General features: G+C 65.1%; 105 protein-coding genes, 4 tRNA genes and 7 pseudogenes (2 of these 116 cut by a window edge). 52 read left to right on the forward strand and 64 right to left on the reverse strand.

Annotated features, from left to right (window positions below):
* Positions 1-1042: the 5' portion of an MATE family efflux transporter gene (locus ASD25_RS23030; protein ID WP_056620794.1), read on the reverse strand. The gene continues 317 nt to the left of window position 1, outside the view; only the first 1042 of its 1359 coding nucleotides appear in the window; the start codon lies at positions 1040-1042; the stop codon falls past the left edge of the window.
* 150 nt (positions 1043-1192) lie between these two features.
* Here ASD25_RS23030 and ASD25_RS23035 point away from each other — a divergent pair, with 150 nt between their 5' ends.
* Together ASD25_RS23035 and ASD25_RS23040 are read left to right on the forward strand one after the other, a co-directional pair.
* Complete coding sequence (locus ASD25_RS23035) at positions 1193-1894, forward strand: hypothetical protein (protein WP_056620796.1); 702 nt, start codon at positions 1193-1195, stop codon at positions 1892-1894.
* 38 nt (positions 1895-1932) lie between these two features.
* A complete protein-coding gene (locus ASD25_RS23040) occupies positions 1933-3540 on the forward strand; it encodes a carboxyl transferase domain-containing protein (RefSeq protein ID WP_056620797.1) in 1608 nt (535 codons plus the stop codon).
* Here the strand turns inward: ASD25_RS23040 and ASD25_RS23045 are convergent.
* Positions 3530-3802: a hypothetical protein gene (locus ASD25_RS23045; protein ID WP_156389427.1), complete on the reverse strand. Its 273-nt coding sequence runs from the start codon at positions 3800-3802 to the stop codon at positions 3530-3532. The genes ASD25_RS23040 and ASD25_RS23045 overlap by 11 nt on opposite strands.
* 188 nt (positions 3803-3990) lie before the next feature.
* Between ASD25_RS23045 and ASD25_RS23050 the strand changes: the two genes are divergently transcribed.
* The 5 genes from ASD25_RS23050 (at position 3991) to ASD25_RS23070 (ending at position 10463) form a co-directional block, all read left to right on the forward strand.
* On the forward strand, positions 3991-4890 hold the full coding sequence (locus tag ASD25_RS23050) for an enoyl-CoA hydratase-related protein (RefSeq protein WP_056620801.1): 900 nt from the start codon (positions 3991-3993) through the stop codon (positions 4888-4890).
* 91 nt (positions 4891-4981) lie between these two features.
* Positions 4982-6103 (forward strand): DUF3667 domain-containing protein, encoded by a 1122-nt coding sequence (locus ASD25_RS23055; protein ID WP_056620803.1) that lies wholly within the window; start codon positions 4982-4984, stop codon positions 6101-6103.
* A gap of 35 nt (positions 6104-6138) precedes the next feature.
* Positions 6139-8166 carry a biotin carboxylase N-terminal domain-containing protein gene (locus ASD25_RS23060; RefSeq protein WP_056620805.1) on the forward strand — a complete coding sequence of 676 codons (2028 nt, stop codon included), beginning with the start codon at positions 6139-6141 and terminating at the stop codon, positions 8164-8166.
* A gap of 9 nt (positions 8167-8175) precedes the next feature.
* Positions 8176-8574 (forward strand): DUF1489 domain-containing protein, encoded by a 399-nt coding sequence (locus ASD25_RS23065; protein WP_056620807.1) that lies wholly within the window; start codon positions 8176-8178, stop codon positions 8572-8574.
* Positions 8575-8612: 38 nt separating this feature from the next.
* Positions 8613-10463, forward strand: coding sequence for a patatin-like phospholipase family protein (locus ASD25_RS23070; RefSeq protein WP_235562850.1), 1851 nt, complete (start codon positions 8613-8615; stop codon positions 10461-10463).
* Between the two features lie 235 nt (positions 10464-10698).
* On the opposite strand, the pseudogene ASD25_RS32360 reads toward ASD25_RS23070, so the two are convergent.
* The 17 genes and pseudogenes from ASD25_RS32360 to ASD25_RS23135 form a co-directional block, all read right to left on the reverse strand.
* Positions 10699-11148 (reverse strand): annotated as a pseudogene (locus ASD25_RS32360) (methyltransferase domain-containing protein); the annotation flags it as partial.
* Between the two features lie 29 nt (positions 11149-11177).
* Positions 11178-11254, reverse strand: a tRNA-His gene (locus tag ASD25_RS23080).
* 81 nt (positions 11255-11335) lie between these two features.
* Complete coding sequence (locus ASD25_RS23085; RefSeq protein ID WP_056620812.1) at positions 11336-12082, reverse strand: M48 family metallopeptidase; 747 nt, start codon at positions 12080-12082, stop codon at positions 11336-11338.
* A gap of 114 nt (positions 12083-12196) precedes the next feature.
* On the reverse strand, positions 12197-12916 hold the full coding sequence (locus ASD25_RS23090) for a TonB family protein (RefSeq protein WP_056620814.1): 720 nt from the start codon (positions 12914-12916) through the stop codon (positions 12197-12199).
* Positions 12913-13356, reverse strand: coding sequence for a biopolymer transporter ExbD (locus ASD25_RS23095; RefSeq protein WP_056620816.1), 444 nt, complete (start codon positions 13354-13356; stop codon positions 12913-12915). The genes ASD25_RS23090 and ASD25_RS23095 overlap by 4 nt, the downstream gene beginning before the upstream one ends.
* 5 nt (positions 13357-13361) lie before the next feature.
* Positions 13362-13518, reverse strand: a 157-nt coding sequence (locus tag ASD25_RS32365) for a MotA/TolQ/ExbB proton channel family protein (RefSeq protein WP_235562879.1), incomplete at its 5' end; no start/stop codon positions are given.
* 1 nt (position 13519) lies between these two features.
* Positions 13520-13814 (reverse strand): annotated as a pseudogene (locus ASD25_RS32370) (MotA/TolQ/ExbB proton channel family protein); the annotation flags it as partial.
* 1 nt (position 13815) lies between these two features.
* Positions 13816-14411 (reverse strand): annotated as a pseudogene (locus ASD25_RS23105) (MotA/TolQ/ExbB proton channel family protein); the annotation flags it as partial.
* A gap of 439 nt (positions 14412-14850) precedes the next feature.
* Positions 14851-15015, reverse strand: coding sequence for a DNA gyrase inhibitor YacG (locus ASD25_RS29735; protein WP_082572574.1), 165 nt, complete (start codon positions 15013-15015; stop codon positions 14851-14853).
* A gap of 2 nt (positions 15016-15017) precedes the next feature.
* Positions 15018-15767 carry a ribonuclease E/G gene (locus ASD25_RS32375; RefSeq protein ID WP_235562880.1) on the reverse strand — a complete coding sequence of 250 codons (750 nt, stop codon included), beginning with the start codon at positions 15765-15767 and terminating at the stop codon, positions 15018-15020.
* Between the two features lie 315 nt (positions 15768-16082).
* Positions 16083-16586, reverse strand: a pseudogene (locus tag ASD25_RS32380) (nucleoside triphosphate pyrophosphatase); the annotation flags it as partial.
* Between the two features lie 12 nt (positions 16587-16598).
* The coding region (gene infA / locus ASD25_RS29740) for a translation initiation factor IF-1 (protein WP_156389458.1) at positions 16599-16757 on the reverse strand (159 nt) is incomplete at its 5' end.
* 1 nt (position 16758) lies between these two features.
* Positions 16759-16929 (reverse strand): annotated as a pseudogene (gene infA, locus ASD25_RS23115) (translation initiation factor IF-1); the annotation flags it as partial.
* A 104-nt stretch (positions 16930-17033) separates the two neighbouring features.
* A complete protein-coding gene (locus ASD25_RS23120; RefSeq protein ID WP_056620820.1) occupies positions 17034-17498 on the reverse strand; it encodes a UPF0262 family protein in 465 nt (154 codons plus the stop codon).
* Positions 17495-17971 carry a DUF2948 family protein gene (locus ASD25_RS23125; protein ID WP_056620822.1) on the reverse strand — a complete coding sequence of 159 codons (477 nt, stop codon included), beginning with the start codon at positions 17969-17971 and terminating at the stop codon, positions 17495-17497. Before ASD25_RS23125 ends, ASD25_RS23120 begins: the two co-directional genes overlap by 4 nt.
* Positions 17961-19250 (reverse strand): UDP-N-acetylglucosamine 1-carboxyvinyltransferase, encoded by a 1290-nt coding sequence (murA, locus tag ASD25_RS23130; RefSeq protein WP_056620824.1) that lies wholly within the window; start codon positions 19248-19250, stop codon positions 17961-17963. The genes ASD25_RS23125 and murA overlap by 11 nt, the downstream gene beginning before the upstream one ends.
* A 99-nt stretch (positions 19251-19349) precedes the next feature.
* Complete coding sequence (locus tag ASD25_RS23135) at positions 19350-19532, reverse strand: hypothetical protein (protein ID WP_056620826.1); 183 nt, start codon at positions 19530-19532, stop codon at positions 19350-19352.
* A gap of 99 nt (positions 19533-19631) precedes the next feature.
* Here ASD25_RS23135 and ASD25_RS23140 point away from each other — a divergent pair.
* Positions 19632-19706 (forward strand) — tRNA-Thr (locus ASD25_RS23140).
* Positions 19707-19853: 147 nt separating this feature from the next.
* Here the strand turns inward: ASD25_RS23140 and ASD25_RS23145 are convergent.
* From ASD25_RS23145 to msrB, 3 genes are all read right to left on the reverse strand, one after another.
* The gene (locus tag ASD25_RS23145; protein ID WP_056620827.1) at positions 19854-20078 is read right to left on the reverse strand and encodes a hypothetical protein; all 225 of its coding nucleotides are present in this window, start codon (positions 20076-20078) and stop codon (positions 19854-19856) included.
* Between the two features lie 193 nt (positions 20079-20271).
* Positions 20272-20856 carry a hypothetical protein gene (locus tag ASD25_RS23150; protein WP_056620829.1) on the reverse strand — a complete coding sequence of 195 codons (585 nt, stop codon included), beginning with the start codon at positions 20854-20856 and terminating at the stop codon, positions 20272-20274.
* A 49-nt stretch (positions 20857-20905) separates the two neighbouring features.
* Entirely contained in the window at positions 20906-21397 is a 492-nt protein-coding gene (gene msrB / locus ASD25_RS23155) for a peptide-methionine (R)-S-oxide reductase MsrB (protein WP_056620830.1), read from the reverse strand.
* Between the two features lie 79 nt (positions 21398-21476).
* Between msrB and ASD25_RS30715 the strand changes: the two genes are divergently transcribed.
* Positions 21477-21653, forward strand: coding sequence for a hypothetical protein (locus ASD25_RS30715; protein WP_156389430.1), 177 nt, complete (start codon positions 21477-21479; stop codon positions 21651-21653).
* A 73-nt stretch (positions 21654-21726) separates the two neighbouring features.
* On the opposite strand, the gene ASD25_RS23160 is transcribed toward ASD25_RS30715, so the two are convergent.
* Complete coding sequence (locus tag ASD25_RS23160; RefSeq protein WP_056620832.1) at positions 21727-23220, reverse strand: hypothetical protein; 1494 nt, start codon at positions 23218-23220, stop codon at positions 21727-21729.
* Between the two features lie 220 nt (positions 23221-23440).
* Here ASD25_RS23160 and ASD25_RS23165 point away from each other — a divergent pair, with 220 nt between their 5' ends.
* Positions 23441-25423 (forward strand): acetyl/propionyl/methylcrotonyl-CoA carboxylase subunit alpha, encoded by a 1983-nt coding sequence (locus ASD25_RS23165; protein ID WP_056620833.1) that lies wholly within the window; start codon positions 23441-23443, stop codon positions 25421-25423.
* Here the strand turns inward: ASD25_RS23165 and ASD25_RS23170 are convergent.
* Entirely contained in the window at positions 25420-25698 is a 279-nt protein-coding gene (locus ASD25_RS23170) for a DUF3471 domain-containing protein (RefSeq protein ID WP_056620835.1), read from the reverse strand. The genes ASD25_RS23165 and ASD25_RS23170 overlap by 4 nt on opposite strands.
* Positions 25699-25854: 156 nt before the next feature.
* Here ASD25_RS23170 and ASD25_RS23175 point away from each other — a divergent pair, with 156 nt between their 5' ends.
* The gene (locus ASD25_RS23175; protein ID WP_056620837.1) at positions 25855-26046 is read left to right on the forward strand and encodes a hypothetical protein; all 192 of its coding nucleotides are present in this window, start codon (positions 25855-25857) and stop codon (positions 26044-26046) included.
* 76 nt (positions 26047-26122) lie between these two features.
* The gene (locus ASD25_RS23180; RefSeq protein ID WP_056620839.1) at positions 26123-26362 is read left to right on the forward strand and encodes a hypothetical protein; all 240 of its coding nucleotides are present in this window, start codon (positions 26123-26125) and stop codon (positions 26360-26362) included.
* 1493 nt (positions 26363-27855) lie between these two features.
* Here ASD25_RS23180 and ASD25_RS32385 read toward each other — a convergent pair.
* From ASD25_RS32385 to lipB, 3 genes are all read right to left on the reverse strand, one after another.
* Positions 27856-29964, reverse strand: coding sequence for a terminase large subunit domain-containing protein (locus ASD25_RS32385; protein ID WP_082572577.1), 2109 nt, complete (start codon positions 29962-29964; stop codon positions 27856-27858).
* 143 nt (positions 29965-30107) lie between these two features.
* Positions 30108-31745 (reverse strand): ATP-binding protein, encoded by a 1638-nt coding sequence (locus ASD25_RS23190; protein WP_056620841.1) that lies wholly within the window; start codon positions 31743-31745, stop codon positions 30108-30110.
* A gap of 72 nt (positions 31746-31817) precedes the next feature.
* The gene (gene lipB, locus ASD25_RS23195; protein ID WP_056620843.1) at positions 31818-32546 is read right to left on the reverse strand and encodes a lipoyl(octanoyl) transferase LipB; all 729 of its coding nucleotides are present in this window, start codon (positions 32544-32546) and stop codon (positions 31818-31820) included.
* Between the two features lie 30 nt (positions 32547-32576).
* Between lipB and ASD25_RS23200 the strand changes: the two genes are divergently transcribed.
* The 8 genes from ASD25_RS23200 (at position 32577) to ASD25_RS23230 (ending at position 38215) form a co-directional block, all read left to right on the forward strand.
* On the forward strand, positions 32577-32873 hold the full coding sequence (locus ASD25_RS23200) for a FliM/FliN family flagellar motor switch protein (RefSeq protein WP_200943697.1): 297 nt from the start codon (positions 32577-32579) through the stop codon (positions 32871-32873).
* Positions 32874-32923: 50 nt separating this feature from the next.
* A tRNA-Leu gene (locus ASD25_RS23205) sits at positions 32924-33005 on the forward strand.
* A 247-nt stretch (positions 33006-33252) separates the two neighbouring features.
* The coding region (locus tag ASD25_RS33385; RefSeq protein WP_369816682.1) for a magnesium transporter MgtE N-terminal domain-containing protein at positions 33253-33437 on the forward strand (185 nt) is incomplete at its 3' end.
* Positions 33438-33457: 20 nt separating this feature from the next.
* The gene (mgtE, locus tag ASD25_RS23210; RefSeq protein WP_255356193.1) at positions 33458-34576 is read left to right on the forward strand and encodes a magnesium transporter; all 1119 of its coding nucleotides are present in this window, start codon (positions 33458-33460) and stop codon (positions 34574-34576) included.
* A gap of 65 nt (positions 34577-34641) precedes the next feature.
* A complete protein-coding gene (locus tag ASD25_RS23215) occupies positions 34642-35985 on the forward strand; it encodes a lysozyme (protein WP_056620847.1) in 1344 nt (447 codons plus the stop codon).
* A gap of 37 nt (positions 35986-36022) precedes the next feature.
* A complete protein-coding gene (locus ASD25_RS23220; RefSeq protein ID WP_056620849.1) occupies positions 36023-37186 on the forward strand; it encodes an isovaleryl-CoA dehydrogenase in 1164 nt (387 codons plus the stop codon).
* 50 nt (positions 37187-37236) lie between these two features.
* The gene (locus ASD25_RS23225; protein ID WP_056620851.1) at positions 37237-37419 is read left to right on the forward strand and encodes a DUF3008 family protein; all 183 of its coding nucleotides are present in this window, start codon (positions 37237-37239) and stop codon (positions 37417-37419) included.
* A gap of 118 nt (positions 37420-37537) precedes the next feature.
* Positions 37538-38215 (forward strand): exopolysaccharide biosynthesis protein, encoded by a 678-nt coding sequence (locus ASD25_RS23230; RefSeq protein WP_056620853.1) that lies wholly within the window; start codon positions 37538-37540, stop codon positions 38213-38215.
* A 55-nt stretch (positions 38216-38270) separates the two neighbouring features.
* Here the strand turns inward: ASD25_RS23230 and ASD25_RS23235 are convergent, their stop codons facing one another.
* The 3 genes from ASD25_RS23235 to flbT all read right to left on the reverse strand — a co-directional run bounded on the left by ASD25_RS23235 (position 38271) and on the right by flbT (position 40052).
* The gene (locus tag ASD25_RS23235) at positions 38271-39101 is read right to left on the reverse strand and encodes a flagellin (RefSeq protein WP_056620855.1); all 831 of its coding nucleotides are present in this window, start codon (positions 39099-39101) and stop codon (positions 38271-38273) included.
* Positions 39102-39301: 200 nt separating this feature from the next.
* Positions 39302-39670, reverse strand: coding sequence for a flagellar biosynthesis regulator FlaF (gene flaF / locus ASD25_RS23240; protein ID WP_056620857.1), 369 nt, complete (start codon positions 39668-39670; stop codon positions 39302-39304).
* On the reverse strand, positions 39630-40052 hold the full coding sequence (gene flbT / locus ASD25_RS23245; protein WP_056620859.1) for a flagellar biosynthesis repressor FlbT: 423 nt from the start codon (positions 40050-40052) through the stop codon (positions 39630-39632). The genes flaF and flbT overlap by 41 nt, the downstream gene beginning before the upstream one ends.
* 132 nt (positions 40053-40184) lie before the next feature.
* Between flbT and ASD25_RS23250 the strand changes: the two genes are divergently transcribed.
* From ASD25_RS23250 to ASD25_RS23260, 3 genes are read left to right on the forward strand one after another with little or no spacing between them, the layout of a single operon-like run.
* Entirely contained in the window at positions 40185-41972 is a 1788-nt protein-coding gene (locus ASD25_RS23250) for a tetratricopeptide repeat protein (protein ID WP_156389431.1), read from the forward strand.
* Between the two features lie 37 nt (positions 41973-42009).
* Positions 42010-42456 (forward strand): hypothetical protein, encoded by a 447-nt coding sequence (locus ASD25_RS23255; RefSeq protein WP_056620862.1) that lies wholly within the window; start codon positions 42010-42012, stop codon positions 42454-42456.
* A gap of 11 nt (positions 42457-42467) precedes the next feature.
* The gene (locus tag ASD25_RS23260) at positions 42468-42677 is read left to right on the forward strand and encodes a hypothetical protein (protein ID WP_056620864.1); all 210 of its coding nucleotides are present in this window, start codon (positions 42468-42470) and stop codon (positions 42675-42677) included.
* A gap of 116 nt (positions 42678-42793) precedes the next feature.
* On the opposite strand, the gene cysS is transcribed toward ASD25_RS23260, so the two are convergent.
* Positions 42794-44203, reverse strand: coding sequence for a cysteine--tRNA ligase (cysS, locus tag ASD25_RS23265; protein WP_056620866.1), 1410 nt, complete (start codon positions 44201-44203; stop codon positions 42794-42796).
* A 92-nt stretch (positions 44204-44295) separates the two neighbouring features.
* On the opposite strand from cysS, the gene ASD25_RS23270 reads away from it, so the two are divergent.
* The 4 genes and pseudogenes from ASD25_RS23270 to ASD25_RS23285 all read left to right on the forward strand — a co-directional run.
* The coding region (locus ASD25_RS23270) for a GTP cyclohydrolase I (RefSeq protein WP_235562851.1) at positions 44296-44569 on the forward strand (274 nt) is incomplete at its 3' end.
* 7 nt (positions 44570-44576) lie between these two features.
* Positions 44577-44843: GTP cyclohydrolase I (locus tag ASD25_RS23275; RefSeq protein ID WP_369816683.1), on the forward strand; the 267-nt coding region annotated here is incomplete at its 3' end.
* A 1-nt stretch (position 44844) separates the two neighbouring features.
* Positions 44845-45351: pseudogene (gene folE, locus ASD25_RS23280) on the forward strand (GTP cyclohydrolase I FolE); the annotation flags it as partial.
* Positions 45352-45512: 161 nt separating this feature from the next.
* Positions 45513-45953 (forward strand): biopolymer transporter ExbD, encoded by a 441-nt coding sequence (locus tag ASD25_RS23285; protein ID WP_056620870.1) that lies wholly within the window; start codon positions 45513-45515, stop codon positions 45951-45953.
* Between the two features lie 76 nt (positions 45954-46029).
* Here the strand turns inward: ASD25_RS23285 and ASD25_RS23290 are convergent, their stop codons facing one another.
* From ASD25_RS23290 to ASD25_RS23305, 4 genes are read right to left on the reverse strand one after another with little or no spacing between them, the layout of a single operon-like run.
* Positions 46030-46980 carry a MotE family protein gene (locus tag ASD25_RS23290; protein ID WP_056620872.1) on the reverse strand — a complete coding sequence of 317 codons (951 nt, stop codon included), beginning with the start codon at positions 46978-46980 and terminating at the stop codon, positions 46030-46032.
* A gap of 29 nt (positions 46981-47009) precedes the next feature.
* Complete coding sequence (locus tag ASD25_RS23295) at positions 47010-47561, reverse strand: DUF6468 domain-containing protein (protein ID WP_056620874.1); 552 nt, start codon at positions 47559-47561, stop codon at positions 47010-47012.
* Positions 47561-48646: a flagellar motor switch protein FliM gene (fliM, locus tag ASD25_RS23300; protein ID WP_056620875.1), complete on the reverse strand. Its 1086-nt coding sequence runs from the start codon at positions 48644-48646 to the stop codon at positions 47561-47563. Before fliM ends, ASD25_RS23295 begins: the two co-directional genes overlap by 1 nt.
* Positions 48647-48648: 2 nt before the next feature.
* Positions 48649-49302, reverse strand: coding sequence for a flagellar basal body-associated FliL family protein (locus ASD25_RS23305; RefSeq protein WP_056620877.1), 654 nt, complete (start codon positions 49300-49302; stop codon positions 48649-48651).
* A 175-nt stretch (positions 49303-49477) separates the two neighbouring features.
* On the opposite strand from ASD25_RS23305, the gene flgF reads away from it, so the two are divergent.
* From flgF to ASD25_RS23345, 8 genes and pseudogenes are all read left to right on the forward strand, one after another.
* Positions 49478-50212, forward strand: coding sequence for a flagellar basal-body rod protein FlgF (gene flgF / locus ASD25_RS23310; protein ID WP_056620879.1), 735 nt, complete (start codon positions 49478-49480; stop codon positions 50210-50212).
* A gap of 16 nt (positions 50213-50228) precedes the next feature.
* Positions 50229-50893: pseudogene (locus ASD25_RS23315) on the forward strand (flagellar hook-basal body complex protein).
* A complete protein-coding gene (locus ASD25_RS23320; protein ID WP_056620881.1) occupies positions 50890-51495 on the forward strand; it encodes a flagella basal body P-ring formation protein FlgA in 606 nt (201 codons plus the stop codon). The pseudogene ASD25_RS23315 and the gene ASD25_RS23320 overlap by 4 nt, the downstream one beginning before the upstream one ends.
* 14 nt (positions 51496-51509) lie before the next feature.
* A complete protein-coding gene (flgH, locus tag ASD25_RS23325) occupies positions 51510-52250 on the forward strand; it encodes a flagellar basal body L-ring protein FlgH (protein WP_056620882.1) in 741 nt (246 codons plus the stop codon).
* 117 nt (positions 52251-52367) lie between these two features.
* Positions 52368-52838 (forward strand): hypothetical protein, encoded by a 471-nt coding sequence (locus ASD25_RS23330; RefSeq protein ID WP_056620884.1) that lies wholly within the window; start codon positions 52368-52370, stop codon positions 52836-52838.
* A 33-nt stretch (positions 52839-52871) separates the two neighbouring features.
* Entirely contained in the window at positions 52872-53294 is a 423-nt protein-coding gene (locus tag ASD25_RS23335) for a hypothetical protein (RefSeq protein WP_082572579.1), read from the forward strand.
* 13 nt (positions 53295-53307) lie between these two features.
* Complete coding sequence (locus tag ASD25_RS23340; RefSeq protein WP_056620888.1) at positions 53308-53811, forward strand: hypothetical protein; 504 nt, start codon at positions 53308-53310, stop codon at positions 53809-53811.
* 48 nt (positions 53812-53859) lie between these two features.
* Complete coding sequence (locus tag ASD25_RS23345; protein WP_056620890.1) at positions 53860-55662, forward strand: DUF885 family protein; 1803 nt, start codon at positions 53860-53862, stop codon at positions 55660-55662.
* On the opposite strand, the gene ASD25_RS23350 is transcribed toward ASD25_RS23345, so the two are convergent.
* Together ASD25_RS23350 and msrA are read right to left on the reverse strand one after the other, a co-directional pair.
* Positions 55659-56219, reverse strand: a complete 561-nt coding sequence (locus tag ASD25_RS23350; RefSeq protein WP_056620892.1) for a DUF1579 family protein — start codon at positions 56217-56219, stop codon at positions 55659-55661. The genes ASD25_RS23345 and ASD25_RS23350 overlap by 4 nt on opposite strands.
* Positions 56220-56362: 143 nt before the next feature.
* A complete protein-coding gene (gene msrA, locus ASD25_RS23355) occupies positions 56363-57013 on the reverse strand; it encodes a peptide-methionine (S)-S-oxide reductase MsrA (RefSeq protein WP_056620894.1) in 651 nt (216 codons plus the stop codon).
* Positions 57014-57207: 194 nt separating this feature from the next.
* Between msrA and ASD25_RS23360 the strand changes: the two genes are divergently transcribed.
* The 7 genes from ASD25_RS23360 to ASD25_RS23385 all read left to right on the forward strand — a co-directional run bounded on the left by ASD25_RS23360 (position 57208) and on the right by ASD25_RS23385 (position 62025).
* A tRNA-Ser gene (locus ASD25_RS23360) sits at positions 57208-57294 on the forward strand.
* A gap of 102 nt (positions 57295-57396) precedes the next feature.
* Complete coding sequence (locus ASD25_RS23365) at positions 57397-58599, forward strand: site-specific integrase (protein WP_235562853.1); 1203 nt, start codon at positions 57397-57399, stop codon at positions 58597-58599.
* Between the two features lie 13 nt (positions 58600-58612).
* Positions 58613-59425, forward strand: a complete 813-nt coding sequence (locus tag ASD25_RS30720; protein ID WP_156389432.1) for a hypothetical protein — start codon at positions 58613-58615, stop codon at positions 59423-59425.
* A 123-nt stretch (positions 59426-59548) separates the two neighbouring features.
* A complete protein-coding gene (locus ASD25_RS23370; protein WP_056620896.1) occupies positions 59549-59758 on the forward strand; it encodes an AlpA family transcriptional regulator in 210 nt (69 codons plus the stop codon).
* Positions 59751-60476, forward strand: a complete 726-nt coding sequence (locus ASD25_RS23375; RefSeq protein ID WP_056620898.1) for a hypothetical protein — start codon at positions 59751-59753, stop codon at positions 60474-60476. The genes ASD25_RS23370 and ASD25_RS23375 overlap by 8 nt, the downstream gene beginning before the upstream one ends.
* 43 nt (positions 60477-60519) lie before the next feature.
* A complete protein-coding gene (locus ASD25_RS23380; protein ID WP_156389433.1) occupies positions 60520-60789 on the forward strand; it encodes a hypothetical protein in 270 nt (89 codons plus the stop codon).
* A gap of 72 nt (positions 60790-60861) precedes the next feature.
* The gene (locus tag ASD25_RS23385) at positions 60862-62025 is read left to right on the forward strand and encodes a hypothetical protein (RefSeq protein WP_056620902.1); all 1164 of its coding nucleotides are present in this window, start codon (positions 60862-60864) and stop codon (positions 62023-62025) included.
* A 213-nt stretch (positions 62026-62238) separates the two neighbouring features.
* On the opposite strand, the gene ASD25_RS23390 is transcribed toward ASD25_RS23385, so the two are convergent.
* The 18 genes from ASD25_RS23390 to ASD25_RS23475 all read right to left on the reverse strand — a co-directional run bounded on the left by ASD25_RS23390 (position 62239) and on the right by ASD25_RS23475 (position 85155).
* Positions 62239-62595, reverse strand: coding sequence for a DUF2958 domain-containing protein (locus ASD25_RS23390; RefSeq protein WP_082572580.1), 357 nt, complete (start codon positions 62593-62595; stop codon positions 62239-62241).
* Complete coding sequence (locus tag ASD25_RS23395; RefSeq protein ID WP_056620904.1) at positions 62583-63407, reverse strand: hypothetical protein; 825 nt, start codon at positions 63405-63407, stop codon at positions 62583-62585. Before ASD25_RS23395 ends, ASD25_RS23390 begins: the two co-directional genes overlap by 13 nt.
* Positions 63407-64372, reverse strand: coding sequence for a hypothetical protein (locus ASD25_RS23400; protein WP_369816671.1), 966 nt, complete (start codon positions 64370-64372; stop codon positions 63407-63409). The genes ASD25_RS23395 and ASD25_RS23400 overlap by 1 nt, the downstream gene beginning before the upstream one ends.
* 541 nt (positions 64373-64913) lie before the next feature.
* Positions 64914-66110, reverse strand: coding sequence for a DUF4143 domain-containing protein (locus ASD25_RS23405; protein WP_056620908.1), 1197 nt, complete (start codon positions 66108-66110; stop codon positions 64914-64916).
* Entirely contained in the window at positions 66110-70048 is a 3939-nt protein-coding gene (locus tag ASD25_RS31065) for an NACHT domain-containing NTPase (protein ID WP_056620910.1), read from the reverse strand. Before ASD25_RS31065 ends, ASD25_RS23405 begins: the two co-directional genes overlap by 1 nt.
* Positions 70045-70296 carry a hypothetical protein gene (locus ASD25_RS23415; protein WP_056620912.1) on the reverse strand — a complete coding sequence of 84 codons (252 nt, stop codon included), beginning with the start codon at positions 70294-70296 and terminating at the stop codon, positions 70045-70047. The genes ASD25_RS31065 and ASD25_RS23415 overlap by 4 nt, the downstream gene beginning before the upstream one ends.
* Positions 70297-71049: 753 nt before the next feature.
* Positions 71050-72180, reverse strand: a complete 1131-nt coding sequence (locus tag ASD25_RS23420) for a hypothetical protein (RefSeq protein WP_056620918.1) — start codon at positions 72178-72180, stop codon at positions 71050-71052.
* 3 nt (positions 72181-72183) lie between these two features.
* Positions 72184-73515: a hypothetical protein gene (locus ASD25_RS23425; RefSeq protein ID WP_156389435.1), complete on the reverse strand. Its 1332-nt coding sequence runs from the start codon at positions 73513-73515 to the stop codon at positions 72184-72186.
* A 305-nt stretch (positions 73516-73820) separates the two neighbouring features.
* Positions 73821-76421: a UvrD-helicase domain-containing protein gene (locus ASD25_RS23430; protein ID WP_056620922.1), complete on the reverse strand. Its 2601-nt coding sequence runs from the start codon at positions 76419-76421 to the stop codon at positions 73821-73823.
* 17 nt (positions 76422-76438) lie between these two features.
* The gene (locus ASD25_RS23435) at positions 76439-77173 is read right to left on the reverse strand and encodes a hypothetical protein (RefSeq protein ID WP_056620925.1); all 735 of its coding nucleotides are present in this window, start codon (positions 77171-77173) and stop codon (positions 76439-76441) included.
* Between the two features lie 262 nt (positions 77174-77435).
* Entirely contained in the window at positions 77436-77744 is a 309-nt protein-coding gene (locus tag ASD25_RS23440) for a hypothetical protein (protein WP_056620927.1), read from the reverse strand.
* Positions 77745-77793: 49 nt separating this feature from the next.
* A complete protein-coding gene (locus ASD25_RS23445) occupies positions 77794-79092 on the reverse strand; it encodes an McrC family protein (protein ID WP_056620929.1) in 1299 nt (432 codons plus the stop codon).
* Positions 79089-81632, reverse strand: coding sequence for an AAA family ATPase (locus ASD25_RS23450; RefSeq protein ID WP_056620932.1), 2544 nt, complete (start codon positions 81630-81632; stop codon positions 79089-79091). The genes ASD25_RS23445 and ASD25_RS23450 overlap by 4 nt, the downstream gene beginning before the upstream one ends.
* A gap of 243 nt (positions 81633-81875) precedes the next feature.
* The gene (locus ASD25_RS23455) at positions 81876-82775 is read right to left on the reverse strand and encodes a GIY-YIG nuclease family protein (RefSeq protein WP_200943699.1); all 900 of its coding nucleotides are present in this window, start codon (positions 82773-82775) and stop codon (positions 81876-81878) included.
* A 39-nt stretch (positions 82776-82814) separates the two neighbouring features.
* Positions 82815-83429 (reverse strand): hypothetical protein, encoded by a 615-nt coding sequence (locus ASD25_RS23460; RefSeq protein ID WP_056620934.1) that lies wholly within the window; start codon positions 83427-83429, stop codon positions 82815-82817.
* A gap of 9 nt (positions 83430-83438) precedes the next feature.
* Positions 83439-84227 carry a PD-(D/E)XK nuclease family protein gene (locus tag ASD25_RS29745; protein WP_162252096.1) on the reverse strand — a complete coding sequence of 263 codons (789 nt, stop codon included), beginning with the start codon at positions 84225-84227 and terminating at the stop codon, positions 83439-83441.
* A gap of 17 nt (positions 84228-84244) precedes the next feature.
* Entirely contained in the window at positions 84245-84805 is a 561-nt protein-coding gene (locus tag ASD25_RS23470) for a hypothetical protein (RefSeq protein WP_056620939.1), read from the reverse strand.
* A gap of 29 nt (positions 84806-84834) precedes the next feature.
* The gene (locus tag ASD25_RS23475; RefSeq protein WP_056620941.1) at positions 84835-85155 is read right to left on the reverse strand and encodes a hypothetical protein; all 321 of its coding nucleotides are present in this window, start codon (positions 85153-85155) and stop codon (positions 84835-84837) included.
* A gap of 604 nt (positions 85156-85759) precedes the next feature.
* Here ASD25_RS23475 and ASD25_RS23480 point away from each other — a divergent pair.
* From ASD25_RS23480 to ASD25_RS23505, 7 genes are all read left to right on the forward strand, one after another.
* Entirely contained in the window at positions 85760-86779 is a 1020-nt protein-coding gene (locus ASD25_RS23480; protein WP_056620944.1) for a YafY family protein, read from the forward strand.
* A gap of 3 nt (positions 86780-86782) precedes the next feature.
* Positions 86783-90106: a TM0106 family RecB-like putative nuclease gene (locus ASD25_RS23485; RefSeq protein WP_082572583.1), complete on the forward strand. Its 3324-nt coding sequence runs from the start codon at positions 86783-86785 to the stop codon at positions 90104-90106.
* Positions 90107-90158: 52 nt separating this feature from the next.
* Positions 90159-93251, forward strand: a complete 3093-nt coding sequence (locus ASD25_RS23490; RefSeq protein WP_056620950.1) for a helicase-related protein — start codon at positions 90159-90161, stop codon at positions 93249-93251.
* A 275-nt stretch (positions 93252-93526) separates the two neighbouring features.
* Positions 93527-94933 carry a hypothetical protein gene (locus ASD25_RS23495; RefSeq protein ID WP_156389436.1) on the forward strand — a complete coding sequence of 469 codons (1407 nt, stop codon included), beginning with the start codon at positions 93527-93529 and terminating at the stop codon, positions 94931-94933.
* Between the two features lie 157 nt (positions 94934-95090).
* Positions 95091-98597: a helicase-related protein gene (locus ASD25_RS23500; protein ID WP_056620956.1), complete on the forward strand. Its 3507-nt coding sequence runs from the start codon at positions 95091-95093 to the stop codon at positions 98595-98597.
* Positions 98594-101506, forward strand: a complete 2913-nt coding sequence (locus ASD25_RS29750; protein WP_082572584.1) for a DUF1156 domain-containing protein — start codon at positions 98594-98596, stop codon at positions 101504-101506. The genes ASD25_RS23500 and ASD25_RS29750 overlap by 4 nt, the downstream gene beginning before the upstream one ends.
* Before the next feature lie 11 nt (positions 101507-101517).
* Positions 101518-104337 (forward strand): ATP-binding protein, encoded by a 2820-nt coding sequence (locus ASD25_RS23505; RefSeq protein WP_056620958.1) that lies wholly within the window; start codon positions 101518-101520, stop codon positions 104335-104337.
* A 325-nt stretch (positions 104338-104662) separates the two neighbouring features.
* On the opposite strand, the gene ASD25_RS23510 is transcribed toward ASD25_RS23505, so the two are convergent.
* Complete coding sequence (locus tag ASD25_RS23510; protein WP_056620961.1) at positions 104663-104995, reverse strand: hypothetical protein; 333 nt, start codon at positions 104993-104995, stop codon at positions 104663-104665.
* Positions 104992-105702 (reverse strand): exonuclease domain-containing protein, encoded by a 711-nt coding sequence (locus tag ASD25_RS23515; RefSeq protein WP_056620964.1) that lies wholly within the window; start codon positions 105700-105702, stop codon positions 104992-104994. Before ASD25_RS23515 ends, ASD25_RS23510 begins: the two co-directional genes overlap by 4 nt.
* A gap of 148 nt (positions 105703-105850) precedes the next feature.
* Between ASD25_RS23515 and ASD25_RS23520 the strand changes: the two genes are divergently transcribed.
* Entirely contained in the window at positions 105851-106804 is a 954-nt protein-coding gene (locus ASD25_RS23520) for a hypothetical protein (protein ID WP_156389437.1), read from the forward strand.
* Positions 106797-107528 carry a hypothetical protein gene (locus tag ASD25_RS23525; protein WP_056620970.1) on the forward strand — a complete coding sequence of 244 codons (732 nt, stop codon included), beginning with the start codon at positions 106797-106799 and terminating at the stop codon, positions 107526-107528. Before ASD25_RS23520 ends, ASD25_RS23525 begins: the two co-directional genes overlap by 8 nt.
* Here ASD25_RS23525 and ASD25_RS23530 read toward each other — a convergent pair.
* The 7 genes from ASD25_RS23530 to ASD25_RS23555 all read right to left on the reverse strand — a co-directional run bounded on the left by ASD25_RS23530 (position 107506) and on the right by ASD25_RS23555 (position 114134).
* Positions 107506-107736, reverse strand: coding sequence for a hypothetical protein (locus ASD25_RS23530; protein ID WP_056620973.1), 231 nt, complete (start codon positions 107734-107736; stop codon positions 107506-107508). The genes ASD25_RS23525 and ASD25_RS23530 overlap by 23 nt on opposite strands.
* A 417-nt stretch (positions 107737-108153) precedes the next feature.
* Positions 108154-109203 (reverse strand): hypothetical protein, encoded by a 1050-nt coding sequence (locus ASD25_RS23535; protein ID WP_056620976.1) that lies wholly within the window; start codon positions 109201-109203, stop codon positions 108154-108156.
* Positions 109200-109856 (reverse strand): hypothetical protein, encoded by a 657-nt coding sequence (locus tag ASD25_RS23540; RefSeq protein ID WP_056620981.1) that lies wholly within the window; start codon positions 109854-109856, stop codon positions 109200-109202. The genes ASD25_RS23535 and ASD25_RS23540 overlap by 4 nt, the downstream gene beginning before the upstream one ends.
* Positions 109857-110043: 187 nt before the next feature.
* Positions 110044-110523 carry a thermonuclease family protein gene (locus tag ASD25_RS32885; protein ID WP_082572586.1) on the reverse strand — a complete coding sequence of 160 codons (480 nt, stop codon included), beginning with the start codon at positions 110521-110523 and terminating at the stop codon, positions 110044-110046.
* A 276-nt stretch (positions 110524-110799) separates the two neighbouring features.
* Positions 110800-111696: a plasmid partitioning protein RepB C-terminal domain-containing protein gene (locus ASD25_RS23545; protein ID WP_056620984.1), complete on the reverse strand. Its 897-nt coding sequence runs from the start codon at positions 111694-111696 to the stop codon at positions 110800-110802.
* Positions 111697-112575, reverse strand: a complete 879-nt coding sequence (locus tag ASD25_RS23550) for a plasmid partitioning protein RepB C-terminal domain-containing protein (RefSeq protein ID WP_056620987.1) — start codon at positions 112573-112575, stop codon at positions 111697-111699.
* On the reverse strand, positions 112572-114134 hold the full coding sequence (locus tag ASD25_RS23555; RefSeq protein ID WP_056621415.1) for a recombinase family protein: 1563 nt from the start codon (positions 114132-114134) through the stop codon (positions 112572-112574). The genes ASD25_RS23550 and ASD25_RS23555 overlap by 4 nt, the downstream gene beginning before the upstream one ends.
* Before the next feature lie 929 nt (positions 114135-115063).
* Here ASD25_RS23555 and ASD25_RS30725 point away from each other — a divergent pair.
* A protein-coding gene (locus tag ASD25_RS30725) for a hypothetical protein (RefSeq protein ID WP_156389438.1) crosses the window boundary here: on the forward strand, positions 115064-115343 show its 5' end (the start). The gene runs 836 nt beyond the window's last position; only the first 280 of its 1116 coding nucleotides appear in the window; its start codon is at positions 115064-115066; its stop codon lies beyond the right edge, outside the window.

The raw sequence follows: 115343 nt of genomic DNA on the forward strand, positions 1-115343 counted from the left end.
TGTAGGCGCTGGCGATCAGCGGCGCGCCCGGCCAGACGAACAGCGCCACCGCCAGCGTCAGGGCGATCACCACCCCGATCCCGACCAGACCGGCGCGCAACACGCCGGGCCCGTCCTTCGCCCCGTACGCCCGGCCGACCAGCACCGCCGTCGCGGCCGACAGGCCCATCGGCACCATGAAGACGATGGCGGAAACGTTCAGCACGATCGCCCAGGCGGCGGTCTCGATCGCGCCCAGCTGGCCGGCGATAAAGGTCATGGCGGCGAAGGCCCCGACCTCGATGAAATACGAACTGCCGGCGCCGTAGCCGACCTTGCGCTGCTCGCGCTCGTCGGCCGGATTGCGCTCGGGCCGCCGGAACACGCCCAGCGCCCGGGCCTCGGGAAGGCGGATGATATAGACCAGCAGGAACACCGCCAGCGACGTCCGGGCGAAGAAGGTCGCCCAGGCCGAGGCGATCGCCCCGTCCACGCCCAGGCCGAGGATATCGGGCACCAGCAGCAGGTTCAGCGCCAGGTTCAGTCCGTTGGCGATCCACATGGCCCACATGCCTGCGCGGGGCCGGTGCAGGGCCTCGAGGAAGAACTGGGCCGCCACGCTGACCAGATAGCCGGGCATGGACAGGGCGAAGACCACCAGCACCGGCGAGGCCCCCTCGCCCAGCCCCGGCGCCAGACCCATGTGCTTCAGCGCCCACGGCCCGATCAGGATCAGGCCGATCATCGAGGCGAAGCCGATCTGCATCGAATACACCACGCCCCGGCGCAGCACGCCGCCGACCTCCCCGCGCCGGCCTTCGCCGATGAGGCGGGCGGTCATGACCTGCACCCCCATCATCAGGCCGACGGCGGTGGTGACGATGATGGCCGTGGGGGCGAGGGCCAGAGAGCTGTAGGCCAGCTCGATCCCCGAATAGTTGCCCACCACGATCACGTCGGTCAGCCCCATGGTCATGATGCCGATGCGCGCCAGCACCACCGGCCACGCAAGATGCAGCAGCTCGGTCAGGGTGGCGCGGGTCTGGGTGTTGAAGCCGATCATGGGACGGGCGACAGGCCACGGCGGCGATTGAAGGTCAACCAAGGAAACCCCGGAGACCCATAAGCTGGATCAGGTGTTGCGGCCGCGCCGGTGGTTGACGTACGGGCTCGCGCCGCAGAACCTCGGCCGCCTCATTCGGGGATTATGTCCATGCTGGAACTGCTGTTCGCCGCCGCCCTGATCGCCACGCCCGCCGTTCAGGACGAGGAACCGCCGTGCGAGGCGTACGGCAATGACGACAGCCTGAGCATAGGCGCCGCCATCGCGCCCGGCCGCCCCGGGGGCGAGCTGTCGCTGCACGCCAACGAAGCGCTGCACGGCATGGTCGCCGTCCCGTTGAAATGTTTCAGCCGCTGGACGTCGTCCGATCCGGCCGTGACCATTGATACGGAGCGCCGCAGGATCGTCATCGCACCCGAGGCCACGCCCGGCCGCGACGTGGAGATCACGGGAACCATCCGCGACCGGACCGTGCGCACCCGCTTCCGCATCGCTCCCGCCGACGGCCCCGTCCTGACCGGCTTCTGGTCCCAGACGTCGGTCGATTGCCATGGCCCGGTCCCGCGAGACCCCCTGCGCGAGCTGCGGTTCAACAGCGACGGAAAATTCGCCGTCACCTTCGTGCCTTTCGAGGTGCGTCAGGATTACTGGGGCGCGGTCGAGTTCGATCCCGCCGCCGGACGCATCGGCTTCTCCGTCGATCGCGGCAACACCGTCCCTGCGGACCTGATGCTGAAGGGAACGGTGCGCGTCGAAGGCGACAATCAACTGTTGATTGACGGCGTCTATTTCGGCGGACTGGACGTCCCGCCGCCCGTCGAGGGCTGCAGTTACGCGTTCCGGAAGCGCTAGGGCTTTTCCCGGCGCGGCAAGCCCCCTACACCAGCGGCATGCCCAAGCTGAACTCCGCGATCGATCCGCACAGCCCCGCCTTCAAGGCCCTGGACGCCCATAACCGGGCGCTCCGCGATGAACTCCACGCCAGGGTGGCCAAGGCCGCGCGCGGCGGCTCTGACGCCTCCCGCGACCGGCACGTCTCGCGCGGCAAGCTGCTGCCCCGCGACCGGGTCGATCGCCTGCTGGACCCCGGCTCGCCCTTCCTCGAAGTGGGCCAGCTGACCGCGAACGGCATGTACGGCGATGCGAAGGATCCCGACGGCGCGCCCGGGGCCGGAATGATCTGCGGCGTGGGCCGGGTCTCGGGCCGCGAGGTCATGATCGTCGCCAACGATCCGACGGTGAAGGGCGGCGCCTACTTCCCCCTGACTGTGAAGAAACATCTGCGAGCGCAGGAAATAGCTGAACAAAACAACCTGCCCTGCGTCTATCTGGTGGACTCCGGCGGGGCCAACCTGCCGCATCAGGCCGAGGTCTTCCCCGACCGCGATCACTTCGGCCGCATCTTCTTCAACCAGGCGCGTATGTCGGCGAAGGGCATCCCCCAGATCGCCTGCGTCATGGGCAGCTGCACCGCCGGCGGCGCCTATGTCCCCGCCATGTCCGACGAGACCGTGATCGTCCGAAACCAGGGCACCATCTTCCTGGCCGGCCCCCCGCTGGTGAAGGCCGCGACGGGCGAGGTCATCTCGGCCGAGGAGCTTGGCGGGGCCGAGACCCACGGTCGCCGCTCCGGCGTGGTCGACTATGTCGCCGAGAACGACAGCCATGCTCTGGAGATCGTCCGCACCATCGTCGACAGCCTGAACTCGGTGAAGTCGGTCGACATGGATACGCGGGAATCCCGGCCTCCCGCCTATGACCCCGAGGAGCTGTACGGCCTGATCCCCGACGACGTGCGCGCTCCCTATGACGTGCGCGAGGTAATCGCCCGGCTGGTCGACGGCTCGGAGTTCGACGAGTTCAAGGCCCTGTACGGCACGACCCTCGTCTGCGGTTTCGCCCGCATCCACGGCTATCCGGTCGCCATCCTGGCCAACAACGGCGTGCTGTTCTCGGAAAGCGCGCTGAAGGGCGCCCACTTCATCGAACTGGCCTGCAAGCGGAAGATCCCGCTGGTCTTCCTCCAGAACATCTCGGGCTTCATGGTCGGCGGCAAATACGAGGCCGAGGGCATCGCCAAGAACGGCGCCAAGCTGGTCACCGCCGTCGCCTCGGCCGAGGTGCCCAAGTTCACGATCCTGATCGGCGGCAGCTTCGGGGCCGGCAACTACGGCATGTGCGGCCGCGCCTTTTCCCCCCGCTTCCTCTTCACCTGGCCGAACAGCCGGATCAGCGTCATGGGCGGCGAACAGGCCGCCGCCGTGCTCGCCACCGTCCACCGCGACGCCGACAGCTGGACCCCGGAACAGGCCGAGGCCTTCAAGGCGCCGGTCCGCCAGAAATACGAGGACGAGGGCAGTCCCTGGTACGCCACGGCCCGCCTGTGGGACGACGGCGTCATCGATCCGGTCCAGACCCGGGACGTCCTCGCCCTGGCCATCTCCGCCTCGCTGAACGCCCCGATTCCGGAGACGACCTTCGGCGTCTTCAGGATGTAGACGGCGGCCTGACCGTACCGTCCAGCGCCCAGCGGTGTGACTCCGGCCCGAACGGCAGTGCGAACAGATGCGGCGCGCCGCACGCCTTCGCCGCATCCGCATGCAGCTCGAACGCCGACAGCAGCGCGCGCCGGGCGCGGTCAGCGGCCGGGCCGCTGAGGCCCTTGCGGTGCAGGATGCGGCCGATGACCACGTCGCGATGCGCGGCGCCGCCCTGATCCACCAGCTGTTGTCTGATTTCAGCAGCCAGCTTCGCCTTCACGGGCGTCAGGCGGGCGGGTTTTCGGGATCGCGTCGCGTGCGGCATGACATCCTCACAGGCTCCTGACCTGTCGTGATCAATTCCCCCGTTCCCGCCGCTGTCAATTAACGAGCCCGGCATCGACGATGGGTCGCTGCCATTCCGCGAGCCATGCGTTACTATCGGGCCATCTCCCCGAAGGACCGACCATGACCGACAAGCCCACGGAAGCCGACCTCAACGCCCTCGACATCACCGACGCCGAGGCCGCCGAGATCAACGCCATCGCCCATCCGCTGCTGGCCGATCCGGCGCCGGACGCCAATGACGATCTGGTCCAGATCGACTCCACCGCCGACGGCATTGTCTTCATCACCATCAACCGGCCGGACAAGCGCAACGCCTTCGACGCCCCGACCATCGCCGCCCTGTACGAGGCGTTCGAGACGCTGCACGGGGCCGACAATGTGCGTCTGGTCTTCATCCGCGGCGCGGGCGGCACCTTCAGCGCGGGCGCGGACCTGGGCTGGATGCGCGACGCAGCCGACTGGTCCGAGAGTGACAACCGCGACGACGCCATGGGTCTGGCGAAGATGCTGAAGGCCCTGCACGACGTTCCGGCCCTGACCTGCGCCGTCGTCGAGGGCGCGGCCATGGGCGGCGGGGCCGGCATCGTCGCCGCCTGCGACATGGCCGTGGCCGTCGAGGGCAGCCGCTTCGCCTTCTCCGAGGTCAAGCTGGGCCTCATCCCCGCGACCATCGCCCCCTATGTCGTCGAGGCCGTCGGCCCCCGCCGCGCGCGCCAGCTGTTCCTGTCGGCCAACATCTTCGACGCCGACTACGCCGCCCACGCCGGCCTGATCGACATGGTCCTGCCGGAGGGCTCGGTCGACGAGTTCATCTCAATGCTGACCGACAGCATCAGCGCCAATGCGCCCGGTGCCATGGGCGACGCCAAACGGCTGGTCAACGACGTGGTCGGCCACAAGATCGATCATGGCCTGATGGAAGAGACCGCCAAACGCATCGCCCGCGCCCGCGTCTCGGCCGAGGGTCAGGAGGGCGTCCGCGCCTTCCTTGAGAAGCGCAAACCCGCCTGGACCCTGTAAGCCTCGGCATTTTTGGCGGGTCGGGGGTGCGCGGCCCGCCCGAAAAACGTAAACCGGGCTCCAGTCGGGCAGGAATCAGAGGGGGGCGCTGATGTCGGGTGAACTGGAAACGGCGGCGCTGGCCTCCGGCGGCGGCTGGCTCAAGTGGAAGCGTGAACACGCCGACATCCCGCCCGGCACGCCCTGCGCCAACTGCCAGACGCCGCTGGCCGGCCCGCACTGCCATGAGTGCGGCCAGCTGGCCGAGGACTTCCACAAGTCGGTCTGGAAGCTGACGGTCGAGGCGGTCGAAAGCCTGCTGCACCTCGACGGCCGCCTCTTCACCACCCTGCCAAACCTGATCCGTCGGCCCGGCAAGCTGACACGCGACTATATGGAGGGCAAGCGCGCCTCCCAGGTCGCGCCCTTCCGCATGTTCCTGGTCATCCTGCTGATCGCCTTCTTCGTGGGCCACGCGGCCATGAAGGCGGGTGAGAACAAGCACGAAAGCTCTGACGGCGGCCACGATGCGCCCGCCTCCGTCGGCGCCGCTCCGACGTTCAAATACAACGGCCGCGTGGTGACGCCGGGCAGCGAAGCCATGGCCGAGTTCGAGCGCGAGGTGATGGCTGATCCCGACCTGAGCGAGGCCGAGAAACGCACCCAGATCGCGGCCGCCCGCGGCGACTGGGCCAGCTTCAGCCGCAACCTCGCCGCCGACGTCACCCAACAGGCGCAGGCCAACGCCGCCGAAGCGCCAAGGATGGAGGACGGGGACGACGCGGAGAAGCTTCGCGATTTCAAGAAATGGATCGAGACCCGTCAGGCCGCCATCAAGGACGACCCCGAACGGTTCGCCCTGATCCTCGAGATCTGGGCCCATCGCGTCGCCATTCTGGCCCTGCCCGTCTCGGCCCTGATGCTGACCCTGCTGTTCGCCTTCAACCGGCGTTTCTACGTCTTCGACCACGTCATCTTCTCGATGCACTCGCTGTCATTCCAGCTGCTGCTTCTGATCGTGACCATGGCGCTGAGCGTGCTGACCCCGCTGGCGTGGTGGCTGCTGTGGCTGGCCCCGGTGCATCTGTTCGTGCACATGAAGGGCGCCTATCAGCGCAGCGTCTTCGGAACCCTCGCCCGGATGTTCGTCCTGTTCACCCTGACGACGATCACCTTCAGCCTGCTTGCGCTGCTGTGGCTCTACCTCGGCTTCAACGAGATGGCCGGACACTGATGGCGGCGGCGGCGGTCAGCGGCTAGAGAGACTTCATGTTCAAATCCGTCCTGGTCGCCAATCGCGGCGAGATCGCCTGCCGCGTCTTCCGCACCGCCCGTCGCATGGGCATCCGCACGATCGCCGTCTATTCCGAGGCCGACGCCGGGGCCCTGCATGTGCGCGAGGCCGACGAGGCGGTGCTGATCGGCCCGGCCCCGGCGCGCGAGAGCTATCTCGACGCCGCCAAGGTTCTGGCCGCCGCGAAGGCCACGGGCGCCGAGGCCATCCACCCCGGCTACGGTTTCCTGTCCGAGAACGCCGACTTCGCCGAGGCCGTCGCGGCCGCGGGGATCGTCTGGATCGGGCCCAAACCGGCGTCGATCCGCGCCATGGGCCTGAAGGACGCCGCCAAGAAGCTGATGATCGAGGCCGGCGTGCCGGTCACCCCGGGCTACCAGGGCGAGGACCAGTCGCTCGAGACCCTGACCGCCGAGGCAGCCCGCATCGGCTATCCGGTCCTGATCAAGGCCGTCGCCGGCGGCGGCGGCAAGGGCATGAAGAAGGTCGACCGCGCCGAGGACTTCGCCGACGGCCTCGCCTCGGCCCAGCGCGAGGGCCAGTCGTCCTTCGGCGACCCCCGCGTCCTGATCGAGAGCTATATCACCCGCCCGCGCCACATCGAGGTGCAGGTCTTCGGGGACCAGCACGGAAACGCCGTCCACCTGTACGAGCGCGACTGCTCCCTGCAGCGCCGCCACCAGAAGGTGATCGAGGAGGCTCCGGCCCCCGGCATGGACGCCGCCACCCGCGCGGCCGTCACCGACGCCGCCGTCCGCGCCGCCCGCGCCGTGAACTACGAGGGCGCCGGGACCATCGAATTCATCGCCGACGCCTCTGACGGGCTGAAGGCCGACCGCATCTGGTTCATGGAGATGAACACCCGGCTGCAGGTCGAGCACCCGGTCACCGAGGCCGTCACCGGCGTCGATCTGGTCGAATGGCAGTTCCGCGTCGCCGCGGGCGAGCCCATCCCGCTGAAACAGGAAGACATCCCCCTGAACGGCTGGGCCATGGAGGCGCGGCTGTACGCCGAGGATCCCGCCAACGGTTTCCTCCCCAGCATCGGCCGGCTGGACCATTTCCTGATGCCCAACCCGGACAACTACCGGGCGCCCCATGACGTGCGGGTCGACACCGGCGTCGAGGAAGGCGGCGAGGTCAGCCAATTCTACGACCCCATGATCTCCAAGATCATCGCCCACGCCGACACCCGGACCGAGGCGGCCGAACGGCTGGCCGCGGCCTGCCGTCAGGTCGAGGTCTGGCCCGTCCGCACCAACGCCGCCTTCCTGTCGCGCTGCCTCGAACACCCGCGCTTCGTCGCCGGCGACGTGGACACCGGCTTCATCGCCGCCGAGGAAGCGTCGCTGATCAGCACCGAAATCCCCGAAGCGGTGATCGCGGCCGCCTTCGCGGCCCAGGCCGACAAGGACGACTACTACCGCACGAAGATATACGGCGACGGGCAGGAGATCTGGCGCTCATCGTCCCACGCCCTGTTCGGCTTCCGCCTCAACGGTCCGGGGTATTTCAGACGATCGATGGCCGTCGCCGATCAGCCGGTCGAGGCCGAATTCCGCGCCATGGACGGCGACACCTGGTGGGAGGTCAAGACCGGCGACCGCACCTGGGGCGCAGGCGCCGTGGCCGGCGGCCAGGTGGTGCTGGACGACGCGGTGACCGGGGAGGACGCCTCGGTCGAGGTGGACGACGACCTGTCGGTTCTGTTCCTCGACGGCCAGGCCTGGCCCTACGGTCGGCTGACGCATGGCGGAGGGTCGGGTCATTCCGCGGCCTCAGACGGCTCCCTGCGGGCGCCCATGCCCGGCAAGATCGTCGCTACGCCGGCCAAACCCGGCGACACGGTGACCAGGGGCCAGCCGGTGGTGGTGCTGGAAGCCATGAAGATGGAGCACGCCCTCGTCGCGCCTTTCGACGGCGTCGTCGGCGAGATCGGCGTGGCGGTCGGCGATCAGGTTTCAGCGGATACGGTGCTGGCGGTCGTCACGGCGGCTGACTAAATCCCGCCCATGCCTCTCCACATGATCAAGCTGTGCGTCGGCGTCGCCAGGGTGGAGACGCTGGAACGCCGCGCCGCCAAGGGCGAATGGCTGACGGTCAACACCCGCATGACGCCCAAGCGCGCGTCCGAACTCGAGGACGGCGGCTCGCTGTTCTGGGTCATGAAGGGGTCGGTCACCTGCCGCATGCCGATCCTCGACGTCTCGACAAAGGGGGAGGGCAAGACGTCCCACTGCCTGATCAAGCTGTCGCCCGAGGTGATCCGCACCGCGCCCCAGGCCCGCCGCCCCTTCCAGGGCTGGCGCTATCTGGAACCCAAGGACGCGCCGATGGACCTGTCGACCCTCGACGCCGGCGAGGTGCCGCCCGAACTGGCGAAACAGCTACGCGAGATGGGGGCGTGGTGAGGGCTACCGCCGCCCGCGACTCCCGCTAACGTCCGCCCATGGCCCCTGCCCGCTCCGACCGGCTTGAAGACGCCCTGCACCGCATCTTCGAGGGCGGCCGGAACACGCGCGCCAGCTGGTTCGCCCTGACGGGCGGCGAGACCCTGTTCGCCGAAGGGGACGGCGCCGACACCCTGTATCTGCTGCGCAGCGGCCGCCTCGGCGTCTTCCGCCGCGACGCGGACGAGGACCGCCCGCCCCAGTTCGTCGGCGTCATCCGGCCCGGCGAGCCCGCCGGCGAGATGGCCATGCTGGCCGGCACCGTCCACACCGCCGACGTCGTCGCCCTGCGCGACTGCGAGGTGCTGGCCCTCCCCCGCGACGCCTTCTTCGAGGCCGCACGCACCGAACCCGACCTGATGGTCGAGCTGTCCCGGCTGATGATCCAGCGCGCCCGCGACCGCCGCTCCGGTGGCGGCGAGCCCAGCGTCTTCGGCTTCATTTCCGCCCGCCCGCGCCCTATCCGCGCCTTCGTCGAGCGCATAGCCGCGGCGATCGAGGCCGACGGCTTCAGCTGTCAGGTCATCGACCATTCCGCCCTCGCCTCGGCCGCCGAGTGGTTCAGCCGGGTCGAGGACGCCCACGACTTCGTTCTCTATGTCGCCGAACAGGACGAGCCCGCCTGGGCCGCCCTGTGCGCGCGTCAGGTCGACCGGGTCTTCGTCGTCGGCAACGGCCTGAACGCCCCGCCCAACCGGCCCCTGCCCCACGCCGGGGTCCTGGATGCCCAGCGCCGCACCGACCTGATCCTGCTGCGCGATCCGCGTATGTCACGGCCCGCCAACACGGCCGTCTGGCTCGACTCCATCCAGCCCGGCCGCTGGTTCCAGTGCGTCGAGGGCGACCAGTCCGACGCCGACCGGATGGCGCGGGTCGTCACCGGCTCGGCCGTCGGCATCGTCATGTCGGGCGGCGGCGCCCGGGCCTATTCCCACATCGGCGCACTGCGCGCCCTGAAGGAAGCCCGCGTGCCCATCGACTTCGTCGGCGGCTCGTCCATGGGCGCCGTGATCGCCGCCGGTCCCGCCCTCGGCTGGACCCAGGAAGAGCTGGAGGCGCGCATCCGCAAGGCGTTTGTCGAAAGCGACCCCCTGTCGGACCTCACCTTCCCCATGCTGGCCATGACGCGGGCGAAGAAGGTCGAACGCCTGCTGCTCTCCGCCTATGGCGAGATGGATCTGGCGGATCTGCAGCGTCCGTTCTTCGCCGTGTCCACCAACCTGACCAGCGGCCGGATCGAGGTGCACCGGCGCGGCCTGATGCGTCAGGCCATCCGCGCCTCGATCTCCATTCCCGGCCTGTTGCCGCCGGTTGTCATGGACGGCCAGGTGCTGGTCGACGGCGCAGTGCTGAAGAACCTGCCCACCGAGGTGATGCGCCAGATGCACGGCGGCCCCATCATCGCCATCGACATGTCAGAGGCGCGCGGCGTGGACCCGGCCCTGATCGAGCATCCGCCGTCGATCTGGCGGTTGATCGCCACCGGCGCGTGGCGGCGCGGCCCGCCCATCGTCTCGATCCTGATGCGGTCGGCGACCCTGACGACCGACGCCGATATCGAAAGCTCGCGCGCGGCGACCGACATCCTGATCCAGCCGACGCCGGACGGGCTGGATATCCGCGACTGGAAGGGTTTCGACGCGGGCGTGGCCGCCGGCTATCAGGCCACCCACGAGGTGCTGTCCCTGCTGGACCGGCCCGTCACCGCCCTGCGCCGCCGCCGCTCGATCAACGACGACGCGCAACCAGAAACAGTCGCGGAAAAGGCAACAGCGTCGCTCCGTCCGGACGTGCTGGAAAAGCTTCGGCGAGGCGCGCGCCGAGGGCGGAAAGAAAAGCCTCGCGTATAGCGGCGTCGCCCTGAAGCGCGGTCAGGTAAGGCCGCAGCGCGGTGCCCTTCATCCATTCCAGCACGGGGTCCGGACCGCCCAGGACGTGCAGATAGCGGGTGGACCAGATGTCGACGTGGGCGCATTCGCGGGCCAGCAGGTCGTAGTAGACGTCAGCCGACAGCAGCGGCCGGATCGTCCCCACGCCGGTCAGGAGTCCAGCCCACGGCCCCGCTCCCGCCGTCTCGCGCATGAGGGTGTGTTGAAGGCTTTCGTGCGCCATCGGCATCTGCACCGCGATAACGCCGCCAGGCGTCAGCGCCTGCGCCAGACGCGGAAACAGCGTGGCGTGGTCCGGGACCCATTGCAGCGAGGCGTTGGCGAAGATCAGATCGGCGAGCAGTTCGGGACGCCAGTCGGCCAGATCGCCGAGGCGCCAGTCGACATCGGGACCCGCCGTCCGCGCCTGTTCAAGCATGGCTGCGCTCGAATCGAGCCCATGGACGCGAGCCTCTGGACGGCGGCGTTTCAGCTGGATGGCGTGCTGGCCGGCGCCGCAGCCCAGGTCCCAGATCTCGCGTGGGTGCAAATCGGCCGGCAGGCGCGCCAGCAGGTCCTGGGCGGCGCGGTCGCGCTCGGCCTCGAACCGCTGATATTGCAGAGGATCCCAGCGCGTTTCGGACGGCTTACGCGGCGTGTCGGTCATGCCGGAAACGCCCTCCGTCACGGTGAGGATGGTACCGCCTCTCAGGCTTGAACTGAGGACCTCCGGTTCCACAAACCGGCGCTCTAACCAACTGAGCTAAGGCGGCGCAATCAGCGCGAGGGCGGTATCTACCGGGACAGCCCCGCCCGATCAAGCGACCGGGCGGGAATATTCGCAACGCGGCGCGTCAGCTCCAGCCGCGGCTGGCGATGTACTGCTCAAGCTGGGCGATACGCGTGGCGTCGGAGGGGTGGGTCGAGGCGAACTCGGGATTGGACCCCTGCCGCTGCTGCGCCATGATCCGCCACAGCGCCACGGCCTGAGAAGGCCGGTATCCGGCCCGCTGCAGATAGTCCACGCCGAGGCGATCCGCCTCCAGCTCGTGATTGCGCGAGAACGGCAGCAGGAAGCCCAGCTGGGCGCCGAGCCCGCCGATCGCGCCTGCGGCGCGGCCATAGTCGCCGGCCACGCTTTGAACGCCGCTGAGACCGATATTGGTCAGCGCGGTGGTCGAATAGCGCTCCGCCGCGTGACGGGCGACAACGTGACCGACTTCATGGCCCAGGACCGTGGCCAGCTGGTCGTCGTTCTGCACCAGCGCCAGCAGACCGGTCGTGACGCCGATCTTGCCCGACGGCAGCACGAAGGCGTTGGGGCTCTCACTCACAAACAGGGCGTATTCCCATCGCCGGTCCGTGAGGCCCGCGGCCTGCACGATCTTGTCGCCGACCCGGCGGATGCGGGCGTTGCCGGCGGCATCGGACGACACGCGCTGGGTGCGAAGGGCCTCGGCCCAGGCCGCATCCGACTGTTGCGTCAGCGAACTGTCGTCCACGATCAGAAGCTGGTTGCGGCCGAGGGTCTCGTTATAGGCGCAGCCTCCAAGGGCGGCGACGGAACAGGCCAGCAGGGCGGCGGCGGCAAGGGTTCTCATGGGGCGTCTCCTGAACAGCGACGCGATAATGCTCCGCGCCCGGAAAGGCTCCGCACAATGAAAAACGCCCCGGAGGCGGAACCTCCGGGGCGTCTTGTCGGAACCGTGAGGTTCCTATTCTTCGGCGGCGCGGAACCGCGTCGTGAACGTCACCCGCGCACCGACGGCGGCGCCGTCAACCGTACGAGGCGAAAGCCTTGCACGACGGGCTCCGGCTTGCGCGGCCTGGGCGAACCCGGCGCCGGCAGGCGTTTCCGAAACCACGTTGCAGTCCGACAGGCTGCCGTTCGGGCTCACCAGACAGTTCATAACCACCTGCCCGCTCTCGATACCGCGCGACATGGCGCGTTCCGGGAACTCGCCGGCCGGTTGGCGCGACCAGCTCGGGTTGGTGATCACCGACGGCCGCGGCGGAGCCGGCGGAGCCGGAGGCGGCGGCGGTCCGGGGACGATCACGGGGGGACCCGTATATTCGACCCGGTCCTCCTTCTTCGTCGGTTCGATCGGCAGCGTCACCGGAGGCGGCGGAGCGTTCGGAACGACGACCGGGGGACGCACCTGCAGCTTGGGCGGCGGGGGCGTGTCCGGCGGAGGCGGCGGCGGAGGCGGCGGCGGCGGCGGCGGGATCGGCTCGATGATCTCGACGTCGACGGCGTCGTCCGAGTAGTTCACTTCACGCAGCTTGAACTGGGCGTTGATGAAGTAGAAGGCCAGGGCTGCGAACAGGATCGAGACAAGCGCGAGGCTGATCAGCAGGACCCCGGGGGGCACGCCGAAGAAGCCTTTGGGCTTCGGCGCGTCGTACCTGGAGCGGTGGTATTCGACGTCTGTCATGTGCCCGGCGCCTTCGTGTCTTCGCCCACCAGGGCAACGCTGTAGAAGCCGTTGTCCTGCAGCGAGTTCATGACCTGCATGAAGTCGCCGTAGCGGGTGGTCCGGTCCGCACGGATGAAGATCCGTTCGTCCGCGGGGTTACGACGGCCGATCTGGCCCGTCAGCTCTGTACCGATCTGGTCCAGTTCGACGGGGAAATCGCCCAGATAAGCCCGACCGTTCGGCGTGATCGAAATATAGATCGGCACCGGCGGGTTCGTCTGCGGAGGAGCGACAGCTCGCGGCAACTTCACTTCCACGGACGGGGTCGCCAGAGGCGCCGCGACCATGAAGATGATGAGCAGAACAAGCATGATGTCCACGAACGGCGTGACGTTGATCTCGCTGTTCTGCTCGACGTTGTACTTGCCGCCACCGCCGCCTGAAAGTTTGGCGGCCATCGGGCTTACGCTCCCTTGTCGAGGTTACGCGAGATGGCGTTGGTCAGCTCGGCCGAGAAGCCGTCCGAACGGGTGCCGTACGCCGAGATGCGGGTGTTGAAGTAGTTGTAGAAGATAACGGCCGGGATAGCGGCGAACAGACCGATACCGGTGGCCAGCAGCNTCCGAACGGGTGCCGTACGCCGAGATGCGGGTGTTGAAGTAGTTGTAGAAGATAACGGCCGGGATAGCGGCGAACAGACCGATACCGGTGGCCAGCAGCGCCTCGGCGATACCGGGGGCGACGACGGCCAGGTTGGTCGTGTTGGTGTTCGCGATGCCGATGAACGAGTTCATGATGCCGTAAACGGTGCCGAACAGACCGATGAACGGACCGGTCGAACCCACCGAGGCGAGGAACTGCTGGCCGCCCGAGAGACGCTTGGCCAGCAACACGGCGCCTGGGTGATCCTGATCAANCCGATGAACGAGTTCATGATGCCGTAAACGGTGCCGAACAGACCGATGAACGGACCGGTCGAACCCACCGAGGCGAGGAACTGCTGGCCGCCCGAGAGACGCTTGGCCAGACCGGCCTGAACGGCGCCGACGGCTTGCTGGGCGCGCATCAGGGCCGAGTCGGCGTGATCGCCGGTGACCGAGAGGCCCGCCTGGCGGGACAGTTCGATTTCGTCGGTCGCCGCGGCGGCCATGTCGGCCAGCGGGTTGCCGTCGAACTCGTCCGACGTGGCCACGCGGCGCATGTCGGCGATGGTGCGGGCCTGACGGAAGTTCTCGAGGAACACGTCCGTCTTGCGGTTCAGCGAGCCGAACTCGAAGATCTTGATGAGCAGCAGCACCCAGGTGAAGACCGAGGCGAGCAGCAGACCGGTCATGACGACCTTAACGACCACGTCCGCGTCCATGAACATGCGGGCCGGGGTCAGCTTGCCGTGCGATTCACCGCCGACAACGGCGGGTTCAGCGGCGTCGGCGGCCGGAGCGGCGGCGTCAGCGGCGGGGGCGGCGACCGGAGCAGCGGCCGGAGCAGCTGCAGCGGCGACATAGTTCGCCAGTTCCTGCTGTTTTGGTCTGACTTGTGGAACCCAAAAGAAACGGCCGCAGACGACGACCGCTCTCGATGAAATTCTCGCCCGTAGAGACAGGGTTAAAGGAAACCCCGGTCTGCGGAACGCCTGCTGACGCTTCCGGTTGCCAAGTGGCTTCCGGTGCGGCGCCGACGAGCGGGGAAACCGTTTTCCCTCTTCATCAGCGGCCCGCCAAGGAAAGCGGTCAAGCTCCTTTGGCGAACGGTTACCAGAGCGTCAAGTGCGGGAACGCGCTTTTCCCCTCGCGGGGGAGCCATGCTTCCGATCCCCGAAGATTGGGGCCGAAAGCGACATTTTCATGATGGTTGACCGGCCCGGTCCCGGCATCGGGACGGCCCAGGCGCACGCTTCGCGGCGCGGAGGCGGCGTCTATAGGCGAGCGGTTCGGGGGTGTCCAGCCGTCAGATCAGTCTTCTTCGCCATCGTCCGTCGGGACGTCCCCGCCGCTGTCTGGAAGGACATATCCGCCCGTGAACCAGCGCTGCAGATCCACGTCGGCGCAGCGCTTCGAACAGAAGGGTTTGTATTTGTCGTCCGCCGGGTGACGGCGGCAGATGGGACAGGTCGCCATGGTCATTCCGCCTCGATCACATGCTCGCTGGTCCGCAGGGTGTCGTCGGCCTTCAGATGGGCGCGCGGCCCCAGCCGCGCCACCAGCGGCGCGGCCAGTTCGGCGACCGCTTGCGGGCACCGGGCCGTCACCCGCGCCGTTGTGGTGTCCGACAGCAGGGCGTGGCGCAGCCTGCGCGTGACCTCGACGGCGGCCCGCTGCGGCCAGTAGCTATGGACCCAGGGATGTCGGTACAGGCGCTCCGCCAACGGTCTGAACCGCCACGGCAAAGCGATCATCAGGACGCCGAACCGGTTGACCGGCCCGTAGGCGATGGAGGGGTCCGTCCCGAACGCCGCTTTGGCGGCCTTCAGGATGGCATTGCCGTCCTGCCCCCCGCCCACGAGATCGATGGCGACCAGCCCGCCCAGACTGCGCAGCCGGATCGTCTGCGCCGCGCGGACCAAACCCCTGCGGTTCGCCTCCAGCCTGTCCTGCGGCGACGCCCGGCGACCGGGCAGAGGCCGATAGTCGATGTCGACGGCGACCAAAGCGTTTGTCCGCTCGACCGTCACCGAGACGTCGCCTCCGATGAACGGCTGGCCGTCCGCCTCGCGCAAGGCGTCCCAGCCGGCCTGGATCGCACGCGCGCCCCCGATCGGTTCGACGCCGGGGGCCAGCCGCTCCAGCCATTCCGCCACCGTGGGGCCGGGGGCCAGCAGCCGCGGCTCGCCCTCGCCCTTGCCCAGCAGCTTCAGGGTGACGCCCTTCATCTCGCGCCGCTCCGAGACCACCTCGACCTCGACCTTCTCCCCCTCATGCAGCCGCTGGCCGCCATGGGACGGCAGGAAGGCGTCTTCGCCCGCCTCCTCGCCGAGATCTATGAAGGCCCCCTTGAGATTGGGCTCGATCCGTCGGACCCGCCCGACCGAGCGCGCGCCCAGCCGGTGCTGCGGGATCTCGTTCTCGAACTGGGTCAGGAAATACTGGTCGCCGACCTCGTCACGGATGATTCCCCGGATCTCGCCGGGCGTATCGTCCAGATAGACGAACAGAGGCGGTTTCACGCCCGCCAGCCCGCGCCGTTCAGCAGATTGACCGTCTGTGACGAAGGCCCCTGCCCGGCCCTGGATGCCGTAGCCGCCCGCCTTGCCCCGCCATTCGCCCGAGGCGACATAGGCGGCGATCTCGGCGTCGGACAGGACCTTGAAGGACACGCGGGTGTCGACCACCCGGTGCGTGGTCCGCACCCCGGCGGTCACCGCCACACCGGTGAAAACCCGATGATTTCGGCCGGAAAGCAACTTGAGGAACCGGACGGCCTCGACTTCGTCGGCAGGTTTTTCCAGCAGGCGCCGGCCGACGGCGACCACTGTATCGGCAGCCAGCACAACGGCGTCCGGCGCCCCGGCCGCGACAGCCTCGGCCTTGGACACGGCCAGCCGCGCGGCGAGGCGCGTCGGCGTCTCGTCCTTCAGCGGGGTCTCGTCGATGTCGGCGGGATTGACGCGGTCGGGCGTGATCCCGACCAGCGCCAGCAGTTCGATGCGGCGCGGGCTGGCCGAGGCCAGCACCAGTTCAGGACGGCTCACGCGAGCCCGCCCTTACTTGAAGCGGTAGGTGATGCGGCCCTTGGTCAGGTCGTAGGGCGTCATCTCGACCAGAACCTTGTCGCCGGCCAGCACGCGGATGCGGTTCTTGCGCATCTTGCCGGCGGTGTGGGCGATGATCTCGTGGTCGTTCCCCTCGAGCAGCACGCGGAANCTCGACCAGAACCTTGTCGCCGGCCAGCACGCGGATGCGGTTCTTGCGCATCTTGCCGGCGGTGTGGGCGATGATCTCGTGGTCGTTCCCCTCGAGCAGCACGCGGAACGTCGCGTTCGGCAGCAGTTCGCTGACGACGCCGGGAAACTCGAGCAGTTCTTCCTTAGCCATGCGGCCTCTCGCGCCCTGTGAATACGAGTCTGGACGCGCGCCGGGCGAAAGCGCGCGTCGTTAAAGAGCGGGCCTAATGCCCGAAAACGCCGGGATAGTCGAGATCAACCGCGCCGGTACAGCGCCGTCACCAGTGTGAACAGCCGCCGGGCGGTCTCGTGATCAATGGCGATCTTGCCGTCCAGCCGGGCCTTCAGCAGCTCGGCGCCTTCGTTGTGCAGGCCGCGTCGGCCCATGTCGACGGCCTCGATCTGGGACGGCGAGGTGCCGCGCAGGGCTTCATAATAGCTGTCGCAGATGGCGATATAGTCCTTCACCACCTTGTTCAGCGGCGTCAGCGACAGGCCGTGCACGCGGTGGAAATCTTGTCCCGTGATGTCGAACGCCAGCCGGCCGTCCACCATCGAGAGTTTGAGCGCATAGGGTCCGCCTGCGGCGCCCGCCGGCTCGAAACTGTTTTTCTCGATCAGGTCAAAGATCGCGACCCGCCGCTCATGCTCGATTTCGGCGGTGGCGGACGACAGGGTCGCGGCGTCCAGATCGATCGAGGTCAGGCGATGCTCGCTCACGCGGGATCCGCCTCTGGCGACAGATGCGTCGGCGCGACCTTGGCGGGCCAGCGCTCCGACAGGTCCGTCAGCACCGCATCCATGCATTCGACGTCGATCCGCAGGTCTCCGCCGCCCGCGAACATCAGGATCACCCGCCCGCCCGGCGCCTCGTCCGGCACGAAATCCATGGCCAGCAACTCCAGCGCGCTTTCAGGCAGGCGCGGCAGGCGGCGGCTCTTGACCGCGACCACGTCGCCGAACTGCATCGCCGCCATCACCCGGGTCCCGCCGCATTCCCAGCAGAACCGGCTCAGCTTGATCGTCACCCGCCGGGCGCCCGGCTCCCAGACGATGTCGACGGGGCGCATGATGGCGTCCTGCAGCGCCGCAGAGATGATGTGCAGGTCGTCGGCGTCCTCGGCCAGCAGGCGCAGCGGCTCAACCGGCGTCGCCGCCGCGTCGGCCTCGTGCTGCCGCGGCTCAGTGTTCATTTCCGTCGCCCTTGATCCGGCGGATCTCGGCTCCGCAGGCGCCCAGCTTTTCTTCCAGCCGCTCGAAGCCGCGGTCCAGATGGTAGACGCGGCCCACCGTCGTCTCGCCCTCGGCCGCCATGCCGGCGATCACCAGACTGACCGAGGCCCGCAGATCCGTGGCCATCACCGGCGCGCCGTGCAGCACCGGAACGCCCCGCACCACCGCCTCGCCGGCGTGCACCGAGATGTCCGCCCCCAGCCGCGCCAGTTCGGGGGCGTGCATGAAGCGGTTCTCGAAGATGTTCTCGTGGATGACGCTGTCGCCCTCGGCGGTGGTCATCAGGGCCATGAACTGGGCCTGCAGATCGGTCGCGAAGCCCGGATAGACCTCGGTGGCGACATTGACCGCCTTCAACCGGATCGCCGGATCGCGCTTGATGATCACGCCGTCGGCGGTCGGCGTCACCTCGACACCGGCCTCGATCATCTTCTCGCTCAGGGCCGTCATCAACTCGGGACGCGCCTTGGTCAGCCTTACCTCGCCCCCGGCCATGGCGGCGGCCACGGCATAGGAGCCCATCTCGATCCGGTCGGGAATCACCGACCAGGTCGTCCCGCCGAGGGAGGACACGCCGGTGATCACGAGTTCGTCGGTGTCGATGCCGCTGATCTTCGCGCCCATGGCGGTCAGGCAGTGCGCCAGATCGCCGATCTCGGGCTCCCGCGCCGCGCGCTTCAGCACCGTCACCCCGTCGGCCAGCACGGCGGCCAGCAGGGCGTGTTCGGTGGCGCCGACCGAGACGAACGGAAACTCGATCTCCGCCCCCTTCAGGCCATTCGGCGCCCGGGCGGTGACATAGCCCTCGTCCAGCTCGATCTCGGCCCCCAGCGCGGTCAGCGCCTGCAGGTGCAGGTCGACGGGCCGCGCGCCGATCGTGCAGCCGCCGGGCAGCGACACCTTGGCCTCGCCGGTGCGCGCCAGCAGCGGGCCCAGCACATTGAACGAGGCCCGCATCTGCCGGACCAGATCATAGGGGGCGAAGGTCGAGGCGATCCGGGGCGCGTGGAACAGCGTCTCCTGTCCGTCAGCCCCGTCGCGTTCGGTGACCTCGACGCCAAGTTCGCGCAGCAGCCGGCCGAGGAATTTCGTATCCGCCAGACGCGGCATGTTGGTCAGCAGCAAGGGCTGATCGGTCAGGATCGAGGCCGCCATCAGCTTGAGGGCTGAGTTCTTGGCACCGCTGACCGGAATCGATCCGTTCAGGCGGGAGCCTCCGGTGATGGCGATGCTGTCCATGTCGTCTCTTGCGACCCCGTGCAGGGTGCAAGGGGGATCGGCTATCTAGCGCGGACGGTTGCGGTTGCGAAAGGCCGACGGTTGCGCCGGCGATGACATTCAGTTGCTCGGCGTCGCCGGCTTGATCGCCCGGCCAGCCGCCTTGCGGCGTCTCAGATTGTCCCGCAGCGCGGTGGACAGCCGCTGGGCGCGCGCCATGGCGGGCGTTTTCGCCGGGGCCAGCGGATCCGGCAGGCTTGTCGGCAGCGGGGGCTGATGCCCTGTGATCTTCGACTCATCCATGGGTCGAGGAGAGCCCGCGTCGAACTTTTCCGCAAGCATTCGAAATGGGGGCTTCCCCCGTTGTCCACGGTTGGCTATAGGGCCGCTTCCTCAGATCAGGCCGCCGTAGCTCAGTGGTAGAGCGCATCCTTGGTAAGGCTGAGGTCGTGGGTTCGATTCCCCCCGGCGGCACCACTCTGAAACCCTGACGGGGCCTGACTTTTCAGTCAGGCCCCGTTTGGCGTTCAGGGCCCCATGATTCGATTCGGCGGCCGGGCATCGGGCGCAAAAAAGCCCCGCCAGCGAAGCTGACGGGGCTTTCCAAGGTCTTCAAGACGAGTCTTAGTCGCTTTCGGAATCGTCGTCCGCGATGGTGACGATCGCGCCGATGACGATGGCGGCGCCGATGACGAGGACGGCCAGCGGCACGCCGGCGAACTCGTTCGATTCAGCGGTCGGGGCGCCGATACGGTCGCCAACGCGAGCGGTGGCCGAGGTGTTGGCCGCAGCCGCCTGACCGGCGATGAGCAGCAGGCCCGCCGTCACGGCGGCAATGGTTTTCTTCATGGTGGTACTCCGGAGCCGATTGATGAGGCAGGCGACGCCCCGTGTGGAAACGTCGGCGCGTGTCATGCCATACAACTACCGGGATTGCGACCACGTTAACGAAATAAGCTTGGCCGTGGCGCCTGGAGCTCAGTCGGTCCGGCATGGGTTCACGCCGGGCGAGAACGGACGGTCTCCCGATCCGTTCCTTTCGTCAGGGCGCTGTGCGCAGAGGCTGGACGCGAGGGCGCCGGTCGGGCGGTCCGTCGGGCCGCACGGCCCGCGATTCGAACTCGGCCGCCGCGCCGGGCCGATATCCGGGAAAGACATAGCCGCTGTTGTCAAACATGGCGCCGCCTTGCCCCCGCCCGAGCGTATAGCCGTCGCCATAACCGTACCCGTACCCTCCGTACGGATAACCGTTCTCGACCTGGCGATAGCTGAGATCGAGCCGGCCGTGCTCGCCGATCGGCAGCGAAACGGCGGCGCCATAGTCGCGATAGCCGCCCGTGCCCACGCTGACGCTGACCTCGCCGTGCGGCAGGCCGTCGTCCAGCGATTCGCCCCGGGGCCGGTCATAGGGCCTGTCTTCGGCCGGTCGTGCGGCGATCCAGCGATCGATCTGTTCGGCGGTTGTGAGGTTGTGCGGCACGCCCGCCTGCGCCGCTCCGACGACCGACGGCGCGTCCGGCCGGACCGTCGCACCGAGATCGACGGGAGTGGCGGGCGCGGTGGCGACCACGCCATCCGGATCACCGGTCATCAGGGCTCCGGCCATCAACAGTGCGGTGATCAGCATGCGCCCAACTCCAGTACGAGGACCACCCTAGCTTCAAATGCGGCCAAGGTCAGGCGTTACCGTCGCCGCGTCCGAGGGGATCCGGCAAGGGAGAGCCCTCGGGCACGAAGCTCAGCGCCACGGAGTTGATGCAGTAGCGCAGTCCCGTGGGGCCCGGGCCGTCGGGAAAGACGTGGCCCTGATGGCTGTCGCAACGGGCGCAACGGGTTTCTGTCCGGGTCATGCCATAAGAGCGGTCGGTGATGGCCAGCACATGCGTCGGGTCCACCGGCTCCGTGAAACTGGGCCAACCCGTGCCGCTTTCGAACTTGGTCCCTGTACGGAACAGCGGCAGACCGCACTCGCGGCAACAGAACACCCCCGCCCGTTTCTCACCCAGCAAGGTTCCGCAAAACGGCGCCTCCGTGCCATGCGCCAGCAGCACCCGCTTTTCCTCGGCTGACAGATCGGCCTCCAGCGCCACGCGCTGGCTCTCGCTGGGGGGCGTCAGATCATAGCCGGACGGGGAACGCAGGGTCGGGGCGATATCGTTGTCGGTCATTCTATCCATCTGGGGAGCGCAAGGTCGGTGTGCAAACGTCTTTCCGGAACCGGACCGGACGGCGGACCGTTCCCCGTCCATGCGTGAAAAGCCCGAACCCGGCCTGATCGTCGACCCTCTGACCCCCAAGGCCCAGAATGGCCGCGTCGTGGTCAAGGACCCGCCGGAGGCTGCGATGAAGCTGACCGCCGACGCCGCCGAAGTGTCCGGCCTGCGCATGCTGGACGCCGCCGACCGGGCCCGAAAGCGCGACTGAGGCCTTCGCTCGACAGCAAAAAAGGCCGGCCAGGATTGCCCCTGACCGGCCTTCTTTCTTTGTCCGGGCCGGATCAGCCGCCGAACAGGCTGCCCACCCAGGTCCGCACAGCCGTCTCGTCAGCCGGATTACCGGTGTAGACGAGGCCCTGCGCGGGAGTGAAGGGCTGGTTGTTGGCACGCGGACGCGAGGTCCAGGCCTTATGGCCGTAGCTAAGGTCCGAATAGTTCGAGGGCAGGCGCATCACCGTCGGCTCGACGAAGATCGAGTCGGTCGCGGTTGTCGAACCCACGATGCGGACGTTCGGCAGCTTGGACAGCAGGTCCAGCGTGTCCAGGCAGCCGCCCGAGCAGCCGGCGTCGACCAGAACGACCACCGGACCCTGCACCGGGTTGGCTGCGCCGGTGTCGGCGACAGCCGGGCGGCCCGCGAGGGTGAAGGTCGGCTGGCCGGCGGCAATGGCGGCGTCGAAGGCCGTCACGATTTCCTGCGTCTGTGCGATCACCGGACCCGCTTCCTGCACGAACTGGGGATCGGCCTGCATGCGGCCCAGCGCGGCGGCGTACCAGTCGCGGTTGCCCTGGGTGGCGCGGTAGGTCAGCTCACCGGCGGCCGGCTGGCGGCTGACCGTGAATTCCGGCGTCCAGATGCGGTTGGCGAGGCCATAGCCGCGCGCCGTCGAGGAGTTCAGGCCCGAGCCCGAGGCGGCGCGCATGTCCAGCACGAAGCCCTGCGGCCCGCGAAGGGTCGCGGCCTGACCTTCGACGGCGGCGTTGAACGACCGCCAGTCGGCGCTGTCGGCGAACGAGTGGACGTGCACCCACGGCCGGCCGTTGACGGTTTCGACGCCCAGCGGCGTCGCCGGCGGCATGTAGACCGAGGCGCGGTAGGCGGCCTCGAGGTCGCCGGCCACCACGGGGATGGGACGGATCTGGATTTCACGCGGACGGCCGCGGCCCGACTGGAAGCTGCAGATCGAGGGGACGCCGGCGGCGAACGGGTTGTTGCGGTTCCACAGCAGATAGGGCGCCGAGGTCACGCGGCCGGCCTCGGTCTCGAGGTTGCCTTCCCACAGGTCCAGCTTCTTGCGGGCGAACTCCTCGATCGGAGTCAGATTGCATTCGGTCACCGCGTCGCCGACTCGCGGCGCGCCGCGGGTGCCGGGCTTCACATAGGTGACGACGTATTTGCCGTCGCGCCAGCCGGTCGTGAAACCGGGCCAGCTGGTGCCGAAATAGGGACCCATCCCCTCAAACGTCGGAGTGATGGCGATGTTGGAGTCACGGAAACCGGCGGCGTAATAGCGCATCAGATAGGCATGGGCATCGCCGCTGTTGGCCTGACCCACGCGACCCAGTGCGTCCTGCAGGCCGGCGTCCAGCCAGCTGCGGAACGTCTGGCTGGCCGCGCCGGGCACGGCCGGCGCCGGGTGGTTGGCGGCCAGCTCGTCGTGGGCCCGTTGCAGATCCTGGCGAGCCAGGTCGCGGAAGTCCTGCGCCGCGACCGATCCGGCGGTCATCGCCATGGTCAGGGCCGCAGCGGCGGCGAAAGTAAGCATGCGGGACATCAGTCAGGCTCCGGGCCAAATAAGCGGGAACAGGGAGAGGTCGAAAATGAACAGGCGTCGATGAACGCGACTGGAACGGCTTTAACCCCATCGGTACAGGTTTTGCCAAGCCCGAACGGCGGCCGGTTGAAACCCCGTCTGGTTTACTCAAGGCAGATCGCGGCCTAATCGGGGCAGCCGCTTCACTCCGCGATCACGTTCGCCTCAGATTCAAAGACGCATGTTCTCCAAAATCCTGATCGCCAACCGCGGCGAAATCGCCGTCCGCATTATCAAGACCTGCCGCCGCTTGGGCATCAGGACCGTGCAGGTCTATTCCGAGGCCGACGCCGGTTCGCTGGCGGTCGAAATGGCCGACGAGACCGTGCTGATCGGCCCCGCGCCCGCCGCCCAATCCTATCTGTTGCAGGACCGCATCGTCGACGCCGTGCGCCAGACCGGCGCCGAGGCGGTCCACCCCGGCTTCGGCTTCCTCAGCGAGAACGCCTCCTTCGCGCGCCGGCTCGAGGCCGAGGGCATCACCTTCATCGGCCCCAATCCCCACGCCATCGAGGCCATGGGCGACAAGATCACCTCGAAGAAGTTCGCCGCCGAGGCCGGCGTCTCCACCGTCCCCGGCCACATGGGCCTGATCGAGACGACGGAAGAGGCCGTGAAGATCGCCCGCGAGATCGGCTATCCGGTCATGATCAAGGCCTCCGCCGGCGGCGGCGGCAAGGGCATCCGCGTCGCGCACGGCGACGACGACATGGCCGAGGGCTTCGCCGCCGTGAAGGCCGAGGCGCTGAACGCCTTCGGCGACGACCGCGTCTTCCTTGAGAAATTCATCATCGACCCGCGCCACATCGAGATCCAGGTGCTGGGCGACAAGCACGGCAACGTCGTCCACCTGTTCGAGCGCGAATGCTCGATCCAGCGCCGCAATCAGAAGGTCATCGAGGAGGCCCCCTCCCCGCTGCTCGATCCCGAGACCCGCGCCGCCATGGGAGCGCAGGCCGTGGCTCTGGCGAAAGCCGTGAACTACGACAGCGCTGGCACGGTCGAGTTCGTCGCCGGGCAGGACAAGTCCTTCTTCTTCCTCGAGATGAACACCCGCCTTCAGGTCGAGCATCCGGTGACGGAGCTGATCACCGGCGTCGATCTGGTCGAGCAGATGATCCGGTCGGCGTGGGGCGAGAAGCTGGCCTTCGAACAGGACGATCTGAATATCAACGGCTGGGCCATCGAGAGCCGCATCTACGCCGAGGACCCCTATCGCGGCTTCCTGCCCTCCATCGGCCGCCTCGTCCGCTACGAACAGCCGCAGGAGGGCGAGCATGAGGACGGCTATGTCGTCCGCAACGATTCCGGCGTCCGCGAGGGCGACGAGATCAGCATGTTCTACGACCCCATGATCGCCAAGCTGTGCGCCTGGGGCCCGACCCGCGACGAGGCCCTGACCGGCATGGCCCGGGCGCTGGAAGACACCCACCTGCAGGGCGTCGGCCACAACGTCCCCTTCCTCGCCGCCGTCATGGACCAGCCGCGCTTCCGCTCGGGCAATATCTCGACCAGCTACATCAAGGACGAATTCCCCGACGGCTTCCACGGCCTGAAGCCCGACGCGCGCCAGACCCACATCATGATCGCCGCCGCCGTGGCCATGAACGAGATCATCGCCGAACAGGCCGGCGACCCGTCCGACCGCACCGACTGGGTGGTCCTGATCGACAAGGCGCCGCACGGCGTCGACCTGTCCTATGACGCCGACGAGGCCCTGCTGCTGGCCTTCACCGGCGGCGGCCACGCCCGCCTGACGGAGATCGACTGGCGCCCCGGCCTGGCCCAGTTCCGCGCCGAGCTGGACGGCGAGCCCTTCACCGCCGAGGTCTCCCGTGTCGCCGACGGCTTCGTCATCCGCCATCGCGCCGCGAAAGCCCGCGTGCGCGTCCTGACCCCGCACACGGCCGAGCTCTACGCCCGCCTGCCGGAGAAGGTCGCCGCCGACACCTCGAAACTGATCGCCTCCCCCATGCCCGGCCTCGTCGTCGCCATCCCCGTGACCGTGGGTCAGGAGATCAAGGCCGGCGAAACCGTCGCCATCATCGAGGCCATGAAGATGCAGAACATCCTCAAGGCCGAACGCGACGGCGTGGTGAAGGCCGTCAGCGCCGCCGCCGGCGACCCCGTGGCCGCGGATGACGTGCTGGTGGAGTTCGTCTAGGCGCCCGCGGGCCGCGTGAACTCAAGGCGCCGCAGCAGCGGATCGCTGTAGCTGAAGGCCACGACGTCCCCGGCCGCGTTGCGCTGGAACCGCGCGATCATTGATCCGCAGCGGAAGACGTCCCGCGACACCCGCGCCAGCTCCAGCCGCTTCAGCGAGCCCCGCCCGAAGCGCACGGCCACGCCGTCATTCGCCGCCGTGACCTCGGCCGGCGAGCCCGTCTCGCGGCTGTCATAGCGGCCCGCATAGGCGCGCAGTTCGGACGGCATGGGCATTCAGGCTTCCCCGGTTCGACGAGCCTGCACCCTGACCGGGGATCCGGTGAGCGGCATGAGCGAACCCTGAGCATTCGCTGAAACCGTCGACGCAGCCCCGCCCCGCTCCGGCCTTCAGGCATAGGCGCACGCTCGCGAACCTGCTTAACTGCGCCGATGTCCCAGTGGCTCGAACTCCTGATCGCCGTCCCGATCGCCTCGCTCGTCGTGCTCGGCCTGTGGAAGGCGTCGAACGCCCTGACCCGGCGCGGCGTCATCGTCCGCCCGGTCAGTTCGATGGACGCATCCATGACGAAGATCGAGAAGCGGTTTGGCGGCTCCAGGGGCCGATGCTCCGCCGGACGTTGAAAGGTAGCTGGACCCACAGCGGCAAGTCCGCTTGCGACCCGTTGCGGACCTTGCGCCTTGCCTTGAGGATGGTGGGATGGACGTCACCTTGAACCCGACCGCAGAGCAGCGTGCGATTCTCCAACGGCTGGACGTCCCGGAGCAGATCGCAGTCGCCATGCGGCTCCCGAGTTTCACGCTTGGAGTGGAAGACGCTCGGACGGTAGGCGATGCACTTACGGATGAAATGGCGCGTCATGGCTTCGACCTCGACTACGAACCAACCGCTAAGGGTCGCTTGATCGAAGACTTGATCGATCAACTCTTCATCCCCTGAGCGTCCGCTTTCCACCTTCAGCCGACTGGCTGTTTTCGACCCTTTGCGGAACTCGGAGAACGACTGCGCGCGAGTTTGTCGGACTCTATCGCAGATCGACCTCGACCTGTCGGGCTGCGCGCCATCTCGAGACGTTGTCATCCGGTGCTGTCTCCCGCCCTCGCGAGTTCCAAACTACCTCGGCGGGGGCGCTGTCCTGCAACTCGGCTTTAGCGGCACACGCGCTTCGCATTCTGTCCCGATAGGGCTCTACCAGCGCCATGGCCGCACCACTGTTCTCCACAGGCCAGCCCGGAGGTCCGTCGATGGTGATGACGTTGCTGAAACAAACTCCGTTGATCCCGTTGACGGGATTACGTAGGCCAAGCTGCAGGGCAAAACGCAAAGGCGCTCCGGGGGAAGCCGCGGCTCTTTCGGCCCCCGTTGCCGTATTCGGCGGAGCACTGCGAAGTGGTTCGCCGGTCATTGTTCGAGGGGCAGCCGCTCCGGTTTCAGGAACCCGATTGTTTCCGCGCTCAGCGGTATTCGCACCAGCATCTTGACGTCGCCTCGCTTCTGCAAGGGTCGCATCGAGAGCCGCGCGCGACTGAGCTTCATTAGCTGACGCCACGACTTGAGCATTGGAGAGCGCTGACCCTAGCCCCTCTAGGATAGCGGAAGCTCGTGCATTGCTCTCGCGAAGGCGCCGCTGCCGAGCCCAACGTGCATCGTCAGCTCTGTCGATCGCGAGACCCTGAGCTTCCATGTCGGCAATTGTCGCATCGAACCGTCGTTCCCAATCATCCAACTGCGCTCGAATGGCCGGAATGTGCTGACGGGGAAGATAGCTGTCATGCGGGCCGAGGACGCTATCCCATGGTCCCCATTTTGTGCCGTCCGGATTAGACACGACCGTTCTCAGGACGTTGCCGATAAGCTGTTGCCTGATCGTCCTGCCCCGATCGGTGAAGCCATGGAGCGGGGTCCAATCGACCACTTGATCTGGCCCTACGACGCCACGCCAAGCCTGCTGATCAATCGGACGAAGCTCGTAGAGCAAACCGTCAGACGCAACTTTGTAAATCTTGTCGATCCTCAAGGAGCCTTCGTGAAGTTGGGCGGCGGCCATGGATGCGCCGGAGGTCGACGTGACGAATGGACCAAGCTTCACCGCTTCAGCATACAGCCCCCAAGCGCTTGGCGACTCAGTCAGCGTAGGCGTGCGATGGCTTGATTGTGAGGCCGGAGGTGCCTGCAGAGCAGACACGGCAGCACAGGGAGCCGCAATCATCGTCAACGCGATAGCCAAACCAGCCGTAGATATTCCTCTAGGCATGCCTTCCTCCCTCCAACGAACGCAGGCTATTAAATCCGCTGGAGCCTGACAACGTGGGGGCGTGTTCGGCGAGCCGCTTCGCAATCTGCCTCAGTCGTGGTCACGGCGTCATCTAACGGATGTCCGCAATCCACCCTTAGCGGACCCTGCGCAGTTCTGCTCCGCGGTGATCAGCCCGTCACAACCACCCGAACCTCGGCCCCGCCCTCTCCCGCGCGTCGATCAGCAGATCCGTCACCGCCCACACCAGCGCATCCGCCCGGTCCAGCGACCCCGCCCCCTCCATCTCGCCGCCGAAGGCCATCAGCTCCTCCTCCAGCGCCGACAGCGGGACGCCGTCGGCCGGCGCATGCCGCACCCGGCCCTGTTCGTAGAGGGCCGCCACCGGTTCGGCGCGGACGCGCTTGCCTTTCGTGGCGCGGACCTCGCGGACCTTCAGCGTGCAGCCGGCGGTCTTCAGCACCGCCGCGACCATGTCTCCGCCCTGGTTCACCTCGGCGACGATGGCGGTCGCGCCGAACTCGCCCGCCGCGCGGACGGCGCGGCGGGCCCACTGGCCGGGGCTGAGGCCGTTGGCCGAGCGGTCGGCGAGGATCACCGCCTCGCGCACGCCGTCGCGGCGGCGGCGGACGCCGGCCACGACGATGCCGCAGGCGTCGCCGGTGGTGGTGGTCGTGGGGTCGATGGCGACGATGACGCGGTCGACGGCGGGCGGAGGCTCTCCCTCCCCCTTGTGGGGTGGAGGAAGGGTCGGCGGAGCCGATCCAACGACGATGTCGGCGCGAAGCGACGACAGGGTGGGGTCCGTAAGACCGCGCTCCGGCCCTGTCATACCCCACCCGGACCGGCTGTCGCCGGTCGTCCCTCCCCATGAAGGGGAGGGAGAATGCCCGCGCGCCGCCATCATCATCTCCGCCGTGAACAGCGCCCCGTCCAGATCGACTACCCGCCCCTCTATCTCCTGCGCCTCGCGGCGGGTGCCGCCGTAGAGGGCGCGCAGACCGTCGAGGAATCCGGCCGACAGATGCGCCGCATTCTCGGCCGTGCCGGCGTGGCTCAGGGCGCACGACGCCTCGTCACGCAGGGCGATGAGGGCCCGCGTCGGCCGCGGGGTCGTCGTCACCACCAGCCGGGGCGTGGGCGAGCCGGGCAGCGGCAGCCTCAATCCCATGCGCAGCAGGGCCAGCGTCTCCCCCGCCCCGCGCGCGCCGACCGAGGGCCAGGCGCAGAATTCGTCGGCCCAGGCGGCGCTGAACTGGGGGCCGCGCAGGCTGTCGGGGTCCTCGGCCGAGAAGGCGTGGGCGATGCAGCCGTTGCTGAAGACCAGCCGGCGGCGCGAAGGCTCGAACCTCGGGCGCGTCGCGCGGCTCCAGCGCGGCAGGGCGCGCAGGCCCGACGGCCCTTCGATCATCACCTCGCGCACATCGTGCAGGGTCGGGCCGACGAGGGCGAGGCGGCCGCCCTCGCCCAGCGCCCCGGCCTGATCGGCCAGCCAGCTGGCTCCGGCGAGGGTCTTGCCGGCGCCACGCCCGCCGAGGAACAGCCATGTCGACCAGTCGCGGCCGTCGGGGAAGAGGCCGGGCGGGATCTGGGCGGTGCGGAGGATCAGGGCCTCGCCGGGGCCGCCGTAGTCGGTCGCCAGTTCGGCGGGCTCGGCAAGGACAGCGGGCCCGCCGTTGGAGCCGATGAGGATGCGTTTGACCAGTCCGGCCATGCGCAGGTCCGCGGCGCAGGCCTCGCGGTTACCCGCGACAGCCCAGATTTCGGCTTGGTCGAGCAGGGCCTCCACGGCGCCCTGCGGGTTCTTGCGGTCGAGGATGAAGGCGCGGTCGCGGTGTTTCAAGCGGACGCGATCGTCGGGCAGGTTTTCGAGGGTGATCGGCCTGGGGCCGGTCGGCAGGTAGATGGCGCCGGGCACATCCTTCTTCTGGCGGCCTTCGTCATGGGCGCGCGAGCGGAGGGCGCCCTCGGTCACGCCATAGGCGGCGGCGACCGCTTCGGCGGGCTCGCCGGCCAGAAAACGGTCAAGCGCCTCGTTCCACAAGGCGGTCGTCATGCCGACCGGGCTCTGCGGGATAACGCGGTCGAGCGGCCAGCCGCCGGGCGGCTTGCGGCGCTGGTCAGGGGCGCCGGACTGGCGTTTCAACTGGCCCGTCCGTGAGGCCTTGCGGTTGATGGTTCCCGCGTGGATTCCGTATTTGACGGCGAGTTCCTTGCGGGTGGCGCCGGCCAGTTCCTCCGCGAACAAGGCCAGCCATTCGGCGTCGGTGAGTTTGCTCTTTCCCATGCCGGGATTATCCGGCGGGCCTCACCTACGGCGCGCAGATGACGCTGCCGGCAGGGGAAACTCGTGGAGGGTCAGAGGGTTAGCCCGCGCAGTTTGTATGGCTGAACATTAACTCCGCGCATCGGTCGAGCGGGAGGTTCGCCCTACCCCGCCGCCGCCAGCGCCTGAACCGGCGCCGGAACACTCGCCTCGATGGCCTGCATCAGGGTGCCCGGGGTGATGGGCTTGGCCAGATGGGCGTCGGCGCCGGCGTCGGCGGCGTCCTGCACGTGCTTCGCCATGGCGTTGGCGCTGAGCATGATCAGGGGGGTGCGCGGGCGGCCCTGCGACTGTTCCAGCTCGCGGATGGCGCGGGTGGCGGTCAGGCCGTCCATGACCGGCATCTGCATGTCCATCAGGATCACGTCGAAGGCCCCGGACGTGAAGGCCGCGACCGCCTGGGCCCCGTCGTCGACAGTGATCACCTGCATGCCACCGCCGGACAGGATGGCCTGGACGACGCGCTGGTTGACCGGGTGATCCTCGGCCAGCAGCACCCGCAGGGGCGCGTCGCCGATCCATGGCGCGGGACCGATCGCCACCGGGCCAAGGGCGGCCTCCTGCGCGCGGGCGGCGTCGTTGGCCGCGTCATGGGCGGCGATCGAACGCGTGCGCGACAGGGGGATGGAGACGGTGAAACAGCTGCCCTTCCCGGGCGTGGACTCCGCCACGATCTCGCCGCTCATGATCTCGACCAGCGAGCGGCAGATGGACAGGCCCAGACCGGTGCCGCCGAAGCGGCGGGTGATGGTGCTGTCGGCCTGGCTGAAGCGCTGGAACAGGGTTTCGCCGGCAGCGGCGTCGAAACCCACCCCGGTGTCGCGGACCGTCAGGCGCAGCTGGGCGACGCCGGGCTCGGGAATGTCGTCGGCCACCTCGATGGAGACCGACACCTGCCCCTCGGGCGTGAATTTGATCGCGTTGGACAGCAGGTTGGACAGCACCTGACGGATGCGGGTGGCGTCGCCGAGGAAATCGCCGCGCGCGCCGGGGCCGCGCTCGACATGGAAGGCCAGACCCCGCGCCTCGGCCTTGATGCGGGCGGTCTCGATCACGCCGTCCAGCTCGCGCTCCAGATCCATGTCGCCGATGGCGAAGTCCAGATGGCCGGCCTCGATCTTGGCGACGTCGAGGATGTCGGAGACCAGCCGCTCGAGGGTCACCCCCGACTGTTCGATCAGCACGACCAGCTCGCGCTGTTCCGGGGTCAGCTCGCCCTGGGCCAGGGCGCCGATCAGGCCGATGACGCCGTTCAGGGGCGTGCGGATTTCGTGGCTCATATTGGCCAGGAAGTCGGTCTTGGCCTGGTTGGCGACCTCGGCCGCGGCCTTGGCCTCCAGCAGTTCGCGTTCGGCGGCGACGCGGTCGGTGACGTCCCGGGCCACGCCATAGACGCGGTCGCCGACCCGGCGGGCGCGCCATTCGATGGTGCGGTAGCTGCCGTCCTTGTGGCGATAGCGGTTCTTGAAATCGACCATGGGATCGCGCGGCCCGCGGTTCTCGACCTCGATGACGCTTTCCAGCGTGGCGATCTGGTCGTCGGGGTGGAGCAGCCGCAGCAGCGGCAGGCCCTCCATCTCCTCGGGTTTCCAGCCGAGGACGGTCTCCCACGAGGGGCTGGCCCGGACGACCCTTCCGTCAAGCTCGCGAATGACCAGCAGGTCCAGCGACACGTCGAAGAAGGTGCTGATGGCCAGCGCGTCGGCGTCCTGTTCGGGGCGGGACTGCGGAGGTGGCGTCAAGCGAAGGATCCTCGAGGGGCTGGCACGAAGCCGATTCTGCACCGGACGAGGTTAAGGGCGTCCTCCCTGTAATCAAAGATCGCCGTCAACGGGGGCGGGGGCGGTGGTCGTTCCGCCGAACACCCGCCCGAAACTGCTCTTCAGCGCCGCGTCGGCCTCGTCCATGGTCGCCAGCACGCCCAGATCGACAAGGCTGGTCACCCCGTGCTCGGCGATGCCGCAGGGCACGATGCCGCCGAAATGGCCCAGGTCCGGCTCCACGTTCAGGCTGATGCCGTGGAAGCTGACCCATTTGCGGACCTTGACGCCGATGGCGGCGATCTTGTCCTCGCGCGACCAGCCGGGGCCCTTGCGTTCGACCCAGACCCCGACACGGCCCTCGCGCACGTCGGCGGGCACGCCGAACTCGCCCAGCGCCCCGATGATCCACTGCTCCAGCCCCCGCACGAAGGCGCGCACATCCTTGCCGCGCGCGTTCAGGTCCAGCATCACATAGGCCACCCGCTGGCCGGGCCCGTGATAGGTGAACTGCCCGCCCCGCCCCGTCCGGTGCACCGGGAACCGCCCCGCATCCAGCAGGTCGCCATCCTTCGACGAGACGCCCGCCGTGTACAGCGGCGGATGCTCCAGCAGCCACACCAGTTCGGGGGCCTCGCCCGCCGCGATGGCCGCCGCCCGGGCCTCCATCGCCGCCACCGCCGCCTCATAGCCGACGAGGCCTTCGGACACGGCCCATTCGGCCGGACGGCCGTCGGCGCGAACCAGTTTCGATGCGGCTGAGCTTAAGGCTTGGGAAAGCATGATGCACCCAATGTGGGGGTCAGGAGCGCCATGCAAGTCCAGACCGCGCCATCAGAGTCAGTATCCGAGTCCCCCATGAGCCAGATCGAAGCCGTCGAAGTCGAGATCTCGGTCGTCCTGGGACGCTCCGTGCTGCCCATGAGCCAGCTGCTGCGGATGGGCCGCGGGGCCGTGATCCCGCTCGACGCCTCCGAGTCCGACGAGGTCTGGATCCTCGCCAACAACCACCCTGTGGCCCGCGGCGAGATCGAGATCCGCGAGGACCGCATCGCCATCACCGTGACCCGCGCGGCCGATGTCTACGATTTCATGGCCGGAGCCGCCTGAACCGCTTGGCAGCGACGCATCTCTCCGCTATCAGCCCCCCTCCGATGCGAGCGGTCGTGGCTGGTAGACGCGCAGCGTTGAGGTCGCTGTTCCTTAACCGGAGTGGAAGTTCGAGTCTTCTCGACCGCACCATCGAAACAACAGGGCGAATCTCGGCTAGAATTGAGCTGATATAAATCAGGGGAGGCCGAGCGTGACTATCACCGCAACAGCCCCCCTGACGCCTGATCCCGACGACATTGACCACGACGCCCTCGACGAGGACTACGTCCTGACGGCCGCGTTCGTCGAAAAGGTCGTCGACGCCTCAGACGCCGGCGACGGCCTCAAGCTCCGCTCCCTGCTGGAAGACCTGCACCCGGCCGACGTCGCCGACCTGATGGGCTTCCTTACAGCCGAACACCGCGCTGTCGTGGTGTTGTGGCTGCCGGCCGACCTGCTGGCCGAGACCCTGCCCGAACTGGACGACAACATCCGCGAGGAGGTGCTGGAGCGCGTCCCGCACCTGACGCTGGCCGAGGCGCTGCAGGAGCTGGACTCCGACGACGCCGCCGCCGTGGTCGANCGACAACATCCGCGAGGAGGTGCTGGAGCGCGTCCCGCACCTGACGCTGGCCGAGGCGCTGCAGGAGCTGGACTCCGACGACGCCGCCGCCGTGGTCGAGGATCTGGAGGATGACCAGCGCGAAAAGGTGCTGGCGGCCATGCCCGAGGTCGATCGCGCCGCGATCGAAAGCTCGCTGCGCTACGCCGAGGATTCCGCCGGCCGCCTGATGCAGCGCGAGGTCATGGCCGCGCCGTCGTTCTGGAATGTCGGCGACACCATCGACCACATCCGCAAGCAGGGCGAAGACCTGCCGGAGCTGTTCTTCGACATCTACATCGTCGATCCGTCCAACAAGCCGGTCGGGGGCCTGCCGGTCAGCGGCCTGCTGCGCGCGGCGCGATCGATCGCCCTGACCGACATCATGGAGCCGATCAACGAGATCGCCGTCGATCAGGACCAGGAAGAGGTCGCCTACATCTTCGAGAAATACCACCTGATCTCGGCCCCGGTCGTCGACACCGAAGGCCGGCTGGTGGGTCAGATCACCGTCGATGACATCGTCAACATCATTCAGGAAGAGAACCGCGAGGACATCCTGCGTCTGGCCGGCGTGCGCGACGAGGACCGAGGCTCGTCCGTGTCAGAAATCGTGCGCGGCCGCGTGCCCTGGCTGGCCATCAACCTGGCAACGGCGGTGCTGGGCGCCAGCGTCATCTCCTTCTTTGGCGCCACCATCCAGCAGATCGTGGCGCTGGCGGTTCTGATGCCGATCGTTTCGGCCATCGGCGGCAACGCGGGGACGCAGGCGCTGACAGTGACCGTGCGCGCCCTCGCAATGCGCGAACTGAACAGTTCCAACGCCCCGCGCACCTTCTGGCGCGAATTGGCGGTGGGTCTGGCCAATGGTCTGGTTCTCGCTCCCCTGATCGGAGGTGCCGCCGCCCTGTGGTCGGGCGACTGGCGAATCGGCGTGGTGATCGCCGTCTCCATGGTGCTGAACCTGATGGTGGCGGCCACCGTCGGGGTCCTGACGCCCCTGACCCTGTCGAAACTGAAGTTCGACCCGGCCGTATCCTCGGCGGTGTTCGTCACCGCCACGACGGACTTTTTCGGGTTCCTGATCTTCCTTGGTCTCGCCACGCTTGTGTTGATCTGATCGCGGCCCGGCCCTTGCTCGTTCTCCCATAGGGCGAGCAAGCCCGTCTCGATTTGGGTCAATCCGTGTCCGACGCGACCACGCCACGTCTGAAAGTCTCCCGCGAGGGGGTCGTCCTCATCAAGAGTTTCGAGGGCTTCCGGCCGCACGCCGTGCGAGCCGACGACGGACGCTGGGTCATCGGCTATGGCCACACAGCCTCGGCCCGCGAAGGCCTGACGGTCGGCGAGCAGGATGCGGAACTGCTGCTGCAATATGACCTGCTGCCGGTGGTGCGCGCGCTTAACGAACGGGCGCCGGCCAGTCTGAACCAGCACCAGTTCGACGCCCTCGCCAGTTTCGCCATCTCCGTCGGGGTCGACCGCTTCCTCGCTTCCGATGTCCTGCAACGCCTGAACGAAGGTCAGGCCGTACAGGCTGCCGACGCCCTGATCGGCTGGCCGGAGACGCTGTCGCAGGACGCTCGCCTGCGCCGCCGCGCCGCCGAACGCGCCCTGTTCGTCGCCGATCCCGGTTCGGCCGTGACCCTCGCCGATCTGCTGGCTGCCCCCCTGCCCGCCCCGCCGGCCCCGCCGGCCGCGGAGGCCGGACCCCGGCCGGATTCATCCGGCGCCCGCGCCGCAGCCGTCGCCGCCCTTCTGGGCGAAAAGCCGGAGATGGTGACCGCGCCACTGGAGGCGGAGGAGCCGGATCGGGACGCAGCCGCCGAGCCTGCCTCTTCCGCCCCCGTCGTCGCGCCCTCGGCTCAGCCGTTCGCCGCCTTCAGCGCCGGCCATATGCAGCGGTATTCGCCGTATGCCGCGGCCATCATCGGTCCCCTTCCCGGGTTCGAGCCCGCTGCTCCGACCGCCCCGCCCGTTGCGCCGATCGCGGCGGCTCCGGTCGCTGACGCCGGGATCGAGACTCCGATCGAGGAGGTCGCAGCCGCTCCAGCTCAGGCGACGACGCCTCAACCCTCTGACCCGACGCCCGTTGTTCCGCTGGTTTCGCCGCCACCGGGCCCCTCGCCCTTCCCGGACCTCGACCAGCCGCTGATCCTGACGCCCCTGACCGACGCCGACGTCGCCGTCGAACATCCTGTCTGGCCCGAGGAGGCCCGTGAGGCTCCGACGACCGCGGACGGCAGCGTGCTGTTCGAAGACGAACCGACCTCGCCCGTGATGCGCCACGAGGTTGAGCCGGAGCGGCCGCGCCGCTTCGACTGGGCGGACACGGGCGCCTTCCTGATCATGGGAGGTGTAGGCTTGGCCGCCTGCGGCGCCTCGGCCGCCGCCTTCCGGCTCGCGGTCGAACAGCCCTCGCCCATGGGCGAAACCAGCGTCATTGCCTGGGCCCTGGCCCTGATCGGCGTGATCTGCGTCGGCGTCTCGTCGTGGAACCTGTACGTGCGGTGGGGCAAACCGGACTGACTTTCCGGCGCGCGCGCGCGGTGCTACGCCCGCGCTCATGAGCATTCCCAACGCCCCCCAATCCATGGATTTCGGCCTCGGCGAAAACGCCGACATGATCCGCGAGACCACCGCCCGCTGGGCGACAGACCGTCTGGCTCCGCTGGCCGCCGAAATCGACGAGAAGAACGAGTTCCGCCGCGAGCTGTGGCCCGAGATGGGCGAACTGGGCCTGCACGGCATCACGGTCGAGGAGGAGTTCGGCGGCCTGGGCCTCGGCTATCTCGAACACGTCGTGGCGATGGAGGAGGTCTCCCGCGCATCGGCCTCGATCGGCCTCAGCTATGGGGCCCACTCCAACCTGTGCGTCAACCAGATCCGCCGCTGGGGCACGGATGAGCAGAAGCGCAAATATCTGCCGAAACTGATCTCGGGCGAGCACGTCGGCTCGCTGGCCATGTCAGAGGCTGGATCGGGATCGGATGTCATGTCGATGCGGACCCAGGCCGTGAAGACCGGCGACCGCTACGTCCTGAACGGCACGAAATTCTGGATCACCAACGCCCCCTCGGCCGACACCCTGGTGGTCTACGCCCGGACCGGCGAAGGCAGTGGCGGCGTCACCGCCTTTCTGATCGAGCGCGGCATGAAGGGCTTCAGCGTCTCGAAGAAGCTGGACAAGATGGGCATGCGCGGTTCGGACACCGCCGAACTGGTGTTCGAGGACTGCGAGGTCCCGGAAGAGAACGTCATGGGGCCGGTCGGCGGCGGCGCCGGCGTGCTGATGAGCGGTCTGGACTATGAGCGCGCCGTTCTGTCGGCGGGTCCGCTTGGCATCATGCAGGCCGCCCTGGACGTGGTCCTGCCCTACGTGCGCGAGCGCAAGCAGTTCGGCAAGGCCATCGGCAGCTTCCAGCTGATGCAGGCCAAGGTCGCCGATATGTATGTGGCCCTGAACTCGGCCCGAACCTATGTCTACGCCGTGGCCCGCGCCTGCGACGCCGGCAAGACGACCCGTTACGACGCGGCGGGCGCCATCCTGCTGGCTTCGGAAAACGCGGTGAAGGTCAGCCTCGAGGCCGTGCAGGCGTTGGGCGGCGCCGGCTACACCAAGGAATGGCCCGTCGAACGGCTGGTCCGCGACGCCAAACTCTATGACATCGGCGCCGGCACCAACGAGATCCGCCGCTTCCTGATCGGGCGGGAGTTGCTGGGGAGCTGAGGAACCGGGCGGGCGCTTCGGGATTGGTTCTCCACGAAAGGAGCCAAGCCATGCCCGCCAAATCCGCCGCCCAGCAGAAGGCCGCCGGCGCCGCACTGTCCGCCAAGCGCGGCGATACGCCGACGTCCGAACTACGGGGCGCCTCGAGATCGATGATGTCGATGACCGAGAAACAACTCGAGGAATTCGCCCACACGAAACGCAAGGGCAAGCCCGAGCACGTGAAGCACTGATCCTCGCTCCGGCTCGACGCAGAATGCGCCCGCCCGGTCGTTCGAGGATTGCCGTTTGTTAAGTGGCGTCCGACAACGGTTCACGCCTAGATCGGACACCCTCCGCCGGACGCCCCAGATGCTCGATTACGACTACCAGAGCGACACCCGGCCCTTCTCCCGGGTGCTGGAGGACATTGGCGCCCAAGAAGACCCCAAGCTGCACCTTGGCGAACTCGTCCATGCGTTCGGCGAGCGCGGATTCGGCGCCCTGATGCTGTTCTTCGGACTGATGAACGTGGCCATCGGCATCATTCCCGGAACGACGACGATTCTGGGCGCCCCGCTGCTGCTGATGGGCCTGCAGCTGATAATCCGGCGCGAAGAGGTGTGGCTGCCGCGCTGGGCCCTGAAGCGCAGCATCGATCGCGAGACCTACCGCTCGGGGCTCGAAACCGTCCTGCCGAGGCTGAAGAAGGTGGAGCGGCTGTCCAAACCCCGCCTCTCAATCATGACCAGCGAAGTCTCGGAAGTGCTGATCGGGATCGTCACCTTCCTCCTCTCGGTGATTCTGGTCCTGCCCATCTGGGGCGGGAACCTGATCCCGGCCCTGATCATCGCCACCTTCGGCTTCGGCCTGATGCAGCGCGACGGCCTGGCCATCGTCATCGCCTGGGTCGCCGTAGGTCTGATCTGCGTGGCCGGCCTGGTCATCTGGCTGGCCTGGACCTGGGTGTCGCCGTTTCTCCTGCCGGTCTGGGACTGGGCGCAAAGCCTGCTGCCCAACGCCTGGACGTGGCTCACCGGCCTGCCCTGACCGACGAAACGCCGGAGGGGTCTCCCCCTCCGGCGCTTGTTCGAACCTGAAACAGTCAGTTGCGGAACAACGACAGCACCAGCTGCGGCGTCTGATTGGCGATGCCCAGAGCCTGCACCCCCAGCTGCTGCTTTGTCTGCAGAGCCTGGAGCTTGGCGCTTTCCTTCGCCAGATCGGCGTCGACCAGATTGCCCACTCCCGATTCCAGTGCGTCCGTCAGCTTGCCGAGGAACGTCAGATGGGTCGAGAGCGCCTTCGACTTGGTGCCCAGCCGCGCGAGTGCGCCGGACACGTTGTCGATGGAGGTGTTGACCGCCGTAAGGGCGGCCGTCGCCTTGCTCAGCGTGCTGATCGACTGGGTCGTCGAGATCGCCACGTTCGTGCTGCTCAGGGCGAGGACTTCGGCGCCGACCGTAAGGGTGGCCGTGCCCGCCACATTGGCCAGCGCCTGGAACCCCGTCGCTCCCGTCTTCAGCAGGTTGACCCCGTTGAATTCGGCATTGGCGGCGACCGTAGCGATCTGGTCGCGGATGGCGGTGAAATCCTCGTTCAGAGCTGCGCGCGCCGCGGTCTTGAGTGACCCGTCCGTCGCTGCGAGTGCCTTCTCCTTCAACTGGAGCAAGAGGTCGGAGACCGTCTCACCCGCTGCCAGCGCCACATCAACCGCGGCAACGCCACGATCGAGCGACTGTTTCACTGCGCCCAGCGCCCCGATATCGGCGCGTTGCCCTTGGGCGATGGCCCAGATGGCTCCGTTGTCCTTGGCGGTGGCGACAGTTTTGCCGGTGCTTATCCGGTTCTGCGTCATCGACAGGGAGGCGTTGGTCGCATTCAGGTTCTGGAGCGCGACTTGCGCGCCCACGTTCGTATTGACCGACATAACCATCGGCGTTCCTTCCATTCTGGAGGGTGAAAACAGCCTTCTGGCCGTCGAACCAATTCTGGTTCGCGCACGGACACGCAAGGATCGGGCCGGGCGCCGGGCCGATGCGTCGTCAATCTTTTCAGTGATTTAGGTCGCGTCAGACCGAAGACCCGGCAGGTCTGACCGGTTCGCCGCGTCGCGTCTTGCCTACCGGAACACGGTCAGGCGGCCTGCGCGGTTCCCGGCCCGGCAAGCCCCTGCATGACCATCCTGTTGATGTCGATCAGGGCGTCAAAATTATCCTCGCCGCGCATGATCGCCGAGGAGTGGCGGCTGACGAACAGGCTGATCGAGATGATCTGGGCCCGCAGGCTCTTGGGCATCGTATTGTCCGGATTGGCGCAATCGGTGGCGAGCGCCGACCACAGCCGGCGGTTCCAGTCGATGGCATCGATCCGGGTCGCGACGTCGGTCGGGTCCACGGTGGAGGCGTGCATCAGCGCCCGGGTCACTTGCCCGAACAGCCGATATTCCATCTCACGCGGATTTTCAGCCCGCGTGGCCGCGGTCTTGTACGCCTGCAGCGACATTCGCCAGCCCTTCCTCGTAATCAACCAGTTTTCGCGCCGCCATCAGGGCCTTGTAGTACTCGCGCGCCATAACGTGACGCGACGCCGCCACGCAGTCCGCCAGAACCTGGGGGTTCCGGGTGGCGCCCATGAACTCGGTCAGACGCAGCGCGAACTCGTCATAGACCTTGGGCGCCGCGGCCTCGTCCAGGTACATCATCATGACCGGGAAATAGACCCGGGTTGCAGGGCTGGTGACGTCCTCCGGCTGGAGAATGTCCTTCTCGCGCAGCACCGAGGCCTTGTTCTGGAGAATCAGCACGCCTCGACGGTCGCCGTTCTGGACCACCGCGCCGTTCAGCACGAATTTCTCGCCGGGTTTGAGCGACAGCTTGAGCGGCATTTTCCGGGGGATCTCCTGACCGGCCCACGGCGACGTTAGGAAGCCGGGAACAAACGCACGCTAAACAGTCGTGGTTAACCATGTCTTGTGAACCCGGCGGCGACCTTGCCGGATCACCTTCAGGATCGATCCATGTCAGCAGCCGATCTGGCTCCCGAACTCGTCCACGCGCCGCAAGTGGCGGCGCAGGGAATGGCCGGCGACTCCGCCTCCCCGGAGGCTATCCGCAAGCTGTCGCACCAGCTGACCAATCCGAAGCTCAAGGTGAAGGCGCAACGCAAGGCGCTGGAAAAGCTGAAGGCCGCCCTGATCGCGATCCGCGGGGCCAATTTCATCCTGGGCGCCAAACGCGCGCTGGAAGCGCTGCAGATCGACGAGACCAGCGGCCTGGCCTGGCATGTGCTGGCCATCTGCCGCGAGAAGTCGGGTGACTTCGGTCAGGCCCTGATGGCCTATGAGGCGGCGCTGAAGCTGCTGCCAAACGAGACGGACGTAGCCCACGATCTCGGCCGCATGGCCCAGCAGATGGGCTACCTCGACATCTCCGAGAAGCTGCTGCTCAAATATCTGGGCGCCGAGCCAGGCCACATCGAGGCGACCAACAACCTGGCCTGCGTGCAGCGGGATCAGAAGCGCTATGGCGACGCGGTCGAGACGCTGCGCGCGCTTCTGGGGGTCGAACCCGAATCGCCGGTGCTCTGGAACACCCTCGGCACGGTAATGAGCGACCAGGGCGACATGGCCACCGCCCTGACCTTCTTCGAGGAGTCGTTGCGTCACGATCCGGCCTTCGCCAAGGCGCGGTACAATCGTGCGAATGCCCGCCAGCCGCTGGGCGACGCCCTCGGCGCGATGGAGGATCTGGAAGCCGCCCTCCCCGGCGCCGAAGGTCCCTTCGAGCAGGCCATGATGAAGATGGCGCGGGCCCTGCTGCTCATCACCCTGGGCCGCATCGATGAGGGCTTCGAAGCTTATGAGGTTCGACTGGACTTCCATCTGCCCGAAGCCATGCGGATGGCCGTCAAGGCGCCCCGCTGGGACCCGAAGGCCGAGGATGTGCGCGGCAAGCGCCTGTTGATCGTCGGCGAGCAGGGCATCGCCGACGAAATGGTGTTCGGCTCCTGCGTCGGCGACGCCATCGAGGCCGTCGGACCTGACGGCAAGGTGTTCCTCGCAGTGGAACGGCGACTGGTCGGGATGTTCCAGCGAGCCTTCCCGCAGGCGGTTGTCGGCGCCCATCGGTCGGTCAAGCTCGAGGGGCGCATCACTCGCTATGTGCCCTTCGTCGAGGAGATGGAGGAAGGCGTCGACCTGTGGATTCCGATGGCGTCGCTGCTGGCCGTCTACCGCCGGTCGATCGACAGCTTCCCCGACCGCGGCGGGTATCTGAAGGCGGACCCGGACAAGGTCGCCTACTGGAAGGCGGAACTTGAAAAACTGGGTCCGGGTCTCAAGGTCGGCCTGCACTGGAAGAGTCTGGTGCTGGCCGGATTGCGCGCCCGCTACTTCTCCAGCTTCGAACGTTGGCGGCCCGTGCTGGAAACGCCGGGCGCCGTGATGATCAATCTGCAGTGCGGCGACGTCGCCGAGGATCTGGCCGCGGCCGAGGCGGCCGGGATTTCCATCTGGACGCCGCCGATCAATCTGAAGGACGACCTGGAGGATGTCGCGGCCCTGTCGGTTGCGGCGGACCTCGTGATCGGCCCGGGTATCGCCGGCACCAATCTGGCGGCTGCGATGGGCGCGCCGACGTGGATGATCACAGCCCCCGACGACTGGCATTTCCTGGCGACGGACCGCTATCCCTTCTATCCGCGCATGCGCTGTTTCAAGCGCGAAGGTTTCGACGCCTGGGAAGGAACCATCGACCGCATCCGGGCGGCGCTGGATGAAGCCGTGATGGCGGGGAACGCCCGATAGCGGAGCAGCGTTGATCTCCCGAACAGGGAGCTGAGCCATGCCGGAGATCGACGGCTATTCGGACGACCAGGAACAGTCCGAGGTCTATGACGAAACCCACATCGATGATGAGGGCGACGGCGACATCCTGCTGGATGAAGCCGATCCGGTGCTCGACGTCACCCAGGCCGACGGCGACGCCGACGAGGAAGAGTTCGACGAGGATGTCGAGGACGACCTGGATGAGATCCAGGGCGCGTCCGGCATCGAGGCCGAGGCCGACGCCCTGCTGGGCGTCGACGGCGAGCGACTGACCGAGATCGACGGCGAAAGCGCCGGCGGCCGCGGCCCGGACGAGGTTGAACTGGTCTATTCCGGCCTGATGGAAAACGCCCGCGGCGCCCAGGCCAGCGCAGCCCACTGGGAAGCAAAAACCCTCTCGGACGACGATATCGCAGGCCTGGGCTACGGCCCTGACGGCGATGAAGATCACCCCACGGAATAAGGAGGGCGGCCATGACCACTCAAACGCACAAAACCGATCATCAGCAGTCCCCCGCCGACGACGCCCCGCACGCCCGCCGGGCGCCGCGCGAGGAAGGCAAGCCGGACCAACTCTGCGAAGAAGAGCGCGGTTCGGAAGACCGGCAGGAAGCCCTGCTGGACGAGGGTCTGGAAGAGACCTTCCCGGCCAGCGACCCGGTGTCCGCCAAGCGGATCACGTAACACAGCCGGCTCTCCCCTCTCCTCCCCACATCGGGGGGTGGTGGAGGGGGTGTCGCTCAACCCTCTTTTCCTGTCGTCATCCCGGCCCAGGCCGGGATGACGACAGCGTTGGGAACCTATTCCTTGACCCGCCAGGTCGCGCCGGTCGGCCCGTCCATGACGACCACATTCAGCGCGTTCAGCCGGTCGCGGATGCGGTCGGCCTCGGGCCAGTCCTTGCCGGCGCGGGCGTTCGCCCGCTGTTCCAGCAGGGCTTCGACCTCGGTGCGCAGGTCGTCTGACACCTCGCCTTCCAGCCAGCCCGCGGGATCGGCCTGAAGCACGCCGAGGATGGCGGCGGCGGCGATCAGTTCGCCCTTGGCCCGCGCCACCACGCCCATGTCGCCCGCCGTCATGGCGCGCTCGATTTCGCTGGACAGGGCGAACAGGGTCGCCATGGCGCCGGGGGTGTTGATGTCGTCTTCGATGGCCTTGAGGAAGTCCTCGGGCGGCTCGTCGCCGTTGGCCTCGACGGCGGCGGCGCGGTGCAACGCGCCATACAGTCGGTCCAGCGCCTTTCGGCTCTGGTCCAGCAGCGACTGGTTCCAGTCCAGTGGCTGGCGATAATGTGCGCTCAGCAGGGCCCAGCGGACCACCTCGCCCGGTATGTTCTGAACCAGGTCGTGCAGCAGCAGCACGTTCCCGATCGACTTGGACATCTTCTCGGCGTCGACGGTCAGGAAGCCGTTGTGCATCCAGTAGCGGCTATATTCCGCGTGGGCGTTGGGCTCATGGGCATGGCCGTGGGCGCAGACTCCCTGAGCGATCTCGTTCTCGTGGTGCGGAAACACCAGATCAATGCCCCCGCCGTGGATGTCGATGGGCAGGCCCAGCGTTTCCTCGATCATGGCGGAGCATTCGATATGCCAGCCCGGGCGTCCCTCGCCCCAGGGCGACGGCCACGACGGCTCGCCCTCCTTTGAGGGCTTCCACAGAACGAAGTCGTGCGGGTTCTTCTTGTAGGGTGCGACCTCGACCCGGGCGCCGGCGATCATGTCGTCCAGATTCCGGCCCGACAGCTTGCCGTAGGTCTCGTAGGACGAGACATCGAACAGCACATGGCCCTCGGCGGCGTAGGCGCAGCCCTGCTCCATGATCGCGCCGATCTGCTTCACGATGGCGTCCATATGGTCGGTGACGTGGGGCGCGAGATCCGGCGGCGAGACGTTCAGCCGGCTCATGTCGTCCAGATAGGCGGCCTCGTAGCGCGAGGTGACCTCGCCGATGGGCGTGCCCTCCTTCGCGGCCTTTGCATTGATCTTGTCGTCCACGTCCGTGACGTTCCGGGCGTAGATGACCTTGTCCGCGCCATACTCGCGGCGCAGAAGGCGGACCAGCACGTCGAACACCACCGGCGGCCGGGCATTGCCGATATGGGCGTAGTCATAGACCGTTGGGCCGCAGACATAGAGGGTCACCCGGTCCGGATTTCGCGGCGTGAACACGCGCTTTTCGCGGTGAAGGGTGTCGTGAAGCGTCAGCGGCATAGTGAGGCGGTTACTTTCAGTTTTCTTGCAGGACGGACCTGCCGTCCCATATAGCCGTCCTGCTGCACAAGCGAACAGCGTCGAGATCGATAATGAGCGTCACCCCCGTCAAGCCGGTTCTGGTCGGAGACAACGACCCCGCCCCGCGCCCGTCGCGCGAGAAGGCGCTGGAGGCCGTGCGCACCCTGCTGGCGTGGGCGGGCGACAATCCCGACCGACCCGGCCTGATCGACACGCCCCGCCGCGTGGTCGACGCCTATGGCGAATGGTTCGACGGCTATGACGCCGACGTCGAGAAGGAGCTGAGCCGCACCTTCGAGGACGTGCAGGGCTATGACGACATGGTCCTGCTGCGCGACATCGAGGNCGCCGCGTGGTCGACGCCTATGGCGAATGGTTCGACGGCTATGACGCCGACGTCGAGAAGGAGCTGAGCCGCACCTTCGAGGACGTGCAGGGCTATGACGACATGGTCCTGCTGCGCGACATCGAGGTGGAGAGCCACTGCGAGCACCACATGGCCCCCTTCATCGGCAAGGCCTATGTCGCCTACATCCCGAACGAGAAGGTCGTGGGCATTTCCAAGCTGGCGCGCGTGGTGGAAATCTTCTCGCGCCGTCTCGGTTCGCCGGATGCGTCCNGACAATCCCGACCGMCCCGGCCTGATCGACACGCCSCGCCGCGTGGTCGACGCCTATGGCGAATGGTTCGACGGCTATGACGCCGACGTCGAAAAGGAGCTGAGCCGCACCTTCGAGGACGTGCAGGGCTATGACGACATGGTCCTGCTGCGCGACATCGAGGTGGAGAGCCACTGCGAGCACCACATGGCCCCCTTCATCGGCAAGGCCTATGTCGCCTACATCCCGAACGAGAAGGTCGTGGGCATTTCCAAGCTGGCGCGCGTGGTGGAAATCTTCTCGCGCCGTCTTCAGACCCAGGAAGTGCTTACAAACCAGATCGCCGCCGCCATCGAATCGCACCTCGAACCGGCCGGCGTGGCCATCCTGATCGACGCCGAACACCAGTGCATGACCACCCGCGGCGTGCATCATCGCCACGTTTCGACCATCACCACCCGGTTCACTGGCGTCTTCAAGTCCGACGCTGCGCTCAAGGATCGTTTCCTTAAGCTGGCGAAGGGCTGAGCCCCTCGCCTCACAGGCGTATTTCGCGCAATCGCCACGCTTCGGAACCTCAAGGGCCCCGAAGCCGCTTTACAAGCGACCTGCGGAACGCCAAGAGACGAACCGAACGTCATAGCTTGCGCTCGCCGCCATCGCGCCGAGCCTCATGGAGACACTGAAGCATGGGCGCCAAACTTTCCGGTCCCGGTGGCCAGGGCGGCAAGACCATCGAGCAGAACGCGGACATCAACGTCACGCCGTTCGTCGACATCATGCTGGTGCTGCTGATCATCTTCATGGTGGCCGCGCCGCTGGCCACCGTTTCGATCCGCCTCGACCTGCCGCCCGCGACCCCGCCCCCTCCGGGCGAAGTCAAGGAGCCGGTGTACATCACCATCCAGGACACGGGCTCGATCTTCATCGCTGAAAAGCAGACGACGCTTGAAACCCTCGTCCCCGACGTTTGCGCGGCCCTCGGCGGCGGCAACCCGGGCTGCAAGGAAGAACGCGTCTTCGTCCGCGCCCAGCCGGAAGTGAAGTACGACCAATTCATGGAGGTCATGAACGCCCTCCAGGAGCAGGGCTTCTACAAGGTCGGCCTGCTGAACGAAGACATCGCCTAGGGCTCACGCCTTGCGAAATGGAAAAGGGCCGCATCCGGCAAGGATGCGGCCCTTTTTGTTGCCCGTTTGACGGCGGCTACTGAACCGACTGGCGGGGCGCGGCTGCGGTCGAGGCCGGCGCGTTCGCAGCGCCGGAAGGCTGATAGGGACGCTCGCCCGCGGGCTCGGCCTGGGCCGGAGCCGGAGCCGGCGCAGGCGTACGGGCGGCGGGGCGAGCCGCAGGCCGGCGCGCAGGCGGACGGGCTGCCGTCCTTGTCGGCGCAGCCCGGGGCGTTGCGGCCGGCGGGGGCGGCGTGTCGGCGGCCGCTGGCTGGGCAGGCGGAGCAGTTGTCGTGGCGGCCGGAGCCGGCGCAGCGGCGACCGGCGCGGTCGCAGCAGGCGTCGTGGCGGCCGCGGCGGCGGCGCGGGCCACCAGCTGCTGACGGGCCTGGAAGCGGTGAGCCAGCTTCTCGGTCAGGACCCGCGCGGCGGCCGGCTCCATCTGGGCCATGATCGCGGCCAGAGAGCGGGGCCGCATGGCGGCGGCGACCGGCAGGCGGACATCGTCGTCCAGGGTGGCGAAGACGCGGGCGGCTTCCTTGGGACGCATGGCGGAATAGACGGCGACCAGACGGTCGTTCTCGGCCTTTTCCTGCTCGCTGACCTGACCCAGCAGCACCCGGACCTCGGCCTTCACAGCCTCGAGGGCGGCGACCTTGGCGTCGAGCTTCTGTTCGGCCGTGGCCATCAGCGGCAGCATGGCCGCCAGATCGGCGTCGCGGGCGTCCAGCTCGGTGCGGCGCCCGGAGAGCGACTGGAGAATGCGCAGTTCGGCGGGCGAAATCCCGGCCTGCTGGGCCAGTTGTTCCGGTGTCAGGGCGCAAACAGCGGCGGCGGCCGACGCGGCCGGGGCCGAGGCGGGCACGGCTTCCTCTGCCCAGGCCTTGGCGCCCTCGAACATGCCGGGGGCGACGCCGACGGCGCGAACGACCACCACCCCGCCGATGGCGATGGCGATCAGGGGCAGCAGGCGGGGGATCTTGCTCATGATCGGTTACTCAGCAGACGCGAAAGGGGTCAGGCGGCGAACAGGTCTTCGTCCAGACTGCGGCGGGCCCGGTTGAGGCTTTGCTTCGCAGACTGGTTAGCGGTCAGCGCGCCGAGGATGGCGGCGACATTGTTTCCGCCTGCGACCGGCGCGGGGGCACGGGCGGCGGCGGGCGCCATGCCCTGGATGCGTTCGGCCAGGGCTGCCATACGCAGAGCACGTTCATCCTCGATCGGCGCGACCGGCGTCGGCGCGAGAGCCGGTTGGGGCTTGGCGCGGACCGCCGGAGCCGATTCGGCGGACGCAGCCGGGGCGCGGGCGATCAGGGCTTCCAGCTGGGCCTTCACCTCGCGGGCCTTGATGATCCGGTCGTGAAGCAGGTCCGTCTCCTGACCCGAGGCCCGAAGATTGGCCATGGCCGCCTCGGCGCGGCCGGCGGCGATGTTCAGCTCTGTGACGGCCGAGGCGAAGGCCTGCTGACCGGCCCTCAGGGCCGTCAGCTTTTTCTCCAGCCGCACGCCGTAGCCCAAGGCCGCGACCAGCAGCAGCATCAGCACGCCGTCCAGAATCATGCCGGTCATCAAAGTTTCCCCTTCGTCAGACTGGTGGCGGCCTCGACGCTGATCGGCGCTTCGACGCGCACCGCGATATGCTGGCCCTTGCGGCCCATCCGGCCGGTCGTGACCGGGATCGATCCGCAGCGGACCGAAATATCGCTGTCGGGCGTGGCGTTGAGCATCAGGGTGTCGCCGACCTTCAGCGCCAGCACCTGCGACAGCGGCAGCTGCTGCTCGTCCAGCACCGCCCGGACCTCGGTTTCGGTCGTCCAGAGTTCGGTGGCCAGGTGGCCTTCCCAGATGTTGTCGCGGCCGAACTTCTCACCCATGAACTGCTGCAGCAGCATCTTCCGGATCGGCTCGAGCGTGGCGTAGGGCAGCAGCAGCTCGATGCGACCGCCCCGGTCTTCCATGTCGATGCGCAGCTTGACCAGAATGGCGGCGTTGGCCGGTCGGGCGATAGCGGCGAAACGCGGGTTGGTCTCCAGCCGGTCGAGCGTGAAGTGAACCGGCGTCAGGGGTTCGAAGGCCGCGCGGGCGTCGGCCAGCACGACCTCGACCATCCGCTGCACCAGCACCCGTTCGATCGTGGTGTAGGGCCGGCCCTCGATACGCAGGGCCGCCGTTCCGCGACGGCCGCCCAGCAGCACGTCGACGATCGAATAGATCAGGTTCGAATCGACCGTCAGCAGGCCGTAATTGTCCAGTTCCTCGGCCCGGAACACCGCGAGGATGGCCGGCAGCGGGATGGAGTTCAGATAGTCGCCGAACCGGATCGACGAGATATTGTCGAGGCTGACCTCGACGTTGTCAGAGGTGAAGTTCCGCAGGGACGTCGTCATCAGCCGCACCAGGCGGTCGAAGACGATCTCGAGCATCGGCAGGCGCTCGTAGGACACCAGAGCCGAGTTGATGATGGCGCGGATGCCCGAGCGCTCGGACCCATCGTCGTCGCCCAGATCGAAGCCCAGCAGACTGTCGATCTCGTCCTGGTTCAGGACCCGTTCGGCCATGCCGGCCGTCGGGCGCTCTTCCGCCGCGCCTTCGGCGAGGGGGTCTTCCGTTTCCGCGAACGGATCGGCGTCGTCGGCGAAGGCCGCGTCGGTCATGCCTACTGCACCAGCATTTCTTCGATCAGCACCGCGTCCACCTTGCCCGGCGCGGCGATCAGATTGACCCGGCGCAGGATCTCGGCGCGCAGCTGGAAACTGCCCGCCGACCCGGCGAGGTCTTCGGGGCGCAGTTCGCGCAGGAAGCCCTGGAACATGTCCTGCATCCGCGGCATCTCGGCCTGAAGCTGCTCGGCGACGTGGGCGTCCTTCGTTTCCAGCGTCAGCTTCAGCTTGAGGAAGGTCGGACGGCCGTCCGGCGACTGAATGTTCACCACCATGTCGGGCAGGGTGAAGAAGGTGACGCCGTCAGGCCCTTCGGCGATGACGCCTAGAGACGGGTCAGCCGCTGCGTCTCCGCCGCCGCCATGTCCCCCGCCCTTCTTCTCGTCCTTCTTGGCGTGTCCGCCCTTCTTCTCACCGCCGTGCCCGCCGTCTTCGGCCGCGGCAGGCTTGGGCTGCATCAGGAAGAAGGCCGCGCCGCCACCGCCGCCCAGAACCACGAGGGCCGCAGGGATGATGATGAACAGCAGCGGGAGCTTTTTCTTCTTCGGGGCCTCGCCCTCTTCGCCTTCCGGCGTGGGCGCATCCGACACGGCGGGCAGGCTGGCGTCATCGCCCGCAGCCGCACCCTTCTTCTTGCCGAATTTGAACATGCGCCGCGCCCCGAGAATCTCTCGGTCCATACGAGCGCCTTTTGGTTAATGAGGCGTTAGGAACCGGCAAAACCTGCCGGGCTTCACATCAAGCTGTACGGCGAAAAAGCCCGTCGTTGCTGGATTAACCGTGTTGGCACGACCGTTGCGAGGGAGGATCCGAAAGGAGCCGCCCGTGGAAAACGCCGCCTACGTTGGACTGTCACGCCAGATGACGCTGCGCCGCGAGCTCGACATCGTGGCCAACAACATCGCCAATGCGGACACGACCGGCTTCAAGGTCGAGCAGCTTCTGCTCGGCGAGGAGATCGGCGAGCGGGCCCGCAACGCCTTTGTCCGCCCCGGTGTCAGCTTCGTGCTCGATAACGGCGTCGGCCGCGACTACGGCCAGGCTCCGCTGGCCCAGACGAGCCGCAATCTGGACTTCGCCATCGAGGGCGAAGGCGCCTTCTTCAAGGTCACCGACGGGGCCGGCGACGGCTATACCCGCGACGGCGCCTTCACCGTCGACGGCGAAGGCAAGCTGGTCACCGAGGGCGGCGCGGCCGTCCAGGGCGACAGCGGCGACATCATCCTGGATCCCGCCCTTGGCGAGCCGTCCGTGGCCTCTGACGGGACCATCAGCCAGAACGGCGCCCTCGTCGGCCGGCTGTCGGTCGTCCGCTTCGACACCTTGGCCGCCCTCGAGAAGAGCGGCGACGGCCTGTACCGCAACGCCTCCAACGCCGCCGCCGTCGAGGCGACCGACGCCCGCGTGCGTCAGGGCATGCTGGAAGGCTCGAACGTCAATCCGATCCTCGAGATCACCAACCTGATCGAGATCCAGCGCGCCTACGAGAGCGTCAGCCGGATGATCGAAAACACCACCGACCTGTCACGCCGCGCCGTCGAGCGGCTGGGCCGGGCATAGAAAGGGAGACTGAGACATGCGCGCACTCAGGACCGCAGCCTCGGGCATGTCCGCCCAGCAGCTGAACGTCGAGGTCATCTCGAACAACATCGCCAACATGAACACCGTCGGCTTCAAGCGTCAGCGGGCCGAGTTCCAGGACCTGCTGCGACCCAGACCAGCGGCCGCTACGACATGGCCGTCGATGGTCGCGGCTATTTCCAGGTCATCCTGCCCTCGGGCGAAACCGCGTACACGCGGGCCGGCAACTTCTCGGTCAACGGCGAGGGCCAGCTGGTCACCGACGACGGCTATGCGGTCGAACCCGCCATCACCATCCCGCAGGACGCGGTCGACGTCTCGATCTCCAAGGCGGGTCAGGTGCAGGTCATCACGGCGGGAACGACCGAGCCGGCGACCGTCGGCCAGCTGGAACTGGCGACCTTCTTCAATGAAGCCGGACTGGAAGCGATCGGCGACAACCTGCTGATGGAAACCGCGGCCTCGGGCTCGGCGACGGTCGGCACGCCGGGCGACGCGGGTCTGGGTCAGATCCTGCAGGGCTACACTGAGTCCTCGAACGTCGACGCCGTCGCCGAGATCAGCGCCCTGATCGTGGCCCAGCGGGCGTATGAGATGAACTCCAAGGTCATCACCACCGCCGACCAGATGCTGTCGGTCGCCTCGCAGGTGAAGTCGTGAGGACGCTGATCCTCGCCGCCATAGCGACGCTGACGTTCGCGGCCCCCGCCTTCGCGGGCCCGGTGACGCTGAAGGCCAATCCGGTGGATTCGGACGGCCGCGTCACTCTGGGCGATCTGTTCGACGGCGCCGGCGGCGCTTCGAACGTCGTGGTGGGCCAACGCGCCGGCCCCTCGATCGTGTTCGAGGCCGGACAGCTGCAGAGCCTGGCCCGTCAGTCGGGTCTGGACTGGGCAAATCCGACCGGCCTGCGCCGGGTCGTGGTGCGCAACGCCGCCATGGCGCCGGGCGCGTCTGCCGAAGTGACTTCGAACCCCGCCGCCGCGACCGCCGCACCCGTCGTTGCGCGGCCCGCCCTCGCCCGCACGGCCTATGGCGAACGGGTCATCAACCGGAACGACATCGTCGAGGTCGCCTATGAGGTCGGCGGGGTCCGCCTGACGATCAGCGGCCGGGCCGAGGGCAACGCCGCCGTCGGCCAGCGTCTCGCGATCCGCAATCTGCAGTCCAACCGGGTCATCGACGCCGTGGCCACCGCTCCCGGTCAGGCCGCCGCCGGTCCCGCCGCCCGCGCCTCCACCCAACAACTCGCCGCCCGCTGAGGGGAAACAGTCTGATGCGTACCGCCCTGATCCTGACCGCCGCCGCCTCCTGCCTCGCCCTCGGAGCCTGTTCGACGGCCGTGGAGACCGTCATGGGGCCGCAACTGGCCCCGATCGGCTATCCCTCGGCCCTTGTCCCGACCGATCAGGTCATCATGGCCTCCGCCGCCCAGCAGCAGGCTGACCGCGCCGCCAGCGCCAACAGCCTGTGGCGGACCGGATCCCGCACCTTCTTCGGCGACCAGCGCGCCCGCAGCGTGGGCGACATCCTGACGGTCAACATCAACATCGACGACCGCGCCCAGACCCAGAACTCGACCAACCGGTCGCGCAGCAACGACATGAACGCCGGCGTCAGCAACTTCTTCGGTCTGGAGAACGCCCTCGGCCAGGCCTTCCCGGGCGGCTTCGACCCGGAGAAGCTCATCGGCCTGGGTGGGGAGGTCAATGCGTCCGGCTCGGGGTCGGTAAACCGGGCCGAGCGGGTCAATCTGACCATCGCCGCCGTGGTGACCGGCGTCATGGCCAACGGCAATCTGGTCATTCAGGGCCGGCAGGAGGTGCGCACCAATCGCGAAGTGCGCGAACTGACTGTCGCCGGCATCGTGCGCCCCGAGGACGTCAGCTCGGCCAACACGATCGCCCACACCCAGATCGCCGAGGCCCGCATCAGCTACGGCGGGCGCGGCGACATCAGCCGCGTCCAGGCCACGCCGGCCGCCCAGTCGCTGGTGGAGCGTTTCAGCCCGTTCTGACCGGTCCACAGCTTCGCGCTATTTTCGTCACAAGGCGAAAACTGCCGGGTGACGGCAAGCGGGGCCGTGAACCGTTAATGAAACGCAGCGTTTGGCCATCAGACGCGAGTGTTTTTGATGCTGAAGTTCGCCATCCCTGCTGTCGCCGCCCTCGGCCTGATCGCGTTCGCCGCCCAGTCGCAGGCGACGAATTCGGACGCCCAGACCGGCGTCGCGCCCATGGCATGGCACCTCAGCCACGAGGGCGAAATGGCCAAGCTGGCCTATGGCGTCGCCAACTCGGACCAGCTGGCGCTGATGATGACCTGCGAGCCGGGTCAGGCGCAGGCGGTCCTGTATGGCGACGTGAAGCCGGTCGGTCCCCGCATCCAGAAGGCGTCGATGAATGCCGTCGCTATCGATCCTCTCAGCGGCGGACTGGCGGACGAGATCCGGCTGTCGGTCGAGGACCCCTCCCTCAAACAGCTGGCCCAGCGCGGCAGGATGGCGGTCGAGGGCGATGCGGGCGCGTTCGAGCTGACGGCCACGCGGGACGAGCGCAAATTGATCGACCAATTTTTCGCCCATTGCGGACATCGCGGCGTCTGACCACAATCGGCCGAACCTCAGCGGGGGCTGAACATGCTCGCCTTACTCGCCGCCGCCTTCATCGCCGGGCAGACGCCGTCTGCCCCGGCCTGGACCTGGACCCTGTACCCCGACGCCGCGCCTGTGGTGCTGGCCAATGAGGTCCCCGACACCGCAAACCTGCGCGCTACGCTGGAATGCGATCCGGGGTCGAGCGTCGCCCGGCTCACCCTCTATGGCATCCCCCGGACCGGAATGGCGCGGATTACCGCGGGGGACGCGGTCGCAATGGCCGAGGCCGCGCCCGCCCGGGGCGACGCCACCCGTCTGACCCTGCGCACAGACCACCCCGTCTTCGCGGCTTTTGCGGCGAGCGGCGAGATGAACGTGCTGGTGGGCGACCACCGGCGGCCGGTCGAAGTTCCCGCGGGCCATCTTGCCAAGCTGCGCCGTTTCTCGGAACTGTGTTCGGGCTGAACCCGGAGACGACATGCGCAGCCGCACGATCCTCGCTCTTGCCGTCCTGGCGCTGACGGCGTCGGCGTGCGCGACCGCCGCGCCCGACAGCCCCTCACCGACGGCTTCCAGCGGTTCGCCCGTTCCGGTCGAAGGCTACGACTGGTTCTTCCACGTCGACGAGGACGCCGCCCGGCTCGCCTATGGTCTGGCCGAGAGCGATGATCTGCGGCTGGGTCTGGACTGCGCCCGGGCGTCAGGCCGGTTGTCGCTGAGCGGCATGGCGCAGAACGCGTCCAAACCGGAGTTCTATCTTGAGTCCGGCGGCGAGACCGAGCGGTTCCCGGCCACGGCGGAACCCTCACAGGTCAACGACGGCGTCTTCCTGAGCGCAGAGGCGGCGGCGGACGCGCCGGTGTTTCGACGTTTCCGCCAACTGGGCTGGCTGGCGATGTGGCAGGACGGCGCGAGACAGGCTTATGCGCCGCACGCGCACTCGGCGCCCAATATCGAGCGCTTCTTCGCCTTCTGCGGTTGACGCGGAGCGCCGGCTCCGGTGCAGTCCCTGCTCCTCGGGAGGGACCTCATGAAGACCGTCATCGCCGTCAGCGCCATCGCCCTGCTTGCCGGGTTCGCCCCGCCGGCGCTGGCCCAGACACGGGCTCCGGCGGCGGTCGCTCCCGTCGCCCCCAATGCGGCGCTGGCTTCAGTGCTGGCGGACTATGAGACCTATTTGCGATCCGTCGACCCGGTCACAGCCGGCATGGAAGGCGACAGGGCGGCCCTGTCCCGGCTGGGCGACGCCTCGCGCGCGTTCGAAGTGGCGCAGGAGCCCGTCCTCAAGGGATTCGCAGACCGGCTGGCGGCGATCGACCCCGCCGGCCTGACCGACGACGAGCGGCTGAACCATGCGTTCATGACCTATGTCGTCAAGCGCTCGCGGGACCGCATCCCGCTGGACACCGGCCGCATCGACGCCTTCAGCTCCGAAGGCGGCCCCGGTCAGGGCCTGAGCTATGTCGCCACGGTCACCCGCATCTCCACGGCCGCAGACGCCGAAGCCTGGATTGCGCGGCTTGAGGCAATGCCGAAGATCTACGCCGATCAGCTGGACAATGCCCGGCGCGGGCTGGAAACCGGCATGGTCCAGCCTCGGTCGATCGTCGAGAACGCCCTGACCCTGATCGAGCCCGAGGCCGCGCTGACTCCCGGCGCCGATCCGCTGCTGAAACCCTTCGCCGCCCTGCCCGCCTCGATCCCCGTGGATCAGCAGAACGCGTTGCGCGCGCGCGCCGCCCGCGCCGTGGCGGACGGCGTCATGCCGCAGCGCCGCGAATGGGCGCGGTTCCTGCGCGAGGACTATCTGCCCCGCGCGCCCGAAACCTTGGGTCTGGTCAACCGGCCGGGCGGGCGGGAGACCTACGCCTATCTGGTGCGCGGTTTCACCACTACGGACCTGACCCCGGATCAGGTGCATCAGATCGGTCTGGAAGAGGTTGCGCGTATCCGGGCCCGCATGGATACCGAAATGCACGCCGCGGGCTGGACCGGGGACTTCGCCGGTTTCCTCAACTTCCTGCGCACCGATCCGCAGTTCTACGCCACCACGCGCGAGGACCTGCTGGAGAAGGCGTCGGAGATGGCCAAACGGGCGGACGACGGCCTGCCGGCCCTGTTCGGAACCCTGCCTCGCCTGCCCTACGGCGTGAGGCCTGTGCCGCGCGAGATCGAGGCCAACTACACCACCGGCCGCTACAACCAGGGCTCCATCGAGAACGGCATCGCCGGCGGCTATATGGTCAACACCTCGAGCCTCGACCAGCGCGGCCTGTACGAGCTGCCGGCCCTGACGCTGCACGAGGCGGTGCCCGGCCACCACCTGCAGATCGCCCTGCAGCAAGAGGCCGAGGACGGCCCCTATTTCCGTCGCGGGGTCGACGTGACCGCCTTCATCGAGGGCTGGGGCCTGTATTCGGAGTTCCTCGGCGAGGAGATGAATTTCTACCGCACCCCCTACGAGCGGTTCGGCCGGCTCAGCTACGAGATGTGGCGCGCCTGCCGGCTGGTGTCGGACACCGGCATCCACTGGCTGGGCTGGAACATCGAGCAGGCCCGCGCCTGCTTCCGCGACAACTCGGCCCTGTCCCCCCTGAACATCGAGACCGAGTTGCAGCGCTATATCGGCTGGCCCGGTCAGGCCACGGCCTACAAGATCGGCGAGATCCGGCTGCGCGGCGTCCGTTCGCGGGCGGAGCGCGAGCTGGGCGACCGGTTCGACGTGCGGCGCTTCCATGACGCCCTTCTGGTCGACGGTCCCCTGCCCATGGCCCTGCTGGACGAGCGCATGGACCGCTGGATCGCCGAGGAGAAGGCCCGGCCCGCCGACTAGGAAGCGGGCGCGGCGACCCGGCGCGTGAAGTCCATGTGAACCAGCAGGGTTTCAGCCCCGGTCTTGTAGCCCACAGCGAAGATGTCGAACGTCCGGCGATCGCCGTCGTATTTCGAGACCATCTTCATCGGCGAGACCATGCCGTCCTGACGCACGAGGTCCGTGTGCCAGATCATGGTGCGGGTGTCGGCGTTCCAGTAGCCGACATCCTGGCGCATGCGGTGCTCGTTGGTGTCGCCCCAGACCCCGACATAGCGGCGCGTGGCCGAGTCCCAGCCCCACAGGCCTGTGCCGCTGTAGGGCATGCCCTCGATGTGGAATTCGTTGATCAGCCAGTTGCCGTTCGAGCGCAGGGTGTTGTCCTGAACGCCGCGCGCCGTGGTCGGCGGGCCGCCGGGCGTGCTCGCGGGGAAGGTGACGACCGCGTCCCAGATCCCGGCCTCGAGCTTCATGGGCTCAAGCTCGGTTCCCGGCGGGGACCCGGCGGGCGGCGTCTGGGCCGCTGCGGCCGGAGCGAGGATCAGAAAGAGCGAGACGGCGAAACTGGCGATGCGCATGTGAGGACCTCTTGAAGACGCCTCTCCCTAGCGCTCCGGTTCCGCAGGATCGCCCGCCTTCGTCGAACGCTGATCGCAAACCGTCAGGGCGCCGGCGCCCGGCAGGGCCAGGCAGACCCTGCCGGCCCCCTCCCGGTGCATGATCAGGCTTCGACGCCCACGCCGATGGGGCACACCACCCCGGTGCCGCCAATGCCGCAGTAGCCTGCCGGGTTCTTGGCCAGATAGCCCTGGTGATAGTCCTCGGCGAAATAGTACGGCCCGGCAGGCGCGATCTCGGTGGTGATCGTGCCTCGCCCGGCTTTCGACAGGGCGGCCTGGTAGGCGTCACGCGACGCTTCCGCTTCGGCGCGCTGTTCGTCGTCCAGATAGTAGATCGCCGAACGGTAGGTGGTGCCGATGTCGTTGCCCTGGCGCATGCCCTGGGTCGGATCGTGGTTCTCCCAGAAGGCTTTCAGCAGCTCGCCGTAGCTGATCTCGTGCGGGTTGAAGACGACCTGCACCACCTCGGTATGGCCGGTCTTGCCCGTGCACGTCTCCTCATAGGTCGGATTGGGCGTGATGCCGCCCGAATAGCCGACCGAGGTCACCCAGACGCCCGGCAGCGTCCAGAAGATGCGCTCGACGCCCCAGAAACAGCCCATGCCGAAGATGGCCGTCTGGAACCCCTCGGGATGCGGCCCCTTCAGCGGCCGACCGGTGACGTAGTGGACTTCGTCGGTGTGCAGGGGCGTGCTCCGTCCCGGCAGCGCCTCGTCGGCGGTCGGCATTTCGTGGGATTTCCTGAACAGCATGGGCGGGCTCCGTGGTGGGCCGCGGTCAGAAGGCTCCCGCCTCCTTGATCCGCCGCGGCCGTTCGAACGATCAAACCCCTATATGGGATGTGTTCAGGCGCTTGCCGAGGGGGGCCGGGTGTTCTATCAGCCTCGCCTCGCGCCGGATCGACCTCCGGCGTGACACGAAGGCCTTTGGGCGACGTCGTGGAAACGGACAGGTGGCGGAGTGGTCGATCGCGCACGCTTGGAAAGCGTGTGTACGTGAAAGCGTACCGAGGGTTCGAATCCCTCTCTGTCCTTCACGCTTTAAGCCCCGAAATAACTAGACTTTTCCCGAAACGCCGGTCCATTCTTGTCCAGACCGGACCAGCTCAGTCGGCCGACAATGCGGGGGTAAATGCGTGGGTAATATCCGCTCGCTCAGCCGGCTTTCCGCGAAGTTCGTGAAGCACGTCAAGGATCCGGGAAAATATGCCGACGGCGGTGGTCTTTGGCTCCAGGTTCATGGCCCAACATCCAAAAGCTGGATTTTTCGCTATCGGTTAGACGGGCGAGAACGCGAACTTGGGCTAGGTCCGGCGGCAGATGTCACATTAATTCAAGCTCGAGAGGCCGCTGCTGAAGCCCGAAGAATGAAGCTGAGCGGTCTCGATCCCGTCGATGCCAAGCGAGGGCTTAAAGCCAGCCGGCAGGTTGAAGAGCGGCCGAAGCAGATCACCTTCGATGAAGCGGCCACGGCTTATATCCGGAGCAACCAAGCCGGCTGGAAGAACGCCAAACATGGCGCGCAATGGCAATCTACCCTCACGGCCTACGCCACCCCGGTGTTTGGCAAGCGTTCTGTCGCTGAGATCGACCGCCCCTTGGTGCTGAAAGCGCTGGAACCGATCTGGGCGACGAAATCGGAAACCGCGTCGAGGGTGCGCGGCAGGATCGAGTCGATTTTGGATTGGGCCACCGTCATGGGCTATCGCTCCGGCGACAACCCCGCCCGCTGGAAAGGAAACCTCGACAAGGTTCTCCCGGCTCGCAGTCGTGTTCGGTCGGTTCAACACCACCGCGCGTTGGCGTACGCGGAGATGCCGGACTTTGTTGCAAAGCTGCAGGCACAGACCGGCGTGGCCGCCCAAGCCTTGGCGTTCACGATTTTGACTGCAGGTCGAACCAGCGAAATCTTGAGCGCGCGATGGGAGGAGGTCGATCTCGAGGCGAAGCTATGGACCATCCCGGCCAGCCGCATGAAGGCCGGCAAAGAGCACCGTGTGCCCCTGACCTCGGCCGCCTTGGACATTCTGGAGTCTCGCGGATCCGGCGGTCGTGCCGGGTTGATCTTCCCCCACCCGACCACGGCTAGCGCCCTTAGCATAAACGCGATGCGGGCCGTGCTGCTGCGCATGAAGATCGACGTCACGGTGCACGGTTTCAGATCGGCTTTCCGCGACTGGGCAGCCGAGAAAACCTCGCACGCAAATGAGGTGGTGGAGATGGCCTTGGCACACGCGATCGGAAGCCAGGTTGAGGCCGCATATCGCCGCGGTGATCTTCTCCAGAAGCGCTCCGCGTTGATGGATGATTGGTCGAAGTATCTTAGAAATTCAGCTTAGTAATGAAGCACAAATGAAGACGTTGGACAGCACATCAAGCCGCCGCAGCTTTGCTGCGTGGATGGATAGTCAGAACGTCCATCTGACAGATCTTGAGGCAAGCGATCAAGTAAATCTTGTAAAGGAACTGATTTCCCCGAGACATTGGTGGTGGCACGACGATATTGGCTTTAACGAGGAGCCGATACCTATAGAAATGATAACTCTTGAGCGCGCAACCCTAATGCTTACGGGCTGGCATGTCTCAGGTTATGAAAGCCCCACGATGAAGTTTGCTTGTTCTTCTACAGGACAGAAATTTGCCGCTGGGCGGCATATTAAAACTGCGTTCGATATACTGAAGCTAAGAGCGGGTAATGTTGATAATGTACGGAAAATAGATCGAGGATTCTTATCCTCTAAATGGTACCCCTGCTCGTTTGTCGACTTGCAGACGGCACGACGGACTCTGCGACAAGCAAATAACTCGGAGCAATTCCTGAGTGAGCCCATCGAGCTTCTGTTGCGGGACTGCGCCTTTGTCGCCGATGTGATGCCGACCTACGCGCAGCTCCAAGCCGAAAATGCGACGTTGAGGGAAAAACTGCTTCAAATCAGCACATCCAGCAAAGCTGCGACCGTTAAACGCGCAACCCGCATGCTCGAGGCTCTGAAAGAATTAGAGGGGTTCGCAAAAGTCAAATGGGGAGCCCGTACATACCTTCTGGATGTCTACGAGGACGAGGTTGTCAATGATCCAAGGGCGGCTGAGCTGAAAGTGCCGACTCGCGATGAGTTAGAACGCTGGATCATAGACCGTCCCTCCAGGTCCCGGGCCGGTTCATAAGCCATCGGGAATGTAAAGAGCGCGAGCGACGAAAACTCTAACGACGGCGTCTGACGCGCTCGCGCACTTCGAAGGTCAAATACGCGGCTTCAGAATGGGTTCTTTCCCTGATGGAGGCCCCAGTTGACGATCCCCCTCGATTCCACCGCGAGCACGAAGTTCGTGCGCGCCAAAAACGCCGCCCGCTGGGCGAGCGTGTCCAAGTCCACCTGGCATAACTGGGTCCGCGACGGTCGTGTGCCGCCGGGGATCAAGCTGTCGCCGGGCGTGACCGTCTGGAACCTCAACGAGGTCGCGGTCGCCCTCGGTCTGGAGATGCGCTGCGGTGGCTAAGCGCATCATCCCCTCTCCCGCATCGCATTCGACCGTCTGCGATGTCCCTGGCCTCGCAGACGGACTGGCGATCAGCAGTCTCGACTGGGCCCTGCGGTCGCCGGCCGTGATCGACCAGAGCCTCGCCCCTCCCGGGGCCCCCTTCGCTGTCGTGATGTCGCCCTGTGACCACACCGACTGCAAGGCGCGCCGCCAGGCGATCGTAACCGAAGACGAGCCCGCCGATGCCTTCACCGACCTGATCGCGCCGGAGTTCTTGTCGACCCTGACGAACGAAGACCGCCGCTGCTTGCACGTCCAGGTCATGCCGACCGCTCGCCTGGCCATCGACCAGGTGTCCGAGGGCGTGGCGCGTACGGTCGAGCCCGGCCTGGAAGACGTCGCCCGAGTGTCGTCGCCGGAGCTGCGCGCCGATGTCATGCTGGCGCTCGGCTGGCTGGTCGCGACCTGCGGCTGCTTGCGAGCGCTCATGAACTCGCTGCCGGACGACAGCTTGCCGGGAATCTACGTCCGCGCGGGCGCCGAGCTGCAGACGCCTGGTCAACGGGCGGAAACCGAACAGGCAGAGCAACGCCGGCGTCAGCTTTCCCAGGACTGGTCAGTCCATCTGAAGGCCAAGGCGGAGGCGCGTCGTCGTCCGCCGATCGGTGACCTGTTCGGCATGTTCGACGCGTCGACCGCCACGACGGCCAAGCCGGCCGCTCAACCCGCCCCCTAGCAACTTCCGGCCGCCGCCAGCGGGGCCGACATCTGGATCCGACATGACCCTTCGCTCAACTTTGAAGAAGACCACTCCGCCCGCTGAATCGATCAGCCCGATCACCGCGGCCCGCCTCGCTCATGCGGCGAGCCGGGAAGTCCCGGGCAACCTGTTCCGACTGCTTGTCGACCTGTCCTCCACCGACGCGGTCGGCCAAGCGCCGCCCTCCGATGACGAAGACACCGATCTCGGTCCGCCCTGGGAGGTGGACCCGGTCATCTCCGAAGCGGCGTCGACCGCCTCCGACGCCGCCGGTCCCACCGACGCCTAAGGCCCCGCCCTAACCTGCCCCACGACCCAGCCCGCCGCTCGAGCGGCGGGCATTCTTTATTCCGGAGAACCCATGTTCGACCAGCTCCCCGCCCCCAGCCTTGGCGATACGGCGCCCACTGACCTTATGTCCAAGGCCGTCCAGGCCACACTGGCGTCCGCCCAAGCCCAGGCCGAAGACAAAGACGCCGAAAAGCGCCATGCCCGTCATGAGGAGCGGGAGCGTGATCGCGCGATGTCGCGTCACCGCCACGATCTTCTGAACCCCCTCGCCTGGTGGTCTGGCGCGGACAAGGCCGACCTTGAGTGCGAGGTCAACCGCTGCCCACCTCAATGCTTCGCAGGCCGCCGGACGAAGCTGCCCCCGGTGACGGTCGATCCGTTCGGAAGCCGCCAGCCCCTTGCTGGGCCCCGGGCGGACCCGTTTGGCGTCTTCGACGGCCTCGGTCGCCTGCGCCATGACAAGGTGTGCACCACCGGCCTGAGCACTTCCCAAACCGCCGCAGCCTACAAACGCATTCTTCGCGGCAACGCCAGGGGTCTCGTCTTCTCGACGCACCTGACCATCACCTGGTCGATGGTCGGAGTTCACTCCGATCGCGGCGTCCATGACGGCCAGCGTAAGGTCTTCGCCGTCCTGCGAGACTGGAACCGTCGCAACCTCGCCCAAGGCCGCGCGCCGCTGACCTGGCTGTGGACGCTCGAGCGTTCCAAGGCGAAGGGTCTGCATAGCCATGTGATCCTCGCCTGCGATCCGGACCGACGCGGCGCTCTGCTCCGGGCGGTCGCCCGCGCCATCCGCGACTACACGGGCCTCGCCGCGGCGCAGGTGAGCGCCAGACAGGTGGCCGTGCAATCGCACTTCTCGTCTGCTCCGACGAAGCCCGCCTATGCCATCGCCATGACGTCGCCGGCGAAAAAGCTCGACGGATCCCCGTCCCTGCCGCGTGAGATGCGCGCGCAATGGGCCCTGTGGCGCTACATCTTCAAGGGCGTCGAGGCCTCGTACTGGGACGGGAAGAACTCGATGTTCCGGGCCCTCGCCCGTTCGCCTCAGGGCGTCATCCAGGGCCAGCGGTGGGGCTACAGCACCGCCACCCTGGGGGACGCCGCTTGGAGCCGGTATGCTCTAGCGGCGGGCCTCGACCCTGAAGGCGTCACCCGGTTTATCGATAGCCTGTCAGCGATCGAATATCCGGAGCGGATCGACGTCGACAGTCCGACCTGGTCTGCCTGAACGGACCGGAACGACAAGTAGGGGGGCGGCCGTAACGGCCGCCCCCCTTTTTTGTCCAGCGGAAGGGTCGTGGTTTCACCACAGGTCGGATGTGTGGAAGCGCGACGCGGGCCTCGGACAGTTTTCCAGGATGAAACCGCGCGCCATGGAGCCTAAGTCACTGTAATCCATGGGCCCTCCAAGCACTCTTTTAGAACGCCGGCATTTTCGTCATCATGCCGACAGCCGCCCGGCAGCGGCGCCTTGGGCCTGATACCCATTGAGGGTCGCGCTGGGCGTGAACCAGCGATCACGCTCGATCGGCAGGCCGAGCCGGCCGCGGACCGCACGCAGTTCGGCCACATCCAGTTCACCGATTTCGACTAAGCCGAGGCCGAGGTCGCAAACGCCCCAGGCGGTGCGTTCATCGGGGCTGAGAGCGGCGATGAGCCAGGTCGCCCCGGCGTCGGGCGTGAACAGCTTCAGGATGGGTTGCGGGTCATAGTCCCGCCCGGTCCGGCGCGCCTGATCGAGTTCGGCCCACTGTCGTTGCAGTCGGCGCATCTGTGCAGTGGTGATCAGCTTGGGCATGCCGGCGTCCCTCCGGCTTTAAGGAAGGGATGGCGGTGGAGAGACATTAGCTCACCCACCAGCTGCTCCATCCTGGCGCTTGGCGTACCAGTGCGGTCGATGCTGGGATCCGAGATGAAGGCCTGGCGTCCGTCCAAAGCGCCGATTAGCGCCCCTGTCAGAATGAAGGCGTCCTGGCCGGCATTAATGGAGGCCAGGGCCGTGAAGGCGGTCGTCAATGAAACCTGACGCAGGGCGAGCGCGCGGGCCTGATCAACAGCCGCCACCAGGTCTCTCTTGGTTTCGATCGGCAAGCTGCGGCCGCCGGCGACACGGGCTACGCGGTCCTCACCTTCCCAATGAAGGGGAGCGAGCGCGCGCGCCCTGCCCTCGCCCAAGACGGCGAGGCGCAGGAAGATGGTCGTCAGCTCCAATGCCTCCCCGCCGGCGGCCCCGGCTCCAAACTGCATCGCCAGCTCCGCAGCCTCGGCCTGAGCCGCCTTTCGGTCGGTGCGGCGCAGAATGCAGATGGGCGCCAGGCCTGCGACGAAGGCCGCGGTCGAGGCCTGCGTGGTGGGTCCAACCGCACTCACCACCGCCGGGCGGCCTGCGCGCTGCGCCCAGGCTCGGATGAGACGACGAAAGACGTCGTCGATTAGGAGCCGCTGATGCTCGATCAGGCTCACGGTTAGATGAACCAGGATGTCGTCGCAGGTGGGCCAGGAAGAGGCCGGCTGTTCGCCGACCCTCGCCCCACAGGCCGCGCCCCAGACCATCCCGACCGCCCGGTCGAAGATCGGATCTGCAGTGATGAAGGGGAGACGCGATTGCATCAGATCAACGCGTGAACCGGCGACAGGTCAGTGTAGCGTGCCGTCAGACGGCGTGCTTGGTCCGGGTCCCCGGCCAGCGCCAAGGCACCGATGGCGTCTTCCAGAACAAGGTTGACGAAGCCCGCCTTGTCGCCTCGGGGCGGGGTCAGGTGGGTCTGGTAGCGGGCCGTCGCGCGCTGAACCTGATCATTGAGGCGCGGCGCGATGACGAACAGGCGGCCGGCGTCATAGAGACCGGCGTCGATCATGCTCTGGGCCAGCATGTGAAGCCGCCAGCACTGCTGGACAGGGTTTCGGCGCAGGTCAGGGACCTCAGGGTCGATGAAGAGCTCGCTCGCGTTCGACAGGTCGTCGTAGCGGGGACGCATGCGCGGTTCCGGTTCGGCGCAGGTCTCGCTGTACTTCAGCTCAAACGCGAGGAAGGCTTTGCGGCCATCTTCCTGGCGGATGATGATGAAGGCGTCGAAGGCGGTGCCATCCGCGGTGAAGGTCGGGTCGCCGCGGCCCGGGCTATGTTCGAAGGAAACCGAACAGACGCGGCCGGCCAGATCCGGCGCGATCTCGCGCACGAAGGCCTCGGCCAGACCGCGGTCGAGCTTCAGCGGGCCCATCAGGTTCAGCGCCAGGGGCGTCGAACTCAGAAGGTTCTCGTAGAGCCGTTTCTCTTCCCACATGGAGCCCGGTTCACGGTACGCGAGCTCGCGTCGGGCCAGGCGATGAACGTCCAGAGAGAGGAAGTTGGCGCCCGACGCCCCGTCGTAGGTCGCGACCAGGTGGCCCATCTTCTTCTTGCGGCCGGCGGTGGTTTCATAGGTTCCGACGCCCCAGCCCGCAGCCTCGCGATGAAGGGCTTGGAGCAACCTGGCACAGGCGCGGAAGCGGCTGTCGGCCTGGCAGAGAACCTTATGTTCCCGCAGCAGGGTTTCAGGGATGAGCGGCAGGCGATCCGGCGGAAAGAGCTCCACGAGCAATCCTCTTTGACGTTTTCGAACGTCGAGGATTCATCGAGGCGGATCAGCAGATCACCGACCAAACACCGGTTCCCTCTTCTCAATAGTTCTCTCCGGAACGTGCAGGGAACGGATTTTAGATTGCGGTGGTTGTGGGGTGAAAGGCAGTGGAGAGGGGTGTGGTGGGTTGGGGTTTGGTGGGGGGGAAGGAGTTATATGATGTAGCGTTCAACCAGATGACCCAGCATCGATGGCGGCGATAGCGCTGAGGCAGTGGTCTAGCGATATCGTGCCCGCCCGACTCAAATTATTGAAACGATCCGGCCGATTTCTGTCGAGCTGACCGGTCCAGGCCTCGTCCCATGGAGTATCTGAAGCGAGCGACCAATACCTTCGGAATTCAGGGATGGCTCCAGAACTGATCGAGCCGTCGCTAGACATCGAACAGCGGCTACGCGCCAAGAACAGACGTTCGACCGCGCCTAGAAGAAGACCTTCGAGCTGTGCCGGATAAGCTCTGGGACCGCAACGGCGACAATACCGATGAGCGTCTCGCCTATCGGGCAAGTTCGATGACGCGGGCTCGCGCGCTGTCCAAGTCGAGCCGGTGAGTCGTGTAGGTTAGGTTGGACTCAGATCCCGAATGGACCACGAAGCCGTCGGTCGCCCCGATCGCATTCATGGCCCGGTAGAAACCGGGACGCGGCGGCTCACCCGGGCTTGTCTTGCATTCGATGGCCACCAGCTTGCCGTTGTGCGGTCTGAAGTCGAGGATCAGGTCGATCTCGTCGGCACCCTCAGGGCCGTCCTTGCGATAAAACTGCGCCGCTTCTGGCCGGTTCGATGCGGCGATCAGCGTTTCGATCGCGTATCCCTCGAAGCTTTCGCCCATGATCGAATGGCTTCTCAACTGAGCGCTGGTTTCGATGCTGAGGACGGCATGGAGCAGGCCGCTGTCACGAATATGGATCTTGGGCTTGAGCGAGAGAGTGGTCGTGCTGCCGGCGGGATAGTTCCGGAGGATGCGGACAACGCCCAGTTGGTCCAGCACATAGATGGCGGACTTGGCCTCCGACTTCTTGCCGAACGGCGGGTCCACGAGGTCGAACTCTCCGCCGTTTTGGTCGGCCACCCAGGTGAGATAGTCCATCATCTGGATGCCGGGCCCGATGCCCTGGGGGGCGTAATCACGCAGCATCAGGCCGTCGATCAGATCGCGCCGCATTTTGAGACTGGCCGCGTCGCTCGCCGCTTCATAGCTCTCCGGCAAACCGCCTCTCAGCCAGTGCCGGTCCGCCTCGAACGCCGGGCGGTTTGTGGCGGTCTCGACAGGCTCAAGGTTGGCCTCCGGTCCCGAGGGCTCGACCATGGCGAGCTCCTCTGATCGCAGTTCATGGCGCTGCAGAGGGTCCAAAGCGACGAGCTGTACGGTTCCGGAGAGTTGTTCCTGCAGTTGGCGTCGGGCCCCGAGATCGAGGGGCGAAATGACAAAGCGGGTTAGGCGCTCGGCTTCGATGAGGCGAAAGGCGTCAATAAACGCCGCCGCGCCCGAGGCGCTGAGGTGATCCAGCACCTGAATCGGTGCTGTGCAGGACGCGATATCGGCCACGGTCACCCGCTGCAGACCGCTCTGTTCCTCGCACCATTGCGCCAGCAAGGTGCTCCGCCCGACACGCGGCAGACCGTAAAGCACGGTGATCCGACTGTTCGGCACCGTCGCGTTGAGCCGGGCCCAGGCCTGGTCGCGGGCCATCAGGCGGGGCGTTCGAAATCGAGGACGACGACGGCGACACGCCCTGTCCCCGCCATGGCGCTCCCCCCAACCAGCGCGTCCCGCAACGCCTGCGGCGACGTGGGCTTGGGCTCGCCGGCCGGCGGCGCCTGAAGCGGCTTGGAGGTTCCTTCGCCGAACCAGAGCACCAGATAGATACCGGCCTCCGCCCGCCAATCGTTGACGTAGAGACGATCGAGCTGGGCATCGGCCGAGACCCACAGTTCCCGATGCCACTGCCCCTTGATCTCGACCGGCACCCCGAGGTCGCCGAGCTGGAAGAAGACGTCGCATCGCTTGTCGTCGGCCAGGTGGGCCTCGGGAATGGCTTCGATGCCGAACGGCAAAGGCCGCATCATCTTGAGCAGTTGGTCGCGGCAATCTTCTTCCCGACGCGGGACGCCCAGGTCGAAGAAGTCGCGGTGCCAGTTGACGTCGCTCCCGCGGAGTTTGCGCTGAACCTCGTCGAGCTCCTCTAGGAGCACGGACTGCAGCTGCAGGGCGGTGGTCGGCGCGGAGTCACTAACCACGGCGCTGACGGCTTTTAGATTTGGGGCGCGCCAGTCGGCCTCGACACGGTTGCGCTCTTGTTCGGCCAAGGCTGAGCGGACGAGCTCGGTGTATGGATCCTGCGGATCGTCACGCAGCGCGACCATGGCCGCGACCGCCTCGTCGGAAATATCCCCCGCGAGGCGTTTGATCAGGCCCGAAATGAAGGCGCTCGCATCCCACGCGTTCGTGTCGCCCAACGTGACGCCCTCAGGGCGGCCTTCACGCGGAAACTGGACCCGAAAGCGCCGCAGGAGCCAGAGCGCCAGCGCCGGATGCATCTCGACCTGACGGCCCTGTTCGCGCCGATTCCCGGTGCGAGAACGCACATGCCAAAGGAGATCGGACGGCGTGTCGCCCGCCGCCTCTAGGTCTTTCCGGGTCGTTTCGAAATCGACAAGCAGGCCGACCGTATCCCAGATCAGACGACGTTCCGGATCGGCGGAGGCTCGGGCGCGCCGCTCGCGGGCAATCGCACCGAGGGACGGCCGGGCTTCGGGCACGGCCAGCAGATGGTCGACCAGTTCGGCTTCCGCGGCGGGCGGAAGGTCCTTGAAACGCTCAAGCCACTCTAGGGCCAAGCGCGTCGCAAGGCTCGCATCAGCGGCTTCGCGCATCAGGCCGTAGAGGCCATCGACGTGGGCGCGTCCTCGTTCCAGTTGAGGCTCGAAGAAGAGCCTCAACGCCTCCTCCCAGACACTGCGCCTACGCAGCTCGTCGCCGAGAATCTGGTCGAGGTCCGGGACACCCGCATGGTCGTCGATCCGGGTGGACCGGATCTCCACGAAGCCCGCCATGACCCGTTCGGTCGGCAGGTCGGCAAAGCCCCGTCCCGTGCGATGTCGCTCGATCAGCGCGGCCACGATCACTTGGGCCGCAGCCCAGCTCTTATCGTCGGCGTGGCTCTCGGCGATCTCCGTTGCGCTTGGTTTGACGGGCGTGATGTGGAGGAAGGCTTCGAAGCCGGCCAGGGCGGCGTCGCGCAGGTCCGGCCCGAGCCACTCCTCCAATCGCCCCGAACCGTCGGCAGTCTCGTCGCCCATGTCGGCGAACAGCTTGAGATAGGCCTTGGCCGGGTTGACGATAAGGCGGAAGGTTCCGGCTCGGAGTTCGTCGATCTCGCTCAGGAAGCCGGCACGGTGGCCTTGCCACTGGGCTAGTTTCTCGTTCTCGCGGGCCCGGCGGCGCTGATCTTGATCGATCTGCCATTGGGGCGTGTCGGGCCGTTCGAGCTTGTCGAGCCAGGCCTCGTCTTCCGGGGCGCCCGCGGCAAAACGCCGGGCGGCCTGACGCACATCCGCGCCCTCTTCGGTGCTGTGACGCGCGATCGAGACCACGTCGAGCCAGCGGGGGTCGCCAGGCTCCAGCAAATCCAGCAAGGCGATGACGTCGCCCGCGTCGAGCGTGAGCCCCGGGGAGCGCTCGCTGAGCCTGTAGGCGACGTACCAGAGATTTCCCTCCACAGGCTGGTCGAGCAGCGCCATCCGCTGCACGGCGCGTCTCAAGCCGTCGTCGGCCCGGAGATGCTCGGCCACCGCATCCCTGGCGTCCCGCTGATAGCCCTCATGCCGACCGAGCGGGTCCAGCCAGCGCCAAAGCTGCTCGGGCGTCACCGTTCGGGCAGTCAGCAACCGACCCAGAAGCGTTTGGGCCAGATCGGTATAGTGGGGCAGCCTTTCGTGGCGCTCGTCGTCGATTGCGGACGCCGCGGCCGATATCGCATCGAGCAAGGAACCGATGCGATCGATCGGCAGCTTCCGTTGCAGCCGGTAGAGGATCCCGATCGTTCGGTTCTCGAGGGCGAGTTGGGCGGTGACGACCCCGGCGATCAGATGGTCATTGAAGCCCTCATAGTCGGCCAGATCCAGGATTTCGACGCCCAACCGGATCGCGTCCTCGTCCCCCTGGGCGAGGAGCGCCTCGACGATCGCGGGCCAGTTCCGCGACCGGTCCAGCTCGTGGAGCCGGTCCGCCGCCTCGCTGCGGAGGCCAAAGGCGGTATCGGGCGCAAGGATGAGGGCTTCCAGTTCGTTGGCGAGGGTCGGCAACACCGCCGAACCCTTGACGGCCTGCAGGATCAGCAGCCGCAATCCGAACTCGCGGTCGCCCGACGTAATAATCGCCTTGAGACGAGGCAGGAGCGGAAACTGTGCGAGACCGGCCAAGCGATACTCACTCCAGTCACGGAACCAGGGGTCCTTGGCAGCCAGCGCCTCAAGAGCGTCTAGGAGTCGCTCTGCCGAGGCGAGGGTGAGCTTGTCCCCGTCGCCGTACTGGATGACGCCCATGGGATTGGCCGCGATGATGTCGCCGGCGAGATCCGGACTGTGCCAGGCGATCCAGGCGTGCAGACCCCGCAGGCTCGCAGGCACGAGGTTGGGCGCGTTGAACAGGGTCAACAGCCGGCGCTGCTTTCGAAGGGTGTCAGCACAGCGCGCGAGCCAGCGCGCCCCGAGGAACTCACCGATAGAGCGGTGAGCATAGGTGAAGCGGTCACTGCCGAGGGCGACGAAGAGCCGGGAGTCGAGGACGTCCCGGATCGCCCCCGCCTTGGGAAGCTCGGCGATCTCGCTGAGCGGGACATCCTCGGCACAGGCATTGACGCGAAGCGTGACGGCTTCCTGACCCGTCAGGATCAGCGTGGCGAAAGCGGCGCCGGCCGCGTCGAGAACCGCCACCTCACCGAGAGAGACAAGCTTCGCCCCGATCTTTGCGTCGCGATGTTCTTTGCGCAGCATTGCGGTCGCGGCCTCAAAGAGACCGCCCCGGGAGGTAGGTAGGTCGCCGTGGCCGAGAACTTCGCGGATCAGGCTCAGGGTCTGCGGATTGCTCCAGAGTGCAGCCAGTCCCTGATCTTCGAGCGAGACCGCTGCTGTCTCTGCCGCATCCTCGCCAAGGCTCTGGCTAAGCACGTCGACGGCGTCCTGCCGGTCAAGCGGCTCGAGATAAAGTTCTATAGGGCCTTCGCCGTAGAGGTCGGAGAGACCCTGCAGGGCCGTCGCGCTGCGCCAGTCCGCGACGCGACAGGACAGGATGAAGCGCGGATAGCCGAGAACGCCCAGCCGGTTGAGGACAAGGTCGACCGCGTCCCCCTGCTGACCCGCCGACACCTCATCGAGGGCATCGACCACGAGGGTCTGAGCCCCGCCAAAGCGGGCCACCGTATCCGGTGCGTTGATCAGGGCGCGGGCGGTGCAGACCTCATAGCCGGCCTGCCCCCTGAGCTGGTTGAGTAGCGTCGACTTCCCCATGCCGGCCTCGCCGAGCACGACAAGGGAGCGGGAGGCGGTCGCCAGAAAGCTCTGGTCGACGATCTTGCGCTCGCGCCCATCCTGAAACCAGAGGGTCCGGTTGACGATCAGGCCCGTCACGAGGCGTGGGCCTCGGCGGCGCGCAAGCCCTCCAGATGGTCCTGGCAGACCGCCTCGACGGCGTCGCGCAGGGCTGCGACCCGCTCGGTCAAATAGGTCAACTCCTCAGCGGAAATCCTGTAGTGCCGGGAGTAGCGCGCCTTCACATAGGCAGAGGTCGCCTCAGCGAACGCGGCGCGCAGCACGTCCACCACGCGGTGGAGTGCCAGGCGCTTCAAAGTCGGCAGATGATCGAGACTCGTCTTCACCGTCGGAGTCTCCCCGACTGGGTTCCACACGGCAAGGGCGAAACCGTCACGGCTCGTGCTCCATCCGCAGCATTCTCGCCGCCGCCGCTCACCCATTGCTTTCCGCCGTGTTCAAAGGCTCGCTGCAGAGCACGCCACGCCGCGTTGAGGGGAGATGAGCTTTCACGATCCTCACACCTGCCGACGCGCGCTGCGCTAGATCGGCGAGATCCGCTGTCGCGGTGTTCCCGGACAGTCAGATGACCGACCAGGAAGAGCTGCAATCGATCGCATCGATCTGTCCTGCGCTCAATATGTTCTCCTAAGTGAACGCCCGGGTCGCCGCGATCTGGCCGAGCTGGAATCCCTCGGCTGTCTCGTACGCTTGGGTCGCGCGCAAGCGCTAAAGTTTCGCGCATCGATTGCTGAAGAGCGCGGCTACGCTTAACCCGCCGCCCTTGGTTCTCGGCTCAGAGCGGACCCTGCTAAAGGCCGCTATGAGTCAGGATCAGCCTGCTGGAAGCAGGCGGGCATTGGCACCGACTGTCTAGAACGCCGTAGAAGGGCGTAAAGGCTCATATCGGACCAGGTGACCGCGGAATCGTTCAGGAGTCACCGCTGGCCTGGCGCCAGGCGACAATTTGACAATCAGTGTGTCGCCCTGAGATTCAGGGCGACGCTCCACTGTTGCTTGCCCCGGGGGAAGTCCGAGGCAAGCTAGAAGATCTTGACGATCCTCGAAGCTGGCGAAACCTGAACTGTGGGCGCGCGCTGTCATTTGTCCTCTGATGGGGGATTATGACCTGAGACTAGCGAGAGCGCCATCGCCTCCAAGATCGGCTTCAACGGAAGCATATAAGTCATTTCGCTAGCGTTGCCGGAGAAGACGAGACCCACTGCCGACCATGAACCGTCGTCTTCCTCTTGAACCACAAGCGCACCGGAGTCGCCGTTGGCAGCGAATGGACCTGTCTGCCCTCGCAGAGCGTAGGCCGGCTGGAAATATACGGTTGCGCGGTACTCGACGAACTCCTCTGCGGAGTGATGGACCATGGCTTTGAAAGTCGCGGGATGAGGACCAGCGATCTGGCTCTGAATAAAGCCCGTGGTCATCCCTGTCGTTCGGCCGACCTTGCGAACTCTTGCGCCCTCGCGGGGGTCGGCCACTTGGGCCGGTGTATCAAAATGGTCGCCTTGCCATGACGACATCTGGGCGGGATCGATGATTCTGAAAATGGCGGCGTCGGTATTGTCCGTGAAATTCACTGTGCTCGGATCGCCCGCAGCAAACCTGCCCGTCTGAACATGATGGCCGATCGCCCGGGGATCGGGCTGACCCGCCCCAACATCTTTAATTCCAGGGGCGCTTATCGGGCTACCGACCCTTGCATTGGAGCAGCCGCCGGTGACGTGGTTCGCTGAGAGGCCGTGGATGACCCCCTCCTTATCTTGAACGAGGCAACCGAGAGTTCCTGCCTCGCGAACATTCGCCTGGCTGATCGAGCGGCCGCAGGGATAGCGCGACCATTGGGAGCCTGGCGGAACGAGCGCCGGCGGTGGCGCCGCGGCGGGATCGACTACGGGCGGCTTGGCCACCTCGAACGTCACGCTGGTCTCGCCTTCATAGCTGCTCGCAAGCGCCTCCTGCTCCGCCTTCGTCAGCTGTCGCGCAGTATAGACGACGATTGCCCCGTCATCCCCCTCGTGGGGATTAAAGCCAACGGCCGTGATCGGCTTTTTGGTCAGAGCCTCGGCTCCCTCGGCAGAGAACATCTCCGCGCCGCCCTCGATATTGAACCGCGCCCGGGTCACCGCGCCCCCCACGCTATGGAACAGCTGCAGCTCTTCGGCCCAGGCGCGCAGTGAGAGCGCCTCCTGTTCAAGCTTCCTGCGATCGCCCGCCATCCGTCACTCCTCCGAGACCGTGAACACCGCCCGATCATCATCTGTCGCGGTGGAATGCGTTGCGCCATCCGCAGTCAATAAGAAGGCGCCAGCGCGGTCAGGCGCTCTGAGGCCAACCCTGAGCTGATGGGTGACCCCGCCTGACCACTCAACGGCACCAATCCTGCCCGCGTCGGCTGGCGGCCGACGCGGATCTTCCGCCTCCAGAAGCCGCAGTTCTAGCTGAATCCGCTCCGCGGGCGCGGCGGGGGTCAGGAGGACGTCGATCTCCTCGCCGCGCCGGTAGGACATTTGGTTGACGGAGACGGAGATCGCTGGTCGCCCATCGGCGGCCGTGTAGCCCTCCGCGGGAAGCTGTGCGCCGAACCAGGTGTAGAGCTGATTTCTGAACTGCCGCTCTCTCAGAACCTTGTTGTGCTCGCCAGGCGCATAGTGATGGATCGCGTCCGTGAGGACCGAACTCCACAAGGGCACCGCGCCGTCCCCAGCGTTTCCGTCCTGAACGGCGCGTTCCGCCATGCCGTCGCGCAGGTCCACCCCTGTCGCCGTTCTGTGACCTGTCGCTGCGACAGCCGTGTAGGCGACATGCATTGGTCGGCGATCTGCGCCAAGCGCGGCTCTCAACTCCTCCGCCGCTCTAAGGTTCTCGGTGGAGAGCTGCAGCGTGGCGGCGACTTCATCTTCATATATGTCCATCGCGGTGAGCCCCCCGCCCATCGGCTGGCGCGCGATCACCAGGCCGCGTTCAGGAAAAAGCTGATAGAGCGACGGGAAACGCGGATTAGCCGCGAGCGTCTTTGTGTCAGTCCCCGACAATCCGCTGGTCCCCTCCAACCCCAGCGCGCGCACGAGGGCGACCGGAGCGCCGCGATGTGGTGTGGCGACGGTCATGAGGCGGGTTACACACGGCCAGCTTAGCCGGTCCTCGAACTGACCACTCTCGATAAAGTAGCGCGCCACCAGGCCGCCCATGGAATGGGCCACGACACTGAGAGAGGTGCACCCGTTGGCGATCATCCCATCGAGATGATCAGCAAGAGCCGCAGAGGCTTCGCGAATGTCCACTCGCCAATCGTAGTGGAATGGTACGAACTGGGCCTTCGGCACTCCTAAGGCACCAGAGGCTATGCTGCCCAAGTCAGCAATCACACGCTCATAGATCGGGAAACACCAGACCCTCTCGATGACGCCGGTCGCCACCGCTCGATGATCCGAAAGCTTGGCAATCCGTCGATAGCCGAGCTTAGCTTCTGCCGGAGTTGGAGGCCAGACCACCTCTCCGTCAAGCTCCAGCCGACAGCCCATTATTCCCGGGACGAAGGTGATGCCTTCCATGAGACGCCCCGCACGGTTGGGTCTGTTGATGAGATAGAACCGCGGGTTCGCCCGCTGACGCACTGCAACGTTTTTCGGGCGGCTTTACAACCCGGAATTGCGCATCCCGGCAAAACTGCATGGGGCCTGACGTCAGCGGAAGCTTGGCCTAACCGCAACCCCACTGGACAGCTGAGGATCCGAGGGTCCGGTCAGATAGAGGCCTTGGCCGCTCGCCATACATGAGCAAGCGAGCTGATTGCGGTGGCTCTTTTAAGAAGAAGGCAGGCCACCGTCCTGGCGCGCGATTTCAGCCAGCATGGCGCCTAAGTCGTCGCGTCTTTCGAGGCTGGACCCGATGTTGGACTGCGGACATCAGGCCGCCCTGCCGGCGAGGCTGCCGTCTCTGGATCCTTGATTGGACGTGTGAAGTCGCACCCCACCGAGTAACGGCTACATCCGTGGAACGGTGAGTGGCCCGAGGTCCGCAGTTTCAGCACGCCAGACTGGCATTTAGGGCAAGTCTCCAGAGCTTCGCCGTCGACCGCCTCGACGACCAACTGCTCTCGCGAGACCAGCTCGGTCACGAACCTGGAGGGCTTTTCTAGCGAGGTGTAGAGCCGCACCTGTCGGCTCGCCCGCGTCAGAGCCACGTAGAAGAGGCGCCGCTCCTCGGCCATCGCAAACGTTTCGGCGGCGGGCATGGCGAGCTGGAGAACCGGGTCATCCTCGATTTGGCTTGGGAAGCCCAGTCGGTCTTCGACCAACCCCAGGACGTACACGTACTCCGCCTCCAGCCCTTTTGACGCGTGCACGGTCTTGAACCGCACATCCAGCTGCTCGGCAAAGCGTCGAGCCCATCGCTGCAGCCGTTTGGGCTCATCGTTCAGATACCGCCCAAGGAAAAGGACCGTGGTCCGACCCTCCTTTCCGGCCTGAAGTTTGCCCTGGTCCAGCAGGCTGGCCATATGCTCGAGCTGCTGCTCGATGTGCGCTTCGATCTTGCTGGGATCGGTGAAGCCGTATGCCTGCAACGGTCGGTTCTCATAGCCGCTGGTGGACCGGACGATCTTCTTCAGCTGCTTCGGATTGGCCTGAACGAACTCGCTGGTGACGTCGCAAAGCGCTTGCGGGCACCTGAAGGTCGTCGCCAGCTGAAGCGTCGTCGAGTGGCTGAAGAAGGCGCCGAACTCTGACATCACGGCCAAGTCCGCGCCGGCGAACCGATTGATCCCCTGCCAGTCATCTCCGACCACCGTCAGATGGGCATCATCTGCCTTCGTCAGCGCTTGAAGCAGGCGCACGCGCGCTCGCGAACTGTCCTGGAACTCATCTGCCAGGACGACCGAGTAGGGGCTCTCGTAACGACCCGTTTCGATATGCTCGGCGGCAAGGCGCAGCATGTCCTCAAAATCAATGTAGCCGCCTGCACGCAGCCGCCGCTCCCATTCGGCAGAGACACGCTCAAAGATCTTCAGGAACAGCCCGGCCCGATATCCGTGTCGTCGGCCGCCCTGGTCCTGCGCCGCTCGCTCGAGTTCGACCTGAGAGAGGCCGTTGTTCTTCACGTGCTGCTGGAAAACGCGAAGCGTCCTGGCCAGCTGTTTATCGGTCAAAGGAGGTTGGCCAACGGTCTTGCGGGTCGCATCGTAGTTCAGCTCGACGCCCCGACTGACAAGTTCGTCTCTCAGGCGGTTCAGGGCCTCGTTGGTCCGGATTTCCGCCGAGGTCGTTTCGAACAGCTCAGTGCCGTTTTCCTTGTGAAGCGCCCGCTTCCAGTGAACGCCGGCGACGTATTTGTCGCCGAAGTGGGGCGGCGCCTTGCCGTTCTCATCGAGCGCGAAATGCTCGTGATAGAGGCCGATTTCCGGGTAGTAGAAGTCCGGACGATACTGGCGATACTGTTCGCTCGCCGTATCGTGCTCGTAGGCCGGCTCGTAGGCGTAAACGACGCCATTGAAGAATAGCCAGTTGCAGATGAGCTGCTCTTCCCTGCTCTTGACCACCTTGCCGTCGGCGGTCCTGAAGCCGCGCCGCTTGCCGTCAGAGGCTTCAGGTTCCGCCCGTTCGCCCGCCGTACCGACATCGCGGGCATAGACGGTTCTGAACACGTCCCAATCCAGCTTGAATGCAGGATCCTGTTGCGCCAACGACCGGGCAATATCGACAACAGCTGCGATGTCCTTTCCGTTGGTCTCGACCCACGGGGCCAGCGACGGCTTCTTGCCGGTGGCCCTGCCTATGACGGCCAGCCCAAACGTATGGAAGGTTTGGGCGGTGACCGCCTCGATGCCCTGGAACTCAGCCAGTCGCTCACGGACGCGCGCACCGAGCTCCTCCGCGGCATCACGGTTGAACGCCAACAGGAGGATCTGACTTGGGGCAGCCAGGTTCTGGCGCAGGAGGTAGCCGGTCTTGGCCACCATGGTCGATGTTTTGCCGGACCCGGCCGCGGCGACCACCATGACGTTGTCGTCCATGCAGATGCAGGCATGGATCTGCTCGTCGGTGAGCGGACTCTTCTCGACGGTGTCGAAGAAGGTTTTCAGCTCGACCTTATGTCGCTCGAGGATGGCTTGATTGTGCAGGTCAAACCTGAGGGTCGAGCGATGCGGATCAGGTAACCCTTGCTGCTGCGCCCTTATGCTCTCCGAAAGCCGCGTCGTGCTCCAGGCAGGCTGGGGAGGCGGGTGCTGGGCCAGGAACCGCTGCGCGGCGCCGGAGGGGATCCATCCTGACTGTCCAAATTGAGCGGCGAACAGGGCGTCCCAGGTCGCCTGCTGCAGCTTGCGTTGCTGTTCGAGACGCTGAGGCGTCGGCGCAGGGTTCGGCGCCGGCGAAAGGTATCCCGGCTTCTTGTCCCTGGAGCCCTTGATCAGGCCGTCGAGCACGAGGCCGGCTGCGCCGACAAGGATCCACTCCAACATGGGCTGTTCACGCGCCGCTAGTCATTGAACCAGCCGCCCCCGGTCAGGTATCCGCCGTCTCCAAGGTAGGCGGCCCCGCCGGACCCGCCCGAGATCGCATCGTAGATATCCTGCATGGAGGCATCCTCCTTCTCGATAAGCGGCTTCTTCTTCGCCGACGAACCGATGGGAACGAGAAACCTCTCGAGGTCCGCTGCGTCGGCCCTGAACGCATCAGCGAAATCGATCATGTGCGCGATCAGGTTAATGCCCGACTCGTTCAGAGAATGACTGACGTGCGACGTACCGTCCGAGATGGACAAGGGCTTCTCCATCTCCGCCCGCGTGACTCCCCCCTCGGAGAAGGCGACGTTGAACCCGTTCGTCCTGACCAGGATGTGACAAACGTGGGAGCTGTTGGCGAGCGTATACCCCACCTTGAACTTTCGGGCAGCGAGGCTCCTGCGCCGCCACCCTGTCGCGGCCAGATGGCGAGGAACATCGAAGATCTCAGCCGGCCCGCTTTTGATGGGCACGCTCGGGTCGATTGAAACTCTTCCGTTCCCGCGGTCTGCTTCGGATGCGCGACACCTGATCGTCCAGCGACAGTTCCAGTTGTGAAACTCGAGCCTGTTGATGCGGCCCAGCCTTGCCTGATTGTCAGGACTGGTGATGATTACCCGGTCGTTTACCTGAACGTCGGTCCGGAGGCAGTTGACAGGATATTCCTGCTCTGACCGATCCAGCACGACGAAGGCAGTAATGTAACTCAAAGGTGGGTTCTCATGCCTGCGTTCGACTACCGTAAAGCGAGTTATTCAGACCGAACCCGCCATAAGCAAGGGGCCGTCGCGCACAGTAGAGCCAGGCGCTTTCGGGCTAGGCAGCGCGATGCTTGAGCAGCGAGCCCATCATAGGCGGGAGCGCGCCGTCTCGTTTGAACAGTTCACGGGCCCCACCGCAGGTGTGCATCGGTAAGGGCGTCTCGTTTCTGATCAGATCCTGGCTGACCCATCCCCGTGTCCAACAAACAGCTCACTTCTCCAAGCGCACCAGAATCTCTCGTTCGCCCACCTGCTCCAGGACGACCACATCGCCCGCCGCCGCCGCCGTTCCCTCAAAAAACGCGCGGGTCCCCTTGCGATCACGGAAGATCATCTTGTCCTTCGCGACATCCGTGTCGACGGTTGGACCGGGCTCGAACCGGACAGTGAAAGGCGTGCCCCGGTCCGCCTTGCTTGTCCCACCCAAGCCACCCTCCGGGATCATCTCGGGGCATTGACGCAGATAGAAATGGTGGTTGCCGATGTTGCCTGCGGTGAGAACAATCCGTGCAGTCTTCATGACGAGAAAAACTCCAAAACGCTATACGTTACAGACGCATGAGCCTCAGCTACGCCACGGATTGATGCGGCGCAATAACGGACCCGACCAGGCGTCTCAAGCGCTCATCCAGGCTCGCCAGGTCCGACAGGCTGACCGTTGCAATGGATAGTCGGGCGTCGTCTGTGCCTCTGATCAAATGCCCGGTCTGGCGCCCTTCGAGGCCTCCAACCTTCTCATGATGGGGGTAGAGCAGCATCACCCGATCACACCGATAGACCTGCGCATACGCCATCATCTGGTACACGTCGGCCTGACCGACACCGCGCTTTTGATCCTCGATCGGGCCTGTCAGGCGCTTCCATTTGGTATCGATGACCAACCGGACCCTCTGGCCGTCGGAGACCACGATGTCCGGTTTGGTTGCAAACCTCAGAGCGTTGTCCTCCGACAGAAGGGCATGATCTCGCGGGCCCTGGAGGCGAACCGTCCAACCGCTGCCAGCCAGAGCCCGTTGAAGAGACCTGCCAATGAACTCCTCAAAGAGCGTGTTCATTTCAAACAGCAGGCTGAAGCCTTCACCCGAGCCCAAGCTCGTCGTTTGGAATCGTTCGCCCAGGAGAAGTCTCGCCAAGGTGAGCAGAGACGCCCAAGTCGCGTTGGTGCGATCAAGAATGACGTCGTCCCAAGGCAGGTTGCGAACGGGGACTGCGCGCACGTCCGCGAACACAAGCGCCAGTTCGGACAGCCGTCGCTGCGATTCAGCCGATCTCGCGATGTGGTGCAGTCGCGTGACGGCGGCCTTCATGATCCGGTTCAGGGCAATGTCAGCGCTTAGCTCATCATAGCGGCAGGCAAGGCGTTGAGGGATTGCTGCAAGGACCGTGAACTGACGCTGCAAATCCAACCTACCGCGCAGCGCGGGCAAGTCCGACTCGTGAGGCACGTAGCGCCGGGGCAGGCCACGGTGGACCACCGCAAAGAGCTGATCGCAGAAGAGCCGTATCAAAATCTCCAGCAGATCATGGTTCTGCCAGCCCAACTGGGTCAGAGAGCCTGTCGCAATCTTGAGGTCCAGGACCCGCGCCAGCATATGAATGAGCCGCTGCCGGGTAGCGCCCTCGTCCAGACCATCGATCTTGGGCAAGATCTCCAGTGTCGTCTCAGGAGTGACAAGAACCCCGACGATCTGTTGTGCGCGCAGGCGGGAATGTCCGTTGACAAGGACTGTCTCGCCGTCGCTTCCACCCAGCCCAGATCGTTTGGCGGCCGCGACGAGCTGATCGGCTGCGTGGCGCGAGATATCTCCGGCCACGACGTCATCGCCGATGCCGAGATATTCCCATTCTCGAAGCGTCCGACGGGTCAAGGCTTGAGCTGATCGTAGGCCGCCACCGCAATGTCTGTGCGCACGGCATAACGCCAGCGGCCTTCGCCGCTCTCATAGGGGTCGGCTCCGGCAGGCGGCCTCAAACGCGTGCGCGTGATGAAGGCGCCCTCATCCTCGGTCTCCCCAAGCACCTGCCGGACCTTTTCCCAGTTTTCGTAGAAATACTCAGTGAGAAGCGGAATGACGCGCGTGCGCATGACCTGCGCCACGTCGTCAGCGGTTTTGCACGGCATGAAGAAGGCGTGACCAATCTGGTGGTCGCGATCAAAGAGATACTCGATACGGGCGTTCAAGCCCTCGAGCGCGCTGACGAGATCGACGCCTGTCCTGGCGCTGGCCGCGGCCAAGGCTTTTGGATCAGGCAGTAGCTCTTCAAACTCGAAGCGTCGCCGCAATGCGGTGTCCAGCAGCGCAATCGAGCGATCCGCCGTGTTCATCGTGCCAATGATGTTCAGGTTCGCCGGCACGCTGAAGGTCTCGCCCGAATAGGGCAGAATGACAGACAGGGCATTCTCGCAGCCGGCCCGTTTGTCGGGCTCGATCAGGGTGATGAGTTCGCCAAAGACCTTCGAAATGTTGGCGCGATTGATCTCGTCGATAATCAGAACATAGGGCTCGGGCGCGGTCCCTATGGACGCCGCTTCACCTCCGCCGGCGATGATCTGCTCCAGAGCGGGCCAGGCGATCTGCTCCGGGTCCAGATTGTAGATCGAGACCTGGCTAAAGCCTCGGCCGTAGATCAGCTCGCGTGGAAGCGGTTCATTGCCGTGCCAAAGCCAGCGCACCGATCGCCGGTGATTATATTCCGATCGTTCGACAGGGGCGAACACATACTCCCCCGTTACCTCGCCGATGGCCCGGAAGGCTTTGTTGCCGTCAGAGACCACCACCAGGTCGCCGACCTTCATCCACGAACGCAGCGCATAGAGCTGCTGGATGTTGGGATCTTGTCCCGTGGCGTCAGGTTTCACCTCCTGCCAACGCGCCTTGATGGCGTTGAAGTCGTCAAACCGTTCGTGAGTCCAGTCGATACTGCCGCCCCACCCCAACGCCACATAGCCGCCTTCGATCGCGTCGCGGAAGATCCGCTCCCCCTCATTTTGCCCGCTCCGACCGAGCGACATCTTGAAGACCTGGCGACCGCGATAGGAGGTCGGCTCCGCAATCGGCCGGCCACGATTTGCCTGCGCAAGCTCGGCAATCTTGCGAAACACGCCAGGCTGGGGACGAAGTGAAAATCCGGTGCCGCCCTCCATGCCGTCCGCATCGGAACCCGTCTCAGGGCGCAGGCCCTCTACAAAATCCTCATAGGCATAGGACTGATGGAAGGTGACAAACCCGATGCGTTTACGCGCCACCAGCTCGCGATAGCGAGCCATCAAGGCAGACCGGCTTTCTGGAGCCATGCCGTCGCAAAGTTCAACGGCCCGCTTGGCCGTCGTCCAGGTCTTGCCGGTCCCTGGCGGACCATAAAGGATCAGGTTTGTGGGAGGGACCGCCAAGGCTTGTTCGGACGTCATCGGGGCTTCAGCTTCCTCAAGATCAGTTTCGTTGGACGCGACGTCGCTCGTCACCCACAGGAAGCTTTGGACGTCCCAGAAATCTCGAGGGGACCAGTCCCAGTCGTCCCGCATGATGGTGAAAATGCTTTGGACCAGAGACAGGAGCTCGCCGTACTCCGCCTCCGTCATCACGTTGGATTTGAACGGACCACGACCGGTCAGACGCTTGGCGGCGCGCTGCAAATACTGGGTTTTGACCGCCAGAGCGTCCTGTGGACGCGCCAGCGCCTGCGCTGTTGTCACCAGGGTTCTGAGTGACCCTCCAGTGAACCTGGGGTGAATCCGGCTCGCGCAGCGTGCTGCGCTCGCGGGCGCAGGGCCGGCGTCAGCCAACATCTCGTCGATCGCATCGGTGACGGCCTGACGATCCATCTGGGACAGGCTCTCCAGGTGGGAGAGCGCGCGCCACCCGACGAAATTGGAGGGGGGCTGCCAAAGCAGACTCAGAACCTTGGCGCCGGACGACTCATCTGGGTCTGTCGTCGACAGCGTCTGCTCCACCCGGCCCAGCACCACGTCCTTGTAGGCGCGCTCGTCGTCCCAGTAGGAACCGTGCTTCGCCTGAAATCCGAGGTCCGCGAAGTCCGGATACTTTTCGAGAAACTGGACCTTCATTTCCTGGAGCGCGGCGAGGTTCAGAGTTCCGACAGGGGCTTCTCGACCCCCTGCCTCAGCCTCTCGGAACTGCGAATAGTAGGTTATCGTCGCGCGATAGCCGGCGAGGTTGGCGTAGACGTCGCCGTCGATCGGGAAGGGAGCCGGATTGGGCCGCCCGTTCCGTTCGTCCTGTTTCGTGTAGGTGAGCGTCGTGCGAATGGTCGCCAACGCATCCTGGTCGTAGGCTGCGTCCAGATCCCCGAACGCAGCTTCCAGGCGGTTGCCTTGAGACCATTGAACCGACTGGGTCTTGGCGGTGAATCCGCGCTGACCAAGCCACTCTCTGAATGCTTCTCTCATTGTTCCAGTCTTCTAAGCTCACGGCTCGGATATCAAATCTGAACTCCGGGCGCCGCCGAACCTGCGTTCAGCCCGGGTATGCCCCCGGGTGAGGATCCGGGATTTTGTGATGGATTGGCTAGACTTCCGCGTCGTCATGGCCGCCGTTATTTGCCCACGATCCGCAGCGCGTTCGGAAGCACCCCAGCGGCGCGCTGAGAAAGAGGTGACCGCAGCGGGATGCACCGCCCCCTGAGCGCCTAGTCATCCGGAGATCTGGGCGGCCTCCCATTCCCCGTACGTCTTGCCGTCGAGGGCCCTGCGCCAGGCCGTTGGGCCTGCCGTTTGTCGACCGTAGACCACGGCGCCTGCGGCGCTGGGAGAGGTAAAGGCGTAGTTTTTGACGAAGACGCAGTGATCCCCATCCGGCTTCAGGACGCCCGACTGAACGAGGGTCTCGTGCAAGGCGGCGTATGAGCTCGCCGAGACTTCCTTTCCTTCCCAGGATAGCCGCGCCTGCGATCCAGCGAGTACGATAAACTCACCGTCGGTGATCTGGGCCGTAGCTTTCAGACCGTGTTTTGGGGAGTCGATGACGAACGTGTCTGCGGCGTCGGTGACGCTTGGCGTCGCGGCGCTAGCGGGCTTTGTCGGCCGCGTCTGCTCCACGAAGATGTCGATCCGAATGGCGGGCAGCACCAGGAACAGGAAGTCGAGGAACACTTCCATATCCGAGGCGGCCGCTTCCGACAGACGGGATTTCGGGGGAGTGTTCCCGTTGTCCAGTGTGACAACACCAACCTTCTTGGCCTCGGCGACCAGACGGGATTCCAGATATTTAACGTGGGCCTTGTTCAGGCTGTTTCCCGACGCGGATACCAGCACGGCCGAGGTCCACCACTCCTTGCCAGAGTGGTTCTTAAGACGCTCACCCAGCTCCTCCGCCTCCCCGATGTAGGCGTGTGGTTTGCCGTCTTTTTCACCGGTCAGAAGATAGACGCCCGTACGACCAAGCTCGGCGCGTTTGATGGCCTCCGGCAGCCGCGTGCGGGGCACGTGCAGGACATGACCCGTCCAGTTGAACACCTGGGCCGTAATCATCCCGTCGGGACGCCCGTCAATGAAGTAGAGCTCGAGCGAGCGGGGCTGTCGCGGGTTACTCACTTGGACTCCTCGCGCAGCTCTGCGCTAGTTGAAGCAGCGTCACTCGACGTCAGCCGTCGCTTGACGCAGCTCGTCGAACTTCGCCTGGGACCGCACCAGGGTGTCGAGGGCATCGTGCAACGGCTGGAGAGCAAGTTGCGGGGTCTCTTGAACCAGGGCGTCGCTCATGGCCGAGGGCTCGACGATCACGGGAAGGAAGAAGGATCCGCTCTTCTCGTCGTAGCTGAATCCCAGACCCCTCAGGTCGGCGATCAGGGCAGTGTTAGCGCCGACCGCCTTGCGCCAGCGAAGTTTTCCAACGTCGTTCCGCACCCACCGGAATCCAAGCTTCGCATGCCCGAGACCCAAGAGCTGACTCAGCCAGTAACCGTCCTTTGCACCCTCTAGATCGCTATCGGCTTCGAGAGAGAACTGACAGAAGAACTCGTCGCCGGAAGAGCCATCCGGTTTTCTCCAGGCCTTCGGAGCAAGCCAGCTTCCGTCATCGTCCCAAGCGGTCTCGCCCTCCCAATGGGTCTTGGTAAGGTGCCGCTCGACAACCTCGTCTATGGCTTCACCTACGAGGGGTTGAAGCGTGTCCTCCAGATGACGCGTCACCGCCTCCAAGTCCTTGAGATTGGAGACGATCAGCGAGTTCAGCTCGGCTTGTGCCATTTGTTTCTCCTAAAACTGTCGTGCGTGATGAGCGAACTGCCGAAGCAGCTGGTCCTGGAAGGTTTGGTCGGCTGTTGGATGGGTTCGGGCGACGGCGTTCGCGGCTCGGACCACGCAGCGCCAGCTCGCATAGATCGAGCCAGGCGGAGGAGCCAGCGCGGGGGTTGGGCTGAGATAGATGAGCACGGCGCGTTTGCCCAACGTCTCAGCTTTTCGGCGCAAGACCCGATCATATCGGCTCAGCTGTTCGAGCCCCTCTCCTGCCCCGATTTTGACTTCGATGAGCAGGATGAAGTCGGGACCTTCAATGGACAGGTCCACGCGATCGTCTGCGGCGCCCAAGGGGCAAGCCTCAGTCTGAACCGTGTAACCTCGCCTGAGTTCTTCTTCCTCAGGAAGCCCGGTTCGATCAGGACCACGTAGCGTGTTCAAAAACGCGTTGAGAAAAGCGACGCCGCGATCGCCGGAGACCACCGGACTGAACAGGGAGGCGAGCACAGCCGAGTTCCGGACTTCATCGCGCTTAAGTCCCGCCATGGACCAAACGTTTTGAAGCGTGCCGTCAGTCCTCGCTGATGCGATCGCTGGCTTCAAAGATGTTAGCAGACGCTCCACGAGCGCCCGGGCGATAGGGGCCGCCTGCGGAACCGGGGAGACGTCAACTGGAGAGGGCAAGACCGCTCGGATCTGCGATAGGACGCTCGACAAACGCTCGACCAAATCGTCCGCCGGCTCTTCCTGTCTGAGGTCTCGCCACGCTGCCATGAAACTGGTGAAACGGCCGGGTTCGATCAGCACGTCAGACTCCGGACGGGTCATATCTGCGACGCCAGTATACCGGCCCGCTGCAATCCTTCGCGTGCCTCAGCTTTCAGGCTGTAGCTGACGCTCGGCCCTGAACGTTCCTTGCTCAGCAGGATGCTGGAGAGATCCTGACCGTCTACGACGAAGCGCCGAAAGCACCCGAACCGGTCGTAGACAAGATGACCAATCAGCAGCCCTACGTCGCCTTTCCCGCGCACCTTCAGGGCATCCTGGTAAGTGCCGCCTGGGTTTTCAGCGATCCATCGGAGAAACTGAAGTTCCTCCTCGTTGGGCGGGCGGACCTTGCTGAACGCCACGGCAATCGTGTCGACCAGATCCAGATCCTGAACCTCGGTCGCCATGCGAGCATGGGCCTGCGCATCATCGGCCGACAGCTCGATTGGACGAAGAGCAAGCTCTCGCTCGCAGGCGTCCCGAAGGCTCGCCAGATCCTGGCGCTCTGCCCGAACGCGCAACTCTCGGATCTCGCGCGTGGCCATGGTCGACAGCCGATCAATCGCGCTGGCGACGTGTTTGTCGTCAAAAGCCCCCAAGTCGTCCTCCCCGGCCATTACGGCAGTTGTTTCGCGAGTATCTGGCCTCAGAACTCGTCGGCATCCAAAATCAGCATCTGTCGGAAATCGGCTTCTGAGAATGCGCCAAACTCCTGACAAGTCGCTCCGGTGTCACGAAGAAACTCACCCAGTTGAGCCGGCGTCACCGGCACACGGATCCAACAATTGTCGACGTAATAGGCAGGGATTCCCCGCTTCTCGGCCCAGGCCGACACACCGCCGGGGCCGAACCGATCGGGCAGCGCCCCCAGACCTACCCGGCGCGCATTCGGCAGCGCTGAGTTCTCCAAGGTGTGCAGGTCCGCGATCGGATCAACGACGAGCAATCCGCAAGAAAACATCGTCATGGCCGAAGGCCCGAGAAGGCTGCGAGCGTCCAGGCCGTCCCGTCAGAGAGTGCGATGATCCTGACGTCCTCTTCTCCGTCAAACGCCAATTGCCGGGCAATCTCCAGGGCGCCGGGTCGGGACATCGGATGAAACTGGGCGAGCTCTCCTGTCGGCCTATGGCGATACTGCGCCCGATACAGGCGTGTTTGGCGAGGCTGTCCGATCGTCTCGGTCATCACGGCAGCCCCCTATGCCCGGTGGTAGCGACGAGCGCGTGAGCCATGCTCATGCAGAAGCGTCACGATCGAACCATCGCTTGCATTGCACACGACCGCAAGATTTCGCAGACGGTCAAGATCGGGGCCGACGCTGCGCCTCACGTCGCGGTCTGACAGACGTCGACGACTAACGCTTAGCGCCACACAGCCCCCGCCCACGCGTGTTTCGGTGTCGGCGTGAGCGAGAAGCTGCTCGATCAAGCCGTGCGGAACCCCACGCTGGTTGGCTCGGACAGCTGCGTGGCTGGTCAGTTGAAGTTGCATGATTTCCTCCCTTGTTGGCTACGACTGACACGCTAGAGTTCATTTCCGACAAGTTCGGTCGCAAATCGGAGGGGGGTTCGATGCGGCATGAAAAGGCAGCCTTGGTCTTGGAACTTGCACGCCGGCTGGCGGCGAGCGCCGAAGGACTGAGCACCGAAGAGATGGCCGATCAGCTGGGCGTTTGCCGCAGAACCGCCGAACGGATGCGCGATGCGATCGGTCAGGTATTTCCTCAGATGGAGATCCTGCAGGAAGGCGTCAGCAAGCGCTTCCGAATCCCTCGTGGGCTCGACGGCTTCTTTCAATCGCCCACCACCGATGAGTTGGTGGAGCTGTCCCGCGCCATCGACACGCTACGCGATGGCGGCCATCGAAACCGGGCGGCGACGCTCGAGGGCCTCGATCACAAGGTCAAGTCGGCGCTGAAGGCCGAGCACCGCCGGCGCATTTCGCCTGACGTCGAGGCGCTTTCGCGAGCGGAGCTGACGGGGATCCGCGCAGGCCCGCAGCCCGTGGAGGATCCGCGGCTCCTGACCGGAATCCGCCAGGCCCTGATGGGCATGTGCCAGGTCCGGTTCCGCTATCTGGGCGGCTCAAACCCAGGTTCGGTGCGCACCCTTGTTCCTTACGGCCTGTTCTTCGAGCGCATGAACTATCTGGTCGGCGCCGAGATTGGCTCTGATCAGCCGCGGAACTGGCGGCTCGACCGGATCGAGGACTTCGAGGTTCTGGATGCGCCTGGCGCGCCGCCTGAGGCCTTCTCGATCGCTGACTACACCGCGCGTTCGTTCGGCGTGTTTCATGACCGCGTCGAGAAGGTGAGGCTGCACTTCACCGGCGACGCGGCCGCGGAAGCGAGGCGCTGGCGGTTCCATCCCAACCAAGTGGTCACCGCTCAAGACGACGGGTCCCTGCTCGTGGAATTCGAGACAGGCGGCATGCTCGAACTTGCCTGGCACCTGTTCACCTGGCGCACGGAGGTGGAGATCCTTTCCCCGGTCGGCCTGCGCGAGGTGATGGTTGCAGAGCTCCAAGCGACCCTCGCGCGACACAGCTCGACTTTTGCGACCGAAGTTGTCGCAGACCCGGCCCAGACTTAGACCATGACCAGATTGCTCTCCGCGTCGCGCCTCAACGCCTTTCAGGCCTGCCGCCACCAAACCGCTCTTTGGCTCCTTGGCGTTAAACCGCCCGAGCGGGCCGATGACGCCATCGCGCTGATCCGCGCCAAGGGCTTCGAGCACGAGGCCATCGTCGTTGATCGGCTTCGAGCTCAGTACGGCGAGGTGGTCGAGATTACTCAAGTCGGATCGCTCGACGACAAGGTCGCCGCGACCCAAGCCGCGATGGACGCGGGCGTACCGGTTATTTACCAGGCGGCGCTGACGAATGGCCGCTGGGTGGGCTATCCGGACTTCCTGGTCCGCACCACCGATGGTCCCGATGGTCGTCCCGCCTATGAACCGGAAGACGCCAAGCTCGCGAAGAAGGCCAAGGCCGAGCACCTGCTGCAGCTTGGCATCTACGCCGAGCTGCTCGAAGGCGCGACGGGCCGACGGCCGATGTTCGGGGCGATCCATGGAGGCGGGAACAACGGGCCGGAACGTTTCCGGCTGGAAGACACCCGCCACATCACGCGGCGGATGATGGGTCAGTTCGAGACCTTCATTGCAACGCCGGAAGAGACCCGGCCGGTCAAGAACGGCGCCTGCGGCCAATGCGATTTTGCGGACCGATGCACAGCCGAATGGCGCGCGGCGGACAGTCCAGTCTTCGTGGCCGGCATCCGCGCGGAGCAGATCATCAAACTGGCCGCCGCCGGCGTTCGGACTTTGACCGATCTGGCCGCCCTCCCCTCTGATCACGCCGTCTCAGGCGTGGGCGCGCCGACCTTGGCAAAGCTGGTGGCCCAGGCTCGTCTGCAAAAGACAGCGGAGACGCGCGGTGAGCATTTCGTAGAAGTGCTGCCGACCGAGCCGCTCCGGGGTTTTGCGATCATGCCGCCGCCTCAGACCGGCGATCTCTTCTACGACATCGAAGGCGACCCCCTCTATCCGGAAGGCTTGGAATACCTGCACGGGCTTTGGGGTCCGGTGGGCGAGACGGCCCAAGACGCCTTCAAGGCCTTCTGGGCGCACGACCACGCTGAAGAGAAGGCGGCGTTCGAGGCGCTGATGGACTTCTTCCAGACGCACCTCGCTCGCTACCCTGGCGCACACATCTTCCACTACGCCCCTTACGAGATGACGGCGCTGAAGCGTCTGGCGATGAAGTATGCGACGCGCGAGGCCGTCTTGGACCAGATGCTGCGCGAGAAGCGTTTCATCGACCTCTATGCGGTGGTGCGTCATGGCATTCAGGCGTCGACCGAAAGCTACTCCCTCAAGGCCCTGGAGAAGATCTACTGGGGTGGCCGATCGGGTGAGGTCACCAATGCCGGCGACAGCATCGTCGAGTACGAGCGCTATCGCGAGCTCGGCGACCAAGCGATTCTGGACGCCATTGAGCGATACAATGAGGACGACGTCGTCTCTACCGCCCGCCTGCGTGATTGGCTGGAGGGGCTGCGGCCGGACGAGGCCCCTTTTGGGCTGGAGCCTGAGCCGGAGGCGGACAAGCCAATCTCGGCCCAGGCAGAAGAGCGTGCTCGCTTCGAGCAAGATCGCTTGGTCACAGCTGAGGCTTTGCGCGCCCAATCGGGGCTGGAGCCTGAACTGCGCGAGCTCGTGGCGGAGCTGCTCTGGTTCCATCAGCGGTCACTGAAGCCGCAGTGGTGGGCGATCTTCGACCGCCAGACCTGGACGGACGATGAACTGGTCGAGGATCCGGAAAGCCTCGGGCGACTGACCCAGGTCAGTGTCGGGACCGAGAAGCGCTCCTTCCTGACCACCTATGCCTTCCCCCCGCAGGACACCAAGTTGAAGGCGGGCGACACGCCACGCATCGCCCTGACCTCTGAGCCCGCCGGAACCATCGTCGAGCTCGACATGGAAAATGGACTGGTGGTGCTCAAGCGTGGAACCGCCAAGGGCGATCTACCTGCCGAGGCTTCGCTCTCGCCCGGCCAACCGATCGCTCAAAAGGCCATGGAGTACGCCCTGCTCGAGATGGCGCGCCGCTTGGCGTCGGGCGATTTCGAGACCGACAAGGCCGTGCTCGACATGCTGCGTCGCCTGCCACCTGACCTGCATGGACGCGTCCGCGGGGCCCCTGTGGTTGCTGCGGCCGGCGACCTCGTGGCCGAAACTGTGCGTGCCGCTACGGACCTGAACGACAGCTGTTTGATCGTTCAGGGCCCGCCGGGCACGGGGAAAACCTACACCACCGCCCGCGCCATCGCCGCACTGTTGCGCGCTGGAAAGCGGGTGGCGGTCTCCTCCAACTCCCACAAGGCGATCAACAACCTCTTGGCCGGCGTCTCCAGGCACTGCCAAGCCGAGGGCCAGGCGCTGCGAGGCGTGAAGAAGGCCTCCCAGGGCCAGCCCGAGTCAGCCTTCGATGGCTACGGCATCATCAGCGTGACAGAGTCAAAAGACGTTCGGCCGGAGTTCGCTCTGGTCGGCGCAACCGCCTTTGAGCTCGCCAAACACCCTGCCAACAGCTTCGACTATCTGTTCGTCGATGAGGCCGGTCAGGTCTCGCTGGGCAACCTGTTGGGAATGGCTGGGGCGACCAAGAACCTCGTGCTGGTCGGCGATCAGATGCAGCTGCCTCAGCCCGTCCAAGGCGTTCACCCCGGCGATTCCGGCCTGTCGGCCATGGACTACGCTATGCAGGACCATCCGACGGTCCCGCCCGAGCGCGGCGTCCTGTTGAATGTCTCTTGGCGAATGCACCCGGACGTCTGCGGCTTCATCTCTGAGGCCATCTATGAAGGACGACTGACCTCGGCGCCATCGACAGCCCAGCAAAGGCTCATTCTTCAACCCGGACTGCATCCGGTCCTTCGGCCGACAGGCGTGGTCACACTGGATCTAGCGCACGCCGGCTGCACGCAAAGTTCGGATGAAGAGGCCGCGGTGATCGCCGACCTGATCCAGCAGCTCGTGGGTCAGGACTGGATCGAGGCGTCGGGCGAGACTCGCGCCCTGACGCTGCAAGACATTCTGGTCGTCACCCCGTTCAACATGCAGGTGTCACTGCTGAAGAAGCGTCTGCCGGCTGGATCTCGCATTGGGACGGTCGATAAGTTCCAGGGACAAGAGGCGCCTGTGGTCCTGGTGTCCATGGCGACGTCGTTCGGGGGGGATGCGCCGCGCGGGACAGAGTTTCTGTTCAATCGCAACAGGCTGAACGTCGCTATCAGCCGCGCCCAAGGCTTGGCCGTGGTGATCAAGGGCGCGCGGCTTCTGGAGTTGCCGACGCCGGGACTGTTGGACCTGCCACGGCTTGATCTGCTGGCGCGTGCCGAAGCCCAGCCATCCTGATCACAACCTTGAGAGAGTCAGGCGACACTGTAGGGTGAAGGGGGAGGCAAGCATGTTTGAAGAAGGTCTGGCGGTCCGAAACCGAAACGACCCGTCGCAGATTGGCGTCATTACAGGCGAAACCAAGGAAAATGGCGGCCGCGTTTACAACCGCGTCAAGCTTTCCAATGGCGAAGCCAGATGGGTTCTACAGATCGCCCTCGAGGCGGTCGCAGAAGCGCCCGACGCCCTACTAGACCTGTCTCGAGGCCATTTTTCCAAGCGCTCCGCGCTGAGCGAAACCTTGACGCACATTCGTCTGACAGGGCGACTGGCGGATCTGATCTACAGCATGGAGAGCACCAATACGGAGTTCCATGCCTATCAGTTCAAGCCGGTGGTCAAGATCCTCAACGCAGCCTCCAAGGGCTTGCTGATCGCCGACGAGGTGGGCTTGGGCAAAACGATCGAAGCGGGTCTGGTCTGGACCGAACTGGTCGCTCGCTATGACGTTCAGCGTCTTCTGGTCGTCTGCCCGAAGTCGCTCCAGGAAAAATGGCGGATGGAGCTGAGCCAAAAGTTCGGCGTCCGCGCCCAGGCGGTCGACGCGGCCGACCTCCTCAGAACGCTGAAGGAGCATGAGCGGACCGGCGAAGACTTCGCGCTGGTGGCGACCCTCTCCGGCATCCGGGCCACCAAGGACTGGGACGACCCTGTCTCGCCGGCCAAAGGGGCACGCGCCGAGCTCGCAAGGTTCCTCAACGATCGAGCCACGGGCGATCCGCTTTTCGACCTCGTCGTCTTTGACGAGGCCCATCATCTGCGCAACCCCGAGACGGCGCAGCACAAGTCCGCACGTCAGATCGTCGACCTTGCGGATTACAAACTCCTGCTGTCGGCGACCCCGATCAACCTGCGAAGCCAGGATCTGCAGTCCATCCTTCGCCTCGTCGAGCCGGACCTGTTCGATCGCGATTGGATATTCAACGAACTGCAGACGGAAAACATCCCCGTCGTCGCAGCCAGGGAGGCGGCGCTGCGACGCGACGCGACTTACGAAGATCTAAGAGACGCTATGGCGTGGATAACGCCTGGCCGCTTCCTGAAAACCGAGGGTCGCCTCGCGGTCCTGAAATCCATCGTAGCGGAAAGGACCGGTCCTATCGCGCCGCATGACAAGGCCGCACTCGCCGCTCGCCTGGAAGAGATGTCCATGCTGGGCGGGATTGTGAACCGGACGCGCCGGCGCGACGTCAACGACTTCAAAGTCCAACGCCGTCCGCAAACAGGCCGTTGGTCGATGGCGGATCATGAGCGCGCCTTCTACGACGCGGCGTCCAACGCCATCGTCCAGTACGCGGTCGACGCCGATGTGAACGAGCAGTTCCTACTTTCCAATAGCCAGAGGATGCTCGCCTCCTGCCTTCCCGCTGCCTATGCGCGGTGGTCAAGCGCCATAGTCGACCCAGGCATCGACGACCCTGACGAAGAACCCACCAAGGCGGCGACCGGCCCTTTGACCGCCATGCTTTCCTCGGTTTGCGGAGACCGTGAAGTTCTGTCCGCCCTCGAAGCTGAGGACAACAAGCTCGGCATCCTTCTGCGTGGGATCGCTGAGACCTGGGCCGCCTACCCGGATGAGAAGGTGATCGTATTCTCAAGCTTCAGGGGGACGATCGATTATCTCGAGACACGGCTTCGCGCCCGCGACATTCCTTGCGTGAAGATGCACGGCTCGGTGAAGCGAGACCGCAACGACATCCTGCGCGAGTTCGAAGACGCTCCTGGAAGGATGGTGCTGTTGACCTCGGAAGTCGGCGGCGAGGGTCTGGATCTTCAGTTCTGCCGGATCCTGGTAAATTACGACCTGCCTTGGAACCCTATGAAGGTCGAACAGCGGATCGGTCGCATCGATCGGATCGGTCAGAAATCCCCGTCCGTTGAGATCCTCAGCCTGATCTGCGAAGGCACGATCGAGGAGCGCATCTATCGGCGCCTCTATGACCGCCTCAACCTCATCGTTCAGACCCTTGGCGGCTATGAGCCGATCCTCGGCGATCTGGTTCGGGAGCTGGAAAAGCGCCTCCTGGATCCCACACTCAGCGCGGAAGAGACGGACGCTGAGATCGAGAGGCAAGCGTCTGCGGCCGAAGCGAGACGCCTCCAAGAGGAAGACCTCGAGAAGGAGGCTGCAGGTCTTATCGCGCACGGGGACATGATCCTTCACCGGATCCAGCGGACCCATGAGCAGCAGCGCTGGATCCAGCCCTTTGAGCTCTACGATTACGTGGCCGGGGCTTTGCGAACGGCCTTTCCCGGAACCGGCCTGGACCGCGCACCAACTGATTATGAGGCCTATGACCTCGTCTTCACGGCGGCGGGGAACCTGGCTTTTCGAGGCTTCCTCGATGAGCGCGCCAAACGCTTCAAGACCGACCTGCGTCGTCAGGAGAAGGTGCGCATCGTCTTCGGCAAACCTCCGGCGAACCTCAGGGGCGTGACCCTTGAAGCAGTCACGACCGCCCATCCGCTCGTGCGCTTCGCGGCCAAGCTGCGGAGCGACGCCGGGCGCGGACTTGCAATGCGGCCAGCGGTCGCCGGCGTGCTCGAACGATCCGAGGCGCTGCATCATCTCGAACCGGGCCAATATGGGCTCGTGATCCAGAAGTGGTCGACCGGGGGCGCAACACCGCAAGACCGTCTTGTCTACGCCGGCGTGAACCTGGCCACGGGCGAAATCCTTTCTGGTGAAGATGCGGAAGCGCTGACCATGTCGGCCGCCCGGGACATGAAGCCACGCGTCGTTCCCCCCGCTGACGCCAACCACGCAGCTCGAAGGATCCAGTCGGATTTGATCGAACAGCAGCTGGATCGCGAGTTCCAAGTCTTCTTCGAGACCGAAGAGGCCACCCACAGCGACAAGCGAGAGACGTTGCTCGCCGTCTTTCAGCAGCAGCTCGACGCCCACCGGGATCGCGTAGAGCGACTGAATGCGGAGCGCCTGGCCGAGGGCGGCAACCGTGCGCGCGTGGTGCCCGCCGAGCGCGGAAAACTGGCCAAGTATGTCGCGATCATGGAGCACCGCATCACGGAAGCGAAGGCGGCCTCCCACTTTGACTGCAGCGACCCGCAAACCCATGCGGCTGCGATTGTGGAGCTCGTCTGATGGCTCGACAGCGCGGTCCTAGCCCGTTTGACGTCCTGGCCAACCTTTTCCCGAAGGCGGAGCGTGAAGATCCGATCCCATCAGTCGCGGGTAGGTCGCCAAAGCCGGCGCCGACGGGGGCCGCTCCACGCACTGCGGCGGAGAAAATCAGCAATCATAAGGCGCAGGCCCGGACCCAACCATCAGCCAAGCCGCCTCTCAAGAGAGCGACGAAGAAGAAGCCCCAACAGAGAGCTCCCACACCCTTCTTTTATCCGCGTGTTCAGCCTGGTCGCTTGACCCCTACGCTCAGCCTGACGCCCAAACCTGCTCCAGCTCCCAAGCCGAGTGGTCCCGAGCATCTGACGGGCGATGCGGCGCGGAAGTACGTGTTGGATCGGGTGGATCTGGCCACGCTCAATGCCAGCGTCCCCCCGCAGGTAGAGGTGTCGGCGCAGACCTCGGCTTCAGTGGCGCGTCTCGTCGCCATCGGCGCTGCCGCGATAACCCGCGATCCCGATCCCGACCCAATGGGATACCGGGTGGGTCTGGACTTCGGGACAAGCGCCACGAAAGTCGTCCTGTGTAGCGATGCCGCTGATGTCGACTATGCGATGCCTACCCCGCCAGAGCTCCAGGTCGACGAGGAGGGGCGAAGACAGGAGCACCTTTGGAGAACCTGCGTCTGGTTCAATGAGGAGACGCAATGCTTCCAACTGACGCCTTGCGCCACATCACGCGTTATTCTCGGGTTCAAGACAGGCCTGATTCAGGGCGCCGGTCATCGGATGCTCTCGTTGGGCATCTCGCACCACGCGGCATCGACAGCCTTTCTGGCGCTGATGATCGCCTACATCGTGGGCTTTGACGCGGACCGCCGAGAGCAACAAGGGGCTCTACCAAGGCGCTATTCTCGCTTCCATGTGGGCGTGCCCGTCCCTTCCCTCGATGAAGACCCGCGCGTTCTCGCCTTCCACCGTGTCGTGAAGGCCGCCTTCGCAATCGTACCTAAAGCCGGAGCGCTCTCTCTCGATGACGTCCAAACCGCCCTTGACCAGGAGGTCGGCTCCACGGACACCAAGGCTGACAGCCCATACCAGCTGTTCGAAGAACTGGCCGGCGTGGTCGCTGGATATATGATGACGCCGGAGAAGGCTGGCGGGCCACACATAATCGTTGATGTGGGCGCAGCGACCCTGGATGTCGCCACCTTCTACATCCCGGACGGCGAGCACCCCCTGGAAGTCTACGAGTCCGACGTCGAGCTCTTCGGAGCTCAGGCATTGCAGTGCGCTCTAGCTGCTGGCGTGCCGGAATCGACGTTCCGGGCCGCGTGCCAAGCACACACTCATGCGGTGCTCTCTCGAACGTTCAGGACGAAGGACTACGCCTTCTTGCCGGGAACAGACGGAGCAGACAAACGCATGGTCTACGTAGGCGGCGGCCGGATGACATCCCTCCACCAGAAGACCTATGAGGGCTACTCGAAAGCCTACCTCGCCCCCATGCGGTCCCCCGGTGTTGGAAGGTGGTTGGACCGTGATTTCACCACCGATCAGGAACGCCTACTGTTAGCTTGGGGTCTGGCCCAGGACGCCGGAGCTGACGCGATCCCCCGCATTCGGCCGCCCTCTGAGGTCGTGCCGTCACTTAGGCGGAGTTTGGATTGGGAGGCCGGATATGCTGGCCCGGAAGTCTGCTAGTCCTCCGTCTTCGTCCGCGATATCTCCTGCCGGATCCGTCCGACCTATTGGCGCACAAACCGTCCCTTTGTGGAGGGGCACCTGCTGATCGCGGCTGATGGAACAGCGGGCAACCTGAGATAACCCATGCTAGAAGGCCGCCGACTGCGGGGACAATTTGAAACTTGAGAACATCCAACGGGGCCAAACCCTATCCGGCGTAACTCCTGACAAGCTCGTGAGTGTTGTCGCTGCGGAGATGCGCGGCAGCGATTCGCTGGAGTTGACCTATAAAGTCGAAGGGGCTCTCGGAGAGCGGCTACTGTCACGTGCCGACGAAGACAGCGTCGCCGTCGCCACGGCTCAGCGACCGTTTACTTTCGAGGGCGGTGCTGAGCGTTTCCAGCTTGCCTGCGAGGCCAAGCGGATGGACCTCGCTTTTCTCTTCGATCCGATGATGGCCGTTCACACCGCCAACGTGGATCCCCTGCCGCATCAGATAACCGCCGTCTACGAATCGATGTTACCGCGGCAACCCCTGAGGTTCCTGCTGGCCGACGACCCGGGCGCCGGCAAGACCATCATGGCCGGTCTCTATATCCGCGAACTCATCATGCGTGCCGACGCCAAGCGCATCTTGATCGTCGCGCCTGGCAGTCTGGTGGAGCAATGGCGGGACGAACTATCGGAAAAGTTCGGGCTCGAGTTTCGCATCTTCACCAACGACCTGGAGCGGTCGTCCGCGGGGCCCAACCCCTTCGAGGAGCATCATCAGCTCATCGTTCGGCTCGACCAGATGTCGCGCAATGAAGAACTCCGCGAGAAGCTCTGCCAAGCCGGATGGGACCTCGTAGTATTCGACGAAGCTCACAAGCTGGCCGCTCACTTCTTTGGAACGAAGCTCGAGAAAACGGGCCGCTACCAACTGGCCGAGGCCCTTGGCGCGGTCACCCGACACCTGCTTCTGATGACGGCCACCCCCCATAACGGCAAGGAAGAGGACTATCAGCTCTTTCTGTCGCTGCTCGATTCCGACCGCTTCTACGGCAAGTTCAGGGACGGGGTGCACAAGGTCGACGCCAGCGACCTGATGCGTCGCATGGTCAAGGAGGAGCTAGTCAAGTTTGACGGCACACCGCTCTTCCCGGAGCGCAAGGCCTACACAGTGAACTACACGCTGTCGGACCTGGAAGCCGCTCTCTACGAGGCGGTCACGCAGTACGTGCAAACGGAAATGGGCAAAGCCGACAACCTCGACGGCAAACGCAAAGGCTCGGTCGGCTTCGCGCTGACCGCGCTGCAACGACGCCTCGCCTCTAGTCCTGAGGCGATCTACCAATCGCTTCGACGACGCAAAGAGCGCCTGCAAACACGGCTTCAGGAAGAGAAGCTGGGCGCTCGAGGGCGCAGGACCGCGGCCAGCAGCTTCGACATCCCCGATGACGACGAGGATCTCGATGCAGACGAGCAAGAGACACTCGAAGAAGCCGTGATCGACGACGCCACAGCGGCGCGAACAACTGCGGAGCTTGAAGCCGAAATCCTGAGCCTCGCGGACCTGCAGGCTAAGGCTAAGGCCGTGGTGGATTCAGGCGTGGACCGCAAATGGGAGGAACTGTCCCGGATCCTGCAGCAGAATCCGGAGATGCGCGACGCAGACGGCCGGCAGCGCAAGATCATCATCTTCTCAGAGCACCGCGACACGCTGAACTACTTGCTCCACAAGGTCTCCGGCGTATTGGGCAGCGACAAGGCCGTGGTCACCATTCATGGCGGGACCCATCGGGACGAACGCCGCAAGGTCCAAGCGCTGTTCCGATCCGACCCTGATGTCAGAGTGCTAATCGCCACCGACGCTGCCGGCGAAGGCGTCAACCTTCAGGTGGCGAATCTGATGGTGAACTACGACCTGCCGTGGAACCCGAACCGCCTGGAACAACGGTTCGGCCGGATCCACCGGATCGGCCAGCAGGAAGTTTGCCACCTTTGGAACCTGGTGGCCAAGGAGACCCGCGAGGGCGTGGTCTATCACCGTCTCTTGCAGAAGCTGGAGGTCGAATCCGACGCGCTGAAGGGCCGCGTGTTCGATGTTCTGGGCGAGGTGTTCGAGGATACCAGCCTCAAGAGCCTGTTGATGGACGCCATCCGTTACGGCGACCAGCCCGAGGTGCGCGCCCGGCTGACCCAGAAGATCAACGACGCCCTCGACCATGATCATCTCAAGTCTCTGCTTAACCGGAACGCCCTGGCCGAGCAGAGCATGACGCCCGATCGGCTGTTCGCCGTGAAAGAGGAGATGGACAAGGCCGAAGCGCGGCGGCTTCAGCCGCACTTTGTCCGCTCGTTCTTCCTAAAAGCCTTTGCCGCCCTGGGCGGCACAATCCATCAGCGCGAAGCCGGTCGGATGGAGATCACTTACGTGCCGGCGGAAATCCGCGAGCGCGACCGGGTAATCACCGGGCGGAACCGCCGCGAGCGCGAGCCTGTTCTGAACCGCTACGAGCGCATCTGCTTCGAGCGTTCTGCCATTCAACCGACCGATCGGCCGAATGCGGCTCGAGCGGTGCTTATGCACCCTGGCCATCCCTTGATGATGGCCTTGGCCGATGTCGTGCTTGAAAAGAATACCAACCTGCTGCGCCAGGGCGCCATCTTCATCGACCCCGCGGACGATGGCCTCGAACCCAGTCTCCTCTTTATGCTGACCCACGACGTCAAAGCCCACGACGGCCTGGTGATCTCCAAACGCATGCAGTTTGTTCGGGTAACACCGGACGGGCAGACCATCTTCGCCGGTTGGGCTCCGCACCTCGACCTTGTCCCGCTGGACGAAGCGGAACGGCCGCTTGTCCTCCCGATCACGGAGCAGCCCTGGCTTTCGGGCGACCAGGAACAGCGCGCTATCAGCCTGGCGGCGGATAGCCTTGCCCCTCAGCACTTCCAAGAAATCGCCAACTCGCGGATTGCGCACGTCGACAAGACGCTTGTCGCTGTCAACGAGCGCCTGACCAAGGAGATCGCATTCTGGCAGGACCGCTGGGTCAAGCTGAGTGACGACAAGGCGGCGGGAAAGGATGTTGCGCTGCCCTTGGGCAACGTCGTACGCACCTTGGATGAGTTGCAGGGCCGGCTGGACGGCCGTAAGCGCGAGTTGCAGCTCATGCGTCACATCACCAGCGCGACGCCGATTGCCCTCGGCGGTGCCCTCCTCATCCCCGAGGGCCTGATCCGCAAGCTGCGCGGGGACGCCCCCGAGGACCCTGTTGCCGCGGCTTTCGCCGCCGACGCCGCGGCGCGGGCTCGTATCGAGAAGATCGCAATGAACGCGGTTCAACTCGCCGAGGAAGGTAGAGGCTGCACGGTCGTCGACGTTTCGGCCGCGAAGTGCGGCTGGGATCTCACGTCATATCCGCCCACCATCGACGGTAAGCCGGCGACGCCGCGACACATCGAAGTTAAGGGGCGGATCAAGGGCGCGAGCACCGTCACAGTCACCCACAACGAAATGCTCTACGCCTTCAACCAAGGCGACAAGTTCATCTTGGGGATCGTGATCGTCGGACCCGACGGCGACCACGAAGGGCCCCACTACATCCGCAATCCCTTCACCCGTGAACCCGATTGGGGCGTGGCTTCCGTTAACTACAAGCTGGGTGAGCTGCTCGCCCGCGCCGAGGCCGCATGATCCAAGCTGTAGAAATCAAGAAGCCTCGAAAGCTGATTGAAGTGGCCATGCCGCTCGACGCTATCAATGCGGAGTCTGTGCGCAGGAAGCGGAAGGCTCCCGCTGGCTACCCCACCACGCTTCACAAGTGGTGGGCCCAGCGCCCTCTCGCCGCAGTTCGTGGAGTGCTCTTCGCTCAGCTAGTCAACGATCCTTCGTGGCGCTGGGAAATGGAAAACCCAGGTGTACTTCCACCCAACCATTTGAAAGCTACATGGGCAAAGACCAGGCGCCGGCTTTTCGGCCTGATCGATGAGATTATCCTTTGGGACAACACTCAAAGCCGGGCCGTCTTTGCGAAGGCTCAAGCCGAAATCGAAAGATCTTGGCGAGAGTGTTGCGAGATCAATGCTGACCATCCAGATGCCGGAAATCTGTTTGATCCCAACGTCCTTCCGAGTCTTCACGACCCTTTCGCCGGCGGCGGATCCATACCGATGGAAGCCCAGCGTCTGGGGCTGCGCCCGATCGCAACGGATTTGAATCCTGTGGCCGTCGTCCTCAACAAGGCGATGATCGAAATACCTGCGCGCTTCGATGGCAAGGCACCTATTTCGGCAGCCCATAAAAACACTGAGCTCGCCTTAAGCAGCTCGTGGATGGCGGCGTCTGGACTTGCGGAAGATGTGCGGCGCTACGGTTCTCAGCTTGCAGCTCAAGCGTGGGACGAAATCGGACAACTCTATCCACCGGTCAGTGTGACCGAAGATATGGTTCAGGGACGGCCCGACCTTGAGCCCTATCTTGGCCAGACTCTTGAACCCGTCGCTTGGCTCTGGGCGCGAACGGTCCGCTCCCCCTCGCCGGCATTTCGGCATGCGGAAACGCCGATAGCGGCAAGCTTCGTTCTTTCAACAAATTCGGCTAGTCCCATCTCTGTTGAGCCGGTCGTAAGTGGCGACCAGTTCTCTTTCGCGGTTCGAACTGGCAAACCATCAGCTTCAGCGAAGGCCGGCACAAAGATCGCTCGCGGTTCCTTCGGCTGCGTATTGTCAGGCGCTCCGATCACCTACTCGTACATCGACGATGAGGCCAACGCAGGTCGAATGGGGCGCCGCCTCATGGCTATTGTTTGTGAGGGGAAACGCGGCCGAGTTTATCTTCCGGCCACGGCAGACGCCGTTGCGGCCGCCGATGCTGCCGACCCAACCTGGCGACCCGAAACGCCTGCCCGGGGCACTTTCGCTTCCAACGCGCAGGGCCGAAAATATGGCTTCAGCACCTTCGCTGACTATTTTACGTCAAGGCAGCTTTGCGCACTCAACACCTTCATCGACAAATTGCCGTCGCTGCAGCAGGCGGTGAAGGAGGACGCTCTCAGGGCAGGCTTTATGGATGATGACGTGCCGCTCGAAAGCGGCGGCGCCGGGGCGCGCGCATATGCTGAGGCAGTGGTCACTTATCTGGCTTTCGCGATAGACCGAGTTGCGGACTACGGGTCCGCAATCTCGACTTGGCGAAACAAGGATAGCGCGATGCGTTCTGCGCTCGCGAGCCAGTCTATTCAAATGGCCTGGGATTTTGCGGAAGGATCGCCCTTCGGCCGTTCCAGCTCCGGCTTCCAAGAAAGTGTGAAGGTTGTGGCGAAAGCCATACCTTACCTTGCAACAAACCAATTGGGCATCGCGCGCCAAGCAGCAGCTCAATCACAGTCATTCAGCAAGAATAGTTTCGTATCCACAGACCCGCCTTATTACAATAATATAGGATATGCTGACCTTTCAGACTTTTTATATGTTTGGATGCGGCGATCTCTTAGGAACATTTTTCCGTCTGTTCTCGGTACAATGGTGGTGCCAAAGTCGGAGGAACTTGTCGCAACGCCTTATAGACATGGAAGTGACGAAGAAGCCGAAGAGTTCTTTTTGAATGGAATGACGCAGGCGATGTCTATGCTTGCCGAGCAAGCACACCCCGTCGCTCCGATTACAATTTACTACGCCTATAAGCAGTCCGAAACAGAATCAGAAGGTGGAACCAGCTCGACGGGTTGGGAAACTTTCCTTGAGGCTGTGTGCCGGGCTGGGTTGACTGTAACAGGTACGTGGCCTGTCAGAACCGAAGGTGACAACCGCCAAGTAGGCCAAGATTCGAATGCCTTGGCGTCGAGTATCGTATTGGTCTGTAGGCCACGCCATGCAGACGCTCCCACGATTTCGCGGAGAGCCTTCATTCGCGAGCTCAACCAAGTCTTACCTCAGGCTCTGGACGAGATGACTCGCGGCACGGGCGATGAAAGAACTCCAGTCAGGGCCGCGGATCTGTCTCAAGCAATAATTGGTCCAGGCATGGCCGTTTATTCGCGATACGCCACGGTGTTAGAAGCCGATGGTACGCCAATGTCTGTGAAATCTGCTCTGAAACTCATCAACCGCTTCATGGCAGAAGATGATTTTGATGCGGATACGCAGTTCTGCCTTCACTGGTTTGAGCAAAACGGATGGGCGGAAGGTGCATTTGGCGACGCCGATCAGCTAGCTCGGGCAAAAGGCACTGCAGTGAATGGCGTCAAGGCCGCTGGGGTGATTGAGGCCGCATCCGGAAAGGTGCGACTGCTGAGGTGGTCGGAATATTCCACAGACTGGAGCGCGTCGAAGGATGACCGCCTACCCGTCTGGGAAGTTCTTCATCAACTGATCCGATTGTTCAAAACACATGGCGAAGCCGCGGCTGGCACTTTGCTTGGCGCAGTGACCGAAAAAGGCGACGCCGCTCGTCAGCTCGCTTATCGCCTCTATACAATGTGCGAGCGTACAGGTCTCTCGGACGACGCGCGGGCATACAATGAAATAATCACGAGCTGGGGGGCCGTTGAGGAGGTATCCGCGCGCAGCGGGGCGCAACGTCAAACCAGCTTGTTCGACGTCTGAAGGGACAGCAAGTGAAGTCTTGGAAAGAAATCGCGATCCCGCACAAGGATGTCCTTGAAGGGACCCTTATGCAGTCGGAGTTCGCGGCCGACATCAGCGCTGTTCACAGCGGCAAGGCGACGGCCGAGTATCAGGACGCGGCGTCCTTCTACGAACGTACCTTCATCACCGAAGGAATGCGCCTACTGTTGACGCAAGTCGCGCAACGCCTCGCCGGGCAGGGTGGCGAGCCGGTCATCCAGCTGCAGACCGCCTTCGGCGGCGGTAAGACGCACACCCTCCTCGCTGTGTACCACTTAGCCTGCCGCAAGTGCGCGATCTCCGATCTGGCCGGCATCCCGGCCCTGATCGATCAAGCCAAGCTGATGGACCCGCCTCAGGCAACGGTCGCCGTGCTCGATGGCACGAACATCGGCCCGGCTCAGCCCCGTCGGCATGGCGACGTGACCGTCAATACGCTCTGGGGTGAACTCGCTTGGCAACTCGGCCAGTCTGAAGGCTATGCTTTGGTGCGCGAAGCCGACCAGAGCGGGACCTCACCGGGCAAAGAAGTTCTTCGATCGCTCATCGCAGCAGCGGCGCCATGCGTGATCCTTGTCGACGAATTAGTCGCCTATATTCGGCAGTTTGGCCCTGGTGAGAAACTAACCGGCGGCACCTATGACAGCAATCTGTCGTTCGTCCAGGCGCTCACGGAGGCCGTCAAACTGGTGCCGAACGCTATTCTGTTGGCATCGCTACCTGAGTCAGAGATCGAAGTCGGTCATCGCGGGGCTGAAGCCCTCCGCGCCATGGAAAAAACCTTCGGCCGAGTTCAGGCGCTCTGGAAGCCAGTCGCCACTGAAGAAGCGTTCGAGATTGTCCGGCGCCGGCTCTTCGAGCCGGTGCGCGATGAGAAGACGCGCGACGCGGTCTGCCGGGCGTTTGCAGACACTTACGTGGCTGAAGGTGCTGCGCTACCCGGAGAGACGCGCGAGGCACGCTACTATGAACGTCTAGTCCAGGCCTATCCAATCCATCCAGAGGTGTTCGATCGCCTCTATGAGGATTGGAGCACGCTAGACAGCTTCCAGCGGACGCGTGGCGTTCTGAAATTGATGGCGAAGGTTATTTTCCGGCTGTGGAAGGATGACAACAAAGACCTGATGATCATGCCTGGCAGCCTGCCGCTCTACGACAGCGGTTGCCGTAGCGAATTTACGAGCCACCTTTCCGGCGGTTGGGACCCGGTGGTCGAAAAGGACATCGATGGAGAGCGCGCCGAGACGACGGAGCTCGAAGCCAAAGAGCCCCGCTTTGGCCAGATGAACGCCGCCCGGAGAGTAGCCCGCTCCATCTTCTTGGGCAGCGCTCCGTCGTCCGTGAATACGAACAGCGGCAATCGAGGCCTGGACCGCGCCCGTATCCTCTTGGGCTCGGTGCAACCCGGGCAGACTTCGTCAGTCTATTCTGACGCTCTGAACCGGCTGGCCGATCTCCTCCACTACATGAACGCCTCCGGTGACAAGGGGCAGGACACCACACGGTTCTGGTTCGACACGCGCGCCAATCTTCGGCGTGAGATGAACGACCGTCGCTCTCGGTTCGAAGAACCCCAAGTGCGCGCCAAAATTGCCGAGGCCGTAAAGTCGGGTTTCGGTCCAGCGTCCATGTTCGACGGCGTACATGTCTTCACGCCCCATGCCGATATTCCGGACGACAGCGCGCTGCGACTGGTCGCCCTGCCGCCTGACCGTTGGTTCTCCAAGGAAGAAGCTCGCCTCGCCGAAGACGCGGTCCTGGAAATTGTTCGCACCCACGGCACAACGCCGCGCCATCGCGCTAACCGGCTGATGTTCATCGCGGTCGACAGCAACATCGCCGAACGCCTGCGTCAGTCCGCGCGGACGGTCTTAGCTTGGGCCTCGATCATCAAGGACATTGAAAATGGAACGCTCAACGTCGACTTGAACCAGAAGCGCCAAGCTGAACAGGAGCTTCGTTCAGCTGAGGGCGTCCTGCCCCGTACGGCTCGCGAAGCCTATTGCTGGTTGCTCGTCCCCCACCAGGAGACACCGGATGGCAAGCCGCTCGTGGAAGCATTCAAGGTGCCGACGGGCGGGGCGTCGGCCGGCGCAGAGATCGAACGGATCTGCGCCGACAATGAATTGGTCATTGCCAGCTGGAGCGCGGTTCACTTGCGCCAGCTGCTACGGGACTTCTACTGGACCCACGACAAGGCGGTCGCGGCCAAGACGGTTTGGGATGACGTCCAGAAGTACCTCTATCTCCCGCGCCTGAAGGATCGGGAAGTTCTGGGGCGCACCGTGAAGACCGGCGCGGGATCACGGGACTTCTTCGGCGTCGCTTACGGTCGAAGCGACGACGTCTATGAAGGATTTTCCTTGGGTGCCGGCGATCCGCAGTTCGATGACACAGTGCTGTTGATCGAACCGCATGCGGCCAAGGCTTATGAGGAAGCGCAGCTTAAGCCCGAGCCCACGCCTATCCCTGGCGAACCTCCGGTCCCAAGCACGGGGTCCACCGGGGGCAGCACTCCGCCGACCGCCCCCGCCCCAACTGCACCTCCTTCGCAACCCACGACGCCCGTCAAGTCGGCAGGTCCGAGCGCTTTCTTTGCATCAGCGGAGATCCCCGCAGCGACCGCAAAGATGCACCTCATGCAATTGGCCGATGAGATCATTGCCAACCTGGTGGCCGACCCGAACGCGCAGGTCCGGGTAACACTCGAGATTTCTGCTCATTTCGAGGGCGGCGCTCAGGAGACCACCAAGCGTTCGATCTCGGAAAATGCGACCGCCCTGAAGCTGAAGTCGGCCGGCTGGGAGTAGGCCTGCCGACCGTGCCGGAGATCTTGGGTAAGCGGATCGTTCGACGCGAAGCCGCCTAGCCAGGCTGCGAAGATCTACCCGGCACCCCAGCGCGACGTTAGCCGTTAGCCGTCAGCCGTCAGCCGTCAGCCGTCAGCCGTCAGCCGGGAGGGTGAGGCCATGGCGACCCTGTCGATCAACCGATCGGCATGCCCAGTCTGATCGGCCACCGCCAGCTGCTCAACAAAGCGCCGCAGCTATTGCTTGTTGGTGGTTTGCCCCCAAGCCGCAAGGTGCTTTGACGGCCCAAGCCGCACGTTCGTCGCGATGATTGATCAGACCCAACTCAGGCCTCCAACACGCCGGAGGACCAAGCCATGCCATGGGTGTGCCCGGCTTCATCCCACACGACATCCTTAGCGTCGCGCTCAGCTTTCAGTCGAAGTACGAACCGTTCGGGGTCGCCCGCCTCAGCTGGCAACGGTTCGACGTCCAGAATAAGCCCGCCGAAGTAGGACCGCTCCGCCTTGGTCTGATGGAAGTAGACGCGGCCGCCGGCGAGCTTCTCGACCTCGACAGCCGTCAGCGCCCAAGCCTCGCTTCGGTAGATCGCCTCCTTGGGATCGAGGCACAGCAGGCCTTTGGCGTCGCGGCAAATCAGATGAAGTCGCGCGCTCATGCGACCACCGTGACCGACACGCCAGAGGGTGCTCCGCGCCGCTCTAGTTCAGATCTCGCCAGCTGAAGACGGGCCGCATCCATTTCGCTCTCCTCCACGATCCATCGCAGGTAGTCCGACGGCAACTCCGCCCAAACGCGCCCGCGATGGCGGCCGAACGTGACGACCCCCGGCTGAGTCGTCCACGCAACCAGGTCGCTTATAGTTTCGGTCTGCAGCAGCTGGAGCAGGATATGTGCAGTGACGAAGGCGTCCGGCCCGGCCCGGTGCGCCGGCAACCCCAGATCGGGGTCGAGGTCGAGCTGGAGCCAATAGCGCAGCACCTGGTTGCTGAACCCCGGCGCCTGGGGCCAAGCTCGCCGAGCGGCCTTGGCCGTACAAATCCAGGAAGCCGAGGCGAGCTCTGCGAGGAAGCTCCGCTCAAATTCCGCATGGTGTGCTGCATAGAGGTCGGCGGCGCCGTCCCCCCGGATGAAGGCCTCGACTGCTGAGACGCTGGTGGGCTCGGCCGCCGCCAGGTCCGTGTCGCTTATGTGATGGACCGCCCGAGCCGCCGGGGGCACGGCCTCGGCTGGCCTGAACAGAATGGTCCGAGGATCGTGCACAGACCAATCACGCCCGTCACCCTCTATGTCGACCAGACCGACCTCAATCACCTCGCTGCCCTGAGGTCCTGTCGTCTCGAAATCCACTACCCGCACCAGCATTGTCGTCCCCGTAAAAGCTCAACGGCGGACTTGAGGGACAAGCACGACAATATCGGTCGTAAAAATGGGTCTGGCCCACCAACGTCCCGGCGATGACCAGCGGCCTTTGTGACCGTTTCTGTCGCTGATGGTCCATATGTTGGTCGTCATGAAGACGACAGACACATTGCTGCACGCCCTGGCGGGGGGCCTCGAGGGCTGGGCGATCGCATTTTGGGGTGGCCGTGAAGAGGCTCTGAGAGCTCTGGTTCACGAGACAGAAAAGCGCCGGCACGTATGGCTCTGCATCTGGGCCCAGATGTCGAACCGCGCCGAACGGGTCGACGCCCCTGCGGACATTCCGCTTTGGCGCGAGCGGTTCATGTCGGAAACCTCGGCTTCCTTGCTCCAACTTGCGGGTTTCGGGGAGGCTCGTGGTCTCGCCCGCGGCCTAGGCAAGTTGCCGTGGACTGGCCTGGACGACGGAGCCCAATATCTGAAGCTGGCTGACCTGCTTGAAGAAGGCGGGCCCGGAGCGCAAACCCTGCGCCATCGAAAGCGCATCGTCGGCGCTATCATCGAGACGCTTCATGCGCTGCCAGCGGACCTGCGGCATGCAGGCCTGGCCAAGTCGCTCAGGGTCGGTGAGCGGCCCGGGTCTCCCCAGCTCAGGGTTCGGCGCTGGGTGTGGCGCCTGGAAAGACTGCAGGCCATCGCGCCCCAGCTCGACGCCGCCATCCGCAAGAAGCTCCTCGGGGGCGGCGATGTCACCGAACTTTGGGATGACCTGCCGCTGCCGCCGCCGCCATGGGAAGGGACGGAAGGATTGCGCCCGCTGGAAACTCCGGCAGCCATGAGGAATGCCGCCAAACGCTTCCAGAACTGTTTGGCGACGCAGCTTGATTTCGTGCGCCGCGGCTACGCCTACTTCTACGAACTCGAGGGGCTGGCGGTCATTGAACTCGAACAACTGCCGGGTCTTGGTTGGGAGGTCGAGGACGTCAACGGCCCACGCAACAAGCGGCCGCCCGCTCTCATCCTTCATGACATCGAGCGACTCCTAAGCCGCGCCCCGGCGCATATCAGCCCCCACCTTCCGAGCAGGGTTTACTGGAATGTCTAAGACCGATTCACCGGAATTCTCATCAGCGGGCATTCAGCGCGCTTACGACGCCCATTTCGCCAAGGTGGATCCAGCCGCCAGGCCGGGCTGGGCCTTCATCGGTTGCGACGAAGCCAAGCTTTCCACGGCAACGGTCGGGATCATTGGCCTGAACCCTGGCGGGGAAGATGTGCCCGGCCAGGCGTCCTGGCACTGCCCTCAATACGAGCTGGCCTATCTCGATGAGCCTTGGGGCCCGAACGGGACGCTCAACCCCCTCCAGGTACAGATCAAATCCATGCTGGAGATCTTGAACGTTGCGCCGCGCGACGTCTTTGCAGCGCAGCTGGTGCCATTCCGGAGCCGGAGCTGGATGAAGCTCCACGATCGAGACGCTGCACTTTCAACCTTCCTGCCTTTCTGGTCCCACATCCTGGAACACGGCTCGCCGCGACTCTGGATCTCACTGGGCAAGGCAGCCGGTAGGCGCCTCGCTCAGCTGGATGACCCCGGATTGCGTGCCGACGTCAGGACGGTCGACTGGGGCAAACAAACTGCGGAACTGTTCCAGATCTCCGGGGGCCGTGCGGTGCTTGCGTTGCCGCACCTCAGTCGGTTTCGCCTGTTCGAGCCCGCGCGGCCAAACGCGGTCGCGGCTCTACTCGCTGCGGCGGAACAAGCCGGATTGAGTCCAGGTGCAAATGTGGGTGCAGACCGGCCGCTCACCACGCTGCCTTGTCGATGAGCGTGTTGAGGCCGTAGCCAGTAAGGGAGATGAAGACGTCGTCCAGGACGGCTTTTCGGCCCGCATCGGCGGCCTCGTACTGGTGTCGAATGCGTTCGCAATCCTGCTCACAGCTGCTCGAACTGTCGTCCGTCAGCAGCTCATGCAGGATCAGGGATTTCAGATCCATCATTTCAGCCTGGCCGTTCTCTTCCGGGATTAGCGCCACGCGAGATTCATCAGCGTTTGCGTAATCGGGGATTCGTCGGTGCTGGTCATCAGATCACCGTCCGCCTTGCCCATTCTCCAATGGTTCTCTCCGGAGTGCTGGGGAGAAGGCGGAAGAACAGCCTTGAAGGCTGTGGTGGGGATGGGTGTGGTGGTGGTGGGGGTTGAGGGGGKGGGGGGCAGATGATGTAGCGTTCAACCACCGATGCGCCCACGCTTTGAGCATCAAAAGGCCGGTCTCAAACAGCGAGTGGTCTAGCCTTCTGCAATTTGGTTCAAGAGGCCCTGAATCCAGCTGCCAGACAGGCGCCATGCTGCGTGCCGGTGGGCGTCCATACCGCAGATCTTGGGCAAGCGGGTCGTTCGACGCGAAGCCGCCAGCTCGGGCCGTGAGGTCCGCCAGGCTTTTCAGACGCCCTCAGCTGTCGGCCAGCAGCATGATCACCGGCGATTCAATCTCATCGCGCGCCGCAGCCAACCACTCTCGAGGTGGGATCGAGCGATGCTCGAGCAGTGCAAAGGGCGCGGCGCGCGTGAAGCCGGCGGCTTCGCGGTGGCGGATCTTCCGAACGGTCGCCCGCGCAGCATGATTGGTCTCGGCCTGGGTCAGAGCCCAACGCGCCGTGCCGGCAGGCGGGCGACGCTCGGCGAGATCGGCCCGACTGAGATCCGCCAGGCCGATCGCCCCGGTCATCTTCTCAAGGCTTCTCGCACCGTCGGAAGCGGCCTCCTGGGCCGCCTGGGACTCATTGCACGCGCCAAGTGCGGCGACCCTCAGGGCGTTGGATAGGCTCACAGCGTCCAGGAACGGATCTGCGGCATCGTACTGCGCCGCCCCACCGACAAGGAGACGAGCTGCGCGCTGCTCGAACCGGCTTTGGCACGACAACGCCCCCCGAGCCACGTCATGCCAACGCATGACCGCAGCATCGCCGCTGAGCCTCCATCCTTCATCGAACGCCTTGGAGAGGCTTCTCAACTCCGCGAAGTCCAGATCGATGGCGTCGCGTTGGATTTGATCCAGCTTGGCGCTGACGCCTTCGATCTTGTCAGACATCGCATCGACAGCGCCTTTGACCTGATCGATCTTCCGCGCCATCACGGTGAACCCGATCACTGACACGCCGATGCCGACCACGCCGATGGCCGCATTGACCTGGCTCATCTCCGTCAGGAGCTTCACGCCGTCCTCGATCCTGCCAACACCAGCCCGAATGGCCTCGCCCTGGACGAGCTGTGCGACCTCGAGAGGGGCTGTGGCGAGATCCAGACCGGGAGGGGCTAGTTTGAGCAGCGCAGGAAACAGCTTCTGCAGCGGCGCCGCCTCTTGAAGAAACCCGCGTAGCTGGCCCGTGCTGACGTCGCGAATGGCGGATCCAACCACCCGCAAAGTGTTGTCCGCCAGCCCGGATCTGAACTGCTCGGGAACCGTGCGAAACAGGATCCCGCCCATCGCGGCGGTGATCATGACAGGCCAGTCCTGGCCGAATAGGCGGCTTCATCGATGAGGGCGATCATCTGGGCCAGGACGGCCTCAGGCTCAGCCCCCTGCCCCATCCACGCCCCGTCTATCCTTTGGCCCGCAGCAGAGCGCAATCGCGTCGTCAGTTTCAGGCCATCCGGCGAAGCCGTATTTACCGCTGCCGTGGCGGTGGTGGCCAAGCCGGTTGCGCCCGTCGCCACACGCCCGCCGAACCGGGAGATCCAACCCAGGCCTTTTGGCTGTGCGCTTTCCGCTGGGACGACCGCGTCGGTTTCTAGAAGAGCCTCCTGCTCAACTTCCTGCTCGGGTTCGTCGTCATTCGGCAGGATAAGCCCATCCTCGCGCTTCAGAGCTTCGCCGATCGGCACCAGGCTCGGATCAATCAAAGCCAGGTCCTCGGCGGCGCCCTTCCAGAAGGCTTTGATCTCAAGCCTCAGCGCCTGTCGGAGGATGGCGTCTATCTGGCCCGTCGCCCATTCAGTCGGATTGAACAAAGCTTCACGCAGCGCATCGTCAACGAGCCTCTCCGCGAACGCCGCGCGAGCGTGAACGCCGGCCAGATTGATCAGGGCTGCCGCGCTGAGAATTTGCAGGTCCCGCCATTCGGCTACGGCCTGACGTTTGATCGCGCGTTCCAAAATCTACACCCCCCCGGGCCGACCTGGCGGTCGCTCCGCTTAAGCACCTGACTATCGCGGGAAATCAGGCGCGTCATCCACTTAGGCGAATTGTCCTCCGGGCTCGCCGCGACCCGTCGTTTCGGCATTCCATCCGGTGGGTTGGGGGGGGGAGCCCCGACTGCGCTCGGTCAGTCGCAGATCGCCATCATTGCCCATTGCGCCGCTCGCGACGCCAGTCCCAGGGATAGTCAAAAGCCCCCGCCCAAACCCCCGCACGATCTCGTCGGGCAGCGACCTCTTGGGGCAGATAGGCCGATCCTGCGTACTCAGGGTACCGAAGCGCGTAGCCCCGGCGAACGAGCCAGCCTCCCATATCCTCACCACCGACCTCGCAACGCGCGACCATACGCCGGTAGCGGTCGCGGCTGTCCTCGACACACGTGACGGTTCGACCTGCGATCCACCGATCGAGTTGATTGGCGGCGGACTGGCCACAGCGGTACTCGCCACTCGGCTGCCTGCACACCTGTCGCGACTCTGGCGCGTCGACGCCCCAAAGCCGGATACGCTCGTCCCGGATCTCCAAAGTGTCCCCATCGACCACCGAGGCGCGGCCAATGATGGTGGCGCCGGGATTTGCGCACGCGGCGATCCCGATCAAACTAGCGGCCAACAATCGAAGCATGGCGGCACCCTATGACAGAGCGCCTGGCTTGGCAGCGGGGAGCCACCATGTGTTGCCGGTTCCCTGTGGACGGACCTGCAGGCAAGGTCGCAGCCAGGGCGCGCTCAGAAGCGCTTCACCCGGCCGCGCCTTATCCGTAGTCGATCTGATGACGATCGACCTAGCGGGCTCTGAACGGGTTCGCCGCCATCCCCGCCGCCATCCTTGATCCGCCCCTCACGGCGGCGTCTCCGATGGTCCCGGCGCTTGATAAGGGTCCCGGTCCCCTGACGCACGTCAAGCCGCGGCCGCGGTGGTCTCGTCCAGCGACACGGCCGCCACAATGCCTTGCAGGCCTTCGAGCATCTCTTGGTGGCCCGACGCGAAAAACCGCTCGATGGCTGGCCGGGACAGGATGCGCTCCAGGAAGCCGGCGGCGATCACAAGCAGCAGAAGGTCGTCTCCATAGGAGGCTTCGATTTCCTTGTAGTCATGGTTGGCTGTCGCCATTTCGCGCTCCAGGCGTTCCATCTGTTCGGCGGAAAGTCCCGTCGCCTTTTTCAGGTCCTGAGGTCGATGCAGATCCGACGCGCGTGACATCGCCAGGAGCGCTTTGGCGTAGTTGCTGGAGTAGTTGTTGGCCGCGATCATGAGCTCGGCGACCTCCAGCTGTCGGATGGGCTTCATCTTCCTGAGCTTCTGAAAGGCGTGGATGCCGATGGGCTTGTCTTTCAGCAGCTCGGCGACGTCCGCATTGATGCCATTCAACAGATCGCGGCGCTGGCGGATGCTATCCACATCGACGTTCAAAGCCCGGGCGAGCTTGTCTTCCGATACCCCGCGTTCGATCGCGCGGACGATCATGTAGTGCTCCTGGATCGTCGCCAGGCGATTGACGCGCTTGTTGTAGGTGAAGGCCTCATCATCGTCAGCGATGATGCAGCGCGCATTCACCGCGCCCTGCTCCTTCAATGCGCTTAGCCTCACATGGCCATCCAGCAGGGTGTAGGCGCCGCCACCCTTGATCGCCGACACCACTAGAGGCTCGACCAATCCCAGTTCCCGCACCGAGGCGGCGATGCGGCGATATTTCGCCGTCTCCGTCACGGCGGCCGTCAGCATTTTCGACGGCAGCACCCGCTCCAGAGGCACCAGATGGATCCGCTGTTCGAAGGCGATATGGATCTTGTCCATCTAGATCCGCTCCTGGCCGATGCGGGTGGCCAGCGCGGTCGGCAGGGTGTGAAACCCCTCGGCGCGCATCAGAGCCACGAAATGGTCATTGGCCAGCAGGTGTTTCATCGCATTGGTCACGAAGGTCAGCCGCGACCGCGTCAGAGTTCCGCGTTTAACAAGGGCCTGGCGGCGCTCGGTCTCGCGTTGGAGCGACCGGATCAGGCCGTCGCTTGTGATCGGCCGTTGAGTCCGACTGACCGAGCGGCGGTTGTGCATTCCCTTGCCGCTGGTATTGCGCTGCTCAATGATCTGCCGAATGGCGAGTACCTGGTTCCCGGGCAACGCCTTCTCTTCGTAGGCTTGGGCGAGGGCTTGCTGCACCTCCCCTTCCTTTGCCTTTGCGATCTCCATCGCAATCGTGTGAGGCATGACGCCCCGTTCGACGGCCGCAATCAGCTTCTCTTCGCCATTCTCCAGAAGATAGCAGATCGCTCCGACATACTCCGGGCTGAAGTCCACCTTGGTGGCGATCTCAGCATGGGTGTAGCCGCGCTCTCGCAGTGATCCGATAGCGCGCACCAGTTCGAGCGGGGTGTGCTGCCGTCGGGCCAGGTTCTCAACCAGGCTCATGACAAAGCAGTCGTCCTCCGCCGCATCGATGATGATGGCGGGAATCTCAGCCTGACCCAAGGCGACAAACGCCTCCAGACGTCCCTGTCCGCAGACCAGATCGAAGCGCTGTCGTCCGGGGCGCTGGCTGACGGTGATCGGCTTCTTCAGCCCAAGCCGCTCGATGCTGGTGACGAGCTCCTGAAACACCCGCTTATTGCGAGCCCTGGGGTTCAGGATCGAGATCGCTTCGACCGGGATCAGGCGAATGTCTGGCGCATCACTCATGCTGCTCTGAGCTCCGTGCGTCGGGTCAGGTCGTAGAAGCCGTCGAGCGTGTCGAACCGGAATGCGTCGAGGACGGCGCCATTGTCGACAGCCAGGCGAATGCTCGGATCCGAGCCGCTCTCGATCCAAGGCAGGAGGTAGTAATCTCGAGCCTCCGCGTTCCCTTCGGCCATGCGCACTGCGATCGTGATGTCGGGGCGAAGCCCCTGATCCAGGCGTATCTTCCAGCGCAGACTTCCGGCTGCTGTCTCCTGGCATCGCACGATGATGACGGAGGCGCTGAACTCCTCATTGATCGTCAACAGATCAGACGCCTCGCGGCGCACCACCGCTCCGCCCGACTCTGAGATCGTGGTGACGACATCGGTGACAATGCCTGGGTGCATGGCGCGCAGCGCCCGGTTCGTTTCGATGTAGCGAAAGTCCCGCGCGGGCGAATACCCGATCAGCTGATAGGCCCGAACGAGACTTCCAAACCTGCTCCGAAAGGTCGAGCTTGACGGCATGTCCTCGACTTCGTCGATCACCAGACCGGACAGCCATCCCTTCTGCTGCAACAGGGCGGAGAGCTGGCTAAGGAGCTCGTCGTCCGTGTAGCGGATACTCCGCTCCTGGATGATGCGCTGGGCCGCCTCAAAGAAGTCGGTCTCAACGATGCCGGCGAACGCCGCTTCCTTGCGCACCCAGGTTTCTGGCGCGTTGGTGACTCGCCTGGCCTTCAGCTTGAAGGAGCGCCGATTGTAGACGTTGTTGCCGATGTACTTTTCGTTGGTCAGGATCTGGTGAACGGTCGCGCGTGTCCAAGGCCTGCCCAAGTCCGTCAGCACCCCTTCCTGATTGAGGAAAGTGGCGATCTCGCCCTCCGAGCGGCGCTGCAGGACAAACATTCGATACAGGCTGCGTACGATCTCGACCTCTTCGGGCGGTCCCGGGGTCAGAATCACGCGGTCCGTTTGGAGGCTCTTCTGTTCGCCTCGGCTCAGCTCACCTTTGGGATTCCTGCTTTCGTCAACGAGTTGCCGACGAAGCCCAAAGCCGGCCGGGCCGCCTTGCCGAAAGCCCAGGGAGATAAGGCGGCACTGGCCAGCGAAGACCTTGGCTGACAGCTCGCGGCTGTACTCGCCCGCCATCGCCCGCTTCATACTCTTGATGATCGTGGCGCTCAGGCTGCCGTCGTTTTCGAACTGCTCAGCGCAATAGTGGACCGCGATACCCGCCTCACGACAGATGAACTCGTAGTAGGCGCTCTCGTCCGCGTCCTGGAACCGACCCCATCGGCTGACGTCATAAACGAGGATGACGTCGTAGTCGGCTCGGCCGGCCCGGACATCCTCGATGAGGGCCTGGAGTGCGACACGACCGTCGAGCCGAAGGCCGCTTTTGCCTGAATCCTCGTAGGTCCGAACGACCTCGAAACCTCTCCGCGCCGCATAGGCCGTTATGGCGTCGGCCTGGTTCTCGGTGGAGTATTTCTGGTGCTCAGTGGACATCCTGACGTACTGAGCCGCCCGCACGAGCTCGGGGCTGTCCGATCTCCCCTGCCCTGTTGCTCGCTCCATCACGCATGCCAGCCAGAAGCCGCGTCGCGGCCGGGTTTCCGGCGAACCTAGGACACCGAGCTCGTGAAAGTCGTTTCAGAAGTTGGACTGAACTTTTCAGTCCAAATCGGGAAAATCTTTTCACTGGCAGGAGGCGTAGGATGGAGAGCTTCCCGCAGCTTATCGCTGCAGCAATGAGGACCGAATGGGGCGCCACTCCGTCCGCTCGGAAGGAAGTCGGCCGCATCACACGAGCCAACGAACGAGCGGTGCGAAATTGGTTCGATGGCAGGAATGGACCTAGTGGCGAAAACCTGGTCTCCCTCATCAGACACTCCGATGCGGTGTTTGAAACGGTCCTTGTTATCGCCGGCCGTAGGCATGCATTGGGAGCCGTCCGCGTCGTAGCTCTGCGCGAGCGGCTACAGACGCTGATCGACTTTCTAGACGAACCGCCCGGCCATTAGCCTCGATCGCCGTACCGCCTACTTGGCAAGGAGACGCGCGCCGTCGTGCCGCTTCCTTGCATCGTGCATGGCGCGACAAATCCCGCCGTCGCCGCGTAGGTCCGCGCCCGTAAAATTGAGAGCTTATGACAGCGGCGAGAGGCAACTCAGGCTTGGATTTTCGTCCAAACTAGTACTATAGAGATCTATAGAAGCCAGACCCGTTGCGGGGGTAAATGCGGGGGTAAATGCCCCACCATCGCATAAATTCTTGTTTCCAATCAGATCGTTACGAACTCTCTGTCCGCCACCATCCCGAGGCTACGGCGCTCTCGCAGCCGAGCGGCCTCGAAGGCCCGGTTTTCTCAAAGAAAAATCAGACCAATCCGGACGGAGCATCCCGCCGGAGACGGCCAAATGGGCTGAACGTTCGCCATCTCGGGACGACAGTCTCCGACGTATTGGTAAGTCTGGAGTTTGGCGTTAATTCTGTCTCTAACCCCAGTGACTGAGCACATCGATGCAGGGGGCTGGGCCGGGATGGTAGAGGTGTTTGGGTTCGTCGAGGAGCAGCCGAGAATCCCCATCCGCCTGTTGAAGCGCGAAGGGCTTCTCGAGGGTGATGGCGGGCGGATGATGCTGCGCACCGCGGGGCTCGATGTCGTCGTCGGCTGCATGGATTCCAGTAACGCTCTGATTGCCTGGAAAGACGAGGATCAAGTTCAGCAGGAGCGCGTCTCGCTCTCCTTCAACTACCTCCGCTTCGGTGAGCGGCCGGTATTCC

This window comes from Brevundimonas sp. Root1423, from assembly GCF_001426805.1.

Coding starts and splice junctions, on each gene's coding strand:
- ASD25_RS23235 (WP_056620855.1), bottom strand. CDS start 39,101: ATGGTTATGTCGGTCAATACGAACGTGGGCGCGCAAGTCGCGCTCCAG.
- ASD25_RS23525 (WP_056620970.1), top strand. CDS start 106,797: ATGTCTAAGACCGATTCACCGGAATTCTCATCAGCGGGCATTCAGCGC.
- ASD25_RS23550 (WP_056620987.1), bottom strand. CDS start 112,575: ATGAGTGATGCGCCAGACATTCGCCTGATCCCGGTCGAAGCGATCTCG.
- ASD25_RS23060 (WP_056620805.1), top strand. CDS start 6,139: ATGTTCAAATCCGTCCTGGTCGCCAATCGCGGCGAGATCGCCTGCCGC.
- ASD25_RS30720 (WP_156389432.1), top strand. CDS start 58,613: ATGAAGACGTTGGACAGCACATCAAGCCGCCGCAGCTTTGCTGCGTGG.
- ASD25_RS23170 (WP_056620835.1), bottom strand. CDS start 25,698: ATGCCCATGCCGTCCGAACTGCGCGCCTATGCGGGCCGCTATGACAGC.
- fliM (WP_056620875.1), bottom strand. CDS start 48,646: ATGACCGACGCGGCCTTCGCCGACGACGCCGATCCGTTCGCGGAAACG.
- ASD25_RS32385 (WP_082572577.1), bottom strand. CDS start 29,964: ATGGGAAAGAGCAAACTCACCGACGCCGAATGGCTGGCCTTGTTCGCG.
- ASD25_RS23485 (WP_082572583.1), top strand. CDS start 86,783: ATGACCAGATTGCTCTCCGCGTCGCGCCTCAACGCCTTTCAGGCCTGC.
- ASD25_RS23175 (WP_056620837.1), top strand. CDS start 25,855: ATGTCCCAGTGGCTCGAACTCCTGATCGCCGTCCCGATCGCCTCGCTC.
- ASD25_RS30715 (WP_156389430.1), top strand. CDS start 21,477: ATGCGTGAAAAGCCCGAACCCGGCCTGATCGTCGACCCTCTGACCCCC.
- ASD25_RS23460 (WP_056620934.1), bottom strand. CDS start 83,429: ATGGCACAAGCCGAGCTGAACTCGCTGATCGTCTCCAATCTCAAGGAC.
- ASD25_RS23395 (WP_056620904.1), bottom strand. CDS start 63,407: ATGCAATCGCGTCTCCCCTTCATCACTGCAGATCCGATCTTCGACCGG.
- ASD25_RS32375 (WP_235562880.1), bottom strand. CDS start 15,767: ATGAAGGGCGTCACCCTGAAGCTGCTGGGCAAGGGCGAGGGCGAGCCG.
- ASD25_RS23510 (WP_056620961.1), bottom strand. CDS start 104,995: ATGAGCGCGCGACTTCATCTGATTTGCCGCGACGCCAAAGGCCTGCTG.
- ASD25_RS23390 (WP_082572580.1), bottom strand. CDS start 62,595: ATGCCCAAGCTGATCACCACTGCACAGATGCGCCGACTGCAACGACAG.
- ASD25_RS23305 (WP_056620877.1), bottom strand. CDS start 49,302: ATGTTCAAATTCGGCAAGAAGAAGGGTGCGGCTGCGGGCGATGACGCC.
- ASD25_RS23545 (WP_056620984.1), bottom strand. CDS start 111,696: ATGGACAAGATCCATATCGCCTTCGAACAGCGGATCCATCTGGTGCCT.
- ASD25_RS23470 (WP_056620939.1), bottom strand. CDS start 84,805: ATGGCCGGGGAGGACGACTTGGGGGCTTTTGACGACAAACACGTCGCC.
- ASD25_RS23050 (WP_056620801.1), top strand. CDS start 3,991: ATGACCGACAAGCCCACGGAAGCCGACCTCAACGCCCTCGACATCACC.
- ASD25_RS23490 (WP_056620950.1), top strand. CDS start 90,159: ATGTTTGAAGAAGGTCTGGCGGTCCGAAACCGAAACGACCCGTCGCAG.
- ASD25_RS23135 (WP_056620826.1), bottom strand. CDS start 19,532: ATGGATGAGTCGAAGATCACAGGGCATCAGCCCCCGCTGCCGACAAGC.
- ASD25_RS23380 (WP_156389433.1), top strand. CDS start 60,520: ATGACCCTTCGCTCAACTTTGAAGAAGACCACTCCGCCCGCTGAATCG.
- ASD25_RS23515 (WP_056620964.1), bottom strand. CDS start 105,702: ATGCTGGTGCGGGTAGTGGATTTCGAGACGACAGGACCTCAGGGCAGC.
- ASD25_RS23480 (WP_056620944.1), top strand. CDS start 85,760: ATGCGGCATGAAAAGGCAGCCTTGGTCTTGGAACTTGCACGCCGGCTG.
- ASD25_RS29750 (WP_082572584.1), top strand. CDS start 98,594: ATGATCCAAGCTGTAGAAATCAAGAAGCCTCGAAAGCTGATTGAAGTG.
- ASD25_RS23085 (WP_056620812.1), bottom strand. CDS start 12,082: ATGAGAACCCTTGCCGCCGCCGCCCTGCTGGCCTGTTCCGTCGCCGCC.
- ASD25_RS23285 (WP_056620870.1), top strand. CDS start 45,513: ATGGGCGCCAAACTTTCCGGTCCCGGTGGCCAGGGCGGCAAGACCATC.
- ASD25_RS23230 (WP_056620853.1), top strand. CDS start 37,538: ATGCTCGATTACGACTACCAGAGCGACACCCGGCCCTTCTCCCGGGTG.
- ASD25_RS23090 (WP_056620814.1), bottom strand. CDS start 12,916: ATGACAGACGTCGAATACCACCGCTCCAGGTACGACGCGCCGAAGCCC.
- ASD25_RS23405 (WP_056620908.1), bottom strand. CDS start 66,110: ATGGCCCGCGACCAGGCCTGGGCCCGGCTCAACGCGACGGTGCCGAAC.
- msrB (WP_056620830.1), bottom strand. CDS start 21,397: ATGACCGACAACGATATCGCCCCGACCCTGCGTTCCCCGTCCGGCTAT.
- ASD25_RS23330 (WP_056620884.1), top strand. CDS start 52,368: ATGCTGAAGTTCGCCATCCCTGCTGTCGCCGCCCTCGGCCTGATCGCG.
- ASD25_RS23350 (WP_056620892.1), bottom strand. CDS start 56,219: ATGCGCATCGCCAGTTTCGCCGTCTCGCTCTTTCTGATCCTCGCTCCG.
- ASD25_RS23250 (WP_156389431.1), top strand. CDS start 40,185: ATGTCAGCAGCCGATCTGGCTCCCGAACTCGTCCACGCGCCGCAAGTG.
- ASD25_RS23340 (WP_056620888.1), top strand. CDS start 53,308: ATGCGCAGCCGCACGATCCTCGCTCTTGCCGTCCTGGCGCTGACGGCG.
- ASD25_RS23535 (WP_056620976.1), bottom strand. CDS start 109,203: ATGATCACCGCCGCGATGGGCGGGATCCTGTTTCGCACGGTTCCCGAG.
- flaF (WP_056620857.1), bottom strand. CDS start 39,670: ATGTCGCTGCAGGCGTACAAGACCGCGGCCACGCGGGCTGAAAATCCG.
- ASD25_RS23225 (WP_056620851.1), top strand. CDS start 37,237: ATGCCCGCCAAATCCGCCGCCCAGCAGAAGGCCGCCGGCGCCGCACTG.
- murA (WP_056620824.1), bottom strand. CDS start 19,250: ATGGACAGCATCGCCATCACCGGAGGCTCCCGCCTGAACGGATCGATT.
- ASD25_RS23475 (WP_056620941.1), bottom strand. CDS start 85,155: ATGACGATGTTTTCTTGCGGATTGCTCGTCGTTGATCCGATCGCGGAC.
- ASD25_RS23150 (WP_056620829.1), bottom strand. CDS start 20,856: ATGCTGATCACCGCACTGTTGATGGCCGGAGCCCTGATGACCGGTGAT.
- ASD25_RS23520 (WP_156389437.1), top strand. CDS start 105,851: ATGAAGACGACAGACACATTGCTGCACGCCCTGGCGGGGGGCCTCGAG.
- ASD25_RS23335 (WP_082572579.1), top strand. CDS start 52,872: ATGCTCGCCTTACTCGCCGCCGCCTTCATCGCCGGGCAGACGCCGTCT.
- flbT (WP_056620859.1), bottom strand. CDS start 40,052: ATGCCGCTCAAGCTGTCGCTCAAACCCGGCGAGAAATTCGTGCTGAAC.
- cysS (WP_056620866.1), bottom strand. CDS start 44,203: ATGCCGCTGACGCTTCACGACACCCTTCACCGCGAAAAGCGCGTGTTC.
- ASD25_RS23425 (WP_156389435.1), bottom strand. CDS start 73,515: ATGGAAGGCATCACCTTCGTCCCGGGAATAATGGGCTGTCGGCTGGAG.
- ASD25_RS23200 (WP_200943697.1), top strand. CDS start 32,577: ATGCAAGTCCAGACCGCGCCATCAGAGTCAGTATCCGAGTCCCCCATG.
- ASD25_RS23040 (WP_056620797.1), top strand. CDS start 1,933: ATGCCCAAGCTGAACTCCGCGATCGATCCGCACAGCCCCGCCTTCAAG.
- ASD25_RS23440 (WP_056620927.1), bottom strand. CDS start 77,744: ATGAAGACTGCACGGATTGTTCTCACCGCAGGCAACATCGGCAACCAC.
- ASD25_RS23555 (WP_056621415.1), bottom strand. CDS start 114,134: ATGGAGCGAGCAACAGGGCAGGGGAGATCGGACAGCCCCGAGCTCGTG.
- ASD25_RS23180 (WP_056620839.1), top strand. CDS start 26,123: ATGGACGTCACCTTGAACCCGACCGCAGAGCAGCGTGCGATTCTCCAA.
- ASD25_RS23450 (WP_056620932.1), bottom strand. CDS start 81,632: ATGAGAGAAGCATTCAGAGAGTGGCTTGGTCAGCGCGGATTCACCGCC.
- msrA (WP_056620894.1), bottom strand. CDS start 57,013: ATGCTGTTCAGGAAATCCCACGAAATGCCGACCGCCGACGAGGCGCTG.
- ASD25_RS23255 (WP_056620862.1), top strand. CDS start 42,010: ATGCCGGAGATCGACGGCTATTCGGACGACCAGGAACAGTCCGAGGTC.
- ASD25_RS32885 (WP_082572586.1), bottom strand. CDS start 110,523: ATGCTTCGATTGTTGGCCGCTAGTTTGATCGGGATCGCCGCGTGCGCA.
- ASD25_RS23290 (WP_056620872.1), bottom strand. CDS start 46,980: ATGAGCAAGATCCCCCGCCTGCTGCCCCTGATCGCCATCGCCATCGGC.
- ASD25_RS23035 (WP_056620796.1), top strand. CDS start 1,193: ATGCTGGAACTGCTGTTCGCCGCCGCCCTGATCGCCACGCCCGCCGTT.
- ASD25_RS23430 (WP_056620922.1), bottom strand. CDS start 76,421: ATGTTGGAGTGGATCCTTGTCGGCGCAGCCGGCCTCGTGCTCGACGGC.
- ASD25_RS23260 (WP_056620864.1), top strand. CDS start 42,468: ATGACCACTCAAACGCACAAAACCGATCATCAGCAGTCCCCCGCCGAC.
- ASD25_RS23385 (WP_056620902.1), top strand. CDS start 60,862: ATGTTCGACCAGCTCCCCGCCCCCAGCCTTGGCGATACGGCGCCCACT.
- ASD25_RS23220 (WP_056620849.1), top strand. CDS start 36,023: ATGAGCATTCCCAACGCCCCCCAATCCATGGATTTCGGCCTCGGCGAA.
- ASD25_RS29735 (WP_082572574.1), bottom strand. CDS start 15,015: ATGGCGACCTGTCCCATCTGCCGCCGTCACCCGGCGGACGACAAATAC.
- ASD25_RS23125 (WP_056620822.1), bottom strand. CDS start 17,971: ATGAACACTGAGCCGCGGCAGCACGAGGCCGACGCGGCGGCGACGCCG.
- ASD25_RS23065 (WP_056620807.1), top strand. CDS start 8,176: ATGCCTCTCCACATGATCAAGCTGTGCGTCGGCGTCGCCAGGGTGGAG.
- ASD25_RS23345 (WP_056620890.1), top strand. CDS start 53,860: ATGAAGACCGTCATCGCCGTCAGCGCCATCGCCCTGCTTGCCGGGTTC.
- ASD25_RS23420 (WP_056620918.1), bottom strand. CDS start 72,180: ATGGCGGGCGATCGCAGGAAGCTTGAACAGGAGGCGCTCTCACTGCGC.
- lipB (WP_056620843.1), bottom strand. CDS start 32,546: ATGCTTTCCCAAGCCTTAAGCTCAGCCGCATCGAAACTGGTTCGCGCC.
- ASD25_RS23145 (WP_056620827.1), bottom strand. CDS start 20,078: ATGAAGAAAACCATTGCCGCCGTGACGGCGGGCCTGCTGCTCATCGCC.
- ASD25_RS23070 (WP_235562850.1), top strand. CDS start 8,613: ATGGCCCCTGCCCGCTCCGACCGGCTTGAAGACGCCCTGCACCGCATC.
- ASD25_RS23165 (WP_056620833.1), top strand. CDS start 23,441: ATGTTCTCCAAAATCCTGATCGCCAACCGCGGCGAAATCGCCGTCCGC.
- ASD25_RS23055 (WP_056620803.1), top strand. CDS start 4,982: ATGTCGGGTGAACTGGAAACGGCGGCGCTGGCCTCCGGCGGCGGCTGG.
- ASD25_RS23095 (WP_056620816.1), bottom strand. CDS start 13,356: ATGGCCGCCAAACTTTCAGGCGGCGGTGGCGGCAAGTACAACGTCGAG.
- ASD25_RS23295 (WP_056620874.1), bottom strand. CDS start 47,561: ATGACCGGCATGATTCTGGACGGCGTGCTGATGCTGCTGCTGGTCGCG.
- flgH (WP_056620882.1), top strand. CDS start 51,510: ATGCGTACCGCCCTGATCCTGACCGCCGCCGCCTCCTGCCTCGCCCTC.
- ASD25_RS23160 (WP_056620832.1), bottom strand. CDS start 23,220: ATGTCCCGCATGCTTACTTTCGCCGCCGCTGCGGCCCTGACCATGGCG.